This is a genomic window from Collinsella stercoris DSM 13279 (assembly GCF_020735465.1).
Lineage (GTDB): Bacteria > Actinomycetota > Coriobacteriia > Coriobacteriales > Coriobacteriaceae > Collinsella > Collinsella stercoris.
Map to the genome: position 1 here is coordinate 1496539 of NZ_CP085935.1, position 113849 is coordinate 1610387.

General features: G+C 63.6%; 106 protein-coding genes (2 of these 106 only partly in view). 20 read left to right on the forward strand and 86 right to left on the reverse strand.

The annotated features are described in order from the left end of the window. The 11 genes from LK434_RS06405 to tmk form a co-directional block, all read right to left on the reverse strand. Positions 1 to 332, reverse strand: the 5' end (the start) of a protein-coding gene (locus tag LK434_RS06405) for an isocitrate/isopropylmalate dehydrogenase family protein (RefSeq protein ID WP_006720007.1). It extends 754 nt beyond the left edge of the window; the window shows 332 of its 1086 coding nt (coding positions 1-332); it begins with the start codon at positions 330 to 332; its stop codon lies beyond the left edge, outside the window. 3 nt (positions 333 to 335) lie between these two features. Continuing rightward, the gene (locus LK434_RS06410; RefSeq protein ID WP_006720006.1) at positions 336 to 1031 is read right to left on the reverse strand and encodes a hypothetical protein; all 696 of its coding nucleotides are present in this window, start codon (positions 1029 to 1031) and stop codon (positions 336 to 338) included. 60 nt (positions 1032 to 1091) lie between these two features. Beyond that, on the reverse strand, positions 1092 to 1508 hold the full coding sequence (locus tag LK434_RS06415) for a hypothetical protein (protein WP_006720005.1): 417 nt from the start codon (positions 1506 to 1508) through the stop codon (positions 1092 to 1094). Between the two features lie 6 nt (positions 1509 to 1514). Further along, complete coding sequence (locus LK434_RS06420; RefSeq protein WP_006720004.1) at positions 1515 to 2630, reverse strand: NAD(P)-dependent oxidoreductase; 1116 nt, start codon at positions 2628 to 2630, stop codon at positions 1515 to 1517. An 83-nt stretch (positions 2631 to 2713) separates the two neighbouring features. Beyond that, positions 2714 to 3676 (reverse strand): DegV family protein, encoded by a 963-nt coding sequence (locus LK434_RS06425; protein WP_006720003.1) that lies wholly within the window; start codon positions 3674 to 3676, stop codon positions 2714 to 2716. Between the two features lie 70 nt (positions 3677 to 3746). Further along, the gene (gene hpf, locus LK434_RS06430) at positions 3747 to 4331 is read right to left on the reverse strand and encodes a ribosome hibernation-promoting factor, HPF/YfiA family (RefSeq protein ID WP_006720002.1); all 585 of its coding nucleotides are present in this window, start codon (positions 4329 to 4331) and stop codon (positions 3747 to 3749) included. 145 nt (positions 4332 to 4476) lie between these two features. Next, entirely contained in the window at positions 4477 to 5475 is a 999-nt protein-coding gene (locus LK434_RS06435; RefSeq protein ID WP_006720001.1) for a substrate-binding periplasmic protein, read from the reverse strand. Between the two features lie 557 nt (positions 5476 to 6032). Continuing rightward, the gene (locus LK434_RS06440; protein WP_006720000.1) at positions 6033 to 6764 is read right to left on the reverse strand and encodes a ComF family protein; all 732 of its coding nucleotides are present in this window, start codon (positions 6762 to 6764) and stop codon (positions 6033 to 6035) included. 377 nt (positions 6765 to 7141) lie between these two features. Further along, positions 7142 to 8818, reverse strand: a complete 1677-nt coding sequence (gene ricT, locus LK434_RS06445) for a regulatory iron-sulfur-containing complex subunit RicT (protein ID WP_227917678.1) — start codon at positions 8816 to 8818, stop codon at positions 7142 to 7144. After that, positions 8809 to 10140 (reverse strand): DNA polymerase III subunit, encoded by a 1332-nt coding sequence (locus LK434_RS06450; RefSeq protein WP_227917679.1) that lies wholly within the window; start codon positions 10138 to 10140, stop codon positions 8809 to 8811. The genes ricT and LK434_RS06450 overlap by 10 nt, the downstream gene beginning before the upstream one ends. Before the next feature lie 2 nt (positions 10141 to 10142). Next, a complete protein-coding gene (gene tmk / locus LK434_RS06455) occupies positions 10143 to 10820 on the reverse strand; it encodes a dTMP kinase (RefSeq protein ID WP_006719994.1) in 678 nt (225 codons plus the stop codon). Positions 10821 to 10994: 174 nt separating this feature from the next. Between tmk and LK434_RS06460 the strand changes: the two genes are divergently transcribed. Continuing rightward, positions 10995 to 11300 (forward strand): restriction endonuclease subunit S domain-containing protein, encoded by a 306-nt coding sequence (locus tag LK434_RS06460; protein ID WP_006719993.1) that lies wholly within the window; start codon positions 10995 to 10997, stop codon positions 11298 to 11300. After that, complete coding sequence (locus LK434_RS06465; protein WP_006719992.1) at positions 11297 to 11512, forward strand: restriction endonuclease subunit S; 216 nt, start codon at positions 11297 to 11299, stop codon at positions 11510 to 11512. Before LK434_RS06460 ends, LK434_RS06465 begins: the two co-directional genes overlap by 4 nt. Here the strand turns inward: LK434_RS06465 and LK434_RS10565 are convergent. The 13 genes from LK434_RS10565 to LK434_RS06525 form a co-directional block, all read right to left on the reverse strand. Next, complete coding sequence (locus LK434_RS10565) at positions 11478 to 11795, reverse strand: restriction endonuclease subunit S (RefSeq protein ID WP_006719991.1); 318 nt, start codon at positions 11793 to 11795, stop codon at positions 11478 to 11480. The two genes, LK434_RS06465 and LK434_RS10565, sit on opposite strands and share 35 nt — an antisense overlap. Further along, positions 11726 to 11944 carry a restriction endonuclease subunit S gene (locus LK434_RS10570; protein WP_083784171.1) on the reverse strand — a complete coding sequence of 73 codons (219 nt, stop codon included), beginning with the start codon at positions 11942 to 11944 and terminating at the stop codon, positions 11726 to 11728. The genes LK434_RS10565 and LK434_RS10570 overlap by 70 nt, the downstream gene beginning before the upstream one ends. 60 nt (positions 11945 to 12004) lie before the next feature. Beyond that, a complete protein-coding gene (locus tag LK434_RS06475; protein ID WP_006719989.1) occupies positions 12005 to 12304 on the reverse strand; it encodes a type II toxin-antitoxin system RelE/ParE family toxin in 300 nt (99 codons plus the stop codon). A gap of 9 nt (positions 12305 to 12313) precedes the next feature. Continuing rightward, complete coding sequence (locus LK434_RS06480) at positions 12314 to 12589, reverse strand: type II toxin-antitoxin system Phd/YefM family antitoxin (protein WP_050754937.1); 276 nt, start codon at positions 12587 to 12589, stop codon at positions 12314 to 12316. A 51-nt stretch (positions 12590 to 12640) separates the two neighbouring features. After that, positions 12641 to 13069 (reverse strand): tyrosine-type recombinase/integrase, encoded by a 429-nt coding sequence (locus LK434_RS06485; protein WP_050754936.1) that lies wholly within the window; start codon positions 13067 to 13069, stop codon positions 12641 to 12643. A gap of 114 nt (positions 13070 to 13183) precedes the next feature. After that, positions 13184 to 15736 carry a DNA topoisomerase I gene (locus LK434_RS06490; protein ID WP_040360493.1) on the reverse strand — a complete coding sequence of 851 codons (2553 nt, stop codon included), beginning with the start codon at positions 15734 to 15736 and terminating at the stop codon, positions 13184 to 13186. Positions 15737 to 16048: 312 nt separating this feature from the next. Next, complete coding sequence (hypB, locus tag LK434_RS06495; protein WP_006719978.1) at positions 16049 to 16726, reverse strand: hydrogenase nickel incorporation protein HypB; 678 nt, start codon at positions 16724 to 16726, stop codon at positions 16049 to 16051. Between the two features lie 85 nt (positions 16727 to 16811). Further along, positions 16812 to 17165: a hydrogenase maturation nickel metallochaperone HypA/HybF gene (locus LK434_RS06500; protein ID WP_006719977.1), complete on the reverse strand. Its 354-nt coding sequence runs from the start codon at positions 17163 to 17165 to the stop codon at positions 16812 to 16814. A 23-nt stretch (positions 17166 to 17188) separates the two neighbouring features. After that, the gene (gene tatC / locus LK434_RS06505; protein ID WP_006719976.1) at positions 17189 to 17980 is read right to left on the reverse strand and encodes a twin-arginine translocase subunit TatC; all 792 of its coding nucleotides are present in this window, start codon (positions 17978 to 17980) and stop codon (positions 17189 to 17191) included. Beyond that, a complete protein-coding gene (locus LK434_RS06510) occupies positions 17980 to 18744 on the reverse strand; it encodes a Sec-independent protein translocase subunit TatA/TatB (protein ID WP_227917680.1) in 765 nt (254 codons plus the stop codon). The genes tatC and LK434_RS06510 overlap by 1 nt, the downstream gene beginning before the upstream one ends. A 151-nt stretch (positions 18745 to 18895) precedes the next feature. Beyond that, positions 18896 to 19210: an STAS domain-containing protein gene (locus tag LK434_RS06515; protein ID WP_006719972.1), complete on the reverse strand. Its 315-nt coding sequence runs from the start codon at positions 19208 to 19210 to the stop codon at positions 18896 to 18898. A gap of 40 nt (positions 19211 to 19250) precedes the next feature. Further along, a complete protein-coding gene (locus tag LK434_RS06520; protein WP_006719970.1) occupies positions 19251 to 20306 on the reverse strand; it encodes a tetratricopeptide repeat protein in 1056 nt (351 codons plus the stop codon). Further along, positions 20307 to 21593 (reverse strand): aminotransferase class I/II-fold pyridoxal phosphate-dependent enzyme, encoded by a 1287-nt coding sequence (locus LK434_RS06525; protein ID WP_006719969.1) that lies wholly within the window; start codon positions 21591 to 21593, stop codon positions 20307 to 20309. Positions 21594 to 22497: 904 nt separating this feature from the next. Between LK434_RS06525 and LK434_RS06530 the strand changes: the two genes are divergently transcribed. Further along, positions 22498 to 23421 carry an ROK family protein gene (locus LK434_RS06530; RefSeq protein ID WP_006719963.1) on the forward strand — a complete coding sequence of 308 codons (924 nt, stop codon included), beginning with the start codon at positions 22498 to 22500 and terminating at the stop codon, positions 23419 to 23421. A gap of 597 nt (positions 23422 to 24018) precedes the next feature. Here LK434_RS06530 and LK434_RS06535 read toward each other — a convergent pair. Then, positions 24019 to 24867: a class II fructose-bisphosphate aldolase gene (locus LK434_RS06535; protein ID WP_006719959.1), complete on the reverse strand. Its 849-nt coding sequence runs from the start codon at positions 24865 to 24867 to the stop codon at positions 24019 to 24021. Positions 24868 to 25174: 307 nt separating this feature from the next. Between LK434_RS06535 and LK434_RS06540 the strand changes: the two genes are divergently transcribed. Continuing rightward, positions 25175 to 25981, forward strand: coding sequence for a DeoR/GlpR family DNA-binding transcription regulator (locus tag LK434_RS06540; protein WP_006719957.1), 807 nt, complete (start codon positions 25175 to 25177; stop codon positions 25979 to 25981). A 570-nt stretch (positions 25982 to 26551) separates the two neighbouring features. Here the strand turns inward: LK434_RS06540 and LK434_RS06545 are convergent. From LK434_RS06545 to lacA, 4 genes are all read right to left on the reverse strand, one after another. Then, a complete protein-coding gene (locus LK434_RS06545) occupies positions 26552 to 27487 on the reverse strand; it encodes a hexose kinase (RefSeq protein WP_006719953.1) in 936 nt (311 codons plus the stop codon). Between the two features lie 136 nt (positions 27488 to 27623). Then, a complete protein-coding gene (locus LK434_RS06550; protein WP_006719951.1) occupies positions 27624 to 28505 on the reverse strand; it encodes an aldose 1-epimerase family protein in 882 nt (293 codons plus the stop codon). 320 nt (positions 28506 to 28825) lie between these two features. Beyond that, positions 28826 to 29353 (reverse strand): galactose-6-phosphate isomerase subunit LacB, encoded by a 528-nt coding sequence (gene lacB, locus LK434_RS06555; RefSeq protein WP_006719947.1) that lies wholly within the window; start codon positions 29351 to 29353, stop codon positions 28826 to 28828. Positions 29354 to 29365: 12 nt separating this feature from the next. Then, a complete protein-coding gene (gene lacA, locus LK434_RS06560; RefSeq protein ID WP_040360630.1) occupies positions 29366 to 29794 on the reverse strand; it encodes a galactose-6-phosphate isomerase subunit LacA in 429 nt (142 codons plus the stop codon). 87 nt (positions 29795 to 29881) lie between these two features. Here lacA and lacG point away from each other — a divergent pair, with 87 nt between their 5' ends. Further along, positions 29882 to 31213 carry a 6-phospho-beta-galactosidase gene (gene lacG, locus LK434_RS06565; protein WP_006719943.1) on the forward strand — a complete coding sequence of 444 codons (1332 nt, stop codon included), beginning with the start codon at positions 29882 to 29884 and terminating at the stop codon, positions 31211 to 31213. A gap of 444 nt (positions 31214 to 31657) precedes the next feature. Here the strand turns inward: lacG and LK434_RS06570 are convergent, their stop codons facing one another. From LK434_RS06570 to LK434_RS06600, 7 genes are all read right to left on the reverse strand, one after another. Further along, positions 31658 to 32266, reverse strand: a complete 609-nt coding sequence (locus tag LK434_RS06570; RefSeq protein WP_006719939.1) for a hypothetical protein — start codon at positions 32264 to 32266, stop codon at positions 31658 to 31660. Positions 32267 to 32286: 20 nt separating this feature from the next. After that, the gene (locus LK434_RS06575) at positions 32287 to 33768 is read right to left on the reverse strand and encodes an arylsulfatase (RefSeq protein WP_040360626.1); all 1482 of its coding nucleotides are present in this window, start codon (positions 33766 to 33768) and stop codon (positions 32287 to 32289) included. Positions 33769 to 33840: 72 nt separating this feature from the next. Continuing rightward, positions 33841 to 35337 (reverse strand): sulfatase-like hydrolase/transferase, encoded by a 1497-nt coding sequence (locus LK434_RS06580; protein ID WP_006719935.1) that lies wholly within the window; start codon positions 35335 to 35337, stop codon positions 33841 to 33843. A 346-nt stretch (positions 35338 to 35683) separates the two neighbouring features. Continuing rightward, a complete protein-coding gene (locus LK434_RS06585) occupies positions 35684 to 36514 on the reverse strand; it encodes a PTS system mannose/fructose/sorbose family transporter subunit IID (protein ID WP_006719932.1) in 831 nt (276 codons plus the stop codon). Next, positions 36514 to 37323, reverse strand: a complete 810-nt coding sequence (locus tag LK434_RS06590; protein WP_006719930.1) for a PTS mannose/fructose/sorbose/N-acetylgalactosamine transporter subunit IIC — start codon at positions 37321 to 37323, stop codon at positions 36514 to 36516. The genes LK434_RS06585 and LK434_RS06590 overlap by 1 nt, the downstream gene beginning before the upstream one ends. A gap of 78 nt (positions 37324 to 37401) precedes the next feature. Then, the gene (locus LK434_RS06595; RefSeq protein WP_006719928.1) at positions 37402 to 37878 is read right to left on the reverse strand and encodes a PTS system mannose/fructose/N-acetylgalactosamine-transporter subunit IIB; all 477 of its coding nucleotides are present in this window, start codon (positions 37876 to 37878) and stop codon (positions 37402 to 37404) included. An 87-nt stretch (positions 37879 to 37965) separates the two neighbouring features. After that, positions 37966 to 38406, reverse strand: a complete 441-nt coding sequence (locus LK434_RS06600; protein WP_006719926.1) for a PTS sugar transporter subunit IIA — start codon at positions 38404 to 38406, stop codon at positions 37966 to 37968. A gap of 269 nt (positions 38407 to 38675) precedes the next feature. Between LK434_RS06600 and LK434_RS06605 the strand changes: the two genes are divergently transcribed. Then, complete coding sequence (locus tag LK434_RS06605) at positions 38676 to 39440, forward strand: DeoR/GlpR family DNA-binding transcription regulator (protein WP_227917681.1); 765 nt, start codon at positions 38676 to 38678, stop codon at positions 39438 to 39440. A 30-nt stretch (positions 39441 to 39470) separates the two neighbouring features. Next, complete coding sequence (locus LK434_RS06610; protein WP_006719919.1) at positions 39471 to 40232, forward strand: DeoR/GlpR family DNA-binding transcription regulator; 762 nt, start codon at positions 39471 to 39473, stop codon at positions 40230 to 40232. 328 nt (positions 40233 to 40560) lie between these two features. Here the strand turns inward: LK434_RS06610 and LK434_RS06615 are convergent, their stop codons facing one another. The 7 genes from LK434_RS06615 to LK434_RS06645 form a co-directional block, all read right to left on the reverse strand. Further along, positions 40561 to 41145 (reverse strand): hypothetical protein, encoded by a 585-nt coding sequence (locus LK434_RS06615; protein WP_148334428.1) that lies wholly within the window; start codon positions 41143 to 41145, stop codon positions 40561 to 40563. Between the two features lie 1027 nt (positions 41146 to 42172). Further along, positions 42173 to 42493, reverse strand: coding sequence for a PTS sugar transporter subunit IIB (locus LK434_RS06620; RefSeq protein ID WP_006719910.1), 321 nt, complete (start codon positions 42491 to 42493; stop codon positions 42173 to 42175). A gap of 70 nt (positions 42494 to 42563) precedes the next feature. After that, complete coding sequence (locus LK434_RS06625; protein WP_187371188.1) at positions 42564 to 42917, reverse strand: PTS lactose/cellobiose transporter subunit IIA; 354 nt, start codon at positions 42915 to 42917, stop codon at positions 42564 to 42566. Next, positions 42910 to 44214, reverse strand: a complete 1305-nt coding sequence (locus LK434_RS06630; protein ID WP_198002259.1) for a PTS sugar transporter subunit IIC — start codon at positions 44212 to 44214, stop codon at positions 42910 to 42912. The genes LK434_RS06625 and LK434_RS06630 overlap by 8 nt, the downstream gene beginning before the upstream one ends. A gap of 30 nt (positions 44215 to 44244) precedes the next feature. Beyond that, the gene (locus LK434_RS06635) at positions 44245 to 45678 is read right to left on the reverse strand and encodes a glycoside hydrolase family 1 protein (RefSeq protein ID WP_006719903.1); all 1434 of its coding nucleotides are present in this window, start codon (positions 45676 to 45678) and stop codon (positions 44245 to 44247) included. Positions 45679 to 45734: 56 nt separating this feature from the next. Beyond that, positions 45735 to 47288 carry a BglG family transcription antiterminator gene (locus LK434_RS06640; RefSeq protein ID WP_050754935.1) on the reverse strand — a complete coding sequence of 518 codons (1554 nt, stop codon included), beginning with the start codon at positions 47286 to 47288 and terminating at the stop codon, positions 45735 to 45737. A gap of 387 nt (positions 47289 to 47675) precedes the next feature. Next, a complete protein-coding gene (locus LK434_RS06645) occupies positions 47676 to 48692 on the reverse strand; it encodes a LacI family DNA-binding transcriptional regulator (protein ID WP_006719900.1) in 1017 nt (338 codons plus the stop codon). Positions 48693 to 48871: 179 nt separating this feature from the next. Between LK434_RS06645 and LK434_RS06650 the strand changes: the two genes are divergently transcribed. From LK434_RS06650 to LK434_RS06660, 3 genes are all read left to right on the forward strand, one after another. Continuing rightward, positions 48872 to 49951, forward strand: coding sequence for an aldose epimerase family protein (locus LK434_RS06650; protein WP_006719899.1), 1080 nt, complete (start codon positions 48872 to 48874; stop codon positions 49949 to 49951). Positions 49952 to 50039: 88 nt separating this feature from the next. Then, on the forward strand, positions 50040 to 51251 hold the full coding sequence (locus LK434_RS06655; RefSeq protein ID WP_006719896.1) for a galactokinase: 1212 nt from the start codon (positions 50040 to 50042) through the stop codon (positions 51249 to 51251). Positions 51252 to 51275: 24 nt separating this feature from the next. Next, complete coding sequence (locus LK434_RS06660) at positions 51276 to 52931, forward strand: UDP-glucose--hexose-1-phosphate uridylyltransferase (protein ID WP_006719894.1); 1656 nt, start codon at positions 51276 to 51278, stop codon at positions 52929 to 52931. Positions 52932 to 53141: 210 nt separating this feature from the next. On the opposite strand, the gene nagA is transcribed toward LK434_RS06660, so the two are convergent. From nagA to LK434_RS06705, 9 genes are all read right to left on the reverse strand, one after another. Then, a complete protein-coding gene (nagA, locus tag LK434_RS06665; RefSeq protein ID WP_006719892.1) occupies positions 53142 to 54302 on the reverse strand; it encodes an N-acetylglucosamine-6-phosphate deacetylase in 1161 nt (386 codons plus the stop codon). A gap of 228 nt (positions 54303 to 54530) precedes the next feature. Continuing rightward, a complete protein-coding gene (agaS, locus tag LK434_RS06670) occupies positions 54531 to 55694 on the reverse strand; it encodes an SIS domain-containing protein (RefSeq protein ID WP_006719888.1) in 1164 nt (387 codons plus the stop codon). Between the two features lie 111 nt (positions 55695 to 55805). Continuing rightward, the gene (locus LK434_RS06675) at positions 55806 to 56537 is read right to left on the reverse strand and encodes a GntR family transcriptional regulator (protein ID WP_006719886.1); all 732 of its coding nucleotides are present in this window, start codon (positions 56535 to 56537) and stop codon (positions 55806 to 55808) included. Positions 56538 to 56654: 117 nt separating this feature from the next. Then, positions 56655 to 57083 carry a PTS sugar transporter subunit IIA gene (locus LK434_RS06680; protein WP_006719883.1) on the reverse strand — a complete coding sequence of 143 codons (429 nt, stop codon included), beginning with the start codon at positions 57081 to 57083 and terminating at the stop codon, positions 56655 to 56657. 312 nt (positions 57084 to 57395) lie between these two features. After that, positions 57396 to 58031, reverse strand: coding sequence for a hypothetical protein (locus LK434_RS06685; RefSeq protein ID WP_006719879.1), 636 nt, complete (start codon positions 58029 to 58031; stop codon positions 57396 to 57398). A 350-nt stretch (positions 58032 to 58381) separates the two neighbouring features. Continuing rightward, positions 58382 to 59215, reverse strand: coding sequence for a PTS system mannose/fructose/sorbose family transporter subunit IID (locus LK434_RS06690; RefSeq protein WP_006719875.1), 834 nt, complete (start codon positions 59213 to 59215; stop codon positions 58382 to 58384). Then, complete coding sequence (locus LK434_RS06695; RefSeq protein ID WP_006719873.1) at positions 59205 to 60089, reverse strand: PTS mannose/fructose/sorbose/N-acetylgalactosamine transporter subunit IIC; 885 nt, start codon at positions 60087 to 60089, stop codon at positions 59205 to 59207. The genes LK434_RS06690 and LK434_RS06695 overlap by 11 nt, the downstream gene beginning before the upstream one ends. A 98-nt stretch (positions 60090 to 60187) precedes the next feature. Continuing rightward, positions 60188 to 60652, reverse strand: coding sequence for a PTS sugar transporter subunit IIB (locus LK434_RS06700; protein WP_006719871.1), 465 nt, complete (start codon positions 60650 to 60652; stop codon positions 60188 to 60190). 1 nt (position 60653) lies between these two features. Further along, complete coding sequence (locus tag LK434_RS06705) at positions 60654 to 62450, reverse strand: glycoside hydrolase family 35 protein (protein ID WP_006719870.1); 1797 nt, start codon at positions 62448 to 62450, stop codon at positions 60654 to 60656. 716 nt (positions 62451 to 63166) lie between these two features. Here LK434_RS06705 and LK434_RS06710 point away from each other — a divergent pair. Beyond that, a complete protein-coding gene (locus LK434_RS06710; RefSeq protein ID WP_006719868.1) occupies positions 63167 to 64606 on the forward strand; it encodes a M20 family metallopeptidase in 1440 nt (479 codons plus the stop codon). A 157-nt stretch (positions 64607 to 64763) separates the two neighbouring features. Here the strand turns inward: LK434_RS06710 and LK434_RS06715 are convergent, their stop codons facing one another. Continuing rightward, positions 64764 to 65558: a ZIP family metal transporter gene (locus tag LK434_RS06715; protein WP_040360617.1), complete on the reverse strand. Its 795-nt coding sequence runs from the start codon at positions 65556 to 65558 to the stop codon at positions 64764 to 64766. On the opposite strand from LK434_RS06715, the gene LK434_RS06720 reads away from it, so the two are divergent. Both LK434_RS06720 and LK434_RS06725 read left to right on the forward strand, forming a co-directional pair. Next, positions 65451 to 65786: a hypothetical protein gene (locus tag LK434_RS06720; RefSeq protein ID WP_187371189.1), complete on the forward strand. Its 336-nt coding sequence runs from the start codon at positions 65451 to 65453 to the stop codon at positions 65784 to 65786. The two genes, LK434_RS06715 and LK434_RS06720, sit on opposite strands and share 108 nt — an antisense overlap. A gap of 441 nt (positions 65787 to 66227) precedes the next feature. After that, positions 66228 to 66551 carry a YbjQ family protein gene (locus tag LK434_RS06725; RefSeq protein ID WP_006719859.1) on the forward strand — a complete coding sequence of 108 codons (324 nt, stop codon included), beginning with the start codon at positions 66228 to 66230 and terminating at the stop codon, positions 66549 to 66551. A 256-nt stretch (positions 66552 to 66807) separates the two neighbouring features. Here LK434_RS06725 and LK434_RS06730 read toward each other — a convergent pair whose 3' ends face one another. Together LK434_RS06730 and LK434_RS06735 are read right to left on the reverse strand one after the other, a co-directional pair. Further along, positions 66808 to 67227: a peptide deformylase gene (locus LK434_RS06730; RefSeq protein ID WP_006719857.1), complete on the reverse strand. Its 420-nt coding sequence runs from the start codon at positions 67225 to 67227 to the stop codon at positions 66808 to 66810. A 239-nt stretch (positions 67228 to 67466) separates the two neighbouring features. Then, on the reverse strand, positions 67467 to 68858 hold the full coding sequence (locus LK434_RS06735; protein WP_040360492.1) for a M18 family aminopeptidase: 1392 nt from the start codon (positions 68856 to 68858) through the stop codon (positions 67467 to 67469). Positions 68859 to 69056: 198 nt separating this feature from the next. On the opposite strand from LK434_RS06735, the gene LK434_RS06740 reads away from it, so the two are divergent. Next, the gene (locus LK434_RS06740; protein WP_040360491.1) at positions 69057 to 70478 is read left to right on the forward strand and encodes an FAD-dependent oxidoreductase; all 1422 of its coding nucleotides are present in this window, start codon (positions 69057 to 69059) and stop codon (positions 70476 to 70478) included. Positions 70479 to 70579: 101 nt separating this feature from the next. On the opposite strand, the gene LK434_RS06745 is transcribed toward LK434_RS06740, so the two are convergent. The 3 genes from LK434_RS06745 to LK434_RS06755 all read right to left on the reverse strand — a co-directional run bounded on the left by LK434_RS06745 (position 70580) and on the right by LK434_RS06755 (position 76084). After that, entirely contained in the window at positions 70580 to 71779 is a 1200-nt protein-coding gene (locus tag LK434_RS06745) for a DUF4430 domain-containing protein (protein ID WP_227917682.1), read from the reverse strand. A gap of 12 nt (positions 71780 to 71791) precedes the next feature. Then, positions 71792 to 74773: a DUF4430 domain-containing protein gene (locus LK434_RS06750; RefSeq protein WP_006719847.1), complete on the reverse strand. Its 2982-nt coding sequence runs from the start codon at positions 74771 to 74773 to the stop codon at positions 71792 to 71794. A gap of 291 nt (positions 74774 to 75064) precedes the next feature. Continuing rightward, a complete protein-coding gene (locus tag LK434_RS06755; RefSeq protein ID WP_040360490.1) occupies positions 75065 to 76084 on the reverse strand; it encodes an aldo/keto reductase in 1020 nt (339 codons plus the stop codon). Positions 76085 to 76381: 297 nt separating this feature from the next. On the opposite strand from LK434_RS06755, the gene LK434_RS06760 reads away from it, so the two are divergent. Beyond that, positions 76382 to 77110: a B3/B4 domain-containing protein gene (locus tag LK434_RS06760; protein WP_006719842.1), complete on the forward strand. Its 729-nt coding sequence runs from the start codon at positions 76382 to 76384 to the stop codon at positions 77108 to 77110. 124 nt (positions 77111 to 77234) lie between these two features. Here the strand turns inward: LK434_RS06760 and LK434_RS06765 are convergent, their stop codons facing one another. Further along, the gene (locus tag LK434_RS06765; protein WP_006719840.1) at positions 77235 to 77474 is read right to left on the reverse strand and encodes a hypothetical protein; all 240 of its coding nucleotides are present in this window, start codon (positions 77472 to 77474) and stop codon (positions 77235 to 77237) included. A gap of 516 nt (positions 77475 to 77990) precedes the next feature. Between LK434_RS06765 and LK434_RS06770 the strand changes: the two genes are divergently transcribed. Together LK434_RS06770 and LK434_RS06775 are read left to right on the forward strand one after the other, a co-directional pair. Then, a complete protein-coding gene (locus tag LK434_RS06770) occupies positions 77991 to 78386 on the forward strand; it encodes a MerR family transcriptional regulator (protein WP_040360489.1) in 396 nt (131 codons plus the stop codon). 123 nt (positions 78387 to 78509) lie between these two features. Beyond that, a complete protein-coding gene (locus LK434_RS06775) occupies positions 78510 to 79148 on the forward strand; it encodes a flavodoxin family protein (protein WP_006719831.1) in 639 nt (212 codons plus the stop codon). A 351-nt stretch (positions 79149 to 79499) separates the two neighbouring features. Here LK434_RS06775 and LK434_RS06780 read toward each other — a convergent pair whose 3' ends face one another. The 14 genes from LK434_RS06780 to LK434_RS06850 all read right to left on the reverse strand — a co-directional run bounded on the left by LK434_RS06780 (position 79500) and on the right by LK434_RS06850 (position 99441). Further along, entirely contained in the window at positions 79500 to 80258 is a 759-nt protein-coding gene (locus LK434_RS06780; protein WP_006719829.1) for a gamma-glutamyl-gamma-aminobutyrate hydrolase family protein, read from the reverse strand. A gap of 2 nt (positions 80259 to 80260) precedes the next feature. Beyond that, a complete protein-coding gene (locus tag LK434_RS06785) occupies positions 80261 to 81040 on the reverse strand; it encodes an amino acid ABC transporter ATP-binding protein (protein ID WP_006719827.1) in 780 nt (259 codons plus the stop codon). 107 nt (positions 81041 to 81147) lie between these two features. After that, the gene (locus LK434_RS06790; RefSeq protein WP_006719825.1) at positions 81148 to 82020 is read right to left on the reverse strand and encodes an amino acid ABC transporter permease; all 873 of its coding nucleotides are present in this window, start codon (positions 82018 to 82020) and stop codon (positions 81148 to 81150) included. Beyond that, positions 82017 to 82676 (reverse strand): amino acid ABC transporter permease, encoded by a 660-nt coding sequence (locus LK434_RS06795; RefSeq protein ID WP_040360488.1) that lies wholly within the window; start codon positions 82674 to 82676, stop codon positions 82017 to 82019. Before LK434_RS06795 ends, LK434_RS06790 begins: the two co-directional genes overlap by 4 nt. A gap of 154 nt (positions 82677 to 82830) precedes the next feature. Beyond that, positions 82831 to 83820, reverse strand: coding sequence for a glutamate ABC transporter substrate-binding protein (locus LK434_RS06800; protein ID WP_040360487.1), 990 nt, complete (start codon positions 83818 to 83820; stop codon positions 82831 to 82833). A gap of 338 nt (positions 83821 to 84158) precedes the next feature. Further along, a complete protein-coding gene (locus LK434_RS06805; protein WP_006719817.1) occupies positions 84159 to 86081 on the reverse strand; it encodes a 1-deoxy-D-xylulose-5-phosphate synthase in 1923 nt (640 codons plus the stop codon). 273 nt (positions 86082 to 86354) lie between these two features. Next, complete coding sequence (locus LK434_RS06810) at positions 86355 to 87785, reverse strand: MFS transporter (RefSeq protein ID WP_006719814.1); 1431 nt, start codon at positions 87783 to 87785, stop codon at positions 86355 to 86357. 347 nt (positions 87786 to 88132) lie between these two features. After that, positions 88133 to 88993 (reverse strand): methylated-DNA--[protein]-cysteine S-methyltransferase, encoded by an 861-nt coding sequence (locus LK434_RS10635; RefSeq protein ID WP_006719809.1) that lies wholly within the window; start codon positions 88991 to 88993, stop codon positions 88133 to 88135. A 361-nt stretch (positions 88994 to 89354) separates the two neighbouring features. Continuing rightward, entirely contained in the window at positions 89355 to 92903 is a 3549-nt protein-coding gene (locus tag LK434_RS06825) for an FtsX-like permease family protein (RefSeq protein ID WP_457766485.1), read from the reverse strand. A gap of 96 nt (positions 92904 to 92999) precedes the next feature. Then, the gene (locus tag LK434_RS06830; protein WP_006719804.1) at positions 93000 to 93701 is read right to left on the reverse strand and encodes an ABC transporter ATP-binding protein; all 702 of its coding nucleotides are present in this window, start codon (positions 93699 to 93701) and stop codon (positions 93000 to 93002) included. A gap of 501 nt (positions 93702 to 94202) precedes the next feature. Continuing rightward, the gene (locus tag LK434_RS06835) at positions 94203 to 95378 is read right to left on the reverse strand and encodes an ATP-binding protein (RefSeq protein WP_148334423.1); all 1176 of its coding nucleotides are present in this window, start codon (positions 95376 to 95378) and stop codon (positions 94203 to 94205) included. 386 nt (positions 95379 to 95764) lie between these two features. Further along, positions 95765 to 96619: a DegV family protein gene (locus tag LK434_RS06840; protein ID WP_040360486.1), complete on the reverse strand. Its 855-nt coding sequence runs from the start codon at positions 96617 to 96619 to the stop codon at positions 95765 to 95767. A 362-nt stretch (positions 96620 to 96981) separates the two neighbouring features. Beyond that, a complete protein-coding gene (locus LK434_RS06845; RefSeq protein WP_006719793.1) occupies positions 96982 to 98007 on the reverse strand; it encodes an aspartate-semialdehyde dehydrogenase in 1026 nt (341 codons plus the stop codon). 84 nt (positions 98008 to 98091) lie between these two features. Continuing rightward, a complete protein-coding gene (locus LK434_RS06850) occupies positions 98092 to 99441 on the reverse strand; it encodes an aspartate kinase (RefSeq protein ID WP_006719790.1) in 1350 nt (449 codons plus the stop codon). A 263-nt stretch (positions 99442 to 99704) separates the two neighbouring features. Here LK434_RS06850 and thrC point away from each other — a divergent pair, with 263 nt between their 5' ends. Next, the gene (gene thrC, locus LK434_RS06855) at positions 99705 to 101279 is read left to right on the forward strand and encodes a threonine synthase (protein WP_050754952.1); all 1575 of its coding nucleotides are present in this window, start codon (positions 99705 to 99707) and stop codon (positions 101277 to 101279) included. A 211-nt stretch (positions 101280 to 101490) separates the two neighbouring features. Here the strand turns inward: thrC and LK434_RS06860 are convergent, their stop codons facing one another. Continuing rightward, positions 101491 to 101790, reverse strand: a complete 300-nt coding sequence (locus tag LK434_RS06860) for a DUF2442 domain-containing protein (RefSeq protein ID WP_006719786.1) — start codon at positions 101788 to 101790, stop codon at positions 101491 to 101493. 97 nt (positions 101791 to 101887) lie between these two features. Further along, positions 101888 to 102061 (reverse strand): DUF4160 domain-containing protein, encoded by a 174-nt coding sequence (locus tag LK434_RS10585; protein WP_083784169.1) that lies wholly within the window; start codon positions 102059 to 102061, stop codon positions 101888 to 101890. 116 nt (positions 102062 to 102177) lie between these two features. On the opposite strand from LK434_RS10585, the gene thrB reads away from it, so the two are divergent. Then, positions 102178 to 103059 (forward strand): homoserine kinase, encoded by an 882-nt coding sequence (thrB, locus tag LK434_RS06870; protein ID WP_006719783.1) that lies wholly within the window; start codon positions 102178 to 102180, stop codon positions 103057 to 103059. A gap of 79 nt (positions 103060 to 103138) precedes the next feature. Here the strand turns inward: thrB and LK434_RS06875 are convergent, their stop codons facing one another. Then, positions 103139 to 103459, reverse strand: a complete 321-nt coding sequence (locus LK434_RS06875; protein ID WP_006719780.1) for a type II toxin-antitoxin system RelE/ParE family toxin — start codon at positions 103457 to 103459, stop codon at positions 103139 to 103141. Then, positions 103452 to 103745: a type II toxin-antitoxin system Phd/YefM family antitoxin gene (locus LK434_RS06880; protein ID WP_040360485.1), complete on the reverse strand. Its 294-nt coding sequence runs from the start codon at positions 103743 to 103745 to the stop codon at positions 103452 to 103454. The genes LK434_RS06875 and LK434_RS06880 overlap by 8 nt, the downstream gene beginning before the upstream one ends. Positions 103746 to 103816: 71 nt before the next feature. Here LK434_RS06880 and LK434_RS06885 point away from each other — a divergent pair, with 71 nt between their 5' ends. Then, positions 103817 to 104755 carry an aldo/keto reductase gene (locus tag LK434_RS06885; RefSeq protein WP_006719776.1) on the forward strand — a complete coding sequence of 313 codons (939 nt, stop codon included), beginning with the start codon at positions 103817 to 103819 and terminating at the stop codon, positions 104753 to 104755. 445 nt (positions 104756 to 105200) lie between these two features. On the opposite strand, the gene LK434_RS06890 is transcribed toward LK434_RS06885, so the two are convergent. The 9 genes from LK434_RS06890 to pflA form a co-directional block, all read right to left on the reverse strand. After that, positions 105201 to 105938, reverse strand: coding sequence for an MFS transporter (locus tag LK434_RS06890; protein WP_006719773.1), 738 nt, complete (start codon positions 105936 to 105938; stop codon positions 105201 to 105203). A 375-nt stretch (positions 105939 to 106313) separates the two neighbouring features. Further along, a complete protein-coding gene (locus LK434_RS06895; protein WP_040360484.1) occupies positions 106314 to 107744 on the reverse strand; it encodes a 6-phospho-beta-glucosidase in 1431 nt (476 codons plus the stop codon). Positions 107745 to 107839: 95 nt separating this feature from the next. Further along, positions 107840 to 109174 carry a PTS cellobiose transporter subunit IIC gene (gene celB, locus LK434_RS06900; RefSeq protein ID WP_040360608.1) on the reverse strand — a complete coding sequence of 445 codons (1335 nt, stop codon included), beginning with the start codon at positions 109172 to 109174 and terminating at the stop codon, positions 107840 to 107842. A gap of 21 nt (positions 109175 to 109195) precedes the next feature. Beyond that, positions 109196 to 109822 carry a hypothetical protein gene (locus tag LK434_RS06905; protein WP_006719767.1) on the reverse strand — a complete coding sequence of 209 codons (627 nt, stop codon included), beginning with the start codon at positions 109820 to 109822 and terminating at the stop codon, positions 109196 to 109198. A gap of 35 nt (positions 109823 to 109857) precedes the next feature. Beyond that, positions 109858 to 110157, reverse strand: a complete 300-nt coding sequence (locus tag LK434_RS06910; protein WP_006719765.1) for a PTS sugar transporter subunit IIB — start codon at positions 110155 to 110157, stop codon at positions 109858 to 109860. Positions 110158 to 110217: 60 nt separating this feature from the next. Beyond that, positions 110218 to 110541 carry a PTS lactose/cellobiose transporter subunit IIA gene (locus LK434_RS06915; RefSeq protein WP_006719763.1) on the reverse strand — a complete coding sequence of 108 codons (324 nt, stop codon included), beginning with the start codon at positions 110539 to 110541 and terminating at the stop codon, positions 110218 to 110220. Positions 110542 to 110620: 79 nt separating this feature from the next. Next, positions 110621 to 112033, reverse strand: coding sequence for a BglG family transcription antiterminator (locus tag LK434_RS06920; RefSeq protein WP_006719761.1), 1413 nt, complete (start codon positions 112031 to 112033; stop codon positions 110621 to 110623). Positions 112034 to 112040: 7 nt separating this feature from the next. Continuing rightward, positions 112041 to 112628, reverse strand: a complete 588-nt coding sequence (locus LK434_RS06925) for a BglG family transcription antiterminator (protein WP_227917910.1) — start codon at positions 112626 to 112628, stop codon at positions 112041 to 112043. Between the two features lie 502 nt (positions 112629 to 113130). Next, positions 113131 to 113849 carry the 3' portion of a pyruvate formate-lyase-activating protein gene (pflA, locus tag LK434_RS06930; protein WP_006719753.1) on the reverse strand. It continues 100 nt past the right edge of the window, so the window shows 719 of its 819 coding nt (coding positions 101-819); its start codon lies beyond the right edge, outside the window — the gene reads right to left on this strand; it ends in the stop codon at positions 113131 to 113133.

Genomic DNA, 113849 nt, shown 5'->3' on the forward strand with positions numbered 1-113849 from the left:
ATGTCGCGATACCGGGAACCGTCGCCGGGTTGCGACAGGCAGGGGCGCACACAGGCGTACAGGTCGAACTCCTTGCGCAGGGCGACGTTGACGCTGCGGAAACCCGTGCCGACGGGCGTGGTGATGGGGCCCTTGATGGCCACCTTGGTGGCGCGCACCGCCTCGAGCACGTGCTCGGGCAGGGGCGTTCCGTACTCGCCCATCACGCCGGCGCCGGCGTCCTGCACGTTCCAATTGATCTGGACGCCCGTCGCCTCGACCACGCGGCGCATGGCGCTCGTGATCTCGGGTCCGATGCCGTCACCGGGAATCAGTACGACGTCGTGGGTCATGGTCTACTCCTCGTCCTCGTCGTCCGCATTGCTCTTCTTGGCGCGCACGCGCTTTTGGGGGTTGTCCAACTTGAAGCGCTTGACGAGCGCATCGTAGATCTCGCGCGAACGAACGCGCAGGTAGCTGCCCTTGCCGTTCTCGGCATCGAACTGCAGGCGACCGGCAAGCTCCGCCGCCACGGAACCGGCGATCTGCCCATGGGCAAACGCGAAGAGCAGCGCGAGCATATCGCGGTACTCGAGGTCGCCGTGGTAGCACTGGATCGCCTCGTCGACGATGGGCCACACCTTCTCGGAGCGGCGGCGCTCGGTTGCGCCCCACACCGTCAGGAAGCGGAAGGCCGACAGACGCAGCGGGGCGGAGATCTCATCGAACAGGGCGGACTCGGCCCCCTCGTACGCGGCGCCGCACTCCTTGGCGTTGCCCGGGGCGAGCAGCGTCAGGGCGTCGAGAACCTCCCAACGCGTCTGCGCCTCGGGGCGGTACAGGGCGTCGACGAGCTGCTCGATAAAGGGAACGAGCATCTCGGGCTCGCGCTGGGCGAGCAGGTTGACCACGCGAGCGGCGAGCTGGCGCGTGCGGCGGCTCGAGCTCGACAGGTCGTCGATGAGGGCCGAGAGCGCATCGGCGCTGTTCTCAACGCTCGCGAGGCGGGCGGCCTCCTCGGGGGTCAGCTCGACGGCGGATTCTTCTGCCATGTTCGTACCTCGTGTCTTTCTTACCGAAGATGTACTTTTCATTACCAAGGCGCCCGAGCGCTACGAGCGGCTCGAGGGCCCCTTCTTGTCCACGGAGATCAAATCGGGACCCGCCTCCCCCGTCTTGCGACGACGGCGGTACGCCTCGCCCGTGCCTTTTTCGGCGACCTTGCGCTGATGGCGATTGACGTTCATGAACGAATCGAGCCATTTCCACGGGCCGGTGGACTCGCCAAAGCCCATCTTGAGCCCGGCGATACCGCCCGCGAGCACGCCCATGGCCCCCACCTGCACGAGCGGCAGGGGGACGAGGCTCACGAGCAGCACCGAGCACACGAGCATGCCCAAATTGCAGAGCCAGTACGCCTTTGCGGTGACGATGCGCTTACCCCAACCATCACCAAGCAAAAACCCTATGTAGATGGCAAACCCAAAGACCATCACGTAGATGATGGCGAATGACCAACCTGCTGGCATGCCCGGCTACTCCTCGTGGTGGCCGCCGCAGCGGCACTCGTGACCCTCGTCGTGACCGTGGCCGTGGCCGCCGCAGCACTCGTGGTCTTCGCCATGGTTGTGGCCGCACTGGCACTCGTGCTCGTCCTCGTGGTCGTGGCCGCAGCCGCACTCATGGTCGTGGCCGCAGCCGCATCCGCACTCATCGTCGTGCGCGTGGGCGGCGGTGTAGAGCGACCAGTCCAGACCGGCGGCAACGGCGTCGGCCTCCTCCTGGTAGAGCAGGGTGATGGCCTGCGTGCCCATGCGGGCGCCGCCAATGGCCTCGAGCATGTCGTAGAGGGTGAAGGCGGTGTCGGCGCCGGGCAGGGCCAGCTCCTTCTCCTCCGCCACGGACAGGGCGAGACCCAGGTCCTTGAGGAAGTGCTCGACTAAGAAGCCGGGCTTGAAGTCGCCGTCGAGGGCCTTGGGAGCGAGCGTGGCCATGGCGCCGGTCGAACCGGTGCCGGAGCAGATCATCTCACGCACCTGCTCGACGTCAAGGTCGTTTTGCTGGGCAAAGGAGAGCGCATCGGCCATGCCCACCATGGAGCTGGCGAGCGCCACCTGGTTGGAGAGCTTGGCGGCCTGGCCCTTGCCGGCGCCGCCAAAGCAGAAGATCTTGGAGGTGAAGGTCTCGAGCAGCTCGCGGACGGGCTCGATGTCGCGCTCGGTGGCGCCCACGATGGCCGTGAGCGTGCCGGCGATGGCACCGCCCTCGCCGCCGGTCACGGGGCAGTCGAAGGCGTGCTTGCCGCACACCTCGGCCGCGCCGGCGATGTCGCGGGCGAGCTCGGGCGCGCTCGTGGTGAGGTCGATGAGGTACGCGCCCTCCTTGGCGCAGGCGAGCAGGCCGGTGCCGGACAGGTAGATCTCCTCGACGTCGGCGGGGTAGCCCACCATGGTAAAGACCACGTCGGCGCCCTCGGCGGCGGCAGACGGGGAATCGGCCCACACGGCGCCCTTGGCCAGCAGGCCCTCGGCCTTGGACTTGGTGCGGTTGAAGACGGTGAGCGGGTAGCCCGCGTCCAGGATGTGGCCGGCGATGGGCGCGCCCATGATGCCGGTGCCGATAAAGGCGACGTTCAGTTTCTTGGTTGCCATATGCGAATCTCCTTATCGCGGTACTTGATGGAATCGGTTCTTGCGCGGCGGCGCATCTTGGCGAGGCCGCGCGCGATGGACGGTCACTCGCCGCGGACGCGGTTGGCGATGCGGTCGGTCAGCGAGATCTTATCGGCGCGGTTCTTTCCCCAAAAGATGAGGGCGACCATGCCGGGGCCCACGTGCGCGCCGATGGTGGGGCCCACCGAGCCGCGCAGGATGGTGAGGTCCTCGCACCCGGGCTCCTTGCGCACGGCGCCCTCGAGCCAGTCCGCGTCCTTCTCCGCGTCGGAGGACACGATCGCCAAGGGCAGCGCGGGGTCGAACTCGTAGTTCTCCTTGAACGATTTGATGAGCGACTTGAGCGCCTTCTTGCGCCCGCGATTCACGCCGATGAGCGAAAGCGAGCCCGCCAGGTCGAACGAGAGCTCGGGCTTGATGTCCAGCTTGGACGAAAGCGACGCCGCCGCCGGCGGGATGCGACCGCCCGCCGCGAGGGCATCGAGGCCGTCCAGGGTGAAATAGCCATGGACATAGGTCTTTGCCTCGTTGGCCCAATCGGCCAACTGGCGCGCGGACAACCCGGCGGCACGCTGGCGCACGGCCTCCATGGCGAGCAGCTCGCCGCACGAGCAGGGCAGCGCGTTGTCCACCACGTAGAGCTCAAAATCGGGATGCTCGGCGCGCACGCAATCGGCGGCTTGGCACGCCGAGTTGTAGCTCGAGGAAAGGGCGCTCGTAAAGCACAGGTACACCGTGGGAGTCCCCTCCTCGGCGCACTGTGTGAAGAACTCGATGTAACGGCCGAGGGAAACGGCCGACGTCGAGGCCTTGGAGCCCGCCCGGAGCTTGTCGTAGAACTCCTTTGGCGTGATCGTGCTCCAAATATCGTCGGTGAACTCCTCACCGTCCAAAATGTAGGGAAATCCCAAGATGTCCACATCGAGCGTGGCCGCGACCTCGGGCGTGAGGTCGGCGCACGTGTCGATGACGATACGGCACAAGCCGGGACGTCCGTCCGCGGCGGAAGTGTTATCCATACGCATGCCTTTCGTAACAAAGTAGCGGCCACCCACATGGGATGGCCGCCATCCGAATCATGCAATGGATGCTATTTTACTCGCCCTCAACCTCAAGTTTGGGCTTGATGATGCCGTATCCACCATTCTTACGGTGATACACCACATTGATCAGACCCGTCGTGCTGTTCTCGAACACATAGAAATCATGGCCCAGAAGGTCGGTCTGAACGAGCGCCTGCTCCTCGGTCATGGGGGTGAGCTCGATCTCCTTGACGCGGACGAGCTGATCGTCCTCCTCCTCGGGAATCAGCAGGTCGGCGAGATCGGCGACGGGCTCGACAGGGGCAACCTCGGCGGCGGACAGGCCCTGCTGGCGGTTGTCCACCACGCGCGTCTTGAACTTGCGCAGCTGGCGCGTGACCTTATCGGCGGCCAAGTCGATGGCGGCGTACATGTCGGCGCCGTGCTCGGCGACGCGGATCACCGAGCCGCGGGCGCGCACGGTGACTTCGACGATGGCGGGATTAGGGTTGGAGGGGTTCTTCTCGTAACGCAGGACGACGTCCGCGGTCATGGGTTCGATGTCGAACACCTTGAGGGCTTCGCCGATCTTCTCATCGACGTGGGCACGCAGTGCATCAGTAACCGTTGTCTTGCGACCGGAGACCTTGATTTCCATACGTGATTCCAATCTATCCGGGGATAGGACCATGCCCTTGTTGTACCCAAGATTGGAGTCTCCACACGCCGGCTCGCGCCGTTCCCGCTAACTGGAACATGGGCACCGGCCGCCGAATTCTCGTGGCGCAAAGCGTCCAATACGGTTAGTCGATGGCGTTGATGTCCCCGCTAAAGGTCAGGTCGCTATCGCCCTGCAACGAAGACGAACCCGTCTCCCCTTGATCTTCACCATCCTGACCTGCTGTTTCATCGTCAGAAGTGGCAGTGAGGCCGGAGAGTCGCGAACCCGCGAGGTCAAACGGTAGCGACCCGTACCACGAGCGGTAGATGGCCTCGAGCGTGCCATCGCCCTGCAGTCCATCCATGGCATCCTCAACCGCGCGGGTAAGATCCGAGTCCACATCCGGCATGGCGATGCCATACGTCGAAAGCGAGCCGACCGTCGCCACGAACACGGTGCCGGGATAGGCGCGGGCAAGATACGCGCCGGCGGTCGCGTCGCAGGCGACGTAATCCGCCGCGCCCGACGAGAGAGCCTCAAAGCACTCGTTCACATTCGAGCAGGCCTTGAGCGTGGCGTCCACACCGCCGCGGTCGAGGGCGTCTTGAGACGCGGAATCGCTCTGAACGGCGATGACCGAGCCCGCAAGGGAATCGGCGTCCAGGGCGGGTGCCTCACGGGAGCCGTCCTCGTTGTGGGCAAAGACGGACGAGGCGTCCCCCACGATGGCCTCGGTCACCGCAAGGCCCTCATCGTCATCCGCAATCTTGGTGCCCAGATAGATATCCGCCTCGCCGTCCTCGATCGCGCTGGAGGCGTTCGCGGACGAGACGACCTTGAGATCGAGCCCCAGGCGCTCGGCAAGGGCGCGCGCAACGTCGGCGTAGTAGCCCGATGGAGCGCCGTCGGCGTCAGTCATGGCCTGCGGAGCGTCCGTGGTGTCCATGGCGACGGTGAGAACGCCGTCGTTCACCAGGTCGTCGGAGGTGAGCACCGCCTCGATGGGCTCGGGCTCGACCTCGGCGCGAGACGGCGTGGTGAACACGCAGCCGCTCAAGCCCAACGTGAGCATGCAGGTGCACGCCCCCACCGCGAGCGCCGTGGCGCGGCCCGACTTGCCCGTCCCGTTCATTGCCCGCATCGCGTTCTCCCCCGACTCGACTCAGCTGGCCCGTACTCGCCCACGCGCCCATGCACGCGAGCGTCCATATTCGATGTTCCCCCAGCTGACCTGGTTTTTGACCCCACACCTGCGCACCGGGACGTTTGCTCAACCGCCGCAACGGCCTCACGACTAGCCCGCTCGCCCGCGAGGCACCTATTGCCTCAGTGTGTATGACGGACGGTGCGACTGACCTCTAGGACGCGCCATGATCGCCTTTGCGCGCACGCATCGGCTTACGTGGATCCCTTTGACCGCGTCTGTCCTGGACTAGGGATGCGCAAAACGGACGTCCGCACGCTCCCGCAACCACAGCCTGGAAGGAACTGCGGGGCATTATACCGCAGCTTACAGGCCGTGGCGGGTAAAACGGACGTCGGCGCCTTCGCGCGACGCCATGCGCATGAAGCGCGCCGCCCTCGCGCGCCGGTTGCCCCTGCGTGGGCGCGCACGTGAAGCACGCCGCCCTTACGCGCCGTGCCATCGCATGGCGGCGCATGCGAAACACCCGCGCTCACGCGCTTGCCCTCGCGCGCCTATCCCCACACGCGGGCAAACGCCAAGCCGTCCACCCGCTCCGCGCCCGCCTCCTTGAGCGCATGCGCGGCGGCGTTCATGGTCGCGCCGGTGGTGATGACGTCGTCCAGCAGCACAAGGCGCGCACCGCGAACCTGCTCGACCACCTCATATGCACCCTGCGACCACTCGAGGCGCTCCTCGCGGGAAAAGGCCCGCTGGTCGGCACTGCCGTGCTTGATGAGCGCGTCGAGCAAAGAGGCGCCGCTCATGGCTGCAAACGCGCCCGCGACCGACTCCATGTGGTCAAAGCCGCGCCGCCGATATGCCGAGGCGGTCACGGGCACGAACGTCACCGCGTCCGCCGCGCTGACCATCCCGCCGTAGCGCTCCGGCGCCGCGCGCTCAGCCTCGAGCGCGGCGCGCAGCATGATCTCGGCGATCCGTTCCGCCAGGCGGCGCTCGCCCGCGTCCTTGTACGCGCGAACGATGCGGGCGGGCGGCCCGTCGAACACCACCGCGGCGAGGCATCGGTCAAGGTCGGAGGCGGCACCCCGGCACTCCGTGCACAGCATGTCCCCAAACGGCGCCCCGCACCGAAGGCACGCATGGGCGGGGTCGATGCGCACCATGGTCCGCAGGCAGTCGTCGCATATGAGCGCGCCCGGGCGCTCGCACGACGCGCAGCGCGTGGGCGACAACAACTCGCCTATGACCTCCGTCACCGCCGCCAAGCGGGATTGCGCGCTCATGGGCACCCCTCCCTTGCATGCGGTTTCCAACGCGCGCGCAGGATGAGCACGGGCCGCGCCGGTGCGGGCCACGAGAGCGCGGGCAACCGGGGCCCGATCGGCGCGGTCGCGGGCGATGCGGTCACGCGTGGCGCAAGCGCGGCCGCGGACGATGTGGTCGCGCGCGGCGCAAGCGCGGGAAGCATGGCACTCAGACCCTTCTGAATGATAACTGCCACCAGCCATCCACCGCGCCTGCCTCTCCGGCAACCATGTTCAGACACAACGCCGCGCAAGCTCTGGCACATCTCTGGCGCGACATGAAAAAGCCCTCCCCCGCATCTGCGAGGGAGGGCGCATCGCCGTTCGTGCGGCACGCCTGAAACCCAGGCGCCCATCTACTCGGCCTGCTGCGCAGCCGACCCGGAACCGTCCGGACCGTCCTGCTTGGGCTTTCGATTCCTGCGCCGGCGGCGCTTCTTGGGCGCATCCTCGCCCTGAGCGGCCGGATCGGCAGCCATGCGCGTCTGGCCCTGCGCGCCACCGCCGTCTCCGGGACGACGGCGCTGCACCTTCACATCGCCCTCGGCGAGCTGATCGGCGACGGACGGGGTCTCGGGCTTGCGGGAGCGCTTGCGACGCTGACCGTTCGCACTATTCGAGCCGGCAGACGCCGCCTGAGACGTCGCGGCATCGCCCGAGGCCACGTGGGTGCGGCGACGGCTGCGGCCCTGCGTCTCGCCTGCCGACTCGCCTGCCGTGCCGGCCTGGCGGGCGGCGCCCTCACGTGCGGCGGCCTGTGCGCCGTCACCGGAGCGGTGCCTGCGGCGACGGCCTCCCGGCGTGGCGCCCGCGGTGGTCATGTCATCGGATGCCGCAGGCATCGAGGCTCGCTCATCGCCCTCGGCCGGGCGACGACGGCGCCTGCGACCAGGCAGCTCCTCGCCCGTCACGTCGTTCTTGCCTTGGGCCTTGCCCTTGGCCGACGCGCTCGCGGGCGCGGACGAGCCCTTGCGCCCACGTCCGGACTTCCCGGAAGCGGCGCTCTCGAACTTTGCGGCCTCCTCCTCGCGCATGCGCTTGCGGCGCGGCGTGGGACCGGACGCCACGATGCGATCGGCGGTGGACAGACCGTCGCCCACGTCGACGCCGTTCTTGCGATCGAGCTCCATGAGGGCGAGCTGCAGGTCGGGCGAATCGAGGCGCTCGAGGACGTCGCGCGTCACGCAGTCGGGACGGCATGCGCACTTCTGCTGCTCGCAACGCTCCTTGTTCTCGCTCGTGCAGCTCATGTCGGACAGGTTCACACGGAACACCTTGCCACTCTCGAGCCGCAAGACGAGCTGCTCGCGCGGGGTGCTGTACTCCATGATGCGCGCTTTGCCGAGCGGCGTGTCGATGAGCGTCTTCTTTTTGGGCGCGCGGCTCTTGAAGTCCTTGTACGCCTCGAACTCATAGCGCAGGCAGCACATGAGGCGGCCGCACACGCCGGAGATCTTGGCGGAGTTGAGCGGCAGGTCCTGCTCCTTGGCCATGCGAATGGACACCGGCTCGAACTGCCCCCCAAAGCGCGTGCAGCACAGCTCCTGGCCGCACGTGGCGTACCCGCCCTGCAGGCGGGTCTCGTCGCGCACGCCGATCTGGCGCATGTCGACGCGCACGTGGAAGTGCGCGGAGAGGTCCTTGACCAGCTGGCGGAAGTCCACGCGGTCCTCGGCCGCGAAGTAGAACACGGCCTTCTCGCCGCCAAAAAGGTACTCCACGCCCACGGGCTTCATATCCAAGCCGTTCTTCTCCACCAGGCGGCGGAAGTCGAACATGGCGTCCTCGCCGGCGTCGGCAAGCTCGTCGGCGCGATCGAGGTCCGCATCGGTGGCGATGCGCAGGACGGGCTTGAGCGGGGCGGCGAGCTCCTCGGGCTCAACCTCGAATGGGTCGGCCGTGACCAGGCCGATCTCGGTGCCGCGCTCGGTGGAGCAGATGGCGTGATCGCCCTCGAGGATATCGAGGTCGCGCGGATCGAACCACAGTTCGCGGGCGGCGAAGGCAAATTTAACGGGTACGACTATGGGCATTTCAGCGCCTTCCTTATATCGAAAAGCATGACCTCGACGGCCAGCTGGGGGGTGACGTTGCGGGCGACGCGAGCCTCCGCCTGCGCCACGGCGTCAAGCGCGCGCATGACGCCCGCCGTGGTGGCACATGCGGCGATACGCTCGACAACGTCTGAGACATCGTCGTTGACCGGCGAGCCCTGAGCGCCCTCGACCATCATGAGCACGTCGCGAAGCAAGGAGCGCACGCTCGCCAGCGCTTCCATGATACCCGAACGCTCGCGGGCGTTCAGCTCGCGCTTATTGCGGTCTTCCAGCTGCTTTAAAGCACCACGCGAAAGATAATCCTGGTTTTGCTCGAGTATGGCCTGCTGCGTCGATTTGACCTCGGCGAGCGGGGCGTGAATGGCACCCATGAGGTCCTTGGCACTCGCAAGGATATCGGCCTCGTCCGCACGGGCGAGCGCATCAACAGCGCGGACCATGGCTCGGCGGGCGGCCACACGATCGGCGGACTTGAGAAACTCGACCGCGCGGGCAGGGCTGCCCGCCACCGCGACCGCCATGCGGCATCGGGCGGCCGGCTGTCCGGTGGCGTGCTCCACGGCGACAGTCGACTCCTCGAGCGACAGCGGGCGGAACGGCACGCACTGGCAACGCGACACGATGGTGGGGAGCATGACGTCCGTGCTCGTTCCCAAGAGGATGAACGTCACGTTGGCCGGCGGCTCCTCGAGCGTCTTGAGCAGGGCGTTGGCGGTATTGGCGCGGAGCTGCTCGGCCCGGTCGATGATGTAGACCTTGCAGCGGGCGCGGATGGGCGAAAGCGCCACGTCCTCGAGCAGGTCGCGCGTCTGCGCGATGAGGTAGCCGGTGGCCGACTCGGGCGCGAGGTAGTGCACATCCGGGTGCGTTCGGCGCGCCACGCGACGGCAATCGTCGCAGGCGGCGCAAGCGCCGGGGTTGGCCACGGCCGCCGACCGCCCGGGAGTGGACGAATTGGTCGCATAACTGGAAAAACTTTGCGATTTCTCGAAGTTTTTCCAGTTATGCGACACATCGGGGGAGGCAGCCGGGGCGGGCGCGGCATCCGGCGCGGCGGCGATGCGTTCGGACGCGGCGCCGGCGTGGGCAGGCACGGCACCGGGCGCCGACGCGTTTGAGCAGAGGAGCGCCTGAGCGAGGGCCCAAGCGGCGTCGAGCTTTCCCGAACCGGGCGAGCCCAGGAAGAGATACGCGTGACTCGCGCGGCCGCTCTTGACCGCGCGAGCGAGGAAGTCGCGCACACGCGGCTGGGTGTCGAGCCTGGCGAGGAGGCTGTTGGGTGCGAGGGACTCAGGCATGGCTAGCGCTCCCCTCTCATCACCGCGAGAGCCGCCTCGACATCAGAGTCAGATACATCCATGCCGGCGGCGCGCAGTTCGTCAACAACGATAGAAAACACCTCGGCAATAGACCCGCCGGCATCGACTAGCCTCACTCGATCCGGCTCATCGGCAGCAACCGCACGGAAACCCTCCGAGACCCTCTGCTGAAAATCCCGACCCTTCAACTCGAGACGGTCCTCGGCCGATCGATCGGAACGCCGACGATGCGCATCCTCAACAGGAAGATCAAACACCAGGGTCAGATCAGGACGGCAACCGTCGACCGCAAGCTCGTTTGCCTGAAACACCATGTCGCGGTCCAAGCCGTCGGCAAAAGATTGATACGCCGTGGTCGAATCGTAAAAGCGATCGCAAATCACCGTCTTGCCAGCTGTCAGCGCGGGTCTGATCACCTGATGCACGAGCTGGGCGCGCGCGGCTTCGTACAGCAGCAATTCGCACATGTCGCCCATCTCGTCATTGGCGGGATCGAGCAGGACTGCGCGAATCTGCTCGGAAATGGAAACGCCGCCTGGCTCGCGCAGACGCAGCACGTCATAACCGGCAGAATCAAGGAGCACTTCCATAAGTGCCGCCTGGGTCGATTTGCCCACACCGTCGATACCCTCAACGGTTATGAAGTGGCCTTTTGTCATATAGAGCGCCCTTCCAGACGTAAAAAACGAACTCTCATCATACCGCGACGCGCACCTTTAGCAGAATGCGACAACTTGCGAGATAATAAGCTCATTACCTCGAATTAACGGAGCCCCCATGACCGTCCCGCATGTTGAAACGTACGATGCGAAGCTTGTTTTGAACAAGCCAGCATGAGCGAAGTTTCTTACGAACAATCGATTATTGAGGTGCTTCGCGATGAATTCGGATACGAGCATCTTTACGGCCCCGATGTCATTCGCGCGTCCGACAGATATGACGACGCCCTCCTTCCCGGCGCCGTCGAGAACGTGGCCATTGCGGCTGCCGATGTGGCTACGAACCAAGGGCTTAAGTCGATCGTGCCCAAGAAGGAGTTCGGCACCGCCTTCGTCTACTGTTTCCTCGTAGAAATAAAAAGAAGATCGCAGATATGGGCGCCGGAACGACGTTTCCAGAAGTGTCTGGCAGCACGATGAAGTCCACTCCTCTTTCATTGCCGAACGAGCAGCTGCGTGCGGAATTCAGCGCATTTTCCCACCCAATCCTTGAACAGCAGAAGTCGCTCGAATTGGAGAATCGCAGGCTCTGTCTGCTTCGCGATGCCCTGCTTCCCAAGCTCATGTCCGGCGAGATCGACGTCTCGAAGGTCGACCTCACGCAGCTAAATAGCCATTTAGCCGATTGTTGAGAGTAATCTTGTCATCTAAGGCGCCGAGCATGGATGCAATCCCTATTTGACACTCCAGATCAGGAAGACAAACGGGGATTGCATTCACATGGTTTCTGTTGATTCCCGGCACAGCGCTAGCTGTAGCGTAGCTTTCCCATGGCAATGTTTTAAGAAGGTAATACAGAAAGCGAGAATTGCTACCCTTGAATTCCGTTGCATAAAGAGAGGTATTCAAGGCCAACACGGCTTCTCCGAATAAAACACCTGACCAATCGTGCCGTAACGACCAGTTACCAAGCATGGCCCATCAACCGCTGAAACAGAGTGATAACCAGATGTGCCAGATGACGAATAAACGGGAACGCCACCCTTCTCTCGCTTCGATTTGGGCAAATCGAAGCCTCTTCGCAACTCCAGCACATCACCAAGCCGCATTGTCTTGAAAACCATCGTCCAACCCTTTATTCCAGCAGTTTAAATTCAAATCCCACGAGACTCATCGAACAGCATCTATTTCCCGTACACCTCTTCGTGTGTGCCTGTTCGGACGAACACAAGCTCATTGCCGATCAGTTTGTACATGAGCACCCATTGATCCTTAGCAGGATTTGGTGCTGAATCCACGTGAATCGCTCGGTAACCCAGCCATGAACCAACGAGCGCATGGTCTTTGTAGCGTCTTGATAGCTGCTCTTCATCGCTCTTAAGCAGCTCAGCAATTGCAACCTTCAACGCCGCAATATTCCAGTGCTTCTTCTTGCACGCCTTCACATCGCGTTCGAACCGCGGGGAAAATGATGCCGGGTACATTCGCATCCCCTACAACCCAAGCGCAGCAAACAAGTCGTCGGCGGACGCATACGTCACGTGAGCGGGATCCGCCAACATGTCTTCAGTCTCCTGAATTGCTTCAATGGTTTCTGCAGGCATGCCCTTGAAATCATTGCGAGGCGTTGCCAACGGACGAATCTCCACCCAAGGCTTATTGTTCTTGAACACCGTAACAGGAAGACCCGTTGCGTTCGCGTTCGCGGTAAGTTTGCTGAAGTTGGTTTTTGCCTCGGCCATACCAACCGTCGCTACTGAAGGACTCATTTCAGCTCCTTTTTTAGCACTGTAAGTAGCCCTAATTTTAGCACTACTCAACTAGAATAGATACTTCTCATGAGATGCCTTTACATTGCTTTGGTTCACCATGGCGTAGTGCATAGTAGTTTCGATCTTGGAGTGGCCCAGCAGTTTTTGTACCTGCTCGATGGGCATGCCCTTGTCGATTGCGTGCGTGGCCAGCGTGCGTCGGAACGTATGAGGATGCACCCTACCGATCTGCGCTTTCTCCCCCAGTGCTTTCATCCTCTTCTCGATCGTACAGACGCTCAGCCGTTGCGTCCTCCCATTGAGAGACACGAATAACGCCGGATTGCTGTCTTTGCGTGATTCAAGGTACGCGGTTGGATGAAGCTTTGTCCGCGCATCGAAGTACACGGGACGCTGCTTGTTACCCTTGCCCGTGACAACACACTCCCTCCCCTGAATATCGACGTCGTCTATGTCCAGGCGGATAAACTCTCCCACGCGCACCCCCGTCGATGCGAGCAAATCAACCATTTAGACGCTGAATCGCACCGATATGCGGAACCCGGGCAGCGAAAGTCTGCCCGGGTTCTTAGCTGGCAATTTGTAGACTCCCTACGCCTTCTTAGTTGCAGCCTTCTTCGCGGGAGCCTTCTTAGCAGTCGTCTTCTTCGCGGCGGTCTTCTTGGCCGGGGCCTTCTTCGCCGCCGCCTTGCCGCGGGCGGGCTTCTTCTCCTTGCCGGGGCAGTCCATGTTCACGCAGATGCGCCACGGGCCTCGGGCCGTCTCGACCACCACCACGGGCGCGCCGCAGTGCTCGCACACCTCACCGGTGGCCTCGAGCTTGCCGCGCGCGGGCAGCGGATAGCTCACGCCGCACTCCTCGTAGTTGGCGCAGCGGATAAAGCGCTTGCCGGTGCGCTCGGACTTGTGCGCGATCAGATCGCCCCCGGCGCGTCCGGCCTCACGGCACACGGCGCACTCCCCCACCTTGAGGTCGGGCTCGTAATTGGTGGGGCACTTGGGGTTCACGCACTGCTCATAGGCCTTTTGGCGGAACGGCTGGCACTTGATGCGCGGCGCGCCGCACTCGGGGCACACGGCAGCCTCGCCCTCAAGCGGGCTCACCTTGACGCCGCTCGGTACGGGGTAGGTCACGTCGCAGTCGGGCCAACCCATGCAGCCGATGAAGCTGCCGCGCGTTTTGGCGCTCGTCTTCATGACCAGGTCCTTGCCGCACTTGGGGCACGCGCCCACGCGGGCGTCGGCGGTCACGGCGTCGGAGATGGCCTCGCCCAGGTCGTCCTTGTGCTCGATCAGCGCGTCGAGCATGCCGGCCAGCAACGCACGCGAGTGGTCCACCACGTGGTCCTGCGTGTCCTTGCCCTCGGCCACCATGGTCATGTCGGCGTCGAGTTCGGCGGTCATCTCGGGCGTGGTCACGCGCGGGGCGAACTGCGACAGCGCGTCGATGATGGCGATGCCCAGCTGGCTCGGCTCGATGGGGTCGTTCTTGAGGTAGCGCACGGCGTACAGGCGCTCGATGATGCTCGCGCGCGTGGACTTGGTGCCCAGGCCGCGCTTCTCCATCTCCTGCACGAGCTTGCCCTGACTGTAGCGCGTGGGCGGCTCGGTCTGCTTGGCCTCGAGCTTGATGTCGCGCACGTCGATCACGTCGCCCTCGGCCAGCGCGGGCAGCTGCTCGTCGCGCTTGAGGCCGTAGGGGTACGCCTCGCGGAAGCCCGCCTCCACCAGCACGTCGCCGCTCGCGGCGAACGGTTCGCCCGCGACGTCGATGGAGAGCTTGGTGTTCTCGATGGTCGCCGGGCCCATAAGGGTCGCGAGGAAGCGGCGGGCGATCAAGTTGTAGAGCTTGAGCTGGCCGCCGTCGAGCGTGGTGGGGTCACCTTGGCCCGTGGGATGGATGGGCGGGTGGTCGGTGGTCTCGACCTTGCCGCGCGTGGGCGTGAGGGGCCCGGCGAGGACCTTCTTGCACACGGGCGCAAGCGCCGGCGTGCCGGACGCGAGACCCTTCACGATCCCCTCGATGTCGAGCGTCTTGGGATACACCGTGTTGTCCACGCGGGGGTAGGAGATGAAACCGCTCATGTAGAGGGACTCGGCGATGCGCATGGTGCGCGCGGGGCTGATGCCCTCGGCGGCAGCGGCGGCCTGCAGCGCCGTGGTGTTGAACGGCACCGGGGGCTGCTGCTTGCGGCTGCGCTTGGCAACCGCCGTCACCGTGCCGGTCTCAGCACCACTCACGTGCGCGAACGCGGCCTCGGCGGCAGCCTTGTCGGTAAAGCGCACCGTGGTGTGGGCAATCTTGAACTCCTGGCCGGAGGCCTCGCCCATACCGCGGATCTGCCAGTAATCCTCGGGAACGAACGCCATGCGCTCGCGCTCGCGCTCCACCACCAGGGCGAGCGTGGGCGTTTGCACGCGGCCGGCGGAGCGCACGTTGCCAAAGCCGCCGAACTTGGCGAGCGTGAGGTAACGCGTGAGCACCGCGCCCCAGATGAGATCGATGTACTGACGGGACTCGCCGGCGTCGGCCAGGTCCTGGTCGAGCTCCACGAGGTTGTTGAACGCCTCGGTGACCTCGCCCTTGATGAGCGCGGAGTAGCGCGCGCGACGGGCGGGCAACTCCGGCGCGACCTCGCGCACCATGTTGAGCGCGTCCGCGCCGATGAGCTCGCCCTCGCGGTCGAAGTCCGTGGCGATGATGACCTCGTCGGCCTTTTTGGCGAGGTTCTTGAGGACGCGGATGATCTCCTTCTCGGCGGGGAGCTTTACGATGGGCGCCCACGTGAGGTACGGCAGGCTCTCGACCTTCCACCCCTTGATGGAGATGCCGTTGGCGAGGAAGGGCTTGCGCTTGGTGTCGTACGGCGGGCGGGCAAGGCCGTCCGGGACATCGGCGGGCAGGACCTCGCCCTCGGCGGACACGCTGTACCAGCCGTTTTGCTTGTCAAAGAGAATCTCGTCGGGAAAGTCCGGCGCGAGGATGTGGCCGGCAAGGCCCATGGACACCCAGTCCTCACCATCCACGGTGAAGCGGTACACCTGCGTGTTGTAGACCTTGTCGTTCTTGGGCTTGCCGGCATCGGCCAGCAGCTGCGCGATCTTCTGCGCGGCGATGTTCTTCTCTGCAACGACGAGCTTCACGACTCGCTCCTTTGTGATGTGCGCGATGCGGCGCGCCACAAGGGCCGCCGACGGTATCTATATATGGTGTGGGGTCAGTGTACACGAGTTCTTGCAGAAGCGCGAAAAGCCCATGTTGAGGGCTGCGCTCGCACGCGCCATGCGCGCGATGGTCATGCGCGGGCGACGGACATGCGCGGACGATGACCATTCGAGCGACGGACACACGCACGCAACGGGCATTCGGGCGACGGCCATGCGCGGGAAACGGCCATTCGGACGACGACAACACGCACGCCACGCCCATTCGAGCGGCGGCTACGCGCTCTACAACTACGCGCGAGCAGCCTCAATGCGCTCGATAAGCCACGAGCACCACTCGTCCATGCCCTGCCCATGGCGAGCGCTCACCTCAAAGCGCGCGGCTGTGGGGTTCAGGTTATCCAGGACGCGATTGTACCCGGGCATGTCGAAGTCGAACGCCGGGGCCACATCGACCTTGTTGAGCAGTAGCGCGCCCGTATGCTGGAAGATTCCCGGGTACTTGAGCGGCTTGTCGTCGCCCTCCGGCACAGACAAGATCATGACCGAGAGGTTCTCGCCCAGGTCAAAGTCAACGGGGCACACCAGGTTGCCCACGTTCTCGATGAAGATGACGTCGATGGAGTCCAAGCCCACGCCGGCGTCGAGCGCATCGACGGCCTGCGCGATCATGTTGCCCTCCAGGTGGCAAAGGCCACCGGTGTTGATCTGGATGGCGGGCATACCGGCCTGCTTGCACGCCAGGGCGTCCACATCCGAAGCGATATCGCCCTCGATCACGGCGCAGGAAAGGCCCGCGGCGCGCAAGCGCTCATTGGTGGCAAGGATGGTCGTGGTCTTGCCCGAGCCGGGACTCGAAAGCACGTTGACCACGAAGGTGCCCGCCTTCGCAAATCGCCCACGCAGCTCAGCGGCCATGCGGTCGTTGCGCGAGAGCACCGGTTGCTCGATTCCGATTGTCGTTGCCATCCTAGGTGCTTCCTTCCCCCTTGCGCACAGGCGCCCTTCCGCCCGGCCGATAAACGCCCCGTATCTACCCCAAACCTGTCAGCCCTCAATCGTCCGTCTCGATTTCCATCGAGACGATATCGAGCTCGCGACCGCACTCGAGATGCGTGTCGCCGCTGCCACACGCCGGGCAACGCATATGGAATCGATCGTGGGCGAACACTTCCCCACACACCAGGCAGCGACTGCGCGGATGGACCTCCTCCACCTCAAGAGCCGCCTCAAGCGTCAGGGGGTCGTCCTCGCGAAAGACCTCCCAGGCAAAGTCGAGCGACTCGGGCACCACCTCGCACATGTCGCCGATGCGCAGCAAAACGCGCACGACGCGCGAAGCCCCCGCCTCGCGCGCCGTGTCAATCACCGTTTTGAGTATACCGCTGACGATACCGATCTCGTGCATACCGGACGTCTCGCGCCGAGGCGCTACTCCTCGTCTTCGTCGTCGCCGAACAGGCCCAGGCGGCTCTCGGTAAGGCCGGCCTTGCCGTCGCGCGCCATCACCACAAAACGCGTCACCATCAGCGCGACCTCGTACAGCGACAGCATGACCGCGTACATGAAGATGAGCGTGACGGGCGAGGCGTCTGGCGTGATGGACGCCGAGACCACGAGCATGATCACATACACGTAGCGCCATGCCGCGCGGAAGGTGGCATAGGGCACGATGTGGAACACGGCGAGGTAGAACACGATGAGCGGCAACTCGAAGGACACACCGAAGCCGATCATGAGCAGCAGCTCGGTGTTGATGAAGTCCTCGAGCTGGGGGGCGGCGGCACCGATGGTGCGCGTCTCGCCAAGCAGCCACTCAAAGGCCGCCGGGGCGATGAACATGTAGCAAAAGACCACACCCGCAAAGAACAGCACGGTGGCGATGAGCACCGTGGGCACGACCCACTTGCGCTCGTTGGGGCGCAGGGCCGGCAGGAAGAACGCCAGGATCTGCCAGATGATCATGGGGGTGCACATGGCAACGGCGACCTTGATGGCGATGTTGAACTTGATGGAGAAGCCGCCGAGCGAGGTCATGACCAGAAGCTGCTCGCCCTCCTTGAGGGCGCCGTTGATCGGGTCCTTGAGGATGTCCACCAACGTGGGGGCGGCAAAGTACATGAACACCGTGGCGACCACGAGGGAGGCCACGACGATGGTCAGGCGACGGCGAAGCTCGCCGAGATGATCCATGAGCGGCATGCGCGCGGGTCCGATGGGCATTACTGCTCGCCCCCCTTCTGGGTATCAGCAGGCACGGGCGCGGAAGCCTCGTCCCCGGTTGCATGAACGGCGCCAGACGTTGGCGCGGCCGGCCCGGCCACAGCGGCCGGCGCTTCGGTAGAGGCGGCAACCGGCTCGGTCGCAACGACGCTCGCCTCAGGCGAGACGGCATCATGCTCGACTGCGGCGGCCTTGCGCTTGCGCGGGCGGCGAGCGTACAGGTCCTCGGTGGTGAGCTGCGCGGGCTCCTCGGCGGGGGCGGCGCTGGCGGCCGACTGCGTATCGGATGCTGTGGAAGCCTCGACGGACGTGGATGCAGGCGCTGCGACGCTAGGGGCACCGGCCTCCGGGGCAACGGACGCCTGGGCGGCAGCGGCATCGCCTTCGGCCGCTTCGGCACCTGACGCCGCAGCGGCGGCCTTGGCGGCCTCCTGCTCGGCGCGCTCGGCAGCCAAGCGGGCACGGCGCTCGGCGAACGTCTCCTTGCGCGCAGGCGCAGCGGCGGCAGGGGCATCGGCGTCGGCATCCTCGTCGCCGGAAGCGGACACGGCGGTGTCGGTGGCCACAACCGGCTTCTTGGCGGCAGCCGCCATGGGGTCGACCACCTCGGTTTGCACAACGGCGGTCAGCTTTTCCTGCGTTTCGCGGAACTGACGAAGCGCCCGGCCGATGGTGCGCCCCATCTGCGGCAGCTTGTCGGGTCCAAACAGCAAAAAGCCAAAGACCAGGATGATCACGAGCTCAGTCGAGCCGATTCCAAACACGGGATACCTCCCAGGGCAGTCGAAAAGCCGGCGCGCCGCTCAACAGCGCACCGGCACATGTCGGCAATAACACCGGCAAACGCCGGCAATTGTTCAAGTATACCCCCACGCCCGCAGGGAACCCCTCGGAACACGGGTGAACGGCAAAGCCTTACGCCGCGCTGATGTCGATGTCCTTGTCCACGCCAAGCAGCTGCGCCACGCGCACCACGTTGGGCTGGGCATGCGTGATGGCAAATCCGCGGCCGCGCTCACCGGCGTGGTGCGCAGCCCCAACAAGCACGCCGATGCCGGTAGAGTCGATGTAGGCGACCTGGGAAAAATCGAGCTCGACGCGCTCGGTGGGCTGCTCGAGCGCCAGGTCGATGGCGTTGCGCAGCTTATCCGCGTTCGAGATGTCGATCTCGCCCGTCACCGCGACCACGTAGCGCTCGGGGCTGGGATTGGTGGTAATCGTGAGTTCCATGTATCACCTTTCGATGGGCTGCGACGACGGTGCGCCGCGGCTATTCGCTCAGGGCATCCAGACGCTGCTGGGCATAGTCCTTGACGCCGTACGTATCTTCCTTTTTGGCCGCGTCAAGCGCCTGCTGGTAGGCCTTCTTGGCCTTGGCGGTATCCCCGTGCGACTCGTAGAACATGCCGAGGTTCGCCCACGCGGGGGCAAAGGTGCTGTCGCGCTTGACCAGGGCCTCCAAGTCGGCGATGGCGCCCTCATGGTCGCCCGAGTAGAACACGCAGATGGCGCGGTCCACCTCGGCGGATGAGGACGAAGCCGTCGCGAGGTACTCGTCGTAGTACTCCACGGCCTGGGCAAACAAGCCGGCGGCCTGCTGCTGCGACTCCTCGTCCTGGGTGCTCTCCATGGCGGCCATGCCCATGTCGAAGAAGTTGTTCGCCCGGGTGAGTGGGTCATCCTCGCTAGCGGCGTCGTCGGCGTCGGTGCCGGCGGTCGCAGCGGCGTCACCGTCGGCCTTATCGGCGTCGGTGCCCCCGGCAACAGAGGCGGTGCCGTCCTCGTCCACGTCGATGTCCGGGTGCCCCTCCGGCATGGAGATCGAGCCATCCTCGCCGCCGTCCTGCACGGACGCCGACTGTCCGGCGGTCGCGCCAAGCTCCGCGATGGTGGCGGAGGTGCCCACCAGGTAACCGATCACCACACCCAGCACGAGCGAGACGCCCGCGATGGCCAAAACCATCCAGAACGGTGGGGCCTGACGGCCGGATGCGGGAGCGGACGGCGTGGGGGTGTTCTTGGCCTTGTCGGCCTTGGCCACCTTGGCGGCCTTCCGGTCGGGGGCGCGCTCGACCTTGGCGGCTCCTTCCGTCGCGGCGCGCGTGGCCGTGGCGGCTCCCCGCGTAACGGCAGGCTCGTCCGTGGCAGCCCCCTGCGTCGCGGCGCTTTCGTCCTTGTCGGCTTTTTTCGGCGTTGCGTTCTCGCCCTCGAACGGCACGGATTCCCCATCTGGCGCCTCGTCGGCAGAGGTACCGCCCTCGAGCGGCTCCTCGGCGCTCATCAGCTCCTGCTCGTCGTCGAAAAACTCGTCAAAGGCATCGCTCATCTAGGCGCGCTCCTCACTCGCGAGCTCGGCACTCACCAGCTTGACCGCGAGAACCAGCACGTCGAGGGCGGCGGAGAGCTCCTCGACGCTCGGATAGCTCGGCGCGATGCGGATGTTCGTGTCGCGCGGGTCCTCGCCGTAGGGCCACGTGGCGCCGGCGGGGGTCATGGTGACGCCCATCTCCTTGCACAGAGCGCCCACGCGCTTGGCGGAGCCCTCCGGACCATCAAAGCTCACAAAGTAGCCGCCGTTCGGGTGCGTCCACGTGGCGCAGCCGGTGCCGCCCAGGCCCTCCTCGAGCTTGCTCTGCACGCAGGCAAAGCGGGGACGCAGGAACTCGGCGTGACGCTCCATGTGCTCGCGCACCGCATCGAGCGTGGGCAAAAAGCGCACGTGCATGAGCTGGTTGAGCTTGTTGGCGGAGATGAGGCCGACCTTGAGCGTGCTGGCGACCTCCGCCACGTTCGAGGGCGAGGAGCCAAAGAAGGCGATGCCCGCGCCGGGGAAGGTGATCTTCGAGGTGGAGGCCACGGCCAGGATGCGGTCCTCATTGCCGGCCTCGCGCGCGAAGTCGAAGATGTTGGCGAGCTTCTCGGGCTTCTCACCAAAATCGTGCACCGCGTAGGCGTCGTCCCACACAATGCGGAAGTCGGGCGCCGCGCACTCCATGGTGGCCAGGCGGCGCACGGTCTCATCGGAGTAGGTGACGCCGGTGGGGTTGGAGTACTTGGGGACGCAGAACATGCCCTTGATGGAGGGGTCGGTGGCGACCAGGCGCTCCACCTCGTCCATATCGGGGCCGGTCTCGGTCATGCGCACGGGGATGTTCTGGATGCCCAGGTCCTCGGTGAGGCCAAAGTGGCGGTCGTAGCCCGGCGCGGGGCACAGCCACTTGACGCCCTCGAGCTTGTGCCACGGGGTGTGGCCGGGCACGCCCTTTTCCCAGTAGTGCACGATGACGTCCTGCATGATGTTAAGGCTGGAGGAGCCCAGCACGATGGTCTGCTCCGCGGGGACGCCCAGGAACTCGCCGGCAAGCTTGCGCGCGGAGGGAATGCCCTCAAAGCAGCCGTAGTTGGAGCAGTCCACGCCCTCGTCGGTAAGGTCGGCGCTGGAGCTCAGCAGGTCCAGCATGGGACGGGAGATGTCCACCTGCTCGGGCGAGGGCTTGCCGCGCGCCATATCGAGCTTGAGGCCGCGCGCCTTGACCTCGGCGACCTGGGCCTTGAGGTCGGCCAGAGCGCTGGCCAACTCGGCATCGTCCATCTTTTGATACATCGTCTGCATATCGGCCCCTTTCCTGGAGGCGAAAATGTTCGGGAGCCCAAGGGCCGTCCGGCGTTGCGGGCATGCCGCTTTGCTTCGAACCAGTATACGTGGTTTTTCATACACGTTTGTGGCGATGGACCGCCGCCCTTCACACTTCCCCAACAGACCCGCCACAGAAGTGCCACGGTGAACGGTCGCTTTCTTAAGGCGTGCGTAAGGTTGATGGGGCGCATCTATGGGCCCGCACGTCCTTTTTACCGCCATACGCTGGCGTTTCATGAAGCTGACAAAGACTCGTAAGTCTTTCTTATGGCACCAAGGAGAGGCCGGCTGGCAATAATGAAGTCAGCACCGGGGCTTAAAGCAGCGAGGCCTCGCGTGTCCGATTAGGTGGATGACGAGGAGGCCCGAGCATGCATGCTTCCAGCGATGCTAAGCGCAACCGGGCTTCCCGGTCGCCATTCAAACGTGCGAACCATTTCTCCTTCCCCCCGACACAGAGAATGGGCCTCCTCGATCCCACCACCTGCCCGCGCTCGAGCAACCAGCATGCAAACCTGGAGCGGTCGTACCGCAACCTGCTGAGCGCGCTCAACATGGCGCCCATGCAGCATCACACAGCTTAAGTGCACCACCAATACAGCGACTCGCCAAAAGGGCTCCGGCAACGGGGCTCTTTTGGTGTGCGTTGCAGGTACCTCGGTGGAGTGACCGGCGACCTGGTAGCCCAACACCGAGACCCTTTTGGTGTGCGCTGCAGATACCTTGGCGAGATCGAGCGAGGCGGCATCGCCCGGCACCGGGACTCTTTTGGTATGCGTTGCAGGTCATGCGACGCGACGACGGATACCCCTCTGACCCGGCAACAGGGCCCTTTTGGTGTACATTGCAGGTTGACCCTACGTTTGAAAGGAGCCTCGCAATGGGCGCATATCTTGGTGTGGACATCGGTGGAACCAGCGTAAAGTGGGCGTTGGTCGACGATGCATTCAACATGATCGACCGCGGTGACACCCCGACCGATTTTTCCACCAGCGAAGAAGTCGTGCAGGCGATTGTCGACATCGCGAACGCGCACGCCGGCTCGTTCGAGGCCGTGGGCGTAAGCGCGCCCGGTCTCATCTTTGAGGACGATCCCGACGGCACCATTTACCATGGCGGCGCGCTCACTTATATGCATGAGTGCCCCATCGGGCGCATCCTGCGCGAAAAGCTCGGCGTTCCCGTGGCCGTGCGCAACGACGGCAAGGCGTGCGCCATGGGCGAGTATGCGGTCGGCGCGCTCAAGGGCACGCGTGTGGGCGTGGTCATGGCAATTGGCACCGGCATTGGCGGCGGTGTGGTGATTGACGGAAACGTGCTGCACGGCACGCACTGCTTTGCCGGCGAGTTCAGCATGATGCGCAACGACGCCGCGAGCCCGCTCACCATCCCCAACACGTTCTCCGACCTCTGCGGCTGGATGGGCCTGCGTCGCTTTGTCCTGGAGGCCAAGGGCCTGGCTGACGACCCCGCTTACGCAGATGTTGACGGACGCACCATCTTTGAATGGATCGACGGCGGCGATGAGGACGCGCAGCGCGGACTCGATGCCTACGCGAACGCCTTTGCCGGGTGCCTGTTCAACCTGCAATGCGTGCTCGACCCCGACGTGTTTGCCATCGCGGGCGGCATTAGCTGCCACGACGCGCTGATCGAGGCCATCGAGCGCGCCATTGTCGAGCAGCGCAAAGCGTACACGGGCCCGCTCGACGCCATGCCTCTCCCCCGCATTACCCGCGCCACCCTGGGCAACGATGCCAACCTGTACGGCGCCGTCCAGGAAGCCCGCAAGCTCCTGGCCTAGCACTCAGGCGGGACGCCTACATGCCCCTGGACGAGCGCGCAGGCGGATTGCCCGCTCACCTCTGGCTCACCCTTGCCTGCGCGCCGACCGCAAACCCCTGCCCGGCGCGCAGGCAAGCCATCAAGTAGCTTCTGGCCTACCGCGTAAGCGGCCTATTCGCGTACTCTTAAGCCAGGAGACGCGGATGGGTTGCCTGCAAGCTCTTGGGCAAACGAACAGGCAGGCCGCCCGCATGGGGCCCTAACCGCAAGTCCGCATGGGGTCCTGCCGCAAATCGGGCGAAAATGTAACGAATTTTCCAAGGCGCCGAGTACACAGGGGTTTCAGGCTCTCGCCAACTGGGATTTTTCTGTCCCAAACAACCGTCTACTCAGGGTGTCGCGAATTTCGTTACATTTTCGCCGTTTTTCTGACACCCACGAAGCGATGCGGGCATCCGCATCCCGGATGACCTGCTTCGCGCATCGCCTCCCCCACGAACTCTCGTTGCGCATTGGGCACGTGTATTCACCTCACCCTCTGCACAAAAAGGGGACGGCCCGAAAGCCGTCCCCTTCGTTATGGACCAATGGGTCCCGCTCGTTAAGTGCGCGACGCTTAGGCGCGGCCCACGGAACCGAGGTTCTCCATGCGGATCTTGACGATCTTGGTGATCTCCTCGGCACCGGCCTTGCCCGGGTTCTTGGGATCGAAGTTGTTGGGGTTCTCGGCCATGTAAGCCATGTAACCCTTGGTGTAGGCCTGACGAAGCTCGGTGGCGTAGTTAACCTTGCAGATGCCGTTCTTGACAGCCTCGGCAACCTGCTCATCGGGCACACCGGAGGTGCCGTGCAGAACCAGCGGCACGTCGACGGCGGCACGAATGGCCTTCACGACGTCCTGGTTGATGTGGGGCTCCTCGGTGTACACACCGTGAGAGGTGCCCACGCCGATGGCGAGGGAGGTGCAGCCGGTGCGCTCGACGAACTCCTTGGCCTCGACCGGGTCGGTGTAGGGGGACTCGCCCTCGACCTCGACGTCATCCTCCTTGCCACCGACCTTGCCGAGCTCGGCCTCGACCGGAACGCCCATGGCGGCGCCGGCGTCGGCAACGAGCTTGGTGAGGGCGATGTTGTCCTCGAAGGACTCATGAGAGCCGTCGATCATGACGGAGGTGTAACCGGTGCGCAGGGCCTTCATGCAGCGATCGTAGCCGTCGCCGTGATCGAGATGCAGGGCCACGGGCACGGAGGCGCGCTCAGCGGCGGCCTTGACCATGCCGTAGAAGTAATCGAGACCGGTCTTCTTGATGGTGCCCGAGGTGGTCTGCATGATGACGGGGGACTTGGTCTCCTCGGCGGCAGCCAGAACGGCCATGACGAACTCGAGGTTCTCGACGTTGAAGGCACCGACGGCGTAGTGGTTCTTCTGCGCGTCGAGCAGCATCTCCTTGGTGGTTACGAGCATGAGCGATCGCTCCCTTCTGGTCCGCAGAGCCCCTGCAAACCCTGCTGTTTCACCGGCACCGTGCCGGCGCTTTTGCTGGCCTTATTGTACAAAACAGGCTATTTTCGTGCGATGATGCCTTTTTTGACGTGCGTTGCGTCGAGAAGATAACGGAAAGCCACCGCATGCCCGCCAACGCTCAACTTGTCACAGTTAAACTTGCGTTTATGGCAAAACGAAAGAGATTGAAACTTGTTTTATTTGCTAAAAAGAAACTAGAGGAAAATTAGCTCTGCACAAATCGTACACGTTTCTGACGGGAGAGCTCATGACCGGCTCCGCATCGCGCACCTTTGCCGAAGAGCGCCGCGCCGCCATCATGGACATGCTGGAGCGTGCGTCCTCGGTCCAGGTTGCCGACATCGCGCACACGTTCGGCGTGTCCTCGGTCACCGCGCGTGCTGACCTCGATGCCCTTGCGAGCGCCGGCAAACTGAGGCGCACGCACGGCGGCGCCGTCTCGCTGCACAAACGGCTCACCGTATCCGTGCAAGACCAGCGCATCAATGTGAATGTCGACGCCAAGCAAGCCATCGCTCGCGCCGCAATCGAGCTCGTGCACGACGGCGACACGGTTTTTGTCGACTCCGGCACCACGGCACTCGAGTTCGTCCGTATGCTCGACCGGCGCAGCGGCGTCACCGTCATTACGGCAGACATCACCATCGCCGATTTTATTGACGAGAGCCTCCCCGGCGTCACTGCCATCATGCTCGGCGGAGAGCTGCGTCAGGGCCATCGCTACCTCTACGGCCCGCTCACCATGGCAGCCCTCCGCACGCTGCATGCAGACCTCGCCGTCATCTGCCCGGGAGCCTTCGTCGCCAATCGCGGGTTCATGACCGATTTCCCCCAGATGGCCGAAATCAAGACGGCCGCCATCCATGCGGCGACACGAAGCACCACCCTCATGGACTCGAGCAAGCTCGGCGCGCGCGGCACGTACTGCTTCGCCGCGCTCGATGCCGTTGACAGCGTTGTGGTTGATCAAGACGAAAAAGGCGCCCTCGCGGACGCCCTCAACGCGCTTCCCGAAGACGCCAAGCGCCCCGAGCTTATGATTGCGAGTGTGTAGCCCTCATCTCAGCGGCAGGAGAGCAGCCTTTACCGCAACGACAAGAGAACGGCCCTCGCCGCAACGGCAGAAACGCAGCCTTCGCCGCGGTGTCGGGAGAGAGTACCTCACCTCGGCATCGAGAGGAACCCTCACCTCGGCGGACGAGCAGCCCGCGCCGCGGCGCATCCCAAACACGCAAATGGTCGCATAACTGGAAAAACTTCCCGATTTCGCAAAGTTTTTCCAGTTATGCGACCATCCGTGCACCCAAAGAAGCCACACGGGTTCCCCAAGTGCCGCAGATCGCCGTGAAAGAGAAGCGAAACGTGCTTGCGCACGTGAGCGACGATTGAACGGCGAAGGTGCGGCGCCCTCTTCCAAAGCGGGCCTCCACAGTGCCCGAGGTTGCCGTGAAAGAGGAGGTGCACGCCTTGCGTGCGGGCACGTGCGATTGAACGGTAAGATCGGCTTCGAAAAATGCCGCGCGGGTTTCCCAAATGCCGCAGATTCGCCCGAAGGCGAGGGCGCGGTGCACGAAGGTACATAAGCTCTCGCACTCGGGCGAAGGTGCGGCACCTGGGGAAGCCGCTAAAGCTCGGTGACCTCGACGGCGTTGTAAACCTCGTCCCACTTCTCGATGACCAGGTGACCGGTCTGCGGGTCCATGGCGTTGAGCTTGCCGCAGGTGTTACCGGTCTTGAGCACGGTCACGTCGTCGGAACCGGCGGCGATGGCGTGCGCAAAGCCCGCGATCGTGGAGTCGCCGGAGCCGGTGGCGTTCACGGCCGGGATATCCGGGGTCTTGGCGCGGTAGATCTTATCGCCGTGGAAGGCGAAGGAGCCTGCGGCGCCCATGGAGACGACAACCCACTCGATGTCGGCAAAGCGCTTATCGGCCTTGAGCGCGGCGGCAAGGTCGTTCACCTGCTCGGGCGTGTAGCTCGTGCCCAGCAGAGCGTTGATCTCGGTGAGGTTGGGCTTGAGCAGCGTGGGCTTGGACTCGGCCTCCAGCGCAGCGTCCAGCGAAGCACCCGAGGTGTCGAGCAGCACGGGAACGTTGTGGCGCACGCACTCGGCGACCATGCCCGCGTAGTAGTCGGCAGGGACGCCCTTGGGCAGGGAGCCGGAGATGGTCACGCAGTCGGCCTTGGCCACGAGCTCGGCGAACTTGGCGGTGAACGCCTCGAGCTCGTCGGCGGAAATCTCGGGGCCGCTCTCGAGCAGCTCGGTCTGATTGCCCTCGTGCAGGATGTTCAGGCAGATGCGGGTCTCACCGGCGATAGGCGTAAAGTCATGCTTGATGCCGTCGGCATCCATAAGGGAGCCCATGTAGGCGCCCATGTGGCCGCCGAGCAGGCCCGTCGCCACCACGTCGTCGCCCAGCTGGCACAGGACGCGGCTGACGTTCAGGCCCTTGCCGCCCGCGGTCTTTTTGGGCACGACGCGGTTCACGTCGTCGATGACCAGCTTATCGAGCTGATATGCGGTGTCGATCGCAGGGTTCATAGTGACGGTGAGGATCATGTTCACTCCTTTTCTCAAAGCCCACCCATGGGCTTCGGTCTTACACAATAAGGCGCTGGCTCGGCGCGGCGACGCATTCGCGGACACCGCACCGCGCACGCCCGCATGCCCCATGCGCGCCCGCAGCGTCGCGGCGCTAGAGAATCTCGATCGAGAACGTGCGGACGACCGTCTCCCCCGGAGCGGCAACCAGGCAGCCGCGCTTGTCCTCGAAGACATCGCCCTCGTCCGAGCAGGTGGACAGGCCGCCCCACGGCTCGATTGCGACAAAATCACCCTCGGGCTTGCTCCACACGATCAGGTACGGGAAATCGGGGAAGCTCACCCGGAGGCCCTTCTCCTCGCCCTTTTTGACCAGATCGACCGTACGGCTCTCCAGCACATCGAAAATGGTCTCGGCAACGTCGAACAGCTCATGGCTCAACGGCAGGTCGCGACCGACCATGGGGTTGGCGCTGCGGTGCTCGACGTCGATCAGGCCGGTGGAGGGGACAGCGGTGCAGAGCTCGGCCGCCTCATCGGACTCAAAGCGAAGCGTATAGTCGCTGTATGCCTCGCCCTCGTCGAGCGGGCACGCAAACCCGGGGTGGCCCCCAATGAAGAACGGCATGTCCTCATCGCCCTTGTTGGTGACCTCATAGCTTACGAGCAGCTTGGCGCCATCGAGGGCGTAGCGCGCCGTCAGCACGAAGGGGAAAGGATATTGCTCGAGGAGCTCGGGGTGATCGTCGCTGTCCAACTTGAAGGCGACCATGTTCTCGCCCTCTTCCGCGAGCTTCCACTCCTGCTTGCGGGCAAATCCGTGACGGCCGAGCGCGATCTGCTTTCCGGAGCGCGTCACGGCGCGGTCGTCGCGCAGGCCGCCGCAAATGGGAAAGCACACGGGAGCCTGACCGCTCCACACCGACGGGTCGCCCTGCCAGAGGTACTCGCGGCCCTGGGTCTTGATGGAGGTGAACGAACCGCCCGCCGTGGTGAACGCCACCGAGAGCACGCCGTTGTCGAGGGTATAGTCCATAAAACCACACGCTCCTCTCACTCGAGAATTAGCTTGTGCAATGCTGTTTTGCATTGTAGCGTCATGCGGGTGCGCAAGGCGGGCACCACGCCGACCGGCATGGGCGAACGGCGCGGGAAAACGCAAGGAAACGCAAAGGGGAAGCAATCGCGGTGCCCAGATGATGACGTATGGGCGAAAAACCCGGGACGCAAAACAATAATCGGGCCCGATGGCAGCGGCTTCGCCCAAGAGCAACGTTGACCACCTCGACGACGGGACGCCCAAACAAAAATCGGGCCCGGTGGCTTCCGGACCCGATTGCGCGCAAACGCTACACGTTAGTCGTGATACTCGCCGCGGTCCCACTTCTCGATGAACTCATCGAAGAAATGCGGATCGGCCTGAGCCTCGGCGTCGGCCTTGTTCACGGCGTCGAGCTTTGCCACGAGCGCATCGCGCTCGGGCGTGGACTCGTACTCGGCCTCCAGGAAGGCGAGCATGATGTCGGCCATGAGGAACTCGCCGGTGATCTTGCCGCCGAAGCCGACGACGTTGGCGTTGAGCTCGCGGCGGGCGTACAGGGCGCTCGTCATGTCGCGGACCAGGGCGCAACGGGCGCCGGGCACCTTGTTGACGGAGTTGGTGATGCCGATGCCGGTGCCGCAGAGAACCACGCCGAGGTCGGCCTTGCCGGAGGCCACGGCCTCGCCCACGGCCTTGCCGTAGATCGGGTAGTGGGTGCGGGTGTGGCTGTAGGTGCCGCAGTCCAGCACCTCGTAACCGGCCTCCTCGAGGCGGTCGTGTAGATAGGTCTTCTCGTCGGTGACGATGTGGTCGCAGCCAAGTGCGATGATCTTCTTGGTCATGTTCCGTTCCCCTTAAGCCATCTTGTTGAGCATGTCGACGCGAATCTGGTGACGCCCAGCGGCGTAGTCCGCCTTGAGGAACTCGCGGGCGATCTTCTTGGCGACCTCGGAGCCGACGACCGTGGAACCCAGGCAGACCATGCGGGCGTTGTTGTGCTCGCGCGTCATGTAGGCGCTGCGCTCGTCGGAAATGTTCGCGGCGACCATGCCCTTAACGCGCGTGGCGGCCATGTAGCTTCCCACGCCATAGGCGTCGAAGCAGAAGCCCTGGGAGCCCTCATGCGCGAGCAGATCCTCGGCGACCGCCACGGCGGCGTCCACAAAGTCCGCCGCAGGATCCTGGGACAGATCGACGACCTCGTGACCGTCCTCGATCAGCGTTTCCTTGACGAGTTCCTTGAGCGGCATGCCCGCCGCATCAGAACCGATGACAACCCTCATGTTGCCCTCCTCCTTTGTCACGGCGCGCACCGAGCGCGCCCTTGATACCTCTCTCACAATAACCAACATAATCAAACAGTTTCAAACATGCAAGAACTTTTCCGAATTCACGACTATCTCGCCGAGCAGGAACGCTTCTCACCCGAGCCCGCCTGCGATTTCTACAACCGCTACGACAAGGACCTCGAGCTCTGCCAGCGATTCGGCATGACGGGCATCCGCGTCTCCATCGCATGGAGCCGCATCTTCCCCAACGGCGGCGTGGGAAGCCCCAACCCCGAGGGTGTGCAGTTCTACCACGATCTGTTCGCGAGCTGCCACGCGCACGGGGTCGAGCCGTACGTCACCTTGCACCATTTCGACTCCCCCGCCGCCCTGTACGAGAACGGCGACTTTCTCAACCCCGCGACCATCGACGCCTTCGAGGCGTATGCGCGCTTTTGCTTTGAGGAGTACCGCGCCGAGGTGACCCACTGGTTCACCTTCAACGAGATCGCCGCCGCAACGCTCAACCGCTACGTCGAGGGCACCTGGCCCCTGGGCAAGAAGGCATGCCCGCATGAATGCCTCCAGGCGCAGCACAACATGATGCTCGCGCATGCGAGGGCCGTCGTGGCGTTCAAGCACGGAGGCTACCCGGGTACGATCGGCGTCATCCATGCGCTCGAGTACAAGTACCCCTACGACCCGTGCGACCCCGGCGACATCGCCGCCGCGGCGCGTGACGATGTCCTGCAAAACCGCCTGCTGCTCGACGCCACGTTCCGCGGGGACTACGCGCCCGACACCCTGGCGATCATCGAGGAGCTGTGCACATCCTCCGGCGGCGCCATGGCAATTCCCCACGGCGACCTCGCCATCATGCGCGAGGCCGCACGGCTCAACGACTGCCTGGGCATCAATTACTACCAGAGCCGCTTCCTCAAGGCATATGAGGGGCAAAGCGAGCTGCGCCACAACGGCACGGGAGAGAAGGGCACGGGTCGGTGGCGCCTGGCGGGCGTGGGCGAGCGCGCGGTGCGGCCCGGCATCCCCACCACCGACTGGGACTGGATCATCTATCCCGAGGGTCTGTTCGATCTGCTCGTCTACATTAAGCAGCGCTACCCCAACTACAAGCAGATCTTCATCACCGAGAACGGCATGGGCTACAAGGACCCCTACAAGGACGGTTTTGTGGACGACCAGCCGCGCATCGACTACATCGAGCAGCACCTGCGCTGGCTGCTTAAGGCCATGGAGGTGGGCGTCAACGTGGGCGGCTACTTCCTGTGGAGCCTGCAGGACCAGTTCTCCTGGACCAACGGGTACAACAAGCGCTACGGCTTTTTCTACGTCGACTTTGAGACGCAGGAGCGCACGCCCAAGGCGAGCGCCTATTGGTTCAAGCGCGTTGCGGAGACCGGGCGCCTGGCATAGGCGGCATCGCCGAAGGTGCCGCGAAGTCGGGGTGGAGACCGGGGCCGGGGCTTTGGCCGGGACGTGAGCCGAGACTTTGTGGACCGGAGCCATGAATTGGGCCGGGACGGAGACCGAAGCCGGGAATCGGGCTGGACCGGGGTGTGGGCTCTGCACCACGCCGCTACAGATTCCGCGAGAGTTACCTTTCGCGGCGCAAAATCCCCGTTCGCACAAGAAAACGCCACCGAGAGTCAACTCTCGGTGGCGTTTCCCACATCGCGGCGGCCCTGTGGCGAGCATCCCGCAGCGCATCGGCCCGCGGCTCATCGGCCTCGTGACGCATCGGCCCGCGGCGCTCGAGACCCAAGCCGCAACGATCTGCGGCACATCCGTCCGCGGCGCAACGGCTTCGCGCCGCGCCCGCCCCGCACCGCATCTGCACCGCGGCGGCCCACGGCGTCCCTACTGCTTGAGGGCGCGCTCGAACGCCTTCTTGGCGCGGGCGTGGTACTCGTCGGCGCGAGGCTGGTCGCCACGGCTCTCGTACTGCAGCGCCAGCAGCTGGCACAGGCGCGCCTGCTCCGGCAACGGCGCGTCGGCCAGGGCCGCCTCCATCTCGTCGATATAGGCGGTCGAGCCGCACAGGAAGATCTCATACGTCTGCCGGCTCATCTGGGCCATCTCCTTGGAGCCGTGGGCCTCGATACGCTCGAGCATCTTGCCCGCGCCGTCCTTGTCCTCAATCTCCACGTAAAAGCTGAACGCCTTGATGGCAAGCGCGAGCTCCTGCTGCTTGGTCATGCGCAGCGGCAGCATCTCCTCGATCACGCGGACCGTGGCCTCGGTGTCGCCCATGGCCAAGCACGCGTTCAGGCGCATGAACAGGCGGTTGTACGCCGGGTACAGCACGCGCGTGATCGGACGGTCGAGCAGGGCGAGCACACTCGCGAAGTCCTGCTCCTCCATATAGTGCTCGATCTTGGCGAACGTCGAGCGCTTTTGCACCTCGACGTAGATGAGGGCGGCGAGCGCCGCCGCCAAAACGATGATGCCGATCTGTTGCATGCTCATGACGAACCAGGCTCCTCTCCTCAAGCGCCGCGCGGGTGCTCCAGCACCACCGCGGGTGTGCGGCCCACCACGAGCTCGCCGTCCACACTATACCCTTCCTCGCGGCCCTCGAGCTCGCGGACGAGCGCCGAGCGCAGCTCGGCGATGCGCTCGGCGCGGGCGGGGTCGCCGATGAGATCGACCGTCTCGCGCGGGTCCGCGTCCAAGTCGAAGTACTGCTCCACGCCCGTCTGCGTGAACCAGATGTACTTGTCGTGCGGGGTGACGATCCACTGGTTGGACTGCTCCGCATCGCGGCTGTGCTCGCCGTGCAGGTAGGCGCGGTCGAGCGGGGCGGCGCCGGTCAGCTCGCCCACAAGCGAGGCGCCCTCCACGCCCTCGGGCACGTCGATGCCGCACAGGTCGAGCAGGGTGGGCATGAGGTCCATGAGCTCGACCACGCTCTCGCTCGTCCCGCGCGCGCGGGATTGCGCCACGCGCGGGACGTTCTTGCCCACGTGCACGATGAACGGGATGCGCGTCGAGCCCTCATACGGCAGCACCTTGCGGAACAGGCCGTGATCGAACAGCATCTCGCCGTGGTCGGAACAGAACACGATCACCGTGTTGTGGTAGGTCTCGTCGTTCTCGAGCGCCGTGATGAGGCGGCCGATCTGATGATCCATGTGCGTGATGCACGCGTAGTAGCCCGCCATGGCCTGGCGGCGCAGCTCGGCGTCGCGGCAGCCGTGGATGCTGTCGAGCACCATGCCGTCGCGCTCGGTGGCCTCTGTGTTGTCCCAATCGCCCGCGGCGGGCTCGCGCAGCTCCATGTCGCGGTACAGGTCGAAGTACGTCTGCGGCGCGTCGAACGGCGGATGGGGCCGCACAAAGCTCGTCATGAGGAAGAACGGGCGCGTGCGGTCGCGCGTCTCCAAAAAGCGAACGGACTCGTCGACGGCCCAGTTGGTGGGATGCAGGCGCTCCTCGTACACCCAGGGGTGCGCGATCCACGAGTTGTTCTCCACGCCCGAGCCGTTCACATCGGCGAACTCGCCCAGCTCGTTCTTCAAAAAGCGCATGTAGTCGTCGGAGACGTTCTGGTGCATCCAATACGGCAGGTTGGCCTTGCGGTAATGGCCGATGTAGCCGTCGTGCAGGCGCATGTGCTCAAAGCCGCAGCCCAGGCGCGGCGGATGCACGTGCATCTTGCCCACCACGGCGGTCTGGTAGCCGCCGTCGCGCAGCTCCTGCGCGAGCATGTGGTCATACTCCCAATCCACGCCGTCTTGGTAGCCCACGCGCCCCGTGCCCGCGGGCGTCTTGCCCGTAAAGAGCGAGGCGCGCGCCGGAATGCAACTCGGGCACGCCGCGTAGGCGTTCTCAAACAGCATGCCGTCGGCCGCCAGCGTGTCGAGGTACGGCGTCTTGACGTCCGGATGCCCATCGATGCCCAGGCAGTCGCCGCGCATCTGATCGCACATGATGAGCAGCACGTTGGGGCGCTGCGTATTGCTTGCCATCTTGTCTCCCTTCCACACGTGCGCCCCAAGCGGGCCAAAGCCGCTCGGGGCGCCGTTTCGTTGCATCGGCCTCTACGCCAGGCCCAGGCGCTCCTTTTGCTCAGCGGGCGCCTCGTGCTCCTCAAGACCGCGCAGCAGCAGCTCGATCATGCGCTGCTCGCGCGCATCGCCCGTACCCGCCAGGTTGACGGTCTGGCCGTAGTCGGTCGCAAGGTCGAACAGCATGGTCTCGGAGACCTCCGCCAACGGCGCGCTGCCCTCGATCTGCGCGGGCTTCTTACACGGAATCTTGAACAACGGGTAGCGCGTGCGCGCGAAGTAGCGGCCGCACTCGATCTCTTCCGGGCAGTCCGACCCCATCTTCTTGCGGATGGTGTGCGGCAGCGCCGCGTACTCAAAGCAGGGCTGGTTGTCCGCCACCGGCGCGCGGAAATACGTGAGCTCGCCGTCGGTCACGTTGACCGTCATGGCGTGCACGCCGTACAGGGCGTAGTCGCGCGTGGGCGCCTCCGCGTCGGTCGCCAGCGGCATGAGGGACACGCCGCACACGTCCGCCGGCACCTCGCAGCCATGCGCCTCGAGCACCGTGGGCATGATGTCGATGGCCTGCGTGATCTGCCCCGCATGCTCACCGGCGCGGGCGCCGCCCGGGAAGTGCACGATGAACGGCAGGTGCGCCAACTCGTTGTACAGGTGCATGTAGTTCTTGCCCATGTAATCGCGCTCGCCCAGGAAGTACCCGTGGTCGGTGGTCACCATCACCAGGGTGTCGTCGAGCATGTCGTTGGCCTCGAGCGTGTCGATGAGCTTGCCGAACCAGCGGTCGGTCATCGTGACGAGCGCCTTGTAGCGGCGCTGGATGTAGGCTTCCGCCTCGGGCGTCACGTCCGTGTCGGACACGCGCTTGTACAGGGGGATCTCAAAGTAGTCGCGGTCGAGCCCCTCATCGCCGCCGTACATCTCCATGTACTCGTCCGGCACGTCAAAGGGCTCATGCGGGTCGAACGCCTCGACCATGAGGAAGAAGTCGTCGTGCCCCTTGTTGTCCTCGATCCAGTCGCATGCGGACTGGAAGGTCTTGGGGCTGGGCATGTCCTCCTCGCGCGGCCACAGCTGACGGTTCTTCTGGTACTGCTCGCGCACGCGGCCGTAGAACGTCTCGGGCATGTTGGTGGGCTCGTCGATGCGGCTCACCCACGGGTCGCCCTCCTGGCCGCGGTGGTAGTCCCACGTGTTGAACTCCTGCAGATAGCCCTCGCCACCGGTGCGCAGGTAGTGGCAGTGGTCGGTGGTGATGTGGCAGAAAGCGCCCTGCGCGCGCAGGCACTGGGGCAGCGTGACGTCAAAGGGCTCGATTGGTCCCCAGGGGCGCTCGAGGAAGTTGTAGCGCCCGGTGAGGATGTCGCGGCGGGCAGGCATGCAGGGCGCGGAGCCGATCCAGTGGTTGTCGAACACGCAGGAGCGCTCGGCGAACGCGTCCAGATGGGGCGTCTGCACGTCGGTCACGGGGTTGTAGCACGACAAGACGTCGCGGCGAAGCGTGTCCATCAGAACAAGGACGGTTCTCATTGATGTCCTTTCGGTAGGCGGATGGAAGCGGAAGCCCCGTCATCGGCAACGGGGAGCGAGGGGCACAAGGGACGGGCGAAGGGCGCCGGAACAAATACCGGGCAAGGGCTCGGGCAGGCGTCGCCGGGAAGGCGGACGCCGATCGCCAGGCCAGCGGCAGGCACCGGACCAGCGGCACGCGCCAGGCCAGCAGCACGCGCCAGGCCAGCGGCAGGCACCGGACCAGCGGCGGACACCGAGGCGCACGCCGGGCACCGGGCAGGCCAGGGGCGCCGGGGACGAAAAAGGCCCACGCCCGACATGCGGGGCGCGGGCCTCGAGCGGTTTGCCCCTTACGAGCTCGCGATTAGGCGAAGATCTTGAACGCCGGGAAGTAGTACCCGATGGCGGCGAAGACGAGGGCGAACACGATGCAGCCGATGATGATCTGCGCGGAGTTCTTGCCCTGGCCCTTCTTGAGCAGGCGGTAGCAGATGAAGGTCAACAGGACGGGCAGCGCATAGGGCAGCACCTTGTCGAGCTGGTCCTGGAGAATCAGCGGGTCGCCCTCGCCAAAGGCGAACTGAACGGCGAGCTTGAGCTTGACGGTCGTGGCGATCAGGCCGCCCGTGACCATGACGCCCAGCACGTTGGCCAGGTTACCCAGGCGATCGAAGACCTGGACGCCGGCCTTCTCCACCAGGTCCATACCCATCTCATAACCCTTGTGCAGGCCAAAGTACTTGAGCGGCCAGTAGAGCAGGTTGATGAGCAGGAACATCACGAGCGGACCCACGATGGAGCCGTTGTCGACGCACATGGAGGCGCCGATGGAGCCGGCGATGGGGAACCAGGTGAGGTTGAGCAGGGAGTCGCCCAGGCCGGCGAAGGGGCCCATGAGGGAGGTCTTGATGCCGACGACGGTGTCCTTCTGGTCCTCGTCCGTGGACTCCTCGATGGCGGCGGTGATACCCAGGATGAACGGAATCGCGATGGGGTGCGTGTTGAAGTACTCGAGGTGGCGCTTCATGGCGTTGACGCGCTGCTCCTTGGGGGCGTCCTTGTAGAGCTCCTCGAGAACCGGCGCGAAGCAATACGTCAGCGAGAGCGACTGCATGCGCTCGTAGTTGTGGGCGAACTGGCAGCCCTGGGTGCGCAGGAGCACCTTGTTCAGGGTGGAATTGGAAATCTTACCCATTAGAGATCGTACTCCTCGTCATCGTCATCGGAACCGGCAGCAGCAACGGCGGGGGCGGGCTGGTTCTTCTGACCCTCCGTGATGACATCCCAAATGCCGGCGGCGGCGCAGGCGGCCAGGGCGATGCCAACGGTGGGGACGTTCAGGAAGGCAGCCAGGACAAAGCCGAGCAGCAGGAAGATCCACATGTTCTTCTTCATCATCATGGTGAGGAGCATGGCCAGGCCAACGGCGGGCATCATGCCACCGGCGGTGGAGAAGCCGGAGAGGACCCACGGCACCTGCGTCTGCAGGAAGTTCATGATGTCCTCGATCACGAAGGAGCCGATGCCCGTGGCGATGAACACCGGAACGGCGCGGGTCAGGAAGAAGCAGAAGGCGCCGGTCCAGAAGTACTTGTTCACGGCGTTGAACTTGCCGGACTCGACGGCCTTGTCGGCGGCGTGGACGAGCGAGACGTTGGTGGTCATGACCAGGATGTTCAGCTGCTGGACGAGCGTGGCCGTGGGGATGCCGATGGCGACTGCGAGCGCGATGGCGCTGGCGGTGTCGCCGCCGCCCATGATGCCCAGGGCCGCACCCACGATGGTGCCGGAGATGACATCCGGCGGAACATAGGCGCCGATGTTGTTGACGCCGAGCCACATGAGCTCCATGGTGGCGCCGATCATGATGGCGGTCGTCATGTCGCCCAGGATGATGCCGACGCCCACGGACGCCAGCAAGGGCTTACGGAAGCCCAGGTGAGGACCGAACTGGTCCCAGGTGCACAGACCCGCCCAAATGGCGAGCAAAAGTGCCTGAAGCATACGCTCTCCTTCCCTATGCGTTCACGCTCTTTGCGCAAACCACTCCGAACCCCTCTTGCCCGGAGCTTGTTACCGTGTCTAGTAGTTCTTGAGGAGCTCGGACACCGGCTCCTTGGAATCGCGCGTGGTCGTCTGCATCCAGCACTCGACGCCCATCCCGATGAGCTCCTCGAAGGCGGCCTTCTCCTCGGCGGTGACGGACATGTTCTTGTGCAGGCGGTGACGCTCGTCGTTGAAGCGCATGCCGGAGACGTTGAGGTAGTCGAACGGCAGGCCGTTCTCATGCAGCTTGAGCGCGTCGATGGGGTTGGTAAAGAGCACCATCGTGGCCTTTTTGAGGGTGGTCTTCTTGAGGACGTCGATGAACTTGTCGACGCCGAAGACCGACACCTTGATCTCGGGGACGGCGAGGCCCGCCACGGACTTCTGCACGGGGTCGTTGGCGACCTTGTCGGAGACGATGATTGCGGACTCGATGCCAAAATCGGGGATCCACGTGGTGGCCACCTGGCCGTGAATCAGACGGTCATCGATGTCGACGAGCTTGAGTGCCATGATGTTCTCCTTATCGTTCGCACTTGCGTACTGTCTGTGGTGGGTGCCGCGCCATCAGCGCCGGAAGATGGGCGGATTGAAATGTGACTAGAGGTCGAGGTCGTCGTCCTCGTCGGCCGCGGCGACGACCGGGGCCTTGATCTCCTGCTGCGCGCCGGCATGGGCCGCGGTGAGCTGGGAGCGGACCGCGTCGGCGGAATCGAGGCCGTCGCGGGTGAGCAGGAGCTCGACCACGACGGGCATGGAAAGACCGGTGTAGGCGACCATGTCCATGCCGTTGAGCAGGCAGCGGGTGGTCACGTTAAAGGGGGTGCCCCCGTAGATGTCGCACAGCGTGACGACCAGATCGCAGTCGGCGTGGAGCGCCTCGTAGGCATCGCGCATCTCCGCCTCGAACGTCTCCAGGCTCTTCTCGGCCGTCAGGCCAAGGGCGACGACGTCGGGCTGCTTGCCCGCGATCATCTCGACGGCACCGAGGGCGGCACGTGCAAACTCTCCGTGGCTTGCGAGAATTACGCCGATACGCATGGGCGATCCTTTCGTGTTCGTCATGTTTGAATCGTTCTTTGTTGTTTGTTTTTGTGCCTTTATGATTCTCTATGTTTTCAACATTGTCAAGGTCGGAATTAGACAAGATGTCCTCGTCTGCTAGAGATACCTGCTTTTTTATCGATAGAACCCGTGAACGGTAGGTTTTTGGCAGTGAAAGGCGTGTTCATATTAAGGAACACTTGTCAGATGTATTGTTGTTCGTTTTAATTAAAACGAACATGATTACTAACACCATAGGAGGAGCCATGAAGTCCGAGCGGCATCAAGCAATCCTCAACCTTCTCAAACAGCGCCACACGGTCACCGTCAACGGCATCGCCCAGGGTCTCGGGGTCTCGAGCATGACGGTTCGCCGCGATCTGGCAGACCTCGCCGCGGAGGGGCTCATCACGCGCGTGCACGGCGGGGCGCAGCTCCCGCACAGCGCGCATGGCACCACCCTCTCGCGCGTGCACACCCATGACGAGAAGCGCCATCAAAATGTGCAGCAAAAACGGGAGGCCGCCAAGCTCGCGGCACGCTACGTCAAACCCGGCGACTCCATCTTCATGGGCGGCGGCTCCACGCTCGAGCTCATGTGCGAGTACCTGCCCACACGGGGCATCCGGGTCATCACCAACAACGCGCCCCTGTTCAGTCTCTTGGCCGACAACACCGAGGTCGACCTCTATCTCATTGGCGGCACGTACCGCCGCCAGACGCGCGTCTTCACCATGCCGAGCAGCCATAACGGCTTTTTTGGGCTCACCGCGTCAAAGGCGTTTGTGTCCACCACCGGCATCTTTGGCAACGAGGTCTTCGGCTCGTACATGGATTCCGCGATGGTGCTCGCCGATGCGCTCGACCGCGCCGACGAACGGTATATCGTCACCGACGGCGAGAAGGTCGGGCGGCGCGATTTTTACGCCTTCACGACGCTCGACCGCATCGATGCCGTGTTCATCAACCCCGACACCGCTCCCGACCAGCTCGAGGCGCTCCGCTCCTGGACCACCGTCGTCACCGAATAGCCGGGCGCAACCCTCGCAAAGGAGGCCTTCATGCTCAAAACCGAACGTTTGGAAAAGCTGCTCGAGCTCTGCCACCAGCAAGGGTCGCTCTCCGTGCGGCAGGCGGCGCGCTCATTCGACATCTCCGAGATGACCGCGCGCCGCGATTTTGACGAACTCGCCGCGGCAGGCCGCGTCATTCGCGAGCACGGCGGCATTCGCCTGCCCAACGCGCTGCAGGCGCCACCCACCGAGCTCCCCTATTTTGAGAAGCTCTCGATCCGGCCGCAGGAAAAGCAGGACATCGCGCGAGCGGCGTGCGGGCTCATCAAGGAGAAGGACACCGTCTTTTTGGGGCCGGGCTCGACCTGCGCCTCCATTGCCCGCCTGCTGCCCGCCGTGCCGCTTCGCGTGGTCACCAACAGCCTGATCGCGTTCAGCATCCTGCAGCGAAACGAGGCCATCGAGATCTGCGTCTTGAGCGGCCAGTACCGCAGCAGGTCCGGCTCGCTGATAGGCGCCGTGACCGAGGAGATGCTCTCCCCCATGGGCATCGACAAGTGCTTTATCGGCGCCAACGGCGTGAGCGGCGGCACGGCGTTCACGTCGAACTTGGACGAGGGGCGCCTCCAGTCGCTGGCGTGCGACCGGAGCGGCGAGCGGTACCTCGTGTGCGACGCGAGCAAGATCGGGCAGCAGGACTTCTACAATTTCTGCAACCTCGACCGCATCGACGCGGTCATCACCGACGCCAGCGCCACGCCCGAGCAGCGAGCCGCCATCGAGGCCTCGACCCGCCTCATCATCGCGTAGCGCCGCGCAACACGGCGTAACATCGCGCGGCGCCGCGTCACGTCGCGTGGCACCGCGCGATGTCGCGTAGTCGTTCTTGCTGGCCCCCGCTCTGGCACCGCGCGGCAGTTCTTGCTGGCTACCCCTTTGGCGCCGCGTAGTCGTTCTTGCCGGCCCCGCTTTGGCAACGCACCGTCCCTTCGCCGAGTGTGCGCTTTTCCAACGTTTGAACCACTTCAGACGTTGGAAAAGCGCACACTCGGCGAAAAGGCGGCTCCGGCCGCAATCCAATCTCAAGCACAATGCACCCATATGAGAGAGCGATATGCCAAAACAGACAGCGCCTCGCTTAATTGGGCCGCTCCGCACTCATTGCCCTTGGTACACCAGCCCTTTCAAGCATATCTCGAAAGCCTTCGCCGTCACACGCGTCCTCAACGGAGCATCTCAGAACCTTCGCCCCGGTCATGTTGAGATGAGACTCCCTTCGGCGCTCCTTTGAAAACGTTGCCGCCATCTCATATAGGGTCTTTTCGCGTCCGTTCGCCGCCTGTACATATTTGATCTTTCCGTCCACCTCAAGAATTACCAGGGACCCATCCCCCAAACGCCATGCCATATCGACCCGCTTTGGGTTGTTTGGCTCAAGGGGATCATCCACAAGCACCTGCAGCGAGGGCACGGCGAACCCCAATTCGATAATGGCCGCCCGAACAAGAGACTCGCCACCGCTCTCGCTGCCCCCGTCCGCATATGCCAGAGTTGCCCTTGCCTGCCGAATCCCCCTTTTTCCCCGACCCCACTCCAGGAATTGCCTTTCCACCAGTGACTTTGTGGTCAAGCTACAATGCAGGGCCGAATCGGCGACCACAAGACCGTCCCTAAAGTTTGACCGGCAGAGGCACTCCATCACGGTGTGCTCGACCGTGGTCACGCGAATCCCCTGAACAACTGTGACGGGAGGAATGTCAGCGCGCTGCGCGGCGGCCAAAGCCTCCGACGAGTGGCAGCTCACCTTTCCCGCGCAACGCCTTCTGTTTCCACCTGGCTCAACGCTCACGTGCAGGGCGCTCAAGTGCGCATAGGGGACCTGCAAACCATGAACCAACGCTGCGCTGAATGAGGAGAACACCCAATCCGGATGCCGCTTGGAAAGAGTTTTGATGAGCATATACGCCTTAGCGCGTGGGGTCGCCTTCTGATGGAAATCAGCAGGGACATACAGACCGGGATATGGCTCGATCACTTCCCCGCAATGAAGGCGCCTGCGCAGCGAGCATCGTTCGGACTCTCCAATTGGGGCGTACAGATATCCAGATCGAGCCGATTCGTTGAGCTTTCGTACCAGATCGCAGTTGCATCGCATGGCCGCCCTCCCGCCTGAGCAGAACAAGTTGAAGCGTCGACCGTATCAGGCGATATCCCGTCACCATCTGACAAAAACTCGGGGTTCGTCTTACTCTCCCAGCTCCAAGGCGGCGCAGGCAATTTGGCGATTCGGCGAACGGTCTTCATCTTGTCGCAAGCGGCTCCGGGTTCACCATCCTAGAGACTTTTCTGCATAATACGAAAAATCTTCGAAGCGGAAAGCCCTCCTATTTCTCCGCAACGTTCAGCTCGGCTCCCCGCAACGTTCAGCTCGGCATAAAACCTCGGCATAAAACCGTACTGGCTCTGCCCCGCACTCTTTGGGTCTCTGTTTTTCGCCGAGTGTGCGCTTTTCCAACGTTTGAGCCGTTCAAACGTTGGAAAAGCGCACACTCGGCGAAAACGACCCGAAGCTACCTCCCGGCCAAAACCTAAAGGGCGGTGCGCCGAAACCAACATGCACCTCAAGCCTTCAAGCAAAGGTACCAACGCATCAAGGCCAAAAAAACGCGCACACAAAACCGGCGCGACCATGTAAAGCCTCGCCGGTCTAAGAGTCATTCGACCAAGCCCACTCAAAAACGAATAACAACCTATTCGCTTACTTCGAGCCCATGCTCCCGATACAGCTTGTCGATGAGTTTGGTGACCTTCTTGCCATTCATGAGACCATACGTCTGCATGTCGATTGCCTCGACCACGCGATCGGGCCCCACGATTGCCTGGATATCGTCTTTGAGAAAACGAATCTGAGGAGCGATGAGGATCACTTTGATATCGTCGTCGAGGTTGTTCGCATACACGCTCTCGGAATATGCTTTGACCTCGTAGCGACCCTCGGACGCCTCGTGAATCTGCTTTGCCATGATGCTCGTGGACATACCCCCGTTGCATACCAGCATGACCTTTTCCATGATGAGCCTCTTTCCTACTCTAGAATCCTTATTCGAATACGTGGCGCATGTGACGCCCCAAGCACAGACCTTATGCGGCTGCCATTCCCTTCCTCAGGGCGGTAAGCTCCTCATGCAGCTCGATAAACTCAACCGTGTACGTCTTGCAGCTCTCGGCGTCCATCAGCTGAGCCTCCGCATGCATAAGCAGAAGTGAAGTGGGGACATCCCCCGTAGCGGCCTCTCGCGTAATAAGCGTTCCGTGCGCCTGGTGGCCTTCGGCAAAATGTGCCGACCCTTGCTCCACCAGCGTGCGAGCCTGGTCAAACTCGCCCTTGCGAGCCGCGCGCAAAGCCTCCATGTAGCAGGACTTCGCCTCGCCAACATACGAGATAATCGAGAAGCACGCGATCTGCGTCTCATCCATCTGGACATCACTACTCATCGTCATCATCTCCATCGCCCTCAAGCTCGAGCTGCACCTGCTGTTTGTCGTACACGCGCAGGAACGGGTAGTAAATCAACATGTCGACCACGGTGAACACCAGAATGAACACCACGGTTGTCCAGTCCATCGTGGACAAGAACGCACCGAATATGTTTGGCATGTTCCAAGAGAGCAGGGCAAACGTCTTGCCCATCACGCCCGCGCTCATAAGCAGGTAGGCAGCGATACCGTTAACCAAGGGCGCCAGCATAAAAGGAATAAAGAAGATCGGGTTGAGCACGACGGGCAGGCCAAAGACGATCGGCTCGTTGATACCGAAGAAGCTCGGGATGATGCCGATGCGACCCACGTAACGGCACACACGGGACTTGCAGCGCAGCAGCAGGATGGCAAGGGCGAGCACGCTGCCGCAGCCGCCAATGATCACGAAGTACACCCAAAATGGCGTCGTGTAGATGAACTGCATGGGCTCGCCGGCAAGATGAGCGGCGGCGTTGACGGCAAGGTTGCCCTCACGAATTGGTCCAACAAAGCCCGCGATAGCGGTGTCGTGGATGCCAAAGAAGAAGAGAAAGTGCGTGACGAGGGTGACCAGGATCACAAAAATCAGGTTATCGGAAGCCGCGAAGGACGGAGCGATGACCTGATACATAAAGCCGGCCATCGTGGTTCCCATGTTGTGGAAAATGGTGAACCCCGCGGAGAACACGCCAATGATAACCAGGCAGGGCACCATATTGGCAAACGTGTCGCTCAGCACCGGAGGAACGCTCGGGGGCATCTTGATGCGACCAAAGTTCTTGTTGGTAAGGAAACGATATGCCTCAACTGTAAAGATCGAGACGATCATCGCCGGAACCAAGCCCTTGCCGCCGATATAGCTCAGGTCGGCAATCGTTCCCGCCCAACCAAGTTCCTGAGGACCGACGATTAGCATCAAAAAGCCGACGATATTCACCAGCAGCGGCGTAAAGGGGTTGATCTTGTAGTGTCGGCACAGGTAATACGTAATGCCAATACCGAAATACAGAGACAGACCGCCGATGGTCACCGTGTTGATCCACGTGAGGATGAAGTTCGCGTTCTCCGCAAACACCGCCCACAGGTATAAAAAACCCTCGGCCTCTTCCTTGGGGAACGGCGCGGCGCCCAGCACTGACGCGATACCACCCGTCAGGGAAATGGGAAGCAGTGTCAAAAACGAATCTCGGATTGCCTTGAGATAGCGCCAACTCGACATTTTATTTGCAAGCGGAAGCAGCTTGCGTTCAATTGTGTCGTTGATATTGGCCATGATCATTCCTTTCTAGAACGATTGCGATATCTATGCAGATTCCGGTGAAGCAACGGGCTCGTCTTTGTACTGGCTACGGTCGATGCAGTCGCCACCCGTTTCGATCACGCGCTTGAACCACGTAAACGAGTCCTTGGGAACGCGGCGATGCTCCTCGTCGTCCGCGACTCCAATAAGCCCGTAGCGCTTTTCCATGCCGCTGATCCAGGAATACAGATCGAACAACGACCATACGAAGTAACCACGCATATCCACGCCGTCATCCATGGCGTCGAGCATCGCGGCGATGTGATCTTGCAGGAAGGAGATGCGGTAATCGTCGTGCACGGGCTCGTCGACAATGTCCTCGTAGCAACCAATTCCGTTTTCTGAGATGTACAGAGGGACGTGATATTTATCGAACGCCTTCTTAAGACCGTGGTAGAGGCCTTCGGGATAGATTTCCATGCCCCAATCGGTGAACTTATGGTGCGGGTTGTAGACCTGCTCGAACCAACCCTTCACCATGATCTTGCCGCGCTCGCCGCCCTTGCCCGACGTGTTGAACCGCAACGTGGTCTCACCCTCGGTCCACGCCTTGACGTCGGTGCTCGAGTAGTAATTCAAACCAAGGAAATCGACGGTATTCGCTTTGATGATGCGCAGGTATTCCGGCTTCATGCACGACAAGTCGTACGTGCGGGAAAGCTCCGTGACCAGATCGATGGGGAATTCGCCAAACACCGCGGTATCCAATACCCAGTTGTTGTTGAAGTTGTCGGCGTAGCGCACCGCGATCTGAGACTCGATCGTGTCATCGATACCGTACACGGGCGTATAGCTGTGGACGATGCCAATGGAGCCCTCGAAACCGCCCTCGCGGAACGCCTTGACGCCCAGAGCACTCGCCAACATGATGTTGAATCCCGCTTGAATGTACTCTTGGGCGTTCTGGTGGAACGGCGGGTAATCTCCCACCAAATAGCCACGCGAGGTAAACCATTTGGGCTCGTTAATCGTGACCCATGACCGGACGCGATCGCCAAATGCCTCGTAGCACACGCGGGCGTAATGCTCAAACGCCAGCGCAGTCTGAGTGTTGGTCCAACCGCCCAGCTCCTCCCAATACATGGGAAGATCCCAATGGAACACGGTCACGAACGGCTCGATGCCCGCCTCTGCACATGCATCGATAATCTTGTTGTAGAACGCGATACCCGCCTCGTTCACCGTACCCTCGCGGTCCTTGATAATGCGAGGCCAAGACAGCGAGAAGCGGTACGCGGTATGACCGCCCTCCTTTGCCAGGGCAATATCCTCGAGCACATGATGGTAGTGGTCGCTTGCCACATCGGCGTTGGGGAGCTCACGCTCATGGAGCCACCAATCCCAATTTGAGGGCACCTTGCCATCGGCATCCCATGCCCCCTCGCACTGATATGAGGCCGTCGCGCCGCCCCACAGAAATCCCTTGTCTACCGCCATGCCGTCACCTTTCCGGGCACTCGTCCCTATTGCTCTTGCGGCTCGCAGCCGCACATCTACCGCAATGTGTTTCCCTCCGGAGCGGCTATACGCCCAAGGAGAATCGCTTGTAGCGTCTCAAACGCTCTTGTACGCAACAGCTCGGCAATCGCATCCGCGTTCGTAAGCAGCGTCGCCATGCCGGCGTTGAAAGAATCTGGATCGACGATGGAGTCGGAAAATGAAATGAGAAACACCGCCTGCACCTCGTGCGCGTTCCACATAATGCGTTCATCGAGAAGGCCAACGGCGACGAACGGCTCATCGCTGCACGCGCGGACCGGATGCGGCATCGCCACAAGATTGCCAAAAGCCGTGGGCGCGATGCGCTCGCGCTCGCGCACCGACGCCTTGAATTCATCGCCCATGCCCTTAACGACACCGACCGCATCGAGCATTTTGGTGAGGACTTCATCCTTACTTGAGCCCTCAACATGCGGCCAAAAGAGCTCGGGCGAAAAATATGGAAGCAGGCATGATGCGGCGGGTGTCTGAAGCATCTCAAGCACGTATCCTGCATCGTTCGCATCGAGAAACGCGCTGATTTGACAGACCGGCACCGGAATTTCCGCCTCAAGCGGAACCGTTGTGAACACGTAGTCGATTGCAGACCAATCACATGAAGCAACTGCCGCAATGTCACACGTGAGCACCTCGTTAAGATATCGTCCGAATTGCTGCTTAAAGCGATACTCGAGCAGGCGGGCACTGCCCGCGCCCGATGCGCACACCACGAGGATGTTCTTCTTTGACGGGCTGGATCCCGCACGTTCAATGGCAAGCGCAAACGCCAGAGCAATGTAGCCTGTTTCCGCCATGTCGACAGTCGCGCCGCTCATCTGCTGAAGCGCCTGGGAGGCATCCACCGCCATGGACCACGCAAGCGGGAAGCGCATCCGAATGTCTTCCGTCAAAGGGTTATCGACGCTCAGGCCATACGAGAGCCGAACGAGTAAAGGCGCAACATGGCGCGCGAGATTCATCCGCAGCTCGAGGTCATTCCTGAAATCAAATCGATAGGCCTGATACACGGCATCGAGCATCCCCGCCACCACGTTCCACACGCCATCGGTGATAAGTGGGGTGCTCGCCAGGCACAAACGCTTGTCGAGCTCAGTTCCCGTCACGCGAATGCCCCGGTAGGGCTTGCTTTCGAGCGTAAGTCGAAACGACGCCAGACGCTTCTCCACCTCACGCAAATCGTTAGAGACGGTGCGGCGGGAAACGAACAGCGCACCGGCGAGCGTATCGAGCGTTACCCAGTCCTCGCGCGTACACAAGTCGTTGAGCAGATAATACACGCGCTCATCGGGAGATTCCGGCATTGCGGGCGAAGTCGCGTGCCCATCGAGATACCGCGAAAACGCCTCGCCATCTTCGATGACCAGACGGTATCCGCCCTGATTCAAACGCTCGATGTGCGCAAGATCGGATAGCTCCTCATTGGTGCGCGTAATGTGCCTTTGAATCGTTCGCTCACTGACCGCGAGCTCTGAAGCAAGATCTACCAGTTGCATTCCATTTGGATGTGCATGAAGCGCACGAACGATATCGGATGATCGAATCGCCATGTCAACCTCCTCCCAACTCCCATAGTGCCAAGAGACAACATGAGCCTCAACGCAGCCTTTGACGCGTTTTATACGACACGCATTGCATGGGAGAGACGAACCTGCGAGACAACAAGTCCCGACGTTTTGAGTAAATTCCCCTTTAGTCTATTGGGAATGGGAGGTATTGGGTTTTCGCGCGTCTATTGCCCACGCCGAGTGTGCGCTTTTCCAATGTTTGAGCCGTTCAAACGTTGGAAAAGCGCACACTCGGCGGGCGGTCGGGCGGGGGCGACTCGAGCGGCGGGGGTCACGTTCAGCGGGGCGGGGCGGGACGTGTGGAGACGGAGGCGACGCGGGCGGCGGCGGGGGTCACGCTCGAGCGGCAAGCCATGTTCGAGCTGCAGGCTACGACCGCCTGGGGGCCACCGTCTCGCGCTCGATGAGGGTGCCGGGGATGCGAATCGCCTCAATGCCGCGGGAGATGCCGGGGACGGCGCGCTCGAACACCACGCGGCCGCGCTCCCGCAGGTCAAAGCGGACGGTCGTGAGCTCGTTGTGGGGAACCATGGGATCGAGCGAGTCGTCCACGCCCACCACGCTCACGTCCTCGGGCACGCGCAGGCCCGCATCGCGCAGGGCGGCGATCACGCCCGTCGCCATCTGGTCGTTCGCCACGTACACCGCAGTCATGGCGCGATCCTGCGCCAAACGGCGGCCGACCTCGTATCCGCTGCGCGCGCTCCAGTCGCCGCGCAAGGGCGCGACCGGCTCGATCCTGCGCGAGGCGAGCGCGTCCTGCCACCCCGCCTCGCGGAACTGGCTGTCGATCGAAAAATCGGGGCCACCCACAAACCGGATCTGCTCGTGCCCGCGCGCAAAGAGATAGTCCATGACGAGCGTCGAGCATCCGTAGTGGTCCGAGTCGACCGTGGTGCACCGCGGGTGGGCGAACATGGTCACGATGACCGTGGGCAGGCCCGGCTGGGGCGTGAACGACTCGAAATCGGGCGCCATGCGGCTCATGCCGATGATCACGCCGTCCACGGGCCGTTCCGCCAACGCGCGCGACGCCTCGGCGAGCGAGAACGTGTCGACCTTGCTCATCTCCACGAGCGTGATGGCGTAGCCGTGCTCGCGCGCCGCGCCCATGATGCCGTCGAGCATCGTCAGGTTGCCCACCTGCGTGATGTCGTACGCGCACAGCCCCACGGAGAGGTACCTGCCGCCACGGAGCGATCGCCCTGCGTAATTGGGCCTGAACCCCAATCGGTCCATGGCCTCCTGCACGCGCCTGCGCGTGATCTCGGACACGTTGGGGCGGTCGTTCACCACGCGCGACACGGTCTGCTGCGACACGCCGGCAGCGGCGGCGACATCGGCCATCGACACGAAGCGCGTGGGCGACTCGCCCTCCTGCGGCATATCGCGTCCGTCCGGCTCATGCGATGCAATTCCCATGGCGCTCTCCCAACCAGTCGCCGTCCGTTTCTTACCGTTCGCAAGAATACGCTAAAGTCGGCTCCATCCGTTAATGAGTACGTTAACATTTAATGATGGCCTTAGTATCTTGATTAGGCATTTCCATCGGAAAAGGAGCCGTAATGGTTGATATCTCTACGTTTGGAACGACTCCCGCCGGCGATGAGGTGCACGCGTACACCCTCACCGCGGGCGAGGTCTCGGTGCGCGTCATGGACTTTGGCGCCACCCTTTTGGGCGTCACCGTCCCCGATCGCGCCGGCGATCCCGCCGACATCGTGCTCGGCTTTGGCGCCCTCGACGGGTACCTCGACAATCCCGCCTGCTACGGCTGCACGGTGGGTCCTTCCGCCAATCGCTCCGACCGCGCCGAGGTCCCGCTCGGCAACACCGTGTGCCAGCTCCCCAAAAATGACGGCCCCGCCCTCGCCAACAACCTGCACACCGACCTCGCGAACGGTCTGCACAAACGCATGTGGCGCGCGGCGGTGGACGAGAGCGGCCAAGCCGTCACCTTTACGCATGAGCTCGAGGACGGCGTCTTTGGCCTTCCCGGCAACCGCACCTTCACCGCGCGCTACGAGCTGAGCGCCCCCGAGGGGGCCGATGCGCAGCTCACGGTCACCTACGGCTGCACCACGGATGCGCAGACCTTTGTCAACATGACCAACCACACCTACTTCAACCTCGCCGGGCACGCCTCCGGGTCGGCGCTCGCGCAGACCGTCCGCGTGAACGCCGGGCACTTCCTTCCGCTGCGCGCCGACAACATCTCGACGGGCGAGGTGCGCCCCGTCGATGGGACGCCCTTCGACTTCCGCGAGGCCAAGCCCCTCGGCCGCGACATCGACGCCGCCGACGACCAGCTCGCCGGGGCGCGCGGCTACGACCACTGCTTGTGCGTCGACGGGTTCGACGCGGCGCCGAACGCCGCGCCCCGTCCGGCACTGCACGCCGAGGACGCCGCCTCCGGGCGCGTGCTCGACATCTCCATCACCACACCGGGCGCGCACCTCTACACGGGCAACTGGCTCGACGATCGCGATGCAAAGGACGGGGCCGCATACGAGCCCCGCCACGGCTTCGCGTTCGAGCCTGAGTTCTATCCCGACGCCATGCACCACAGCGCATGGCCGCACCCCGTTTGCACCCCCGAGCAGCCGTACCGCTCCGTCATCGTCTATCGCTTCTCCCGCCGCTGAATCCCACGGGCGCGGCGCCCGAGCGCACCGCGCCCCATCGCACGGTAGTAACGCCCGCCATCGCGGACAGCAAGGAAAGGAACCTGTCATGACCATCATCGCCAACCAGACCGGCCTCGACCGCGCCCGCGCGCTCTTCGAGTCCGAGTTCGGCGCCATCGACGCCGACGCCCGCGTCCTCTACGTGCACGCGCCGGGTCGCTCCGAGATCGCCGGCAACCACACCGACCACGAGGGCGGCCACGTGATCGCGGGCGCGCTCGACGTCTCGGTGGACGGCATCGCCGTGGCGAACGGCACCAACGAGATCCGCATCGTCGACGAGGGCTTCCCCACCTTCTCCATCTCGCTCGATAGCCTCGCCGTTCGCGAGGACGAGCTCGGGACCTCCGAGGCCCTCGTGCGCGGCATGGCCCACGAGATCGCCTCCTTCGGCGGCACGCCCTCCGGCTTTGACTTTGCCTTTACCTGCACGGTGCCGTCCGGCGGCGGCCTGTCCAGCTCCGCGGCGGTGGAGGCCGCCTATGGCCGCGCCATGGAGGCCCTTTGGGGCTCCGACGAGGTCGACCCGGTCACGCTCGCCCAGATGAGCCAGCGCACCGAGAACAATTACTATGGCAAGCCCTGCGGCCTCATGGACCAGGCGGCCGTGTGCCTCGGCGGCCTCGCGTACATGGACTTTGAGAACACCGACCGCCCCGCAACGAAGAAGCTCGAGCTCAACTTTGAGGACCATGGCTACGGGCTCGTCCTGGTCAAGGTCGGAGCCGACCACGCCGCATCCACCGACGACTACGCCGCCGTCCCCGGCGAGATGCAGGCCGTCGCCGCGGAATTTGGCAAGAACCGCCTGTGCGAGGTCTCCCGCGCCGACTTCGACGCCAAGATCCCCGCGCTGCGCGAGCAGTTCGGCGACCGCGCCGTCATCCGCTGCATCCACTACTGGTACGAGAACGACCTCGTCGATCGCCGCTGGGCGGCGCTGAACGACGGCGACATCGACGCCTTCCTCGCCCTCACCCGCGCCTCGGGCGCCAGCTCCGCCATGTACCTGCAAAACGTCACCGCTGAGCTCGGCAAGTCCCAGCCCGCCATGTACGCCCTCGGCCTTGCCGAGCACATCTTGAACGGTCGCGGCGCCGTCCGCATCCACGGCGGCGGCTTTGGCGGCACCATCCAGGCATTCGTGCCGGTCGACATGGTCGACGACTTCATGGCGCGCATGGACGCCTGGCTGGGCGAGGGCTCCTGCCGCCACTACGCCATCTCCGAGAGCGGTGCATACGCCGGCTGGCTGTAGGCCCAGATTCCAGAAGGGAACACCATGACCGACATGAACACCTTGACGCCCACCCCCGAGGCGTGCGCGCAGACCATCCAGTCCCTGGTGGACTACTGCGCCACGCGCGGCCTCATCGGATGGGCCGACCGCGTGTGGGCCTACAACACCGTCCTCGATTGCGTGGCGGCGCTGGGTCCCGCCCCCGCAACCGAATGGGTGCTGGCCGACAAGCCGCACACGAGCGTGCTCAACCCATCGCCCGCGGACGATTACGACCTCGAGGCCGCCCTGGCGCTCATTTCCGAGGTGGCCGTGGCGCATGGCGCCGCCGAGGACACCGCGAGCGGGCGCGACCGCATCGCCATGCGCGTGATGGGCGCGCTCATGCCCCGTCCCTCCGAGGTGGCAACGGAGTTCCGCGGGCGCCTCGACGTCGGCGAGCGCCACGCTGCGACCGACTGGTTCTACCGCATGTGCTGCGACTGCGGCTACGTCCGCCGTGCGGCCATCGCGCGCAACGTCGCGTGGGAGGCACCCACGCAGTGGGGCGACCTGGAGATCACGATCAACCTGTCCAAGCCGGAGAAGGACCCGCGCGAGATTGCCGCCGCCGGCGCCGCCAAGAACACCGGCGAGGTGTACCCCGCCTGCCAGCTGTGCATCGAGAACGAGGGCTACCCCGGACGCTCCGCCGCGAGCGGCAGCGCCCACCCCGCACGTCAGAACCTGCGCATCGTCCCCATCGAGCTGGGCGGCGAGCGCTGGGGGCTGCAATACAGCCCCTATGCGTACTTCAACGAGCACTGCATCGCCATGAGCACGAGCCATCGCCCCATGCACATCGACCGCGCGGCCGTCACCTGCCTGCTCGATTTTGTCGATGCACTCCCCCACTACTTCATCGGCTCGAATGCCGACCTGCCGGTTGTGGGCGGCTCCATCCTCTCGCACGACCATTTCCAGGGAGGCGCGCACGAGTTCCCCATGATGAAGGCTCCCGTCGTGGGGTCCTTCTCCATCGACGGCTATCCGGACGTGGAGGGCGCCGTGGTGCGCTGGCCGCTATCGGTCCTTCGCCTGCGCAGCAACGACCGCACCCAGCTCATCGATGCCGCCGAGCACGTCATCAACGCTTGGCGGTCCTGGACCGATGAGTCCGTGGGCGTCATCGCGCGCACCGACGACGGCGTTCCGCACAACACCGTGACCCCCATCGCCCGGCGCGTCGACTCCGCCGGACACGCGGGCGGGGACCGCTACGAGCTCTGCCTCGCCCTGCGCTGCAACATCGCCACCGACGAGCACCCGCTGGGCGTTTTCCACCCGCACGCCGAGTACCACCACATCAAAAAGGAGAACATCGGCCTTATCGAGGTCATGGGCCTGGCCATTCTGCCGCCGCGCCTCAAGGACGAGATGGCAGCCGTCGAGCGTGTCCTCATTCAGGGCGCCGACGAGCGCCTCTCCTCCGAACAGGTGCTCGACAGGCTCTCGGCCGCCGATGCGACCGCCAGCCACGCCGCTTGGGCGGCCGAGGTCTACGCGACGCGCCACGACGAGATCAGCGCCGATTCCGCGCACGACATCGTGCTCGAGGAGGTCGGCGTCGTGTTCGGCCACGTGCTTGAAAACGCCGGCGTCTTTAAGTGGGACGGCGAGGGTCGCGCCGCCCAGCAGCGCTTTATCGACTCGCTCTAGCCGACCTCTTTCGCCCCGGCGCCGGCCCCCACGGGCGCTCCAGCTCGCCGGGGCGTCCGCGCCGGAACACCTCGCTAGGTCGTCCCCGTCGGGGTGCGCACGCCGGGGCGTCCACGCCAGCAAAAAGCCCTCCTGGGTCTCACGATCCAGGAGGGCTTACCTTGTGAGGTCCGATCACCGGCAGCGCGACCGCCGGCGTACCCGGGCGTCTTACGCCTTGTAGACGCTCTCACCGCCAAGATACGTCTCGACGAGGGTCAGGTCGGAGTTCAGCACGACGAAGTCGGCGTTGCGGCCGGGGCGAATCGAGCCGCAGACATCGGCGATATCGTTTGCCTCGGCAGGGGCCTGGCTGGCCATGTAAACGGCCTCCGCCTTGGTGGCGACGCCCCAGTCGAACACGTTCTTGACGCCGTCCTTCATATTGAGGATCGAGCCGGCGAGCGAGCCGCCGTCCTTAAGGCGCGCGGTACCCTCGGCAACCACGACGGGCAGCTCGCCTAGGAAGTAATCGCCGTCGGGCATACCGCCGGCGCACATGCAGTCGGTGATGAGCGCGACGTGCTCGTGGCCCTTGGCATGCATCACGATGCCCGCGGAGACGGGGTTGACGTGGTGGCCGTCGCAGATGAGCTCGGAGTACGACTTGTCCTGGGTGGACAGGGCGGCACCCACCATACCGGGCTCGCGATGATGCAGCCCGCTCATGCCGTTGTACGTGTGGACAAAGACCTTGGCGCCGGCATCGAGGCACGCCTGGGCCTCGGCGCACGTCGCGGCGGAGTGACCGAGCGCCACGACGACGCCGGACTTGACGGCGTCGGCGGTGAACTGGACGGCGCCCTCATACTCGGGAGCGACGGCGATCTTCTTTACCAGGCCATGGGCGGCGTCTTGCCACTTGTTGAGCTTCTCCATGGTCGGCGCGGACAGATAAGCGGGGTTCTGGGCGCCCTTGTACTTCTCGGTAAAGAAGGGGCCCTCGAGGAAGATGCCCTGGATGCGAGCGTGCGGCGCATCGTCGCCCGCCTCGACGTACTCGGCGACGGAGGCGCAGGCGCTCTCGAGCTGCTCGGTGCTGGCAGTGAGCGTGGTGGGCAGGTAGCTGGTCACGCCGTTGCGGAGGATGCCGCGGGAAATCGTCGCGACGCTCTCGGCCTTGCAATCCATGATGTCGGCACCGTCAAAGCCATGGATGTGCGTGTCGACGTAGCCGGGGGCGATCTCACGACCGGTGTAGTCGACGATCTCGCAATCGGGCTGCTCGGTCACATACTCGCCGAACACGCCGTCCTCGACCATCAGGTAGCCGCCACGCGCAACGCGGGCGGGCAGGTAGAAGGCATCGGCTTTAATTGCATACGTGCTCATGTGTACTCCTAACACGGTATCAATGCAGACAAAACGGTTATACCCAAATGAGCCCCGCCCCGGCGCGCCATCCCCTTTTGCACGCATGTACGCGCGCACGATACATGACGACCGACCAAAGCGGGAAAGGGCCCTTATCGATAAGGCCCATAGAAAGGTCGCACATAAAAAGGCGCCCGCTCCGTCCTAGGGACAGGGCGGGCGCCACATGGGAGCTCTCAGCGAGGATTACGCCTCGAAGGGGTGGATGGTCACGCCCTTGACGACGCGGTTCACAGTGCCGGAGGGAGACGGGGTGTCGGGGGTGTTGCCCACGCGCACGGAGTTGAGCAGGGACACGACCTGGCCGACCATCACGAACGGCAGGGCGAGGTAGGCCTCGGGCAGGGCCTCGCCGGCCAGCGTGAAGGAGGCGCCGTCGAACTTGGTGGCGCCGTCCTGCTGGATGGCGATGGTCTTGGCGGCGATCTGGTCGCCGTTGATCTCGTTCAGGATGTCGAGGTCGTACTGACGGGTGTACTCGTCGTTGTTCACGAACACGAACACGAGGGTCTTGTCGTCAACGAAGGACTTCGGCCCGTGACGATAGCCCATGGAGGTGTCGTAGGAAGTGGCGACGAGGCCATGAGCGAGCTCGAGGATCTTGAGCTGGGCCTCCTGGGCAAGGCCGCCGAAGGAGCCGGAACCCAGGTAGGTCACGCGGTTGAAGTCGCCGGACAGGAACTCGGCGATCTCGCCCTCGCGAGCGATGACGTCCTCGCCGAGCTTGGCCATGGCCTCGACCCACGCGGTCTTCTGCTCGAGGGAGGCGGTGTCGAAGATGAGGGTGGAGAGCAGCGTCATGCAGCTGTAGGAGCCGGTCATGGCGAAGCCCTTGTCGTTGGCGCGCGGGATGAGCAGCGTGAGCTGGTCGGCGTCGCCCTCAGACTCGACGGCGAGGCGCCCTTCCGGAGCACAGGTGATGTTGATGAACTTGACGTTCTTCACGAAGGTCTTGGCAACCTGGACGGCGGCCAGGGACTCGGGGCTGTTGCCGGAGCGAGCGAAGGACACGACGACCGTGGGCTCATCGGGGTTCAGGAAGTCGCGGGGGGCGGACACGATGTCGGTCGTGGCGATCGGCTTGAAGTCGTAGAGCGTGGTGTCGCCCGCGTGACGCAGGTAGGGGGCGCAGGTGTCGCCCACGTAGTCGGAGGTGCCGGCGCCGGTGAACACGACGGACAGACGCCCCTCGCCCATGGCGCGAGCGTCGGCCAGGAAGGCCTCGATGGCCTCGAGGTTCTCCTTGTAGATGTTCAGCGTGTCGAGCCAGAGCTCGGGCTGCTGCTTGATCTCAACGGTGGTGTTAAGGGCACCCATCTCGTTGAGCTGATCGGTGGTCATCTCAAACATGTTTAATACCTCTCAATCGTAAAAACGGATGTACTAGGAGGTTTACAGAACAATGGTATGCTGGTTGTAACCAGTTAAGGACATTGTATCCCTAAATCACGTAAAAAGCCATTAGACGTTGCGCTGATGCATGACCTTGTACTTGAACTGGTCGGCACGTGCCACCGAGAGCGTGTATTCCACGATCTCATTGTGAACGTTGTAGGTCGTACGCACCAAATCGAGTACCGGCGCGCCCTCGGAGATGTCGAGCATGTGCGCATCGGAGGGACGAGCGATGCTGGCGAAGAACTCCTCTTCAGCCACGTTGATCTTCTCGTGAAAATCCTGCTCGATGATGTCGTACAGGGGCTTTTGCTCTAGCATGGGCCGCCTGAGCGTGAGGAACTTGCGCGCGGGCAAGTAGGTGCGCTCGACCATCATGGGCATGGCGTCCGCAGAGCGCAGGCGCTTGATTTTGAACAGGCGCTCGCCCAGGCGGACATTCATGTGCTCAACGAGGTTCTTATCGGCCTCAACCTCGCTAAACTCGAGGATCGTCGTCAAAGGGTCACGCCCCATGCCGCGCATTTGCTCGGTAAAGCTGTATGCCTGCATCAGGTTCGTGGTCTGGGCGGAGCGATCGGCCACAAACGTGCCACGACCATGCTGGCGAACAACGAGCCCCAGGCGCTCGAGCTCCTGCAGGGCCAATCGCACCGTGGTGCGAGAGAGGCCGTAGCGCTCGGAGAGCTCGCGCTCGGACGGCATCAAGTCGCCCGGACGGTACTCATGCTCGATCTTCTCGGACAGAATGTCGACAAGCTGGTCGTAGAGCGGTTGTTTGCGCGCGCCCATCGCCATGGGGAATCCTTACATACATACGTGAACAGTACCGTGATGGTAAAAAGGTTCGCGGGCCCAGGTAAAACCCGTGCGCCACGAACCAACCATCAATGAATGAAGTGCAAAGACGAACGATTACATCTCATCGTCATCGTCGTCGGTGGCAGCCTCAAAGTGGGTGTGCTTGACGCCCTCGGCGCCGACGGTGACGGCGCGCTCGGCGAGCTCCTCAAGCGTGGGGTCGCCAAACGCACGGGTCATGACCAGCTCGACGAGCATGGGCAGATTGGTGCCGGTGACGATCTCCATGTTCTCGACGTCGCTGGAGATGATCATGGACTGGTTGAACGGCGTACCGCCCCACAGGTCCACAAAGACCAGGACGCCATCGCACTCGGCGGCCATGTCGGTGATCGTCTTGCGCAGGTCGTCACCGAACGTAACGGCCTCGGAACCCTCAAAGGGAACAATCGCGAAGTTGGGCTGGTCGCCGGCGACCATGTCGACAGCGCTCTTGAGACCATTCGAGAACTGACCATGACCAGTAAGGACAAAACCGACCATTAACAGGCTCCTTTCTGCCTTTGATAATGACGAGATTACGCTTGGATAACTGGTAGTAACCACATTACCCGTTACCATGATAGCAACTTACTGAGCGCTCACGCGCAGCATATGAGACAGGGGTAAATACCTACCGCTCACCGGTTAATAAGTACCGTTTATCGCGTATATGCTGCGATTCTTCATAAATGAACAAGCAAGTCAAACGAGCCCTGCCAAAAGGACTGGCGAATGCGCTTACTGCGTTCGAGCACAGACGTATGGAGAAGTTCTGAACTGGTATCGCACGTTCAACCAGTAACCAACCCACCCCTACCGCTTGGCGCCATCCTGCGGCCTGCGAACACGATGGGCCTCGACGAGCTTGTGGGAGAGGTTGCGGTACTTGGCGGCGTTGCGCTTGTCGCCCTTGTTGGCGTACTGGTGCTCAAGCAGCAGATACAGCTTGGCGCGGGTCTGCGGGTCGGCCTGCTGCAGCATGCCCTCCATCTGGTCGATCTTATCGCAGCGCTTGCCCAAAACGATGTCGTACGTAAGCTGGCTGTCGGCGATGACGGCCTGGTTGCCCGAGGCCTTGATCTCATCGAGCATGCCCTGCGCGTCTTTGCGGCGCCCGTTCATCACATAGAAGTTGAAGGCCTGGAGCACCAGGGCGAGGCGGCGCTTTTTGGAGACCCGCATGTTGAGCAGATGCTCCAGCATGAGCTCGGCGGCCTTGTTGTTGCCGTCCGCCTCATAAATCGTAAAGCGCAGGTAGTACTGCTTGAACGTGGAAAAGAGGATGCGCGTGTAGATCTTGTCCAGCAGGTCGATGGCCTCCTGGTACATCTCGGCGGTATAGAACATCTCGATTTTCATGTCGAGGTACTTCTTGAGCACCTCCGAGCCGATGATGTACACGACGATCAGCACGACGACCGCGATGGTCAACGGGTTCCACTCAAGCATGCGCTGCCCTTTCTCTTACGTGATATGCCATGTGATGCTCGATGCGCACTGCGGTCACGGAGCCGCAATGAATATCGAGAATCGCACGGGTGCCGGCATCCCGCGGAAAAGCCGGGGGCGGGATCGCGCCGAACGTCCCTCCACTGCATACGAGGGAGCGCCCCAGAACCGGCGGCATTGAGGATACACCTCGCATTCCGTGGTCGGACGCGCTCGTCCTCAATAGAAAAAAGACGTGCACCTCCGGGAGAATGCGACGGCGAGCCGTCTTGGAAGTGCACGTCTACGTCCCGAGGGACTCGGTGTGGCGCCCGCCTTGCTGCAGGCGCCACGAAGAGAGCGAGTGCTCCTTAGCCCTTGGCGATGATGCCGAGGGCGCCGAGGGCGATGGAGATCACCAGAACGATGAAGATCGCCTTGGTGGAGGTCATGCCCTTACGGCCGAGCAGCCAGTACACGAAGCCGACGAGGGCAGCGGGCACGAGCTTGGGGCAAATGTTGTTGCAGATGCCCTGGAGGTTGACCGGCACGCCGCCGATCACGGGGACGGCGTCGATGACGATGCCGACGTTGGTGGCGACGAGGGCACCGACCATGAAGACGCCCATGACGGTAGCGGCGTCGGTGATGGCGTTGAGCTTGTCAGACATGGTGGTGACGAGCTTCATGCCCTGCTCATAGGCCATGTGGGTCTGCTTGCAGCGGAACCAGTCAACAACGATGTTGACGGCGACCCAGATGAAGATGCCCAGCGGGTTGCCGGCGATGGCCATGTTGGCGGCCAGAGCACCGAAGATGGTGGGCAGCAGGGAGCCGAAGATGGAGTCGCCGATGGAGGCGAGCGGGCCCATCAGGCCGGTCTTGAGGCCGGCGACAGCCTCGAGGCCGTTCACACCGTCGGTCTCCTCGATCGCCAGGTCGATACCGGTGATGATCGTGTTGAGGAAGTTGGAGGTGTTGAAGAACGGACCGCAGTGCGTCTGGGCAGCCTTCTTCAGCTCGGGGGTGTCGTCACCGTAGATCTTGCGCAGCTGAGGCAGGATGATCCACAGGTAACCGGAGTGCTGCATACGCTCGTAGTTCCAGCCAGCCTGGAAACCGATGAGGTTGCGAATGTTGATCTGACGAAGGTCTTCCTTGGTCAGCTTGTACCCAGTGGTACCGTTCGGAAGCTTAGAGCTCATCGTCGTCGTCCTCCTCCACAGCAGCAGCAGCGACGGGGCGCTGGTTGTTCTTGTAGTAAATGAGGGACAGCGCGAAGCCGATGAGAGCGATGGTCAGCATGGACATGTTGCTGATCACGCCAGCGAGGCCCTCGACGGGCTCAGCCAGAGCACCATTCACGGCAGCGATGTTGCCGCTGAGGGCGCCAACGCCGGAGAACAGGGTGCCCATGAGGGCAGCGATAACGAAGCCCAGGAGCAGGAAGGCGATGTGCTTCTTAACCGGCAGGTAGCGAAGCAGGATGGCGAAGCCGACCGCAGGCAGGCAGCCGCCGGCCACGGTGAGGCCCTTACCGAGCCAGGCAAGGTCGCCATTGAGGGCGGTGGTGACGGCCTCGACCAGGGGCTGACCAAAGGCCAGAGCCAGGAAGACCGGGACCATACGGGACAGCATCCAGGACACGGCGCCGAGCCAGTAGTGGACGTTGTAGGCGCCCCAGTTCATCTTCTCGACGTCGGCATCGCACATGTGACCGAAGAAGGTGTTGGCGAAACGGCCAGCGATATCGGTGTACACGAGGATGGCGGCAACCGGCACGCCGATGGCGGCCAGAGCCTGCTCCGGGTCCATACCAGCGCCAACGGCGAAGGCCGTGGCCATGATGGTGCCGGAGTTAGCGTCGATACGGGAAGCACCGCCGAAGGTGCCGACGCCCAGGATGGTGAGCTGCATGGAACCACCGATGTAAAGACCGGTCGTCAAATCGCCCATGACAAGACCGGAAATCATACCGGCGAAGACGGCGGAACCGGCACTGGTGTACCAGTGGAGCTCGTCCATGATCTGGTAGCCTGCGTACAGGGTCAACAGAAGAATCTGCCACCAAGCAAACATGGTTTTCCTCCTTTAATAACGAGTTTACAGATCCGACAGTACAAAACGCTATAACTAAGCCGCGCATCTCCCTTCGCGACCTAAGCGCCAAATGGGAATTAGCCCTCGAACTTCTCGGGGTTGTCCTGGGGCGTGAGCTGCACGACCATGGGAACGCCCATAGCCTTGATCTCGGCGAAGGCATCCAAGTCGCCCTGGTCGCAGTTGATGTTGCGACCGAACTTCTTGACGGAATCCATGGTGGTCATGTTGCCGAGGATGAGCTGCTCGAGCTTGACGCCGGCCTTGAGCAGGCGCACATACGTCTCGGGCTTCTTGGCAACGATGAACAGGCGCTGGGCGTCATACTTGCCAGCGGTGATGTTCGCAGCGGCCTTCTCCACGGGGAGAACGGAGAGCTTGCAGGTAGCAGGGCAAGCCATGCGGAGAACCTGCTTCTGGGTGTCGTCGGTGGCGACCTCGTCGTCAACGACCATGAAGCGGCTGACCTGACGGGCGTTGGACCAAAGGTTGGCCACCTGGCCATGGATCAGGCGAAAGTCGATACGGGCTCCAACGATCATGTTACTCAACTCCTTCTTTTTCAATGGGTACTACAAGGGGCTCGGAGCGCAGGGAGATCGCGTCCGCGTAGGTCCCCTCGGTTTCGAACATAACGAGCTCATTGACGCCGGCGCGCGTGAAGCCGTGCGGGACGTAGAGCGTCATGATGGGACCCTTTTCCCAATAACGCCCGACGTTGACCCCGTTCACGAACGCGCAGCCCTTGCCAAAGCCCGTGGTGTCGATGAACGTATCGGCGGGCTCATCGAGCGTGAACTCGAAGTGGTGGAAGGCCGGCTGACCCTCGACCATGCCCGCGGAGAAATCAATGCCTTCGATGCTGGTGAGCGGCAGGCAGCGCTGCTCCCAGCCCGTGATGAAGTGAAGGTCGACGCAAACACCGGTGCGAATGCCCTTGTGCTGCGTGTCGGCCAAAAGCTTGTGGCCATACCCCACGCGGCCCATGTTCTCGACCAGGATGTCCAGGCGATTGTGCTCGGCGGGCAGGACGCACTTGATGTCCTCGCCGATGTGCTCCTGGTACTGCGTGGCGACGAGCTCGCCCTCGACGAACACCTGGGCGCGGTCGCGGCCGTCGATGACGCGGATGCGCTCCTCGTCCATGCGGTCGCGCTCGATGGAGGTGGTGTACAGGATGAAGCCGTAGGATTGGCCCAGGTCCTCCATGGGCTGGGGATACTGGGAGCTCACCGGCTCGGAGAGCGCGTCGAGCACGTTGAAAAGGCTCACGTGATCGGTCGCGGGAATGGAATCGATGGCGACCGCCTGCTTGGTGAGGGGCTCGGCCTGCCAGGCGTCGGGGAACAGATCGTGCACCACGCGCTGCAGCGCGAAGTACTTCTCGGTGGGGTTGCCCTCCTCGCTCAGGGGCGCATCGTAATCGTACGAGGCCACCTGGGGCAGGTCGTGCGTATGACGCGCCGAGCAGCCGTTCATGAAGTAGAAGTTCGTGCCGCCGTGGAACATATACAGGTTGACGCTCGCGCCGAGCTCGAGGGCCTCGCGCACGCAGTCGGCCAGATCCTGGGGATCGCGCTTGATGACGTCCTCGCCATAGCGGTTGAACCAGCCATCCCAGAACTCCATGCACATGAGTGGCCAGTTCTTGCCATGCTCCTTGTGGAACGCGGCGAGCGCCTCGAGGTTCTCCTTGGAACGGGAGCCGAAGTTGCCCGTGGCGAGAATATCGTCCTCGATGAGGGAGCCGGCGCGCAGGCAACCGCGCCAGGGGCCATCGGAGGTGAACAGCGGGACGTCGACGCCGCGCTCGAGCATCAGGTCGCGGATGGCGCGCAGGTAATCCTTGTCCTCGCAGTAAGAGCCGTACTCGTTCTCGACCTGCATCATGATGATGTTGCCGCCGTGCGTGATCTGACGGGGCTCGAGAATCGGCATGAGCTGGTCGTAGTACGCGGCAACGCGCTCGAGGAACTTGGGGTCGTTGGAACGCGGGCGCATGGAGCGGTCGGCCAGCAGCCACGGGGGCATGCCGCCGAACTCCCACTCGGCGCAGATGAACGGCGTGGGACGCACGATTGCGTACAGGCCGAGCTCCGCCGCCTCATCCAGGAAAGCGCCGAGGTCCAGGCCGTCGGAAAAGTTGAACTCGCCCGGGCGGGGCTCGTGGGCGTTCCAGGGAACATAGGTCTCAACCGTGTTGAAGCCCATGGCCTTGAGGTTGTAGAGGGAATGATGCCAGTCGCTAGGGTGCACGCGGAAGAAGTGGATAGCGCCTGACAGAATGGTGAACGGCTCACCATCGAGCAGGAACTTATCTGCAATCTGGAATGTGCGCATGCGACTCCTTGCATCGGCTACAAAGCAATTGACGGGGGGGTTCAAGTTGCTTGGTCACCATTGTCCCTCCGTCGGGCAATAATTATGCGATGAAATCTTCAGGGATGTAGTCAAATTGTGTACTGGTCTGCAAGCGGTATGTTTTAGCCGGTGAACGGTATTTCGCTCTTTTCCCAGCTAAATATAACTATTGGGAGCAATTTGGCTGTTCGGAATAGGTAGATACCAGCGTCTGGAAGTGGTTACGACCACTAAACCAGCAGTATATCCACCGTCAGACGGCATCGTCGGCCGCGGCGAATACCGGCCTAAAAATGCGTACGTACGCATTCTCTCGCGCGTCCCATGCGCTCCGCGGGCCGCCGTGCATCGCTCACCGAACGGCCGGAGGGAGGGTGCTTCCACGTGCGCGGGCGGAGCGCCCGGGCAAGCAACCGGGGCGGGGTGCCTCCTCGTGAGCGCACGGGCACGTCGTGGCATGCCGTGTGGGATGCTTCCTCACGCGCAGGCGCGGCGCGCGAATGGGCGGGCGCCTCCACATTGAAGCGCGGTGCGACGTGACATACCGAACGGGCGTGTCCGCACGCGAGCGAGACGTCCGTAAACGCTCGCCGCGATTCCTCATCCTCCCGCCCGCCCGGTAGATCAAGGAGTATCGTAGAGGCTGGCAGCAACGTCGGGGTGCGCACACACCCCACAAGAGCAAGGCGGATCCTATGCCCAAGACAAAAGCCCAGCAGATCATGGCCCACCGCGACACCCGCTCTCCCGAGGAGGTCACGCAGTCCATCCTTGATATAGCGGCGGAGTTCGAGCCCTACATCATTCGCCAGCGCCGTCATTTCCACAAGCACCCCGAGCTCAGCCTTCAGGAGGTGCGCACCACCTCCGACATCGCCGGCCAGCTCGACGCCATGAACATCCCCTACGAGCGCCCGCTCAAAACGGGATTGGTCGCGACCGTGCGCGGCACCGCACCGGATGCGTACCGCGAGGACGGCACGCCGCGCAAGCGCCTGCTCATGCGCGCCGATATCGACGCCCTCCCCGTCACCGAGCGCACGAACGAGGAATTCGCGAGCGTCAATGAGGGCTGCATGCACGCCTGCGGGCACGACTGTCACATCGCCATGATGCTCGGAGCGCTCCAGGTCCTGCGCCATATGACCGACGACATCCACGGTGAGATCCGCGTGGTGTTCCAACCCTCCGAGGAAAACGGGTCCGGCGCGCGCATGATGTGCGAGACCGGCGTGTGCGATGACGTGGACGGCGCGTTTGCCATGCATATCTGGAGCGAGGTCGACGCGGGAACCATCAGCTGCGAGCCGGGCCCGCGCATGGCCAACACCGATTGGTTCCGCGTGGACGTTCACGGCACCTCCTGCCACGGCGCCATGCCCCAACGCGGCAGCGACGCGGTTATGGTCGCCGCCGAGATCGTCAACGCCCTGCAGACCATCGTGAGCCGTGAGCTCTCCCCCTACGAGCCCGCCGTGGTGACCGTGGGCAAGCTCCACGCCGGAACCGCCCGCAACGTCATCGCGGGAGAGGCGCACCTGGAGGGCACGGTGCGCACGTACTCCGACGCGACACACGAGCTCATGCCCGCGCTGATCGAGCGCATTGCCGTGCATATCGCCCAGGCGCATGGCGCCGAGGCCGAGCTGTCCGACTACACCATCGCCAACTACAAGGTAGAAAACGAGCCGGAAGCCAGCGAGCGCTGCCGTCGAGCCGTGCTCAAGACGCTCGGCAGCGAAGGCGAAGGCCACTACCGGGGCACCATGTCGGGCGAGGATTTCTCCGAGTACCTGCGGCGCGTCCCCGGCGTGCTCGCGTTCGTAGGCTGCCGCAACGCGCAGATCGGCGCCACGTTTGCCCAGCATTCCTGTTACTACAAGGTGGACGAGAGCGTCCTCGCCAAGGGATCCGCGGTGGCGGCGCAATACGCCATCGACTTTTTGGCAGAGCCCACGCGCGATGAGCTCGACGGCCCGCTCGTCAAACGCGTGGCCGAAAAGAACCCCGAGCTCGCCGACACGCTGCGCGGGGCACGGGCCGCCACCGTCGGTGCGCACCACGCCCTGCGCGATGCGCGGGAGGCTCGCGCGACCGCCGCGCGCGAGCTGCACGACGCCCGCCGCGGAAAGTAAGCGCATCGAGCGACGGCCGTAACGGCACCGCCCACAATGGTTCCGGCAGCAACAAAACTGCCTTCAATGGTTCCGGCAACAACGGCACTGCCCGTACCAGCAGTACTTTAAAGGCCCGCGCGCTGTTTATGGGGAGGCATTCGCCCTGGGATATTCGTTATCCCAGGGCCACGTCGAGCACCATCATGATCACAAAACCGGCGATGACCCCCAGCGTGCCGATGTTCGAGTGCTCCCCCAGGTGGGCCTCAGGGATGAGCTCCTCCACCACCACGTAGATCATGGCGCCGGCGGCAAACGACAGCATCCACGGCATGAACGGAGCGATCTGGCCGCTCACCAGCACCACAAGGATGCCAAAGATGGGCTCGACGATTCCCGACAGGCTTCCCAGGACAAACGCCTTGCCTCGACTCATGCCCTCTCGACGCAACGGCAACGAGATGGCGGCGCCTTCCGGGAAATTCTGCAAGCCCATGCCGATGGCCAGGGCGATGGCCATGCCCAAGTAGGCGGTCGCCTCCGCCCCCGTCGCCTGTCCGGCCATGGCGAACAGCAGGCCCACGCTCATCCCCTCCGGAATGTTGTGCAGCGTCACCGCCGACACCAACAGGGTCGTCCGCTTCCAGCTCGTCTTGATACCCTCGGGTTCGTTTTCCTCGGCATGCAAATGCGGCAGGAAGGTATCGAGCGCCATGAGAAACGCGACACCCAGCAAAAAGCCGCCGGCAGCCGGAATCCACCCGATTTGCCCCAGCTCCTCCGCTTGTTCGATGGCGGGATTGAGCAGGGACCACACGCTTGCCGCGATCATGACGCCCGCGGCAAATCCCAAGAAGATCCTATGGGTGATGGCACGGTCCTTGCGAAAAAAGAAGACGACCGCCGAGCCCGCGGTGGTCATAAGCCACGTAAAACCGCATCCCAGCGCTGCCCACGTTATCGATTGCATAAAACTGGAATCAAACTGCATATGATGTACGACTTTCAACGTGAAGTTTTCTCATCGTGGTCAAAATACCCTAATTGCGCGTCGAACATCCACCCCGGCGCGAACAAAACCCAAGGATTCGTGCAAGCGCAACGAGGCGGTAAAGCCATCAAGGCGACCGCCACATGGATGAACATAGGATTGCACGCTCACTATCTGGGATGTTGTCAATCGCTCGTCTATGCATAACGAAACGGCGCCCCATCTCGGCGCGCAATTAGGGTATTTTGACCACACATCGAAAATCGAACGTTTGGGTATAAGGAATGCGCAGCAAACCGCTGCGGACCCGTGCGGCCAACCGTGGCAAATTGCGCAGCTTGCCACAGCGAGAGACGTTGAGGCGGGACGCGCGCACCTAAGGCGCGCGCCGCGGGCGGATGCGCACGCCCGGGGCACGCGGTACGACGGGATGCACCCAAGACGCGTTCTGCGACAACGCGCCCAGAACACGCTCCGCGGCGACGCATACCTTGTGAGGTGCGGCGGCGCACACTACGCGAGGTGCGGCGCGGTGCGCCCGAGTCGCGCGGTCCACGGCGCGAGCGCCAAAGACGCGCTGCGCAACGGCGCACGCCCAGCACGTCACACGGGTAAGCCGGCGCGCACACCGACGAGAAAGGACGGTCCATGCTCACCATCACCACCACGAACAACCTGGACGGATACGAAGTCGTCGAGTACCTGGGCATCGTCACCGGGGAAGCCGTGAGCGGCATCAACATGTTCCGCGACATCGGCGCGGGGCTGCGCAATGTCTTTGGCGGCCGTTCAGCCGGCTACGAGGACGAGATGTCACAGGCGCGCGAGGAGGTCCTGAACGAGATGTCTCAGCGCGCCGAGGCGCTCGGGGCAAACGCCGTCATAGGGGCATCCGTCGGCTACGAGACATTTTCCGAGATGATTATGACCACCGCCTGCGGCACCGCCGTCCGCGTTCGTCGCAAGGCGTAGCGCGCGCCTTCGATCACTCCGCACCAAATCGAGGTCTGATGGCTCGCATCCAAGCATGCGGCCACAAATGCCGGCCTCCATGCCTGTCCCTTCACGGGCAAAATGCCGGCCTCCATGCCTGTCCCTTCACGGGCAAAAGGTCGGTTTCCATGCGTGCCCCCGCAGGCATCCCCTCGCAAGAAAAAGCTGGTCTCCGTGCGCGTCACCGCGCGAGGAGACCAGCCTCTAGACAACTTGAGGTGTGCGCTTGTCTTATCTACACCAGCTTGCCATTGCAATGGTCGCACATGTGCTGGATGAGCTCGGCAGCCCACTCGACAAAATCGCGCTTGCGGGGCTTCAGCTCGCCGTCGACCAGCTCATCGTAGGAGACCTTGATCTTGGCGAAGCGCGTCACCTTGACAGAGCCCTCACGAGTCAGACAGCTCTCCTCGGCCTTGTACGCGCCCATGCCAAAGAGGACCTTGGGGTTGAACATCACGTGCGCGTTGCCCTCGTCGTCAGCGAGCGCGACGATGGCCTTGGTCACGCCGATCTGGTTGGCGGCGAGGCACGCAGCGTCCTCGATGGAGAGGAGCGTGTCGACCAGGTCCTGGGCCACGTCGGCGTCGGCGGCAGTAGCGACCTCGCAGGGCGTGGAGAGAATGGCCTCATCATGCACGAGCTCTTTGATCATGAACGGTCCTTTCGGGTCCGAATGCTTCTCATACCTGCGGAACTATACCAGATGAGCGCCCTGGCTCCCCAATGACAGGCGCCCCGGCTCCCCAATCTGCTCAAAGTGCCCGCGTTTTGCGGCCGCGGTGGCGCGGCACCATGCCAAACCAAGGCGCCGGGCTATCCCGCCACGTCAATCGGCCAAAGCGCGCGGTTCCCGGCCAGGCCGCGCGGTTGATCGCGGATATCTGCGCGAGGCTATGCCAGCTCGATGGCGTCCGCCCCGTCAATGCAGATGTTCGCGTTGTAAAACGCGGTGAGCGCCTCGATGGCCAGCTCGACATCGCGCGAGCCCGCCGTCTCCACACAGGAGTGCATCGCGAGCTGCGCGCATCCCACGTCGACGGCATGAACGCTCACCTGCATGTTCGATATGTTGCCGAGCGTGGAGCCCCCCGCCTTGTCGCTGCGGTTGGCAAATGCCTGATGCGGGATCTCGGCATCGTCGAGCACCGCCTTGAGCGCTGCCGCGCTGAACGAATCGGTGCAGTAGTGCTGGTTGGCCGCCTCCTTGATCACCAGACCGCCGTTGAGCACGGGATGGTTGAGCGCGTCTGCCAGTTCTGGATGCGCGGGGTGTATGGCATGCGCGTTGTCGCAGCTCACGAGGATCGAGGCGGACAGCGCGCGGCAAAGATCATCCCCGCGATAGCCCAAGGCGCCGTTCACGCGCGCCAAGACATCGGCGAGCAGGGTCGAAGCGACGCCCTGCTTGGTCTCGGAGCCCACCTCCTCATTGTCAAAGCATGCGTACACCGAGATTGCGTTCTTGTTGTCACTCGCCACGAACGCCCGCAGCGAGGTGTACGCGCACATAAGGTCGTCCAACCGGGGCGAGCTCACGAACTCGCTCGTCGCTCCCCACACGCGGCCGGCGTCGGCGTTGACGAGGAACAGGTCGCGCGCAACGACCTGCTCAGGTTCGACCTCCAACGCATCGGCCACGAGCATGTCGAGCGAACCGGCCGACAGGTCGCCCGCTGAGATCAGGGGATACAGATCGCTGGCGCGATTGGGCGCAAAACCCTTGTTCACCTCGCCGTTCATGTGGATGGCGAGACTCGGGATCAACGCGACGTCTCGGTTGAGGGCCACCAGGCGGCTCTCGATGCGAGAGCCTTGGCGCACCAACACGCGCCCGGCGAGCGAGAGGGGTCGATCGAACCAGGTGTAGTCCATCATGCCGCCGTATGCCTCGGTGTCCAAGCGCACGTAGCCGGCAGGCCCCTCGACCTCCGCCGTCGACTTGACCTTAAACGCCGGTGAGTCCGAATGGGAGGCCGTGAGCTGGAAATGATACGGGGCAGACGACGCACTCCCCGCCGCCGTGCTCGCGTCCGCGCACGGAACCTCATCGCCCACGCGCCACGCCACGATGCTCGAGCCGTTGCGCTGCGTGTAATACGCCCCGCCGGGACGCACCTCCCACGCCGCCCCCTCGGGCAGATACGTAAAGCCCTCCCGATCGAGCTGGGCGCGGATAGACGCCACCGCGTGAAATGCCGTGGGGCTCTCGTGAATGAATGCCAAGAGCCATTCCGCGGGGGACTGCCCCTCAGCCGCGGTGGCCGACGTGCCAAGACCGAACATGCACACTCCCGTCTGTCGCATTGGTTTTGTGGCTAGCATACCTCACGCGAGCTCAAAGATGCCGTACATCGATTTCCTCTTGCCAATTGCTCCTTCATGGCTATCATTTCTCTTCGAATGAATGCGCAGGCCACTGTTGCCTGCGTATATGCAGCGTTGCGCGCTCCGGTCGCCAACGCCGAACCCAAGGAGCCCCCTATGACCACCACCTCTTCCTCCACCCCGTCCAAAACCGTCGCCATTGTTGGCTGCACGCACGCCGGCACCTTTGCCGCTCAGGCCATCCTCACCGCGCACCCCGACTGGACGGTCCACGTGTTCGAGCGCAACGACACGCTGTCGTTCCTGTCCTGCGGCATCGCGCTGTGGGTGGGCGGCCATGTGAGCGACCCCAACCGCATGTTCTACTCCTCCCCCGCCGCCCTTGCCGACCTGGGCGCGCGCATGCACATGCAGACCGACGTGCTTTCCGTCGACGTCGCCGGCAAGTCCCTTGTGGCCCGCGACCTCAACACGGGCGAGGAGACCGGCTACACCTTTGACAAGCTCGTGGTGACCACCGGCTCCAAGCCCGTGGTGCCGCCGATCCCCGGCCTGGCCGAGGGCCTTGAGGACGGCCGCGTGATGCTGTGCAAGAACTGGGACCACGGCAAGGCCATCAAGGATCACGCCATGAAGGCGAAGGCCGTGGCGGTGATCGGCGCGGGCTACATCGGCGCCGAGCTGGTCGAGCAGTTCAGCGAGGCCGGTGTGCACGCGATCCTCGTCGACGGGCTCGACCGCGCCCTTGCCAAGAATTTCGACGCGCCCATCACCGAGCAGGTCGAGGCCGCCTACACCGAGCACGGCGTCACGCTCGCGCTTGGGCAGATGGTGACCGAGTTCCGCCTTTCCGAGAGCGGCGCGGGCGTCACGGTGGTCACGACCGCCGGCGAGTACGAGGTCGACTACGCCATCATGGGCGCGGGCTTCCTGCCGCGCACCGACCTGTTCGAGGGCCAGCTCGAGATGCTGCCCAACGGTGCCATCAAGACGGACGAGTACATGCGCGCGTTCCTTGCCGACGGAACCGAGGCCTGCGCCGACGTCCTGGCCGCCGGCGACTCCTGCACCGTGCTGTACAACCCCACGGGCACCTACGACTACATCCCGCTGGCCACCAACGCCGTGCGCCAGGCGCTGCTTGTGGGCGCCAACGTTGAGGAGCCCGTGCAGAAGTACATGGGCACGCAAGCCACCAGTGCCGTGCAGCTCTACGACCTCTCGCTTGCGGCGAGCGGCCTGACCCAGGCGGGCGCCGAGGCCCGCGGCGTCACCGCCCGCTCCACCACCCTCGTCCAGGACTACCGCCCGGACTTCATGCTCACCACCACGCCCGTGACCTGCACGCTCACCTGGGATCCCCAGACCCGCCGCGTGCTGGGCGCGCAGTTCATGTGCCGCCACGACGTGGCCGAGGCCGCCAACGCGATCTCCGTCGCCATCCAGGCGCGCTTCACCATCGACCAACTAGCGGGCGTCGACCTGTTCTTCCAGCCCAACTTCTGCCAGCCGGTGAACTTTATCGGCGCCGTGGCCATGCAGGCCGTGGCCGAGCAGAACGCGAGCGACGCCGCGTAGGTTCCAGCACACAACGCCCCATGAACGGCATCCGCCCCGTACCGCTTGTTGTGCGATACGGGGCGGATTCTTGTTGCGCGCGGGCGGTGTGCCGCGCGCGGCTACTTAACCTTGACGAACGTCCAAACCACCACGTCGCCATCGGAGAGCTTGTATGAGCTGCAGGCCGTGCTGGGCATCGAGCCGTTGACCGTGTAGGTCCAGCCGGTCTGGGCGTCCGCGGCGACGCCGTTGATCGACGTCACGTACGCGCCAAAGGCCCCCCAGCTGGCCTGGGCCGACCACCCGGCGCTCGCAAGGGCGTCGTACACCGTCGCGCCCTCCTCGAACGTCAGCGTCACGGGGCCCGAAACGCCCCCGCCGCCCAGGCTGCCATCGGCGGAGATGGTAACCGAGACCCTTTTGGGCTGGTCTTGCCCCGATCCGGGAGCGCCTCCCGCCGATCCCCCGCCGTTGGAGGATGAGCCCCCAGAACCGGAACCGGAATTTCCGCCTGCCCCGCCATTCGAGTTGCCGCCGGAGCCGCCGTTCGAACCGACGCCGGAGTTACCGCCCGCGTTACCGTTCGAACCGCCCGCCGAGTTGCTCGAGCCGTTCTCGTTATTCGAAGCCCCGCGATCCGATGTGTCGGAAGTTCCCGAGTCGGACGAGGGGTCTTCCGAAGAGGAGGAATCTCCGTTCGAGTCGCTCTTGTCCGCGGCGCCCGCTTTGTCGCGAGAGGAGCCGCCCTCGGCGCCTTCGGAACGCGCCGAGGCATCGTCATCGGGATCGGCCCCATCCGCAGAGGAACTGCCGCTCCCCGCCACGAGCTCCGCCAATCCGGCATGGGGAGCAGAGGCTCCACCCGTCACGAGCGACCACGCGGACACGCCGATCAACGCCACGCATATGCAGGCGCCCACTGCCGCCATGAGCAGGCGCGCACGCGGTATCGACGTGCATTGGGCAGGTGGGCCCGCAGGGGCGGTGGAATCTCCAGCCGCGCCCATCACCACCGAGCGAACCGCGTCGTCCGGGGCGCTGCCTGCGTGCGCCTCCGCCGCGGCAGCCGCACGTCCTGCACCCGGCCCCGCCTCGGCGGCCGCACCGCTTGCGTGCGGCACGGCCTCAGCAGCCGCACCGCCTGCGCTCCGCTCCGTCTCGGCAGACGTATCCTCCATGTGCACGCCCGCATCGGCAGCCGTATCCTCCGCGCACGGCGCCTCTTCGGCAGCCGTATCCTCCGCGCACGGCGTCTCTTCGACAGCCGCCTCGTTCTCTAAAGGTTCTTCGAAACCGTTGCTCGCATCCTTCTTGTTCATACGCACTCCAACCTATGCGCGGCGCCGCATGCGCACAAGCCACGCGCCAATCAGCACCAGACCGATGACGCCGGCGACCAAGCCTGCCACCGAAAGCATCCGGACGGAATCCGCCTGCTCACCGTCGGTGTCGCCGCCCTTGCGGACGTTCTTGCCGGCAGTGGCGCTCAGCGCACCGGACGCCTGCTCGGCATCCCGCTCATCCCCGTCGCCCTCAGGCTCATTGGTGTCCTCAGATGCAGTCTCCGCACGCGCCAAGGGCTTCTTTCCAGGAACCATCGCGGTGCCCGCCGGAGCCTTCCCGCTGCCCGCGGCGTTGTCGCCCTTAGAGCCCTCGTCTCCCGAGCCGTCGGCGCCGGAGTTGGTGTCGTCGCCCCCAGGCTTCTGCACGCCATCGTCCTCGGACTCCGGCGTGTCGCCCTCCGGCTTCTCCGGCTTGTCGGGGTTATCGGTCTCGGGCGGCTCCTGATCATCGGAGCCGTCGCCGCCCACGCCCGCAATGGCGAACAGGGTGCCCGAGTCGTTCACGTAGTACAGCGACCCGTCGGGGCCGACCGTGATCGAGCCCATGCAGTAGTTCTGCTTGTCCTCGCTCGGCGTGTAGATGCGCGAGGCGGTCGCGTCGCCCACGCGGTAGCGATACACCCCTCCGGGCAGGCTGTTCGCCGTGAAGTACACATAGGTTGCTCCACCCTGCGTGGAAACGACCGGGGCGCTCATGACATTCGAGCCCTCGAGCTCAGTGCCGTCCGCCGAGGTGATCGAATGCTCGACCTGCAGCGTCTTGGCATCGATGACCGCCAGCACGCCGCAGCGCGCCTGTCCGCCCGAAGACCCCTGGACAAGCTGGCCGCCAACGTACAGGCGGCCGCCCGCAAGGGTCGGCGTGCCCGTCGAGGCGGAGGCGAACTGGACCTTGCCGGCCTCGCTCAGCTCGCCGTCCGCGCCCACGCGCACCTTATGCAGCACGCCGTCCACCGTGACCACGTAGACCGTGGATCCGTCCGGGTCCGCGACGACCGTCGAGCGCACACGGGCGCCCAGATCCAAGCCCTCGCCCACGCGCGTGCCCCGCTGGGAGTCGACCGCGTACACAAAGCCGGTGTCGTCGCCCATCACCAACAGCGAGCCGACGGCCGCGGCGCCCGCCCAGTAGTACCCGGCGTCCGCGTTCTCCGTCTTCCACTTGACCGAGCCCGTCTTGATATCGACGCACACCAGGTAGCCGCCGTACGAGGCGCTCCAATCCGCCGCCGCCGTGCCAAAGTACACGCACCCGTCCTTGACGATGAGGGTGCTCAGCGACTGCTGCTCGCCGCCCTGCTCGTTTGCCGGGAGCTTCGCCGTGACCCACACCGTGGTGAGCGCATCGGCCGTGAGCGCCTGAAGGCGTCCCCCGGAGAGCGGCACGACGACCACGCCGTCCGCATACACCATGCGCGCGATCGAGTCGATGGGGGCGGCCAGGGCGCCCTCGCGAACGGTCTTGCCCGTTGCGGGGTCGATCTGCAGCAGCTTGGCCCCCGCGGCGATGTAGACGTACGAGCCCACGTAGATGGGGTCGGAGACGTTGGTGGCCCAATCGGCAGAGTCCTTGATCGAGGACACCCAGGACTCCTTCACCTCGCCCGTGGGAGTCGCGGCCTCGGTATTCGACCCGCTGGCATAGCCCGGCCACGCGCTCTCCCACTCGGGGCGCGGCGCGTCAGGATCGGGCACGACGGGCAGCGGCTCGGGCAGATCTTCCTCAAAGGCGGAATACGCCCACGTCACCGCGTCGCCCGCCTTGAGCATCACGCTGCCGGCGCCCAGCTCGGACGCCGTGCCGTTGACGAACAGCTGCCAGTACTTTCCGGTCGCCTGGTCCCAGCCGAGCGCGTCGCCCGTGTAGGGCGAGGTGATGGTGTTGAGGTACCACCCGTAGCTGCCCGTTCCGTAGTCGGCCTTAAGACCCGCCTCCTTAAACAGGAGCTCGGACGCCACCGCGGCAGCCATGCCGTTTTCGACGGTCAGGCGGGTGTTTGACGCCCAGGTCACGTTGTTGCCGTTGGCGTCGGGCCCTACCACCGAGACCGACACCTCGAATGCGCCGACAGGGGGAATGCCGTCCCCGAACGCGGAATACGCCCACGTCACGACGTCGCCCGCCTTGAGCGTCACGCCGCCGGCGCCCAGCTCGGACGCCTCGCCGTTGACGAACAGCTGCCAGTACTTTCCGGTCGCCTGGTCCCAGCCGAGCGCATCGCCCGTGTAGGGAGAGGTGATGGTGTTGAGGTACCACCCGTAGTCACCAGTCCCGTAGTCGGCCGTCAAACCGGCGCGCTTGAAGAGCTGCTCCGAGGCATCTGCCGCCGTCGAGCCATCCTCCATCTCAAGGGACGTGCTGGGGGCCCAGTACGCATGGGCGCCGTCGGCATCGGGACCGACAACCGCGAGCGTCACGTTCAGCTTCTGGGCGTCTTCCGCGTCCTCCTCCTGGGAATCTGCGGATTCCACGGCGCTTGCGTCTTCCGCAGCGTCGTCGCGGTCCGCTCCGGCCTGCGTCGAGTCCGGACGCCCGGTTGCCGTCACGCCGGCGGCGAGCTGCCCGGCGCCGTCAGAGCCCTCGGGCTCATCGGCCAAACCGCCCGGGGTTTCCTGCTGGACATCTCCAGTCGCGCCCGCGCCGGCACCCGCCGAGCCGTCGACGGCATCTTCCTCCGGCGCGCCCTGCTCCGCGTGCACCGCGTCGTCTTGCGTCGCGCCTTCAGGTGCCGCACCGCCTGCAACAGGTGCACCCGACTCCGCACCCGGCTGTTCCGCGCCCTCATCGGAGGCCGCCGCGACCTCGGATGCGACCGGCTGAGATGCAGCCGCCACGGCCCCATCGATGCCCAACGCCTCGGCAAACGCCGCGGTCGGAACGGACGCGACCGTAAGGGCCGCCAGCAAGACTGCCGTTACCACGTGACGGGCAACGCCACAGCACGGCGCCGCCTTGTGGGATCTGAGCATGCAGATTCCCCCTTCAATCCAGGGCCCCGCCCATCCCTTTGGGCATTTGCAGGCAGAGAGGCGATCCGACTTATCCCTGTGCCGCACGCGCGCGCCGTCCGATCTGCAGCGCGCCCTCGCATGCGCGGGAATTACGGTTACTGGAATAGCCGGGGACTTGCACCCCGATTCTCCTGGCCACACGGGAACCCCGTGCGGCCGTGCGTCTCCGCACCATCCACCGAGCCATTGATATGTATCCGGGTCATCATAGCGTATGCCGCCCCGTCAAGCAGCTCGCGCGCTTTTTGGCTACATCGCGGGCGGGCGATTCTCGGCGACCACGCCCACCACGGGGTGCGGGACGTACGGCGCCTCGATGCGCGCGATCTCCTCGAGCGTGAGCGTCAGCTCGGTCGCGGCGACGGCCCCGTCGATGTGATGCGGCTTGGTAGCCCCCACCACCGGAGCGGTCACCTTGGTGAGCAGCCAGGCGAGCGCGACCTCCGTCATGGTGACGCCGCGCTCCTGCGCGATGTCCGCCACCGCCTGGATGATCGGCGCGTCGACGTCCGCCGTGCCGTCGTACTTGCCATGCGCGTACGCGTCGAGCTGCAGGCGCTTGCTCGTCTCGCCCGGATGCTTGGACAGACGGCCGCCCGCCAGCGCCGAATACGGCGTGAGCGCGATGCCATGCGTCGCCGCAAGCGGCACCATCTCGCGCTCGTCCTCGCGGGCAATCGCGTTGTAATGGCCCTGGTAACTCACGAACGGCGTCCACCCGTTTGCCCGGGCGATCGCGTTGGCCTCGGCAAGTTGCCACGCATAGCAGTTGGAAATGCCCAGTGCGCGAATCTTGCCCGCGCGCACCTGCCGGTCGAGCGCCGGCAGCAACTCCTCGATGGGCGTGTTCCAATCCCACATGTGGTAGATGTAGAGGTCCACGTAGTCCATGCCCAGGCGCGCGAGGCTCGCGTCGAGAAGGCGCTCGACCTTGGCGTCGACCGACTCCGTGCCGTGCTCGCCCGGCATTTCCCCCGCCGGCGCATGAAGGCTCCCGAGCACGAATTTGGTCGCCACAACCACGTCCTCGCGGCGCGCCAGCGAGGCCAGCGCGCGGCCCACGTACTCCTTGCTCGTTCCGTTTTGATAGCCCATGGCGGTGTCGAAGAAGGTGATGCCCTCGCTCAGGGCCTGGGCGATGATGGCCTTCGAATCGTCATAGCCCAGCGTCCACGCGTGCTGGCCGCTGCCGGGGTCGCCAAACCCCATGCAGCCCAAGCAAATGCGCGAAACCTCGATGTCGCTGGTTCCCAGCTTTGCGTAGTGCATACATGTCCCTTTCGTCTTCGCAAAAGGCATCGCCGTCATGCGGAAAGCGAGCGCTCCCTAACAACCGGTTCCGCCTTGCGGCGATTCTAGAGCCTGGAGTCGGCTCTAGGGCAAGCGGAAAATCTCGGAGCATTTCAAAACGGGGAAACCCATGGACAGCAGACGACAGCCCTCCTACAATCGCCTTGAACATATCGCCCCCTTCTCCGGATGGGGGCAGCGCGCGTGCGCCCACGCGCCGGCACCGTAGGACGTTGAAGGTGACCGGCATGTGGGCGCATTTTCAAAGGAGGAGAAATGAAGCGCTTTGTGACCGAAGACTCGTTTTGGGAGCTGTTCCCCGGCGCGTCGTTTGGCGTCGTGGTCGCCCAGGGCATGAAGCCCGCCGCGGAAGTCGATGACGAGGCGCTCGCCGCGATCCGCGCCCTGCTCGCACGGGCGAACACGCGCGCCGAGCGCCACCTCGAGTCGCCCACGCTTTCCGAAAACCCCGCCGTGCGCGTGTGGCGCCAAGCCTACCAGCAATTCAAGACCAAGCGCGGTGCCCGTTGCTCCATCGAGAACCTGCTCAAGCGCGTGCTCAAGGGCAATCCCGTGGGCTCCATCTCGCCCTCCGTCGACATCTACAACGCCGTGAGCCTCACCTACGCGTTGCCCCTGGGCGGCGAGGACATCGATGCGTTCGAGGGCGACCTGCGCCTGACCATCACGCAAGGCGGCGACGCCTTCCTGCCGCTCGGCGAGGGCGCCGAGGACGACCCCACGCTGCCCGGCGAGCTCGCCTACCTCGATGACGCCGGCGCGGTTTGCCGCTGCTGGAACTGGCGCGATGGCGTGCGCACCGCGTTGACGGACGACACGCGCAACGCCTTCCTGATTGTCGAGTGCGTCGACCCCGACCGCCTGGAGGACTGCCGCGCCGCGACGGACGAGCTCGCCTCCCTGGTTGAGCAGCACCTGGGTGCCACCATCGCGGTCAAGGACCTCGTCACGAATGGCCACCGCGAGGTCGCCATCGAGGCGTAGCTTGCCCGCGATCCAGCACACAGCATAAAAACGGGAGGCGGCAGCTCTATGGGCTGTCGCCTCCCACGTTACGTCGTGACAGTTGGCACCGCCCCATGCGCGAGCCGGAATGTTCACAGCTGGCTCACAGCTGGCGGATCGGGGTTCCCTCAAGGTCTCGATGGGCGGCGTGCTCGTGCTCCGCGGGGGCGGCCTCAGATGGGCCGCAATCCATCTCCTTGCCCATATGGGAGACGTATTCCAAGCGTTCGTCGGTGGGCTTGGTCGCAACGGTCCACGAACGCATGATGCGCGGAATGGCGATCCAACCCGCCAGCGCGCACACCACCAGCAGCAGTACAAAGAACATCAGGTTGACAGACATGACCGCTCCTTTCGACGTGGCCCGCACCGGCAATCGGCGCTCGATTGATATGGTTCTTCCTACCCCGGCTTTGACGGATTAACCATGCCTTTCCGCCAACGGAGGAATATGCCACGCGTGGAATCCCTCTGCTTGGGCAGTGACAACACACTCGAGCAAGAATTCAACGATTTGTTGCAGTCAAATGTCTCCCTTGCAAGTATCGCCTTGATCTTGCTCAGCAAAAGACGAGGTCAGCGCTTTGGCAGTATTATGCTTACTTGATATCTCCCTCTTTGACTGCAACAAAACGATACCTTTTGCGTTCAAAGCGGAGACAAAGCATTGGAGCCACGTCATCTATGCGCCCAGTGAGCAGACGCACCGCCTTGACGTTGGCGGTTTTCCATACCTTTCCGTCAATGCCACACCGCACGCGCCGTATTTGGGCAACTCAAAGAATAGCTTCTTGCCCTAAAGCTCGCTCCAGATACTAAGATGACCCCAGACGCGTCGAAGACGATGAAGGGAGCCCTCATGCGCATTGCGGAAGTTGCGGAAAAGTACGACATCAGCGCCGATACCTTGCGGTACTACGAACGCATCGGCCTGTTGCGTCCCGTGCGACGCAACACGGGCGGCGTGCGTGACTACAGCGAGGACGATTGCATGCGCATCGGGTTCGTCAAATGCATGCGCGGGGCAAATGTCTCGATCGAGGCCCTCATCGAGTACATGCAGCTCCTCGACGAGGGCGACGCGACGCTCGAGGCGCGCAAGCAGATTCTCATCGAACAGCGCGAGGCCGCACGCGAACGCCTCGCGCGCGTTCAAGAGGGGCTCGATCGGCTGGATTACAAAATTGCCCACTACGACGAGCTGCTCGCCGGGCGCGGAAGCTGCAGCGCGGCGGGAGCATGCGGCGCAAAGTAGCATCTGTCGCCGCCTGCACGCAGCCACACGGCAGGCCACATAGCACTCGCTCACCGTCTCTGGCATGCGCGAACCCAAACGTCTTTGACAACTGCGAGCCCAAACAAGAAAGGAATCACGCTCATGAAGGTATCGCTCGTCAACGGAAGCCCGCATAAGCACGGCTGCACCAACCGCGCCCTTGAGGAAGTTGCGCGCACGCTTGCCGAGCAGGGCGTGGACGCGGAGATCTTTTGGATTGGCGCCAAGCCGATCGGAGGGTGCGTGGCGTGCGGCGGTTGCAACAAGCTCGGCCGCTGCGTGTTCGACGACCAGGTAAACGAGTTCCGCCAGCTCGCCGCGCACGCCGATGGCTTTGTGTTTGGCGCTCCGGTCCATTACGCGCATGCCGCCGGCAGCCTGCTCGGCTTTATGGACCGCCTGTTCTACGCCAACGGGCGCGCGGGGCAACCGAACGTGTTCGCCCACAAGCCCGCCGCCGCCGTGCTCAGCGCCCGTCGCGCCGGCACCACGGCGTCCTTTGACGACATCAACAAGTTCTTCACCATCTCGCAGATGCCCGTGGTGAGCTCCCGGTACTGGAACAACATCCACGGCAACACCGCCGAAGAGATCGAGCAAGATAAAGAGGGGCTCGCCACCATGCGCATGCTCGCGCGCAACATGACATGGATGCTCCGCTGCATCGAGGCCGGTCGCGCCGCGGGCATCGAGCCGCCGGCGATGGACCCGGACATGGAGTTCACGAACTTCATTCGCTAGACGGGCAGATGGGGGGCGACATCCGCCCTCAGCTGGATGGATGTCGCCCCTAACTGGGCGGATGCCGCCCCTCAACGCCTCGACGCCACCTCCAAACGAGCAGGCGCCGCCCCCAACCGGGTAGGCGCCGCCTCCAACCGGGTAGGCACCGTCTCTCGCCAAGCGGGTGCTGCCCTCGATCAAAATAGCACCCTGAGTAGCACCCTGAGATGAGTGGGCGCATGAACAACGGGGCGGCCCACACTGCGCCCCGTACTCATGAAAGCACAAGGCGGTTGCGTCAACCCTGATCGCAAGAAGACCTGCAAGCGCACGGTCGCGGCACCCTGCACGCGGGCGATTGCGACCGCTCTACCCGCGGGCGGCGTCGACGAACGCGCGCCACAGCTTGAAGTCCGTCTCGAGCGTGCGCCAGGTGTACTCGGGGTGCCACTGCACACCCAGGCAGAAGCGCTGGCCCTCGACCTCGATGGCCTCGGACACGCCGTCGGTCGCGACGGCGGTGAGGCGCACGCCCTCGCCGAGCTTGTCCACGCAGCAATGGTGGCTCGAGTTCACTTGGACCTCGCCGCGCCAATCGAGCACGCGCGACAACAGCGAGCCGTCCTCCACGACAATGGGGTGCGCGGGGTCGTGCAAAATGGGCAAATGGCGCCAGTGCACCATGCCCTCGGGAACGGGCAGGCTCGGCACGTCCATGCACAGGGTGCCGCCCAATGCCACGTTAAGGATCTGCATGCCGCGGCACGTGGCGAAGATCGGCTTGCCTGCGGCGAGCGCGGCGCTGATCAACCGCAGCTCAAAGGCATCGCGCTCGTGGCATAGCAACCGCTCGTCATAAGGCTCTTCCTCGCCCCATAACGCCGGATCGACGTCCTGGCCCCCGGGAATGGCAACGCCGTCGGCCATGTCGATATAACGCGCCAGCACGTCATCGTCGTCGGTGAGCGACATGATGAGCGGCACGCCGCCCGCGGCAAGGATCGCATCGAGAAACACCGTTGCACCCGTCTCCTCGGGCGCCAGACGCTCGGGCATTATCAGGCAGGGCTGGCATTGCTCAAGACGCGGGGCGACGAGGATGATTGGTCGGTTCTGTGCTGCCGTCATGGTTAATGCCCCTTAATCGAATTCAGGAAGTCGCGGGCACGCTCAGACGTGGGGTGGTCGAAGAACTCGTCGGGGGCGCCCTCCTCCACAATGGCGCCGTCCGCCATGAACACCACGCGGTCGGCCACGCGGCGGGCGAAGTTCATCTCGTGCGTGACCACGATCATGGTCATGCCCTGGCGCGCCAGGTCGACCATGACGTCGAGCACCTCGTTGATCATCTCGGGGTCGAGCGCCGAGGTCGGCTCGTCGAACAACATCGCCTTGGGGTGCATGGCGAGCGAGCGGGCGATTGCCACGCGCTGCTGCTGGCCGCCGGAAAGCTGCGCCGGCACCTTGTGCGCCTGCGAGGCCACCCCCACGCGCTCGAGCAGCTCCATGGCACGGGCCTCCGCCTCGGCCTTGGGCAGACCCAGCACCTCGGTGGGGCCGAGCGTCACGTTTTGCAGGATACTCATGTGCGCGAACAAGTTGAAACTCTGGAACACCATGCCCAGCTCGGCGCGCATGGCCGCGAGCTCCTTGCCCTCCTGGGGCAGAGGTTGTCCCTCGATGAGGATTTCGCCGGAATCGATCGTCTCCAGGCGATTGATGGCGCGGCAGAGCGTCGACTTGCCCGAACCCGACGGGCCGATCACCACCACGACCTCGCCCTTGCCCACGGAAAGGTTCACGTCCTTGAGCACGTGCAGGTCGCCGAAGTGCTTATCCACATGGCGCAGCTCGATGATGGGGGTAGCCTGAGCGGCGCGGTCGGCTGAGGTTTCTACGTTTGAGGTCATATCGAAATCCGTTCTCTCGAAGGAAGGGGAGGCTCGCAGGGCGGGGACCGCTGCACAAAGGCACCGTAGGCCGTACTCTCACGCGGCGCCCTGCGGGCAAGCTAACACTACGCGGGGTTGGTGCTGTAGCGGCTCACCACGCGGGTGCCGCTGCGGCGCGCGACGTACACGGACAGCTGGTTGATAGCGTAGTTCAGCAGAATGTAAATCACGGCCACCACCAAATAGGTGCTCACCAACGCATCGTAGTTGGTTATGAGCACGCGCGCGTTCTGCAGCATGTCCGGATAGCTCACCACGTACGCCACGGTGGTGTCCTTGACCACCACGACCAGCTGGGAGATGAGCGAGGGGATCACATAGCGGATGGCCTGGGGCAGCACGATCTTGAGCTTGACGCGAAACGGCCGCATGCCAAGCGCCAAGGCGGCCTCGGTCTGCCCGCGCGGCACGGCGTTCATGCCGGCGCGAAACACCTCGGCGAGCACGCCGGAGGCCGCGAGCGCCACGGGCAGGGTGATCATCCAAAACGACGACATCCGGATGCCGTACTGCGGCACCACCAAAAAGAAGAAGTAGATGAGCAGCAGGCTGGGCACGCCGCGGAAAAAGTCCGTGACCACACGGCACAGGGCCGCAAGCCAGCGTATCCCGCTCGTCCGTCCCAGCATGAGGGCGAGGCCCAGTACCAGCGCGATGGCGCCGGCGGTGAGCGCCACCGTGAGGGTGCCGCGCAGGCCAGCCATCAGGTACGCCCAGGTGCTCCCCCAGGTAAAGAACTCCCAGTAGCGCGGATCGAGCTGACCGGTCGCCCAAAACTGATACACCACAAAACCCAACAGCACCGCCACCAGCACCGCCGAGACGGCCGTGCCGATGCGGATCTTCATGCGCATCTTGGGTCCCGGGGCCTCGTAGAGGGCATCGCGGATGCTGAGTGGCGCTGCGGCGCGTGCGCCCGCCTTGGTCTGTGCACTCATCGCGCGATCCTCACCTTTCTATCGATGCGGTTGCCCATGAACGCGATGGCAACCGCCGTGAGCGCGTATCCGGCAGCGGAGACGGCGAACGCCAAGATGCCGCCCGTGGCACGCGTGTTGATATAGGACACGACGCCCGTGAGCTCCGCCGGGTCGAGCGGCACCTGCGAGCCCAACGAGGTGGTGAGCATCACGGCGATGAGCAGGTTGGTCATGGGCAACACCGTGGTGCGCAGGGCCTGCGGGATCACGATGCGGCGCAACATCTGCCCAAAGGAGAGCCCCAGCGAACGCGCGGCCTCGATCTGCCCCACGCCGATGGTGTTGATGCCGCTCATGAAGTTCTCCGACCCGAACGCGGAGGCCACGAGCACGACGGTGAGGATCACGCAGGTGCGGTACGGCAGTACCAGGTTCAAGCTGGGCAGGGCGTACACGATGATGATAAGCAGCGACACGCCCGGGATGTTGCGAAACACTTGCACGTAGCCGTCGCCCAACCAGCGCAGCGGCTTGAACGGGCACACGCGCAGTACCGTGATGCCGACGGCGAGCGCCATGACCAGCGCGAAGCACAACGCGGTCATTCCCCATGTCGAAAGCAGGGCGTCCACGTAGTTTTGCCCGTACGTGGACAGCAGCTCGGATAAGCTCACGCGCCTCTCCTTCCCCCAAATCAATCGTTACCTGCGAAAATAATAGCGGAGGCACCCGCCTGCCCGCACGAGATGCGTCGAGCAAACGCGAGTGCCCCCGCCCAATCATCCCTCGCATAAAGCCCGCCGCATGTGCGGACCGCGCGGTGAGACCTTACAGTTCGCCGATGGTGGGCGGCTGCGGAACCTCGTCGATCTCGGCGCGGTCACCGATACAAAGCTTCCACAGCTCCTCCCACGTGCCGTCCTCCTCGATCTTGGCAAGGAAGTCGTTCACGAACGCCACGCCGTCGGAGTCGAGCGGCATGCCGATGCCGTACAGGTCCTCCGGGCCAAAGGGCTCGCCGGCCATCTTGTACTTGCCCGGCTGCTTCATCATGTCGGAGAACAGCATATTGCGGTCGATCACGTAAGCGTCAACGCGCTTTTGGGCGAGGGCCGAACGGGCCTCTTCGTCGGTCTTGAACTCCTGCAGCTTGGCATCGGGGCAGAGCTCCTCCATGATGCTCGGGCCGGTGGAGCCGGACTGCGCGGCGACGTTCTTGCCCGCCAGGTCCTCGAGACCCTCGATGCTGTCGTTGTCGGCGAGCACCAAGATGGACTGCTGCGTACTGTAGTACGGACCGGCGAAGGAGATGAGCTTCTTGCGGTCCTCGGTGATGGAATAGGTGGCGAACACGGCGTCAACCTGGTCGTTTTGCAGGACGGACTCGCGCGTGTCGGAGGTCACCTGCGTGGACTCGAACTTGGACTCGTCGCCCAAGATGTAGCGTACGAGCAGCTGGGACAGACCGGCGTCGAAGCCGCGGAGCTTGCCGTCCTTCTCGTTGAGCAAGCTAAAGAGCATGGAGGTCTGGACCACGCCCAGGCGCATGGTCCCGGCGTCCTTGATCTTTTGCGCCCACGTGCTCGCGGCGATGGTGGCGTCGTCAGCCACGGCACCGGAGGCAATCAGCTTGTCATATGCCTCTGCATCGAGGGCCGCAGGCTCCTGGTCCTCGGATGCGTTTGCATCGTCCGAACCGGCGGGCGCAGGGGCGGGCTCGCCGCCGCACGCGGTGAGGCCCAAGGCGGCAACGCCGGCGGCAGCGGCGCCGAGCACCTGACGGCGGTTGAACATGAACGAACGAGTGCTGTTGCTCATGAGATTCCTCTCCCTCTTCATCGGTATCACTTTAGTTTGCCGAAGTGATTGCGTTATTTTGTCACATTTTTGCGACAAGTATGGTGTCTTTTACCCGCAGACAGAAACTTGTAACAGCACGCAACTCGTCGGACGAGGAAACTCCATGGCGCCACACCGCGAGGCCCGACATGTCAGGAACTTTCGGTATTGGGAAGCTTAATGGCCATCGCTCGAGTAGACCGCGGCAAATTCCAACAAAACCCCAGTTGGCAGAGAGCAGAAATGTCGGTCTACTCGATGAGAGGCGAAAGAGCTTCCCAATACCGAAAATTTGTATGCCCAAATGAGCTCGAAGCCTAAAAATCGCGAAGCGCGGAGCGGATATCGGCGACGATCGCCTCGACGGTTGTGCCATTTTGAGCGAGCAGCTCTTCGGCGTCGAAACGGTCGGGAAAACCCTTATGCACGCCATAGCAAAGCACACGGACGGCGGATGGGCCCAGGTACCGGGCGATTTTCTCGCCCCAACCGCCCTCGAGCACGCCGTCCTCGAGCGTCACAAACACGCGATGCGAAGTCGCGAGGCTATCCAAAGCGCGTTCATCCAGCTCGGTGGCAAAACGCGGATTCATCAAGGTGGGAGTTACATCTTGCTCGGTGAGTGCATCGCACACGCGCTCGCCCAGGCCAAAGAAGCTGCCAAGCGCCAGCACTGCAACATCACTGCCAGCGCGAACCGTCCGGTAGCGCGGCTCGTCAAAGCTCACAGGGAGCCCCGCGCAATCGGCGCACACGGCGTCGCGCGCCTCGCCGCCTCGTGCGACCGTCTCGCCTGCCTCCTCGTGAAGGACCTGCTCGCCAACAGTGCGACCCACTTTCGCGGAGCACGGGGCGACGCCGGCGTCGATAACTCCGTTAGCCAGCAACTCCGGACGCGAGACCACGCCGTTGCCGGGAACGCGAATCACCACGGGACGCTCGTTTTGCGCAAGCGCCCAGTCCAGCATGGCTTCGTACTCCTCGCGACACACCGGCGCCAAACAGCGCAGATTGGGCAGCGCCCCCTGCAGAGCAAGGTCGAAAAAGCTCAGGTGCGTGGCATCGGCGGTGCCGAACACCGACGAACCGAAGTCCAAAATGACTGCAGGCAGGCTGTTGAGGCACAAATCGTGCCAGAATTCATCGTATGCACGCTGCATAAACACGCCGTAGAGCCCTAACACGGGCTTGGCGCCGGCGCGCGCGAGGCCCGCCGCGTAGGTGACCGCATGCTCCTCGGCAATGCCCACGTCCACGAACTGCTTGCCCGCGCGAGCGCGGCGCAGGGGCGTGAAGCCCATGATGTAGGGCGTGGCGGCAGAGATCGCCACCACACGGCGATCCGCCTGCATGCGGTTGAGCAGGTAGGCGCCCGTAATGCCGGCGTAGGTCTCGGTGTCCTCGCAGCGATTGCGCGGAAACACGTCATACGCGCCCGACTCGATGTCAAAGGGGCCCACATGGTGCCAGTTCTCGGAGTCTGCCGCGGCGGGCTCGTAGCCGGCGCCCTTAGTTGTGCACAGGTGCAAAACAACCGGATGGTCAATGCCGCGAAGCTCGGCGAGCACGCGCTCGACGGCCGCCTCGTCGTTGCCCTCGGCCAAGAAGCGGTAGTCCAGGCCCAGCGCGCGGAACAGGTTGCACGGGGCTTTGCCCTCGCTCTCGCGCAGCTCGGCGAGATTGCGGTACAGACCGCCATGGTTCTCGGCGATGGACCAGCCGTTGTCGTTGACGATCACGATCACGCCGGTACCGAGCTCGGCAAGATTGTCCAAGCCCTCAAACGCTAACCCGCCCGAGAGCGACCCGTCGCCAATCACGGCGACCACGTTGTAGCGCTCCCCCGCCAGATCGCGCGCCTTTGCCATACCGCAGGCAAGGCTCACCGAGGTAGAGGTGTGACCCATGGAAAAGAGGTCATGTTCGGATTCGTCGGGGCTGGTAAAACCGGATAGGCCGCCGAACTCCGCGGGATCGAGGTAATTCGAGGCGCGACCGGTAAGCATCTTGTGCGCGTACGTCTGGTGCGACACGTCAAAGATGAGCTTGTCCGTGGGCGAGTCGAACACGCGGTGCAGCGCCACGGTCAGCTCGACAACCCCCAGGTTGGAACCGATATGACCGCCCACCGAGGCGGAACTCGTCAAGATGGCACGGCGGATCTCGGCGCACAGCTCGGGCAATGTCTCGGGCTCGAGGCGCTTCACGTCCTGCGGCGATGAAATGCGTTCCAGCAGCATGCGAGCGACGGACCTCCTTGTGTGCCGATAGATGGCTTTCTCTTACCGTAAGAGTACCAGTTTCGCACACTCCGGTGTTGAAGTTATGGGGCGTCGGATGAATGGGGCGCGAGAGAATCCCGCGCCCCATCCACCCGTAGGGACGGCTTTCTTTTACACATATCTGCCGCGATACTCCCTATGCGCGGAGCGTGCACATGCGCGGTCGTCCCCCGTGCGCGCAGGCCCGGATGCGCCTGACCTGCGGCGTGAACGGCGCGCGGTGTTTTTACACTATGCGCGGTGCGTGCGGCGCTTTTGCACCATGCGCGCCACCGTGAGCGCAAAACCCACCGCAACGAGCGCCGCGGTCACAACGTAGACGAAGTGGTGCCCGTACAGGAAGATGTCCGGCCTGCCCTCGACAAACGCCGTGACCGGACGACCCGCCGCCACGCTCATCTGACCGTACAGCAGCGACGTGGAACCGGAAATGCCCACGGCCATGCCCAGGTAACGCGCCAGCGCGCTCGCACTGCCCGCAAATCCAAGCATCTCGACGGGCACCGACCCCATGATGAGCGAGTTGTTCGGCGCCTGGAAAATCGAGGTGCCCAGCGATGCGAGACCCAAGAACAGCAGAATCTGCGGAATGCCCTCGCCCATGCCGAGCGTACCGATGAGGAAGAGGCCCGAGGCAAACGTCGCCAGGCCAAGACACGTGAGCGGCTCGCAACCCACGCGGTCGGAGATCGCACCCGAAATGGGGCCCGCCACCGCGTTGACCAGCGGGATGATGCAGAAGATCAAACCCGAGAGGCCCGGGTCGAAGCCGCGGGCATCCTGCAGGTAGAACGGGGTCATGAGCTCATAGATGCCAATGGCGACAAAGCTGATGAACAGGCACGCGAGGTTCACCATGAAGTGCTTGTCGCGGAAGAGGTCGAGGTTGATGAGCGGCTCGGCGCAAGCGCGCTCGTGGCGCACAAACAGCGCGAGCAGCACGATGCCCGCCACCAGCGCGGCGACCACGAGCGGACCGGCATTGCTCTGCAGCATGGTGATGGAGAGGAACGTAAGGAGCATGCCCGGAATGAGCATGAGGCTGCCCACGACGTCCATCTTGCCGGGCTTGTGGTCGCGCATGGTGCGAGGCAGGGTAAAGTGGCCAATGACCAGCGAGATGAGGCCCACGGGGACGTTAATGAGGAAGATGTATTCCCAGGGCAGCACCGCCACGATAAAGCCGCCGAGCACGGGCCCGCACATCATGCCGAGCGCCACGAAGCTCGCCAGCAGCCCGAGGGCGCGGCCGCGCTCGCGTGCCGGGAACGCCTCGGTGATGATGCCCATGTTGTTGGCCATGGCCGACGCGCCGCCGATGCCCTGGACCGCGCGCGAGATCACAAGCGCGGGCAGCGTGGTGGAGAGGCCGCACATGAGCGAGCCGATGCTGAAGATCACCACGCCCACCTCAAAGTAGCGCACCTTGCCATGCAGGTCGCCCAGGCGGCCAAACACGAGCAGGAACGCGCACATGGTGAGCAGGTACACCGAGGAGACCCACTGGATCTGGTCGAGCCCGGCGTTCAGGGCCTTTTGCATGACGGGCAGCGCCACGTTGACGATGCTCGAATCGAGCGTCGCCATGAACGTCATGATGAGGACCGTGAACAAAATGGCCCACTTGTTCGGTGTCTTGACGGCATCGGTCGGGTGATTCATGCGCTTCCTTCCCACAAAACCTTCCCACAAAAAGAGCGGGCTCCCACCTCATAGCAGCTTGAGCTGGGAACCCGCATCGGTTCGTTGTGGCTATTTTTACCATGAGGCGCCACGGACCTCCATGCAGATATTGTCACTTCATCGCAAAACCAAGGGCGTCGCGGAGCGGGCATAAACCTGCCGCGAAAGTTACCTCTCGGTGGTCAAAAAGGACGCGCAACGCATATCTCCTCTCCGAGAGTTAACTCTCGGAGAGGAGATTGGACGTCCTGTAAAACAAAGGAAGCAAGGCGCGTGGAAAACGCATCATGCGGGGGCGAGCAAGCTTTCGAGTGGGGTCGATCAGGCTATCGAGCCGACTCGAGCTCGAGGAGGGCGCGCTTGCGACCGAGTCCCCCGGCATATCCCGTGAGCGCACCGTCGGCGCCCACCACGCGATGACACGGAATGATGATGGAAACGGGGTTGCGCGCGACGGCGGCACCGACGGCCCGTGCCGAGGTTGCGGCATCGGAGGTCTCGCGCCCGGCCAGCGCCGCATCGGACGAGGCTTGAGCCCCATGGGCGGCTATGGACAGGCCCCGCTCTCCGTGGGCAGTGGAAGCACCGGCAACATCCGGCTCCCCGTCGGCCGCGTCCGGCTTCCCGCCGGCTGCATCCCGCTCTCCACTAGCCGCGCTTGAGCTCCCTAAACCAGCCGATGCGTTGGAGAAACCCCGACCACAAGAAGACGCAAGCGCTCGTCTGTCACCGATCTTGCGTGCAAGATCGCCGTACGTGACCGTCTGCCCGTACGGAATCTCAAGCAACGCAACCCACACGGCATGCTGGAACTCAGTGCCCTCGACGTGCAGAGGGGGCGTCCAACGCGGCGCCTGACCGGCAAAGTACGCATTCAGCCACGCCCATGCACGCTCGAGCACGCTCACGGCAGCCGTGTTCTGAGGGTCGCTCGCGCTCATGGGATTTCCCCCGGAGGTCGCATCGCAGCCCTCAATCACCTCGTCGGCAACCACGGGCGAATCACAAACAGCCGCATCGGTCTCCACCGCAGAAAACGCGCCCTTCTGCATGTCGAACGAGCGCTCACCGCCCGTGAGCGTGGCGCCATAATGAGATTGGCCCACAAACCACAACCCGGTGAGCCCCTGCGCGTCGGCGGCAAGCGTTATGTCGCCCAACGGCGAGTGATAGGTGGTGGTTATCATGCGAACGGCCCCTCTCGTCTAACCAGCCCATTGTACCGCGCGCGACGAGGCTGTGTGCAAAAGGGGCCCATCCCCTTTTGCACATCGCAGGGGTACTCGAGTCGCCGGTCAACGCAGAGCCATGCGGGTCGCAGGTCGCTCCGATCGCACGGCTGCTCGACTCACAGGCCCACCCCGATTGCAGAGCCCCTCGAACTGCAGAGCACCCAGAACGCCAGGACGCTCGGGCTGCGGCTCCACTCGGATCGCAGGGCTCTCAAGCCGTAAGACCGCTCGGATCGCAGGGCCGCTCGGGCGCGGCGCCACTCGGATCGCAAGGCCACTCTGAACACTAGGGCGCTAGGGTTGCAGAGCCACCCAGCTACTCGGCGCTCTTAAGAGCGCCCACCATGTCGATCTTGTCGAGGCTACGGTTGGTGAAGCGGTTGATGATGAGCGTGAACACGAGCGACATCACCGATGCGAACACATACGTCTGCGGCTCCACGATCGTATCGAAGAACAGCGACGGCATGCGCAGCACGTAGGTGAGGAAGCGCGTGATCACGTACCCCAGCGGCCAGCCCGCCACGATGCCGATGAGCGTGAGGATGATCGTCTCCTTGTTGATGTAGCGATACACCTCGCGCCTGCGGAACCCCAGCACCTTGATGGTGGCCAGCTCGCGCTCGCGCTCGGAGATGTTCGTGTTGGACAGCGTGAACACCACGGCGAACGCCAGGGCACCGGCCATGACCGTGACCACGTAGACCACCACGTCGATGATCTTGAAGCTCTCGCCAAAGCTGTCGGCAATCTTGGCGGAGCTCGACACGCTCACAAAGGTATCGCCGGCGGCGAGCTCGTCGGCAAGCTCGATCTTTTCGGCGTTCGAACCGTCGAGGTTCGCAAAGAGGGCGTTCGGCACGCACGGCTCGCCAAAGGCCTGCCCGTAAGCGTCCTCCGTCATGTAGATGAAGTTGCCCAAAAAGCTCACGGTGATGCCCTCGGCGCGAACCGTGCCCGTGCGCAGCGTGGTGTCCTGCACCTTGAGCTCGTCGCCTATCTCCAAGCCCAAGACTTGCTCGATGTTCTTGGTCACCAGCGCGCCGGCGCCCTCGCGCGGCAGCTCCAGGTCCTCGCCGCCGATTGCGGGCTGCAAGAACGTGGTGCTGGAGCCGTCCTCGGTGCGCATGTAGGCGGAAAGGTCCGCACCGTTGGGAACTACCACCAACTGGACGCTCTCCTTGACGCCGTCGAGCTCGACCGTCACCGAGTCCACGCGCGCCTCGAGCATGGTGTCCACCTGGCCGGTGGCGCGCAGCTCGCGCTCGCCCTGGGCGAAGTCGTCATCGGTGGTCACGGCGAGCAGGTCGTAGCGCACGACGCCCTCGCTGCCGTACTGGCGCGGCTTGAGCGAGATCACTGTGTCGCGAATACCCAGGCCGCAGATCATGAGCGCCGTGCATCCTGCGATGCCGAACACCGTCATGAGGAAGCGCTTCTTATAGCGGAAGAGGTTGCGCGCACTGACCTTGTTGAGGAAGGAGAGGCGGCGCCACAGGGGCGTGATGCGCTCGAGCAGGATGCGCTTGCCGGCACGCGGGGCCTTGGGGCGCATGAGCGAGGCGGGCGTTTCCTTGAGCACGTGGCGGCACGCGAGGAACGTTGCCCCCACGATGCCGACGGCGAACAGCGCCATGCCGAGCACCGCCGTGGTGGGGTTGTAATGCAGCTGGAACGCGGGAAGCGCGTACATGGTGCGAAAGATGGTGAAGATGACCTCCGGCAGCACGATAAAGCCCAGGGCGTCACCCACCAGGCCGCCGGCCAGGCACGCTGAGAACGCATAAGCCAGGTACTTCGCCATGATCTGCACGCGGCTGTACCCGAGCGCCTTGTACACGCCGATGAGCCCTCGGTCCTCCTCCACCATGCGCGTCACCGTGGTGAGGCTGATGAGCACCGCCACCGTGAAGAAGATGAGCGGGAACACCGTGGCGATGGACTCGATGGAGCTCGCGTCCGACTCCACGCTGGCGTAACTGGGCAGCGAGGTGCGGTCCTGGATGTACCAGGCGGCACGCTCGATGCCGTCCACCTCGGTGCGCGCGCTTGCAAAGGCCGCCTCGACGTCCGCCTTTTGCTCGTCGAGCTCGGCCTGGCCCTGAGCCGCCTGCGCGGCACCAGCGTCGAGCTGGGCCTGACCGCTGGCGAGCTGACGCTCGGCATCGGCGCGCTTGCGGTCGAGCTCGGTCTGGGCGGCCGAGAGCTGCGGCGCGCTCAAGGCGGCATCGGCAAGCATGCCCGCCTGGCTCGCGAGGGCGGGCAGCTGTTCGCTCAAACTCAAGATGCCCGTCTTGATCTGGGCGATCTCGCGCTGCAGCTGCTCGATTTGCGCATCGTTTTCCGGATAAGCGTCGACGAGGGCACCCAAGCGCGCGGCGTCATCGGAGCTCAGGTGACCCTGCTCCACAAGCGGGTCGAGCAGCTGGTGGACGCGGTCCTTTACCGCGGGGTCGCCCGTAGGCAGCTTGCCCACGGCATCGCTCAGCTCGTCGCACAGCGCAGCGCCTGCGCGGGCGCGTTCGGCGATGGCGGCGGCATAGGCGTCAATCGCCTGCGTGAACGGCGCTTTGGCCGAGGCGTCGCCGTTTTGCAGCCGCTGCCATTCGTCCGCCGGCCACGCGGAGCCCATCATCGAGGCGAGCGTGTTTGCCCCCGCCATGGCCGTATCGATCTGAGCGCGCGTGGCATCGAGCTGCTTTTGGGCCGCATCGAGCTGCTCGCGGGCCTGGTCGCCCTGCTCCGAAAGCTGCGCGAAACCGGCTGCGACCTGCGCCAGCGCAGCGTCGATCTGCTCTTGCGCGCTCGCGAGCTGCTCGTTCGCCGCGTCTTGCTGCTCGTCGATCTCCTCGTTCGCGCTGGCCTTGACGCCGTCGGTGCGCGCGTCCTCGCGCTCCTCGCGAATACCCTCGGCGCGTTGCTTTACATCGTCGACGAGGGCCTTGTACTCGTCGGAATAGGTCATGAGGTCGGACGCGCCCGTCACGGCGAGGTAGGCAACCGTGAACGTATCGCGGTCCAGTACCGCGCCTGGCGTGAGGAAGAACGCGTACTGCGCGCCGCCCGTGCTGCGAAACGACATGCTCTGGCTGCCGGCGTTCACGTCCATGGGATCGAGCACCGCGCCCGTGATGGTGTAGGAACCGCGTTTGAAGATGGGAGTCGACTCGGAAGACGTCGAAGCGGAATCCTCGCCCGCGGCACCTTCGAGAGCAATGCCTTCACCCGCGGCGCTCTCGTCCGCAACGCCCTCGTTCGCGGCGCCCCCGGTCGCGGCGCCTTCACCTGTGGCGTCCTCGCCGGCGGCAACAGCGCCTTCACCCTTGGCGCTCTCGCCCGCAGAATCCTCGTCCGCCGCATCTTCGGCCGCGGCGTCCTCGGTCACCGTGTTCTCGTCCTCATCCAAACCCTCGAACGTGACCTTGTCGCCGATCTTCTTGCCGCTCGCATCGAGGTACTTCTGCGTGACGGCGACCTCGTTCACATCACGCGGCAAGCGGCCCTCGAGCACCTGGGGCTCGTTCAGTCCGGCCGGGGAAAGCGCCTTGACGTCCACTTTCTGACTCGCGTCGTCCACCGTGGTGTAGGCCGTCTCGGAGTAGCCGCCCTCGGCGACATCCACGCCGTCGAGCTTGCCGAGCGCCTTGATATCGGCGCTGTCCAAGCCGAGCGTCGACTGGATGGAGACGTCGAACAACCGCTGGTCGTCATAGTAGCTGTCCGCCGTAAAACGCAGGTCGTCGCAGGCCGCCTTGAGGCCCACGAACAAAGTGACGCCCAACGCCGTGATGACCGCGAGCGACACGAACTTCTTGAGGTTTCCCGTGATGGTGCGCCGGATATCCGTGGAAAAGGCCGCCGGCATCACGCTGCGGCCTCCGCGAGGGGCGCGCTCAACGCGAACGCGCCCCTTGGTGCTCGCGTGCTCTTGCCTGTTTCTCCGCTTACTCACACGCGTCCCCTACCACTCGATGTCCGCAATCGGGGTGGGGTTGGCGTTCACCTGCATATCGGTCACACGGCCGCTGTTGAAGCGGATAAGGCGATCGGCCATGGGCGCGAGCGCGGAGTTGTGCGTGATGATGAGCACTGTGATGCCGTCGCGGCGGCACGTGTCCTGCAGCAGTTGCAGCACCTGCTTGCCGGTCTGGTAGTCGAGCGCGCCGGTGGGCTCGTCGCACAACAGCAGCTTGGGGTTCTTGGCGATGGCGCGGGCGATGGACACGCGCTGCTGCTCGCCGCCCGAGAGCTGCGCCGGGAAGTTCGCCATGCGCTCACCTAAGCCCACTTTGCGCAGGCATTCGGCGGCATCGAGGGAATCGGGGCAAATCTGCGAGGCGAGCTCGACGTTCTCGAGCGCCGTGAGGTTGGGCACCAAGTTGTAGAACTGGAAGACAAAGCCCACGTCCGCGCGGCGATATTCCACCAGATCGTCCTCACTGGCCTGGCTCACATCGCGACCGTCCACGATCACGCGCCCGCTCGTGGCGGTGTCCATGCCGCCCAAGATGTTAAGGGCCGTGGTCTTGCCCGCGCCCGAGGCGCCCAAGATCACGGCGAGCTCACCGCGCTCGACCTCGAAGCTCGCGCCGTCGAGAGCGTGCACCTCCGAGCCGCCCGACCCGTATATCTTCATGACATCGCTGAACTCGATATAGGCCATGCCGTGCCCCCATACCGCGAATTTCCCATATTAGTTTGATATACCCACAAGCATAGGTGTCATGCCAATCCGCTGGTCACGATACCGCTCCTCGGTAACTCGACAACTCGACAATTGTGCGCTTCTCGAATATTAAATTACCCTTCCACGGCAGCACAGTCTGTCCTCTAATGATTTGGAACAATGACTCTCGTGCGCAAGAGTTGATCTGATTATTATGGCGCATAAGCACCAACGACCAAGAAAAGCATCAGGCTCTTGGCAATAACTCGCCCCTCAAAGCACGCTCATTTTCCGCCACAAAACCTTGCGTCCATGTTCCCAAATGAGGCAGCCCCTCATTGCTCAAACGTCCAAAGAGCATGCCTTTCGCACGCCCCTTGTCATCACTCTGACCTCCCGAGCGCCTGTCGAATACTCAAGCCGGCACATGGAAAATCAATATCATTCCTCGAGAGCGTATAGCCGAGCAGCGCCCGCGATAGCACCGACCGTCTCGCATCACTCGAAGCCCAAAACGCTTGGAATATCCGTATAGGGGACAAGCCCGCCACGCCGAGTCGAGAGCTCGTCTTCTCCGGCATACACGACACAACGATGGTCGGCATCCAAATCAAGCTCTCGGGAAGCGATCCGCTCGAGCACGTCAAAATATTTGCTCCGGAACGTCGTGGAGGATTTAATCTCAACAGCAGCGAATGGGCAAGGGCCTTTTTCAATAACGACATCGATCTCGTTTTTGTTGGAGTCGCGCCAAAAGGAAAGACTCGGCACCCTTCCACGATTGAAATACTCCTTCATAAGTTCCGATACGACTGCAGTTTCAAAAACAGCTCCCCTCTGAGGGTGCACAGAAAGCTCATCGGCATCTTCTATACCAAGCAGGTTACACAGCAACCCGCTGTCGTGAAAATAAAGCTTGGGCGTTTTGATAAGCCGTTTCCCCCGATTGGCTGCATAAGGTCTCAGCAGATGAATCACATAACTGGAGGACAAAATCGATATCCAGTTGTTCGCGGTTACGTTCGAGATGCCACAATCGCTCGCCAAACTCGCCACATTGAGAAGCTCGCCGGACCGAAGGGCGCAAAGCCGGATGAAGCGCGAGAACTCCCCAATCTTCGCCACACCGAGCTCTTGGCGAACATCACGCTCCAAGTACGTCTCAATGTACGAGGGATAGAAATCAAGCGGATCGATATCCGATGCGATAACACGCGGATATCCTCCGCGATATATCCAACTCCAAGCACCTTCAGGGCGCAACGAGCCCTGCGATATCTCCCGATAAGAAAGCGGAAGCAGACGCAGGATTCCAACGCGCCCCGCAAGCGATTGAGAAATGTTTTTCGAGAGCAAAAAGTTCTGTGAACCAGAAATGATGAACGAGCCGGGCTCGTCACGCTTGTCAACCATGCCTTGCAAATATGAAAATAGCTCGGGCACTCGCTGAGCCTCATCAAAAATCACGCAATGGGCATGGCGGTTGAGAAACTCATTTGGATCTGCTTGGAATAATTCACGCGTTGCAGGGTCCTCGAACGACAGATAGTCATGCGAGGGGAACGCGCTTTTAATAAGCGTGGATTTACCGCTCTGACGAGGTCCTGTAACAGAAACGACGGGGAACTTTGTCGCCAACTGCGTCAACTTCCGCTTCATATCGCGTGAAATCACGAGAAACCACCTTCTGCCTAATACCAATTACTCGCATTACCTGTGCAGTTCTTGATGACTTTATAATTATCATATCCTTCACTTTATAATTGTCATAGCTACGACTTAGTAATTATCATAAACATGACTTTATAATTGTCCTAGGACTGACTTGGCAATCAGCCTAGTTGGACTCGAAGTCGTACTCAAAGTGCTGCAAAAATCCCTAACAGCAAAATGCTATATCTCATACAGCATATTATTGAGAGGCAGGGGTATCTGCCAACTGGGCAAACCTTGCTCACAAGAGCCCGTTAATACTGCTAATGACTAAGCATATGTGCCGCAAGGGATTCTTGCAGCACATGCGCCTCCGGTTGTTCCGCAAACGGCCTTTCAAACGGCCCTTACGCCTTGAGCGTGAGCACCGCACCGAAGGCGGTGGGACCGCAGTGGCTCGAAATCACGCCGCCGACCTGCGTCCACGTCACGCTCTCAAATCCAAGTTCGCGAGCATAGACCTCCATGTCGCCACGCAGCTCCTCGGACAGGCCCACGGAATACGCGAGGCCGATATGCGAGTAGTCGATATCGCCCTTGGAAATCATGTGGTCAAGGAACGCCCGCGCGCATTTGAGCATGGAGCCGCGGAATTTCTTGGTCGCAACGAACTTGCCGCCCGTCACCTCGATGCAGGACTTGATCTTGAGCAAGTGGGCACCCAAGAACGCCATGTTGGAAAGACGACCGCCGCCCTTGAGAAACGCCAGGTCGGTGGGGACAAAGCCCAGCAGCACGCGATCCATGACGCTTTCGACGAACGTGAAAACATCATCAACGCTCGCCTCGGGGTGGGCCTCGATATACTTTGCCGCCTCAACGGCAACGAGAGACTGGCCAACAGAGACAAAACGCGTGTCCATGGATCGCACGTAGTCGCGCCCCTCGGCAGCGATCTTCGAGGATTGGTGCGAGCAGGTTGTGACCTCGGAATACGCCAGGTGCAAGATGGTGGCGTCGGGCTGCTCGGCGTGGATACGGTCGAAGACCTCCTCGAAATCCGCCGGCGAGCAGCCGCTCGTCTTGGGCATTTGCCCCAACTCGTTGCAGCGCGCGTAGATCTCGAGCGGCGAAATGGCGCCGTCGTCAACGGTCTCGTCGCCAATCGTAACGTGCATGGGAACGCTCACGATGCCGTAGCGCTCGCACAGCTCGGGCGTAACGTCCGCACCGGACTCAACCACGACTACGTATTTGCCCACACCAATCACAACCTATCAACGTCGCTGTTCCGCTCTCAAAAAAGCACCGCCCACGGCAGAACCGGCGGCGGCGCTTTCGGATTCCAATCGTACTCGATGTACGATTATACACACTTTGAACAATCCTGTTACTTATCTCGCACAGCGGTCACCATTTCCCATGAATGGGCAGGGGGTCAACACCCCATGGCAACAGAGCACCGCGCCCCGCATGCAGAGGGCCGCGCCCCATGCGGAGCACCACGCCCCGCATGCAGAGAGGCAGCACTGCACCTGCAAAGCGGAACGCCCCACATGCAGAGGACCAGCACCCCGCGGCGCGCATATGGAGCCCGACACCAACCCGCTCGATCGAGCCGGCGCTACTCGACCAGCAGCTTGGCAATCTGGACCGCGTTGGTGGCGGCACCCTTGCGAATCTGGTCGCCGCAGCACCAGAAGGTGATGCCGCGCAGCTCATCCGGATTGGAAATATCGCGACGCACGCGACCAACCCAGATCAGATCCTGGTCGGACGTGTCGAGCGGCATGGGCCAACGGTCATGCGGGCTCTGCGCGTCCAAATCGTCCACGAGCTTGACGCCCGGGGCGGCGGCAAGGGCCTCGCGCGCCTGCTCGAGCGTGATGTCGCGCTCGAACTCGAGCGTGATGCTCTCCGAATGCGAGCGCAGGACGGGCACGCGCACGCACGTGCAGTTCACGCGCAGGTTGGGTAGGTGCATGATCTTGCGGCCCTCGTTTTGGAGCTTCATCTCCTCCGAAGTGAAGCCCTCGAACTTCTCCCCGCCGATCTGCGGGATGAGGTTGCTCGCCAGCTGCGCGGCGAACGCACGGGGCGCGGGCATCTCCTCGCCGCGGCCCATGCAGCCGATCTGCTCCTCAAGTTCCCGCATGCCGGGCACACCCGCGCCGCTGGCGGCCTGGTAGGTCGACACGATCATGCGGGTGACGCCCGCGAGCTGGTGCAACGGCCACGTGGGAACGAGCCCGATGATGGTGGCGCAGTTGGGGTTGGCGATGATGCCCTTGTGGTCGAGGGCGTCCGCCGCATTGATCTCGGGCACCACAAGCGGGACGTCGGGGTCCAGGCGGAACGCATGCGAGTTGTCCACCACCACGGCACCGCGCTTGACGGCCTCGGGGTAGAGCGCCAGGGCCACGTCGTCGTCGGCTGCACCGAGCACGATGTCCACGCCGTCGAACGCCTCGGACGCGGCGGCCTCGATGGTCACGGCGCCCCACGGGGTCTCGATCACTTTGCCCGCGGAGCGCGGGCTCGCGAGCAGCTTGAGATTGCCCACCGGGAACTGCTGCTCCTCCAGGCACGCGAGCATCTGCGTGCCCACCGCTCCGGTGGCGCCGACGATCGCGACTGTGTACATCTTCATGGTGCTCTCTCCTTCTCTGCCGTGCGCCTGGGAAGGCAGCAGCCAACTGCCACCAGCACCGAAGCCCACGTCGAACGGTGGGTTTTACGCCTCCAGATCGGCCGTCGTCACAATACCGTTCTTGTCGGAGAACGCGTCGTAGATGGTCTTGATGGCCAGGTCGAAGTCCTTTTCCTCCACGCCGACGATGATGTTGATCTCGTCGCAGCCTTGGGTGATCATGCGCACGCTCACCCCGGCCTCGCCGAGCTTGCCGAACAGGTGACCGGAAATGCCTGCGCGGCCGCGCAGGTTGCGGCCGACCGTGGCGATGAGCGCGAGGTTCTCCACCACCTCGATCTCGAGGGGCTCGACCTCCTCCTGGATGTCGGCGATCAGCGAGTACAGCGAATCCTTGACATCGGACGCCTGGACCACGGCGGCGAACTGGTCCACACCCGTGGGCATGTGCTCGACGGAGACCCCGTAGCGCTCGAACACCGAGAGCGCGCGGCGCATAAAGCCGATGCGGCTCTTGGTGCGGTCGCGCGCCACCGTGATGGCAAGGAAGCCGCGCTTGCCCGCGATGCCGGTGATGATGGGCTCGGTATCGCCCTCCTTCGCGGTCTCGGAGATGATGGTACCCGGGTCCTCGGGGGCGTTGGTGTTCTTGATCACGAGCGGGATCCCGGCGTCGCGGACGGGGAACACTGCCTCCTCGTGCAGGACGCTCGCGCCCATGTAGGAGAGCTCACGCAGCTCCTCGTAGGTGATGCGGGGAATGGGCTGGGCGCCCGGGACGATGCGCGGGTCGGCGGACAGAAAGCCCGAGACGTCCGTCCAGTTCTCGTACAGGTCCGCACCGAGGCACTGGGCGAGGATGGAACCGGAGATGTCGCCGCCGCCGCGGTCGAGCAGCTTGATGCGGCCCTCCTTGGTGGCGCCGTAAAAACCGGGCATCACAAAGCCGCCCTCGCGGGCGTTCTCCTTGACGAGCTCCGCGGTGCGGCGCATGGAGAGGGTCCCGTCGTGATGGAAGGCGACCATGTCCGCCGCGTCGATGAACGGCAGGCCCAGGTACTCGGCCATCAGGCGCGCGGTGAAATACTCGCCGCGGCTCACGAGCTCCTCGGTGGTGTAGCCGCCCGAGCGGGCGCGCTCGGCGAACGCGGCGAACTCGTCGCGAATGGGATAGCCGAGCCCCAGCTCGTCGGCGATGTCAAAGTAGCGCTGGCCGATGTCGGCGAGCAGGTCGTCGCAGGAGACATGGTAATTCACGTGCGCGTCAACCAAATACAGCAGGTCGGTGACCTTGGTGTCGCTCTTGGTGCGACGACCGCACGCGCTCACCACCACAAAGCGACGCGCCGGGTCGGCGTCGATGATCGCCTTGATCTTGCGAAAATGCTCGGCGTCGGCAACGGATGAGCCGCCGAACTTGGTGATCTTGATCATGGTGAGCGAAACCTTTCCCCACAGCGGGCGCGAACAGCCCAAATCGCATATGCGAGCCACGTACGGTATGCAGGTTGTCACTTTATCATGCGCAAGTACCTCGCCAATAAACCGGCGCATTTGTTTCCAAATAAAGAACGTCCTATGAAGCGCCGCTGAAGAGCGGGAAGTCGCCGGCGCTTTAGCGCGGCGGAGCGTCGCGCTCTGTTACCATGAGCGCGAACACAAGGCACCGGCCGTGAGAGGACATAAGCATGGCGAACATGGCGACGTATCACAGCACGCGCTCAAAGGCACCCGCACTCACTTCCAAAGAGGCGATTCGCCGCGGCATTGCGCCCGACGGCGGGCTGTATGTGAGCGACGCGCTCGGAGATGCCACCGTTGACCTTGAGAACCTTGCAGACAAGGACTACTTCGAGCTCGCCCGCGAGGTGCTGGGGGCCCTGCTGCCCGACTATACCGCCGACGAGATCGCCGCCTGCGTCACCGAGGCATATGAGGGCACGTTTGCGAGCGACGAGCTGACGCCCGTGGTGCCGCTGAGCTGCGCTCCCAACGCCGACAACGTGCCTGCTTACGTGCTCGAGTTGTGGCATGGCCCCACGAGCGCCTTTAAGGACGTTGCGCTCCAGATGCTGCCGCGCCTCATGGCGCGCACCGCCGACACCGATACCGACTGCACCGCCACGGCCGACACCGGCGCCACCGCCGAAGCCGACACCGCCTCGGCATCCTCCCCTGCTCCCGCCGAGAAGATCATGATCGTGACCGCGACCTCCGGCGACACCGGCAAGGCGGCACTCGCCGGCTTTGCCGACGCCCCGGGCTGCGGCATCACCGTCTTTTACCCCGAGGGCAAGGTCTCTCGCGTGCAGGAACTGCAGATGAGCACGCAGGAGGGCGGCAACGTGTCCGTCTGCGGGGTGCGCGGCAATTTTGACGACGCCCAGAGCGCGGTCAAGCGCATCTTCGCCGACCGCGAGCTCGCCGAGCGTCTCGCCGCGCAGGGCGTGCGACTCTCCAGTGCCAACTCCATCAACGTGGGCCGCCTGGTCCCGCAGGTGGTGTACTACTTTGCCGCCTACGCGCAGCTTCTGCGCGCCGGTTCCATCGAGCCCGGCGACGCCGTGGAGTTCTGCGTGCCCACCGGCAACTTTGGCGACATCCTCGCCGGCTACTACGCCAAGCGCCTGGGGCTGCCTGTGGCCAAGCTCGTGGTTGCCAGCGACAAGAACAACGTGCTCTACGACTTCCTCACCACCGGCACCTACGACCGCGCCCGACCGTTCTTCACCACCACCTCGCCGAGCATGGACATCCTCATCTCGTCCAACCTCGAGCGTATGCTGTACTACCTGAGCGACGGCGATTGCGAACTCGTCTCCCAGCTCATGGACCAGCTCGCCCAGGGCTCTTATGAGGTGCCTGCCGAGCTCCTCGCCAAGATCCAACAGGTCTTTGGCTGCGGCTGGGCGGACGAGGACCAGGTGGCGGCGGCCATCAAGTCGTGCTGGGAGGCGAACGGCTACCTCATCGACCCGCACACCGCCTGCGGCTACCACGTCCTGGCAGATCAGCCCGCCACCCCCGGCGCCAAGGCCCGCGTGCTGCTGTCCACCGCAAGTCCGTACAAGTTCCCCCGCGCCGTGGCGAGCGCCCTGGGGCTCTTCTGCCCGCCGAGCGACTTTGCCTGCATGGACGTGCTTGCCAAGGCCACCGACACCACTGCCCCCGAGCAGCTCGCCACGCTCCAGGGCAAGCCCGTGCTCCACACCGACGTGGTCGATGTCGACGGCATGTCCGCCTACGTGGAGAATGCCGCCCGAGCCCTTTAAGCCGCGCGGGCCTTCCGCTCCCCACCCATGCGCATGGGAAGCGGAAGGCCCGCCCGACACTTAGGCGTGGTACGTCCGCCGCGAGTTCCGCACGAGCCAGAGAGCCCAGTGGGCTCTCCGTGCGAGCAGGACTGCCCGAGCGCCGGACGTACCATGCCCGAGCTTCGGACACGCCACGTCGCCCGTACTTATATCGATGTATCAAGAAGAGTTAGGCCGCGTCTTCGGCAAGCGGATCGGCAACACACTCACACGTTTCGTACATGTTCCAAGGATCCAGGTCCACACAAGAAGTCTCGTCGTGATTTCCGGCAACGTCCCACGCGACGGCACCATTCATGACCGTCAACCTGCTTGAGAAGAAATCCTCATCCGATAGCTGGGCAAATACACCACCTTGCTCGATGAGGGGCTTGATATCTGCGCGACGTACCGACCCGTCGGAGAAATACGCATACACGGTAAAATCATCGCCCGCGAGCGCTTGGACAACACAAGGCAGATACTCCATGCGATACCTCCTACATCAACGGATCAATGGGATTGAGCGGCTTGCCCGCAGCGGCCAACTCCCAGTTTTGCATCAGCTCGTCTTTGTGCAATTCAGCCTAGGCAAGAACGAACTTCAACTGGCGATTTGGCAAGGCGCCACGAGTGACACAGCCATTTTGGATATCAACTGACGCCGACCTGCCGGTATACTCCGCATGGAAATGAGGAGGGTTATGCTCATCGTAGTACATGGTAATTTTAATTCCCAAAAACAGTGCGATAACTCGCATAGACGCTCATTTCAACGGCATGAAAAGTACCACCATTGTACCCGCATGCGCATCACTTAGAATCAGTCCCTGATAGGATGGTGAGGTGCGGCTCGCCCTCAACAAGGAGGCACTTCATGATCAAGATCACCGTTCCCGCCACGAGCGCGAACCTCGGCATCGGCTACGACACGCTCGGCATGGCGGTCTCGCTGTACTCGCACTTCACTTTCGAGCGTTCCGATGAACTCAAGATCACGGGCTGCCCCGAAGAGTTCCAAAACGAATCGAACCTCGTATACGTCTCGTTCGTCGACGCGCTACACGAATGGGGCGAGGAGCCCTTCCCCGTCAAGCTCGACATCCACACCGATGTTCCCGTCGCGCGCGGCTTGGGAAGCAGCTCGACGTGCGTCGTCGCGGGCATCATGGCCGCGGCCGCGCTCACGGGGCACACGGTCGACCGCGCCGAGCTCGTGCGCATCGCCACCGCCGTCGAGGGGCACCCCGACAACGTGGCCCCCGCCATTCTGGGCGGCGCCGTGTGCTCGTTCACGCCCGAGGGCGGACTGCCCCGCTGCCTGCGCTACGACGTGAGCGACCGCCTGCGCTTTATCACCGTGATCCCTCCCTACGAGGTGCACACGAGCGAGGCGCGCAAGGTCGTCCCACAGGAGGTGCCGCTCTCCAGCGCGGTGTGGCAGATGGGCCGCATCGCGGGCATGACGCGCGGCCTCGAGACCGGCGACCTCGCCCTCATCGCCGATGCGAACGACGACCGTCTGCAGGAGCCCTACCGCCGCGCCCTCATCCCCGACTACGACGCGATCCGCGCCACGTGCCTTTCCGGCGGAGCGGGGACGCTCTGGATCTCCGGCTCGGGTTCCACCCTCATGGCAGTCACCGACGACACCATCGTGGCCAAGTTCCTGCAGGTGCGCCTGCGCGAGCAGTTCCCCACCTGCGAGACGCACATCCTCACCTGCGACACCGAAGGCGCCCAAATCGAATACCTGTAGACAGGTCGTGCGGTGCGCAAGCACCGCCAAAGCGCAACGGCACTCGACCGCAGCGCCGCCCGACCGCAGTGGCGCTCGATCAACTTACAGGAGCAAGCTTGGACGCGATGCTCGCCCCGCGGTATATCACGCGCGCGACCGTTACCACTTGAGCGTCCTCGTCAATCCAGTAAAACATGAGGTAATTCTCCACCCGTAGCGCGCGATACTCATGCGCAAGCGGGCGTATCGTTTGATAGACGCGGCGGCGATATGGCATCGACTGGAGGCCGTCTCCCACAGCCATAAACTCCTGCGCAAGCTTTTCCGCCGCTCGCGGGTTTTGAAGATCGCCCGCGATATACGAAACGATTTCCGTTACATCACGTAGCGCCAAGGGGAGGTATTCGACCTTATACACAGGACGCCTCCGAAGACGACGCATTGCGAACCGCGTCTCGCATCGCCGCAAAGACTTCCTTTGACGAGTATCGAACGCTCGTCAGTTCGGCCTCACGCTCCGCCTCCTTGAGCTTGGTGTACACCTCGCTCTCGAACTGCAGGTTCTCATAAGCCTCCATGCTCATGACCACCATCTCGCCGACCCCGTTCCTCGTGAGAAAAATCGGCGCGGCCGTTTCCTGTGCCTCGGAAGAGACCTCCGTGAACTTGTTTCTCAGGTCAGAAATCGGACGAATGGACGGCATCTGAGCTCCCTTTGTAAGAGTTATCATAATTATGATAACTCTTCGGCAACAGCGGTCACGAAAGGGGCACCATGAAATACCAGGAGATCGGATCGAGCGGCGTCGAGGCGAGCCGCATTGCGATGGGCGTCATGCGCATGGCGGGAAAGACGCGCGACGAGGCACGGGAAATCGCGCAGGCAGCGCTCGATTGCGGCATGAACTTCTTTGATTCGGCGGACATCTACGGTGCGGGCGAAAGCTCCCGCGTGCTGGGGCAGGCGCTGCACGACCTGGGCGTCAATCGCCAAGATGTCGTTTTGCAAACCAAGTTTGGCATCGCGCCCGATTTTTCCGGCAAGCGCAACGGCATCTACGACTTCTCGCGCGATCATCTGCTCTCATCACTCGAGGCCGAGCTCGACCGTCTGCAGACCGATTACGTCGACTTTGTGCTTCTGCACCGTCTCGATGCCCTCTGTGAGCTTGATGAACTCGGGCAGACCATGGCGGAGATCGTCGATTCCGGCATGGCGCGGCACATCGGCGTGAGCAATATGGGGCCGTGGTCTTGTGAGATGCTGCAGGCCAATCTCGACCAAAAGCTCGAGGTCAACCAGCTGCAGTTTGGCCTGTGCCACGCCGGTATGGTGCGTGTGCAGATGCATGAGAACATGGACGACGACGCCGCGGCGGATCGTGATGGCGGCGCGCTCGCGTATTCGCAACTCACCGGCATGACCATCCAGGCATGGAGCCCCCTGCAATACGGCATGTTCGCAGGAACCTTTATCGACAATGACCAGTTCTCGGAGCTGAATCAGATGCTTGCCGAACTCGCCGAGGCAAAGGGCGTTTCCAAGGAGGCCATCGCCATTGCATGGATATTGCGCCATCCGGCACGCATGCAGGTCATTTCGGGCTCGATGAACCCGGAGCGCATCCGTAACATTGCCGCGGGCGCCGAGGTCGAGCTTTCTCGTCAGGATTGGTACGACCTGTACATCGCGGCGGGCAACGACCTGCCGTAACGGATTGCGCGCCGCGTCGAACCCGCCATGGCACCGGCAGAAGTGGCACAGCGGGACAGCCTGCTAATGCCCCTCCCAGCACGGGGCCCGCATCAAATATGTACGGGACGTGCGCAATGCGTGAGCCCTCCGTGGAGTCGCGTGTGCAGCAATGCAAGCACCCGCTAGGCGGGTACATCAACAGTACTCCACCCCTCTAGACGGCGGCGTCGGCTTCTCCTCCGGCGCCGCCGTTTGCATTGAGGGCGCTACGTCCGAGTCCCACGTCGCGCAGCCCTTCTTTGACGCGCGGGCTCTTCTCGACGAGCGGGGCCCTTTCTTGACGCGCGATCCCTTCCTGGCGCGCAAGCCCTTCTCGACACGCGGCCCCTTCTCGGCATGCAGCCTCTTCTCGATGCGCGGCTCCTTCTTGACATGCAGCCCCTTCTCGACGCGCAATCTCTTCTCAACGCACGGTCTCTTCTCGGCGTGCAATCTCTTCTCGGCGTGCGCGCACCCCCGCGACAAAGAACATGAACGCCGCAGCTACGGTCGCGACCGCCACGAACAACAACATCGCCTGTATGCCGTACGCATCCTGCAACACGCCGCCGCACACTGTGCCCACCATGGCCCCCACGCCCGTCGTTGCCACCGAGAGCAAGGTCTGCCCGAGCATTTCGCTTCGCGGGCTGCAAACCTCGGCTATGTAGCATGTCAGCAGCGGCGTGAGCAGGCCGTAGCTTGTGGACTGAAAGAGCAGGCCGATGAACACCATGGGGACGTTGGTCGCGCAGACCACGATCATGTTGCGCAGCAGATATGCCGCGCCCACCACCATGAACAGCGTTCCCGTCGAAAACCGACGGCGTAGGCGCGGCACCAGCGCCATGGCGGGCAGCTCGCTCACCGCCATGCAAAAAATCGCGACGCCGTACATCGATGTGTCGCCGCCCACGTTGACCACGATGTCGATGAGGTACACGCTCAGGCAGTTGCATGCGATGAACGCGACCATAAACCCTGCGAGGATCATCAACAGGACACGCTCGCGCAAAATCTCGCGAAACGCGCCGCCGCGCTCGTCCTCATGGCGCCCCTTCGCTCCGTGCGAAGCGTCGAGCTCGCCCGGGGCATCCCCCACCAACGCGCCCGGGGCACCTCCCGTCGTCGCGTCCAGGGCGTCCCCCGCCAGCGCCCCCATACCCCCTCTTTTCCTTTATGCACGACCGAAAGACCCGACCGGCGCTCGCACGACAGACATCCACGCGGCCGGAATCCACGCGACCGGCGCCCGCGCGGCCGGCGCCCACACGACAGCCGGCACCCGCCGCACCCCCGCCAAAGCGCTCCGAGAGTTAACTTTCGAAGCCGCTAAACCCGTGACAGGGCGAAGAACCTCCGCGAAAGTCAACTCTCGCGGCACCTTCGCAGCGGTGCCTTCGCAGCGGCGCCATCGCAGCGGCGCCATCGCAGCAACTCCTCCGCAGCGGACCTTCTCAGCGGCGCCGCGACGGGACGGCTCCAAAAACGGGAACCGTCCCGCGCCCGCGCCTTTTGCCCGGCGTCCTCGTCTTGGCTACGCCAGGTCCTCGCCGTTGGTGGCAATCACCTTTTGGTACCAGGCAAAGCTGTCCTTGCGCGAGCGCTCGAGCGTGCCGTTGCCCTGATTGTCCTTGTCGACGTAGATGAAGCCGTAGCGCTTCTCCATCTCGCCGGTGCCGGCGCTCACCAGATCGATGCAGCCCCACGGCGTATAGCCCATGAGGTCCACGCCGTCCTCCTCGACCGCGAGCTTCATCTGCTCGATGTGCGCGCGCAGGTAATCCACGCGGTACGGGTCGTGAACGGAGCCGTCGGCCTCCTTCTTGTCGTACGCGCCAAAGCCGTTCTCCACAATGAACAGCGGCAGGCCGTACCGGTCGGTAAACCAGTTGAGGGCGTAGCGCAGGCCCACGGGGTCGATCTGCCAACCCCAATCGGACGCCTTGACGAACGGGTTCTTGACCAAGTCGGCGGTCTCGTCAAACTCGAAATGCGCGTTCTCCTCGCGCCACTGGGTCGCAAAACTCATGTAGTAGGAGAATCCGATGTAGTCGACCGTTCCCTCCTGCAGCAGCATGAGATCCTCCGCCGTGACGTCGATGTCATAGCCCTTGCGGTCCCACAGCGCGATGATGTTGGGCGGGTACGTGCCCAGCGCATGCACGTCCGCGTAGTAGTAGCGGTGCTCCATCGCCTTATGGGCCATGAGGATGTCCTCGGGTTTGCAGGTCGCCGGGTACACGGGGCACATGGCGATCATGCAGCCGATCTGGAAATTCGGATTGATGGCGTGGCCGATCATGACGGCCTTGGCGCTCGCCACCAGCTCGTAGTGGGCCGCCTGGTACATGGCCTTCTCGCGGTTCTCGCCCGGCTCCGCGACGATGCCGGAGTCAACGAGCAACGCGAAGTCGTTGTTGTAGTCGGCCTGGTTGTTGATCTCATTGAACGTCATCCAGTAGGTGACCTTGTCGCGATACCGCTCAAAGCACACCGTGGCGAACCGCGTGAACAGGTCAATCAGCTTGCGATTGCGCCAGCCGCCGTACTTGTTCACCAAGCCGAGCGGCATTTCAAAATGGCTGAGCGTCACCACGGGTTCGATGTCATGCGCCAGGCACTCGTCGAAGAGCTCATCGTAGAACTTGAGGCCCTCCTCGTTGGGCACGAGCTCGTCGCCCTCGGGGAATATGCGGCTCCAGGCGATGGAGGTGCGGAAGCACTTGAACCCCATCTCGGCCATGAGCGCGATATCCTCGCGGAAGCGGTGGTAAAAGTCGATCGCCTCGTGATTGGGGTAGTTCTCACCGGGCAGCACCTCGCCGGTAAAGCGACGGCGCGTGTTCACGTCGCCGGCGGTGGTGACGTCCATGATGCTCGGCCCCTTGCCGCCGCAATCCCAGCCACCTTCGAGCTGATGCGCGGCAACGGCGCCGCCCCACAAAAATCCGTTGGAAAAAGGCATGGTAAGACCTCTCATTCGAGCATTGGATACCAAAGGGGCCAGCGGACCGTCTGGTCCACCGGCCCCTTGCGTGAGCATATGCGGTGCAGCGACGCTTACTCGGCCTCGGCGGCGAGCTTGGCGGCCTCCTCCTCGCAAAGCTGCTTATCGTACTTCTTGAAGAACGGGAAGTAGATGAGCGTGGCGACCAGCGCGCAGACGATGGCCACGAGGGCGGCGGTGAACGAACCGCCGCAGGAGATGAACGCGCCCAGGCCAACAGGCGTAGGCCACGGCATCTGCACGATCACCGAGGGGATGATGCGCATGGAGATGGCCAGGTAGGCGATGGCGGCAGAAGCCATGGGGGCGAGCATGAACGGGATGGCCAGGGCGGGGTTGTAGACGATGGGCAGACCGAAGATGAGCGGCTCGTTGATGTTGAAGAGCGCCGGCACGATCTCGGCCTTGCCGATGGCCTTGAGCTGCTCGGACTTGGCGAGCGTGAGCATCAGGATGGTCAGGCCCAGCGTGGCGCCGGAACCGCCGACGGTCACGAAGGCGTTGTTGAACTCGCCCGCCCAGATGGCGGTGCCGCCCTCAGCGTTCACCACGAGGTTGGACAGCGCGATGGCGGTCAGGGGCGACGTCACGATGGTGGCGCCGTGGATACCGACGAGCCACAGGGCGTGGATGAGGAAGTAGATCACCAGGATGCCGGGCAGGGTGTCAACGATGTTGACCACGAAGCCGAATGGGATGGCGATAAAGCTGTAGAAGTCGGTGCCGAACGCCATGAAGACGGCCTGGATGAGCATGCAGACGATGGCGACCAAAAAGCCCGGGATCAGAGCGGTGAAGGAGCGGGCGACGCCGTCGGGCACCACGTCGGGCAGCTTGATGACGATGTTCTTCTGGACGCAGAGCGCGTAGATGCGCACGGAGAACCAGGCGATGATGAAGGCGCAGAAGATGCCCGTGGCGCCAAAGCGGGCAGGGCCGCTACCCATGGTCCAGCCGTTGAACAGACCTGCCTCGGGATCGTTAAGCAGGGAGATCACACCGTCCACGATGCCGATCTGCGGAATGCAGATGAACAGGGCCATGACGGCCATGAGCACGGCGTTGATGGGCTTGATGTCGATCTCGTCCTCCTCGGAGAGGATGCGAGCGTACTCAAATGCGGTGGCGATGAGGAAGTACACCGCGATGCAGCCGATGGTGGCGCTGTTGGCGAGCATGTAGATGTTCGTGATCTTGTCGAACGACACCGACCAGATGCCGGCCAGGAACGGGAACGCCTGCGGTAGGACGTTCAGGATGAGGAACATCGATCCCACGATGGTGAACGAGATCGAGGTCATGCCGGCGAAGGTGATCGCGCGGATCATGCGGAACTGTGACAGCTTGGTCATCGGCCCCATGATGTACTTCTCGAGAAGATCAAACACGATATCCAACCTCCTAATTGTCTAGCTGTTGTACTTGAGAACCTTTTGATACAGTGCATAGCGCTTGTCGCGACGGTCGCGCACAAGAACGATGCGGTGGATGATGATGAGCTTGACCGCGATGAGAGCGACGCAGAACATGGCCCCAACCATCTTGCTGCTCAAAAACGGGAAGAAGAGCTGCTCGCCCACCAAGACCGTCGCGGCGAGCGTCACGGCGGACAGCGCGCAGGAAGCCACCAGCACGCGATGCGACCAAACCAGATACTCGGTCTCGCTCGACAAGGTGGTAAAGACCTCGACCATCACCGCGAGCGCGATGACGATCTCGAGCACCGGCACCACCATGGCGATACCGGGCTGGAACGCCAGGAGCATGAGCGCCCAGTACAGCCCGATAAAGAACAGCCCCGCGTCCAGGTAGCGAATCAGCATGAAGCGATTCCACTTGGCCGTCTTGACGGACTGCTCGCGCTTGAACGCGTCGGTACCCGGACCCTGGCGCTTGCGCGAAGAGGCCGCCTGCACGGACGGGCCCTTGCTGTGGGCGTCACGAGAACCGTTGCCCGCCGCGCCGTCCACCTTGGAACGTCCCGCTTGGGCCTGCGCCTTGGCGCGAGACCGCTTGACCTGCTCTTTCTTCTTCATAAGCTCAACCCATCATGCACGTGCAGCGAACCCAGTTAGCCGATCAGGCTGTTGATCTGATCGAAAATGGCCGGGCAGTTCTGGCGGCCGTAGTCCTTCATGGGAATGACGTCGACCGGCAGGCCGTCCGCCTTCTTGACGATCTTGTCCTTTTGGTAGGAAATCTGCGGGCCAACGAGGATGCAGTCATATCCCGCGGCCTTGGGATCCTTGAGCTCCGAGAAGCTGCGCGCGGCGACCTCGACGTCGATGCCGTTCTCGGCCGCGTAGCTCTCCATCTTCTTCATGAGCATGCTGGTGGACATACCAGCCGCGCAAACGAGCAGTACCTTCATGACAGATCTTTCCCTTCTGGGGCGATTGCCCCGGACAACGGCCCCTTGCGGACCATACGATTACTTGGCGGCGATGCGCTCGTGCAGGGCGATGATCTCCTCCGCCAGGTCTTGGCAGAGCATCGAGGTCATCAGATGGTCCTGCGCATGAACCAGCAGCACGTCCACGGGCACGTGGTCGCCACTGGCCTCACGGGACAGGAGCTTGGTCTGCTCGTCATGGGCTTGCAGGCCAACCTCGCGCGACTCCTCGAGCGTCTTGCGGGCGCCCTCGATGTCGCCCTCGCGCGCCTGCGCAATCGCCTCCATGGCCAGGCTGCGCGCCTGGCCGGCAGATGCCACAATCCCAAACGAGATGAGCTCCATGCTTTCCTCTTCGGCCATGTTCTCCTCCTCTCTTATCTCGTGGTCGTACCCATCTATCGAATGCGCGCGGACACGCCGCGGCGATGCGAAAAAGCAGTTAGGTCGGGGTGTTCACCGAGCCGGGCGTCCCGTCTACGACAATTCCCGACGCCCCCAGCACGTCGGCGAAGGCCTCCCAGGTTTGCTCGGTAACCAGTCGCTCGATCGCCTGAGGATCGACGAGCACGCCGGCAAAGCTGTCCAGGAACGTGCGCGCGGAGCCGTCCTCGTCAAAGGAGAAGCCCGCGAGAAACACCGCTTGCACCTCCTCGCCCTCAGCTCCCCACACCACGGGCTCATCCAACAGGCCGATGCAGACAAACGCGTCCCTGCTGGCCACCTCGAGCGGATGCGGCATGGCGATGTTGTTGCCAAAGGCGGTGGGCATGCGCTCCTCGCGCGCGAACACGAGCTCGCGGAAGTTCGGCGCGACGTCGCGCGACTCCTCGGCGCGGGCAATGAGAAAATCGAGGACCTCCGCCTTGGACGTGCAGGCAAGATGCGGGAAGAAGAGGTCCCTCCCCAGGTAATCGGCGCCCAGGGCGGACGGGCGGCGCATCTCCTTGCGCAGGACCGCCCGCGTGCGCTCCGCCTCCACGGGGTCGAGAAAGCACGACACCTCGCGCACGGGCACCGGCAGCTCGCGGTTGAGCGGCACGGTGGTGAACGCGTAGTCGATGGTGGAAAAATCGACCTTGTCCAGCCCCAACGCATCGCAGGTCTGGATCTGATCGATGTAGTCACCGAACTCGCGGCGGCACTGGTACTCCAGCAGGCGGGCGCTACCGGCACCCGAGGCGCAGATGACCAGGATGTTCTTTTTGACCGTCTCGGTCTTAGACCGCTCGAGCGCGAGTTCGAAGGCAAGGGCCACATAGCCGATCTCGTCATGGGACAGCGGTGCGCCGTAGGCCTCGGCGATGACCGTCGATGCGTCGACGGCGATCGAAAAGGACAGCGGGTAGCGGGCCTTGATGTCATCGAGCATGGGGTTCTTGAGCTTGAGGTTGTACCGCAGGCGCACCGAGAGCGGCTGGATGTGGCGCGCAAGGTTCATGCGCAGCTCAAGGTCGTTGCGAAAGTCGAAGCGAAACACCCGCCACACGCGATCGAGCATGTCGGACACGACCTGCCACACCTCGTCGGAGATCACCAGGCTGCTCTCGTCCGGCGTTTGATAGATGGTCTGCTTGCCCGCCAGGTGAATCGCGATGTAGGCGACCTCCTCCTGCGGCAGCGAGATCGAGGTGAGGGCGTCGATGCGTCGGGCGATGTCCTCCGCGGCGCGGTACTCGCTCGTTGCGACGATGCGCTGCAGGCGGCTGTCCTCAATGGGCACGTAGCAGTCGTTCGAAATGCGTATCAGCGCTATGACGATGTGGACGAGCAGATTCTGAAAAGCGGCGGCGTTTATGGTGAGGAGCTGGGCTTCGGCTGCCTCGCTCACGCAGACGGCGATGGCATCGAGCACCGCCTCGTTATTTTGGAGGCCCCCCCCCCCCCACAAAGTTTTTGAGGACCAGGGTGTTGAGCCCGCCGGTGACGCCGGAGGCGCCCGTTGCGCTGCTCGCGTCGATGGCGGCATTGGCCAAGCACAGGCGACGGGACATCTCCCCGCCCGTCACGCGGATACCGTAATGCGAGCGCTTCTCGAGCACGAGGTCATAGGGGCGCAGACGCTCCTCGACCTTTTTGAGGTCGCCCGACAATGCGCTCTTGGAGACGAAGAGGGCCTGCGACAACTCCTGGAGCTTGATCCAGTCATTGCGCATGAGCAGATCGTTGAGGAGGTAGTTCACGCGCTCCTCGGAGGTCTTGCACGCAAGACATGCATGGCCGCCACCCTGTGCGGCGATCCAGGCGTCCAGGTCCTCTTGATCAAGCACGCGCAGGCGGTATCCCTCGCCGCGGCTCAACTCGACAACGGCACTGCCCGACAGGGACTCATTGGCCCGGGCAACATATTTGCGCAGCGTCCGCGTGCTCACGCCGAGCTGCGCGCTCGCGTCTTCCGGCGTCACGCCGTCGTGCTCGCGCATAAATGTGACGAGCTCCACGTTCTCCATGGCCAAACACCCCCTTCGTGCGACAACGAAATCATACGCTGATTGCGCCGGGGGTTCGGTTCATTTGCTTCCGATTCATGCGGAAGGGCTGTGAACTGAAGAAAATCAGCAGGTAGATAGCTAAAAATAGAGCCAGACGCACGACAAGAGCCCAAAATGCTGCCGCAAGATGAAACATTGTGCGACCGCTCGCGGTCCCCAAGCAACCGTTCACGGATTCATGCCACCGGCGGGGACTGGTACACATCCGAGCCGCGGGCAACGCGCGCGACCGCGGCGCGGAGCGCGAGCGGCAGTGGTGCGGGGCATGCGCGGGAACGGCGCGGGGGCACGCGGCTCACCTATCGAAACGCGCGCGCATACCGCGCTTGCCGGCGCATGTACCCCATACACGAGGAGCAGATGCGCACTCAACCAAGGGGGGGGCGCACCTGCTCCTCGCGTCTACAATGCTCCTCGTGCCTGTAGCCGTTCTTGGCGGTATTGGGGGCGCGTAACGCGCCTATCCCGCGCAGTGGCGCTCGGCGGCGCGGGCCTGGCGCAGGCCGCGCATGACCGCCTCGCGCAGAGCAGGGATACGGCCCTTGTCCATGGCGGGCACGTCCTTAAGGGGATACTCGAGCCCCAGCTGCTCGTACTTGACGATGCCCATGGTGTGATAGGGCAGCATCTCGAGCCCCACCACGTTGTGCCAGGGAGCGATCAGACGACCCAGGGCCTCGCACTCCTCCTCGGTATCCGTGATGCCGGGCACGATCACATGACGGATGACGACCTTGACGCCGCGACGGGCCAGCTCGTCCCCGAACGCGAGGATGTTGTCGGGCGCGCAGCGGGTCAGCGCCTTGTGGCCCTCCGGATCGCTGTGCTTGATGTCGAGCAGTACCAGATCGGTCTGGGCAAGCACCTTGTCAAAGCGCGCGGGCTTCTTGGGGTTGTACGCATATCCGCAGCTGTCGAGGCACGTGTGCACGCGCCCGTTGGGGTTGGCGTGCATGGCGGCGAACAGGTCGCCCACAAACTCGGGCTGGAGCAGCGGCTCGCCGCCGGTCACCGTGATGCCGCCCGTGCGGTAGAAGGGACGGTTGCTCTCGAACTCGTCGATTATTCGCTCGACCGTCACCGAGGTTCCCGCCCCCGAGCCGACCGCCCAGGTATCCGGGTTGTGGCAATACGCGCAACGCATGGGACAGCCCTGGGTAAACACGACAAAGCGCACGC

What these genes read in the sequence shown, in the direction of transcription:
- hpf (WP_006720002.1), bottom strand. Translation starts at nt 4,331, where the DNA reads ATGGAAATCAAGGTCTCCGGTCGCAAGACAACGGTTACTGATGCACTG.
- LK434_RS06730 (WP_006719857.1), bottom strand. Translation starts at nt 67,227, where the DNA reads ATGATCAAAGAGCTCGTGCATGATGAGGCCATTCTCTCCACGCCCTGC.
- LK434_RS06655 (WP_006719896.1), top strand. Translation starts at nt 50,040, where the DNA reads ATGACCATCATCGCCAACCAGACCGGCCTCGACCGCGCCCGCGCGCTC.
- LK434_RS06475 (WP_006719989.1), bottom strand. Translation starts at nt 12,304, where the DNA reads ATGTACCCGGCATCATTTTCCCCGCGGTTCGAACGCGATGTGAAGGCG.
- LK434_RS06545 (WP_006719953.1), bottom strand. Translation starts at nt 27,487, where the DNA reads ATGATCCTCACCGTCACTATGAACCCTGCGATCGACACCGCATATCAG.
- LK434_RS06775 (WP_006719831.1), top strand. Translation starts at nt 78,510, where the DNA reads ATGAAGGTATCGCTCGTCAACGGAAGCCCGCATAAGCACGGCTGCACC.
- LK434_RS06755 (WP_040360490.1), bottom strand. Translation starts at nt 76,084, where the DNA reads ATGCACTACGCAAAGCTGGGAACCAGCGACATCGAGGTTTCGCGCATT.
- lacG (WP_006719943.1), top strand. Translation starts at nt 29,882, where the DNA reads ATGCAAGAACTTTTCCGAATTCACGACTATCTCGCCGAGCAGGAACGC.
- LK434_RS06785 (WP_006719827.1), bottom strand. Translation starts at nt 81,040, where the DNA reads ATGACCTCAAACGTAGAAACCTCAGCCGACCGCGCCGCTCAGGCTACC.
- LK434_RS06595 (WP_006719928.1), bottom strand. Translation starts at nt 37,878, where the DNA reads ATGGCACTCAAGCTCGTCGACATCGATGACCGTCTGATTCACGGCCAG.
- LK434_RS06645 (WP_006719900.1), bottom strand. Translation starts at nt 48,692, where the DNA reads ATGCCGCAGGAGGGCGAGTCGCCCACGCGCTTCGTGTCGATGGCCGAT.
- LK434_RS06845 (WP_006719793.1), bottom strand. Translation starts at nt 98,007, where the DNA reads ATGAAGATGTACACAGTCGCGATCGTCGGCGCCACCGGAGCGGTGGGC.
- LK434_RS06435 (WP_006720001.1), bottom strand. Translation starts at nt 5,475, where the DNA reads ATGCGGGCAATGAACGGGACGGGCAAGTCGGGCCGCGCCACGGCGCTC.
- LK434_RS06480 (WP_050754937.1), bottom strand. Translation starts at nt 12,589, where the DNA reads ATGAGTCCTTCAGTAGCGACGGTTGGTATGGCCGAGGCAAAAACCAAC.
- LK434_RS06570 (WP_006719939.1), bottom strand. Translation starts at nt 32,266, where the DNA reads ATGAGCATGCAACAGATCGGCATCATCGTTTTGGCGGCGGCGCTCGCC.
- LK434_RS06550 (WP_006719951.1), bottom strand. Translation starts at nt 28,505, where the DNA reads ATGGACTATACCCTCGACAACGGCGTGCTCTCGGTGGCGTTCACCACG.
- LK434_RS06500 (WP_006719977.1), bottom strand. Translation starts at nt 17,165, where the DNA reads ATGCACGAGATCGGTATCGTCAGCGGTATACTCAAAACGGTGATTGAC.
- LK434_RS06540 (WP_006719957.1), top strand. Translation starts at nt 25,175, where the DNA reads ATGACCGGCTCCGCATCGCGCACCTTTGCCGAAGAGCGCCGCGCCGCC.
- LK434_RS06750 (WP_006719847.1), bottom strand. Translation starts at nt 74,773, where the DNA reads ATGCTCAGATCCCACAAGGCGGCGCCGTGCTGTGGCGTTGCCCGTCAC.
- LK434_RS06580 (WP_006719935.1), bottom strand. Translation starts at nt 35,337, where the DNA reads ATGAGAACCGTCCTTGTTCTGATGGACACGCTTCGCCGCGACGTCTTG.
- LK434_RS06830 (WP_006719804.1), bottom strand. Translation starts at nt 93,701, where the DNA reads ATGGCCTATATCGAGTTCAGCGATGTCATGAAGATATACGGGTCGGGC.
- LK434_RS06715 (WP_040360617.1), bottom strand. Translation starts at nt 65,558, where the DNA reads ATGCAATCGATAACGTGGGCAGCGCTGGGATGCGGTTTTACGTGGCTT.
- LK434_RS06915 (WP_006719763.1), bottom strand. Translation starts at nt 110,541, where the DNA reads ATGGCCGAAGAGGAAAGCATGGAGCTCATCTCGTTTGGGATTGTGGCA.
- LK434_RS06680 (WP_006719883.1), bottom strand. Translation starts at nt 57,083, where the DNA reads ATGGTCGGTTTTGTCCTTACTGGTCATGGTCAGTTCTCGAATGGTCTC.
- LK434_RS06465 (WP_006719992.1), top strand. Translation starts at nt 11,297, where the DNA reads ATGAAGTCCACTCCTCTTTCATTGCCGAACGAGCAGCTGCGTGCGGAA.
- LK434_RS06910 (WP_006719765.1), bottom strand. Translation starts at nt 110,157, where the DNA reads ATGAAGGTACTGCTCGTTTGCGCGGCTGGTATGTCCACCAGCATGCTC.
- LK434_RS06925 (WP_227917910.1), bottom strand. Translation starts at nt 112,628, where the DNA reads ATGGAGAACGTGGAGCTCGTCACATTTATGCGCGAGCACGACGGCGTG.
- LK434_RS06705 (WP_006719870.1), bottom strand. Translation starts at nt 62,450, where the DNA reads ATGCGCACATTCCAGATTGCAGATAAGTTCCTGCTCGATGGTGAGCCG.
- LK434_RS06525 (WP_006719969.1), bottom strand. Translation starts at nt 21,593, where the DNA reads ATGCAGACGATGTATCAAAAGATGGACGATGCCGAGTTGGCCAGCGCT.
- LK434_RS06610 (WP_006719919.1), top strand. Translation starts at nt 39,471, where the DNA reads ATGCTCAAAACCGAACGTTTGGAAAAGCTGCTCGAGCTCTGCCACCAG.
- LK434_RS06650 (WP_006719899.1), top strand. Translation starts at nt 48,872, where the DNA reads ATGGTTGATATCTCTACGTTTGGAACGACTCCCGCCGGCGATGAGGTG.
- agaS (WP_006719888.1), bottom strand. Translation starts at nt 55,694, where the DNA reads ATGTTTGAGATGACCACCGATCAGCTCAACGAGATGGGTGCCCTTAAC.
- LK434_RS06575 (WP_040360626.1), bottom strand. Translation starts at nt 33,768, where the DNA reads ATGGCAAGCAATACGCAGCGCCCCAACGTGCTGCTCATCATGTGCGAT.
- LK434_RS06895 (WP_040360484.1), bottom strand. Translation starts at nt 107,744, where the DNA reads ATGCCTTTTTCCAACGGATTTTTGTGGGGCGGCGCCGTTGCCGCGCAT.
- LK434_RS06640 (WP_050754935.1), bottom strand. Translation starts at nt 47,288, where the DNA reads ATGGCGATTCGATCATCCGATATCGTTCGTGCGCTTCATGCACATCCA.
- LK434_RS06530 (WP_006719963.1), top strand. Translation starts at nt 22,498, where the DNA reads ATGGGCGCATATCTTGGTGTGGACATCGGTGGAACCAGCGTAAAGTGG.
- LK434_RS06860 (WP_006719786.1), bottom strand. Translation starts at nt 101,790, where the DNA reads ATGGAGTATCTGCCTTGTGTTGTCCAAGCGCTCGCGGGCGATGATTTT.
- LK434_RS10565 (WP_006719991.1), bottom strand. Translation starts at nt 11,795, where the DNA reads ATGCTTGGTAACTGGTCGTTACGGCACGATTGGTCAGGTGTTTTATTC.
- LK434_RS06740 (WP_040360491.1), top strand. Translation starts at nt 69,057, where the DNA reads ATGACCACCACCTCTTCCTCCACCCCGTCCAAAACCGTCGCCATTGTT.
- LK434_RS06800 (WP_040360487.1), bottom strand. Translation starts at nt 83,820, where the DNA reads ATGAGCAACAGCACTCGTTCGTTCATGTTCAACCGCCGTCAGGTGCTC.
- LK434_RS06805 (WP_006719817.1), bottom strand. Translation starts at nt 86,081, where the DNA reads ATGCTGCTGGAACGCATTTCATCGCCGCAGGACGTGAAGCGCCTCGAG.
- lacA (WP_040360630.1), bottom strand. Translation starts at nt 29,794, where the DNA reads ATGAGGGTTGTCATCGGTTCTGATGCGGCGGGCATGCCGCTCAAGGAA.
- LK434_RS10570 (WP_083784171.1), bottom strand. Translation starts at nt 11,944, where the DNA reads ATGGTTTTCAAGACAATGCGGCTTGGTGATGTGCTGGAGTTGCGAAGA.
- LK434_RS06790 (WP_006719825.1), bottom strand. Translation starts at nt 82,020, where the DNA reads ATGAGTGCACAGACCAAGGCGGGCGCACGCGCCGCAGCGCCACTCAGC.
- LK434_RS06635 (WP_006719903.1), bottom strand. Translation starts at nt 45,678, where the DNA reads ATGGCGGTAGACAAGGGATTTCTGTGGGGCGGCGCGACGGCCTCATAT.
- LK434_RS06630 (WP_198002259.1), bottom strand. Translation starts at nt 44,214, where the DNA reads ATGGCCAATATCAACGACACAATTGAACGCAAGCTGCTTCCGCTTGCA.
- tmk (WP_006719994.1), bottom strand. Translation starts at nt 10,820, where the DNA reads ATGACAAAAGGCCACTTCATAACCGTTGAGGGTATCGACGGTGTGGGC.
- LK434_RS06660 (WP_006719894.1), top strand. Translation starts at nt 51,276, where the DNA reads ATGACCGACATGAACACCTTGACGCCCACCCCCGAGGCGTGCGCGCAG.
- thrB (WP_006719783.1), top strand. Translation starts at nt 102,178, where the DNA reads ATGATCAAGATCACCGTTCCCGCCACGAGCGCGAACCTCGGCATCGGC.
- hypB (WP_006719978.1), bottom strand. Translation starts at nt 16,726, where the DNA reads ATGGCAACGACAATCGGAATCGAGCAACCGGTGCTCTCGCGCAACGAC.
- LK434_RS06590 (WP_006719930.1), bottom strand. Translation starts at nt 37,323, where the DNA reads ATGCTTCAGGCACTTTTGCTCGCCATTTGGGCGGGTCTGTGCACCTGG.
- LK434_RS06700 (WP_006719871.1), bottom strand. Translation starts at nt 60,652, where the DNA reads ATGATCGTTGGAGCCCGTATCGACTTTCGCCTGATCCATGGCCAGGTG.
- LK434_RS06725 (WP_006719859.1), top strand. Translation starts at nt 66,228, where the DNA reads ATGCTCACCATCACCACCACGAACAACCTGGACGGATACGAAGTCGTC.
- LK434_RS06720 (WP_187371189.1), top strand. Translation starts at nt 65,451, where the DNA reads ATGGGTGATGGCACGGTCCTTGCGAAAAAAGAAGACGACCGCCGAGCC.
- LK434_RS06780 (WP_006719829.1), bottom strand. Translation starts at nt 80,258, where the DNA reads ATGACGGCAGCACAGAACCGACCAATCATCCTCGTCGCCCCGCGTCTT.
- LK434_RS06625 (WP_187371188.1), bottom strand. Translation starts at nt 42,917, where the DNA reads ATGAGTAGTGATGTCCAGATGGATGAGACGCAGATCGCGTGCTTCTCG.
- LK434_RS06535 (WP_006719959.1), bottom strand. Translation starts at nt 24,867, where the DNA reads ATGCTCGTAACCACCAAGGAGATGCTGCTCGACGCGCAGAAGAACCAC.
- LK434_RS06760 (WP_006719842.1), top strand. Translation starts at nt 76,382, where the DNA reads ATGAAGCGCTTTGTGACCGAAGACTCGTTTTGGGAGCTGTTCCCCGGC.
- LK434_RS06710 (WP_006719868.1), top strand. Translation starts at nt 63,167, where the DNA reads ATGCCCAAGACAAAAGCCCAGCAGATCATGGCCCACCGCGACACCCGC.
- LK434_RS06600 (WP_006719926.1), bottom strand. Translation starts at nt 38,406, where the DNA reads ATGCGTATCGGCGTAATTCTCGCAAGCCACGGAGAGTTTGCACGTGCC.
- LK434_RS06620 (WP_006719910.1), bottom strand. Translation starts at nt 42,493, where the DNA reads ATGGAAAAGGTCATGCTGGTATGCAACGGGGGTATGTCCACGAGCATC.
- LK434_RS10585 (WP_083784169.1), bottom strand. Translation starts at nt 102,061, where the DNA reads ATGCGAGTTATCGCACTGTTTTTGGGAATTAAAATTACCATGTACTAC.
- LK434_RS06450 (WP_227917679.1), bottom strand. Translation starts at nt 10,140, where the DNA reads ATGCCTGAGTCCCTCGCACCCAACAGCCTCCTCGCCAGGCTCGACACC.
- LK434_RS06890 (WP_006719773.1), bottom strand. Translation starts at nt 105,938, where the DNA reads ATGGGGGCGCTGGCGGGGGACGCCCTGGACGCGACGACGGGAGGTGCC.
- LK434_RS06425 (WP_006720003.1), bottom strand. Translation starts at nt 3,676, where the DNA reads ATGCGTATGGATAACACTTCCGCCGCGGACGGACGTCCCGGCTTGTGC.
- LK434_RS06885 (WP_006719776.1), top strand. Translation starts at nt 103,817, where the DNA reads ATGAAATACCAGGAGATCGGATCGAGCGGCGTCGAGGCGAGCCGCATT.
- LK434_RS06735 (WP_040360492.1), bottom strand. Translation starts at nt 68,858, where the DNA reads ATGTTCGGTCTTGGCACGTCGGCCACCGCGGCTGAGGGGCAGTCCCCC.
- LK434_RS06685 (WP_006719879.1), bottom strand. Translation starts at nt 58,031, where the DNA reads ATGCTTGAGTGGAACCCGTTGACCATCGCGGTCGTCGTGCTGATCGTC.
- LK434_RS06825 (WP_457766485.1), bottom strand. Translation starts at nt 92,903, where the DNA reads ATGCCGGCGGCCTTTTCCACGGATATCCGGCGCACCATCACGGGAAAC.
- lacB (WP_006719947.1), bottom strand. Translation starts at nt 29,353, where the DNA reads ATGACCAAGAAGATCATCGCACTTGGCTGCGACCACATCGTCACCGAC.
- LK434_RS06440 (WP_006720000.1), bottom strand. Translation starts at nt 6,764, where the DNA reads ATGAGCGCGCAATCCCGCTTGGCGGCGGTGACGGAGGTCATAGGCGAG.
- LK434_RS06605 (WP_227917681.1), top strand. Translation starts at nt 38,676, where the DNA reads ATGAAGTCCGAGCGGCATCAAGCAATCCTCAACCTTCTCAAACAGCGC.
- LK434_RS06905 (WP_006719767.1), bottom strand. Translation starts at nt 109,822, where the DNA reads ATGAAGAAGAAAGAGCAGGTCAAGCGGTCTCGCGCCAAGGCGCAGGCC.
- LK434_RS06460 (WP_006719993.1), top strand. Translation starts at nt 10,995, where the DNA reads ATGAGCGAAGTTTCTTACGAACAATCGATTATTGAGGTGCTTCGCGAT.
- nagA (WP_006719892.1), bottom strand. Translation starts at nt 54,302, where the DNA reads ATGAGCACGTATGCAATTAAAGCCGATGCCTTCTACCTGCCCGCCCGC.
- LK434_RS06515 (WP_006719972.1), bottom strand. Translation starts at nt 19,210, where the DNA reads ATGGAACTCACGATTACCACCAATCCCAGCCCCGAGCGCTACGTGGTC.
- LK434_RS06690 (WP_006719875.1), bottom strand. Translation starts at nt 59,215, where the DNA reads ATGAGCTCTAAGCTTCCGAACGGTACCACTGGGTACAAGCTGACCAAG.
- LK434_RS06585 (WP_006719932.1), bottom strand. Translation starts at nt 36,514, where the DNA reads ATGGGTAAGATTTCCAATTCCACCCTGAACAAGGTGCTCCTGCGCACC.
- tatC (WP_006719976.1), bottom strand. Translation starts at nt 17,980, where the DNA reads ATGCCCATCGGACCCGCGCGCATGCCGCTCATGGATCATCTCGGCGAG.
- LK434_RS06675 (WP_006719886.1), bottom strand. Translation starts at nt 56,537, where the DNA reads ATGGCGATGGGCGCGCGCAAACAACCGCTCTACGACCAGCTTGTCGAC.
- LK434_RS06415 (WP_006720005.1), bottom strand. Translation starts at nt 1,508, where the DNA reads ATGCCAGCAGGTTGGTCATTCGCCATCATCTACGTGATGGTCTTTGGG.
- thrC (WP_050754952.1), top strand. Translation starts at nt 99,705, where the DNA reads ATGGCGACGTATCACAGCACGCGCTCAAAGGCACCCGCACTCACTTCC.
- LK434_RS06850 (WP_006719790.1), bottom strand. Translation starts at nt 99,441, where the DNA reads ATGATCAAGATCACCAAGTTCGGCGGCTCATCCGTTGCCGACGCCGAG.
- LK434_RS06880 (WP_040360485.1), bottom strand. Translation starts at nt 103,745, where the DNA reads ATGCCGTCCATTCGTCCGATTTCTGACCTGAGAAACAAGTTCACGGAG.
- LK434_RS06765 (WP_006719840.1), bottom strand. Translation starts at nt 77,474, where the DNA reads ATGTCTGTCAACCTGATGTTCTTTGTACTGCTGCTGGTGGTGTGCGCG.
- LK434_RS10635 (WP_006719809.1), bottom strand. Translation starts at nt 88,993, where the DNA reads ATGATAACCACCACCTATCACTCGCCGTTGGGCGACATAACGCTTGCC.
- LK434_RS06520 (WP_006719970.1), bottom strand. Translation starts at nt 20,306, where the DNA reads ATGAGCGATGCCTTTGACGAGTTTTTCGACGACGAGCAGGAGCTGATG.
- LK434_RS06770 (WP_040360489.1), top strand. Translation starts at nt 77,991, where the DNA reads ATGCGCATTGCGGAAGTTGCGGAAAAGTACGACATCAGCGCCGATACC.
- LK434_RS06810 (WP_006719814.1), bottom strand. Translation starts at nt 87,785, where the DNA reads ATGAATCACCCGACCGATGCCGTCAAGACACCGAACAAGTGGGCCATT.
- LK434_RS06410 (WP_006720006.1), bottom strand. Translation starts at nt 1,031, where the DNA reads ATGGCAGAAGAATCCGCCGTCGAGCTGACCCCCGAGGAGGCCGCCCGC.
- LK434_RS06420 (WP_006720004.1), bottom strand. Translation starts at nt 2,630, where the DNA reads ATGGCAACCAAGAAACTGAACGTCGCCTTTATCGGCACCGGCATCATG.
- ricT (WP_227917678.1), bottom strand. Translation starts at nt 8,818, where the DNA reads ATGCCCATAGTCGTACCCGTTAAATTTGCCTTCGCCGCCCGCGAACTG.
- LK434_RS06745 (WP_227917682.1), bottom strand. Translation starts at nt 71,779, where the DNA reads ATGAACAAGAAGGATGCGAGCAACGGTTTCGAAGAACCTTTAGAGAAC.
- LK434_RS06695 (WP_006719873.1), bottom strand. Translation starts at nt 60,089, where the DNA reads ATGTTTGCTTGGTGGCAGATTCTTCTGTTGACCCTGTACGCAGGCTAC.